Origin of the sequence: Rhizobium sp. K102, from assembly GCF_022385315.1 — a bacterium.
In the GTDB taxonomy this organism is placed as follows: domain Bacteria; phylum Pseudomonadota; class Alphaproteobacteria; order Rhizobiales; family Rhizobiaceae; genus Rhizobium; species Rhizobium croatiense.
In genome coordinates this window covers 2,730,421-2,845,763 of record NZ_CP092436.1, presented here as the reverse complement: position 1 = coordinate 2,845,763, position 115,343 = coordinate 2,730,421, and the positions used below count along the sequence as shown (strand labels likewise).

Annotated in this window: 97 protein-coding genes, 2 tRNA genes and 8 pseudogenes (2 of these 107 only partly in view); 72 read left to right on the top strand and 35 right to left on the bottom strand. The window is 60.5% G+C overall.

Going from position 1 to position 115,343, the window contains the following annotated elements; genetic code table 11:
* The 5 genes from edd to MHI61_RS20010 form a co-directional block, all read right to left on the bottom strand.
* On the bottom strand, window positions 1–438 hold the beginning of the coding sequence (gene edd / locus MHI61_RS20030; protein ID WP_239790232.1) for a phosphogluconate dehydratase. The gene continues 1,383 nt to the left of window position 1, outside the view; 438 of the gene's 1,821 nt are visible here — the first part of the coding sequence; the start codon lies at window positions 436–438; the stop codon falls past the left edge of the window.
* 67 nt (window positions 439–505) lie between these two features.
* Window positions 506–1,204: a 6-phosphogluconolactonase gene (pgl, locus tag MHI61_RS20025; RefSeq protein WP_239790231.1), complete on the bottom strand. Its 699-nt coding sequence runs from the start codon at window positions 1,202–1,204 to the stop codon at window positions 506–508.
* Between the two features lie 10 nt (window positions 1,205–1,214).
* Window positions 1,215–2,690 (bottom strand): glucose-6-phosphate dehydrogenase, encoded by a 1,476-nt coding sequence (gene zwf / locus MHI61_RS20020; RefSeq protein WP_222138808.1) that lies wholly within the window; start codon window positions 2,688–2,690, stop codon window positions 1,215–1,217.
* Between the two features lie 135 nt (window positions 2,691–2,825).
* Window positions 2,826–4,121 carry an FAD-binding oxidoreductase gene (locus MHI61_RS20015; RefSeq protein WP_239790230.1) on the bottom strand — a complete coding sequence of 432 codons (1,296 nt, stop codon included), beginning with the start codon at window positions 4,119–4,121 and terminating at the stop codon, window positions 2,826–2,828.
* Between the two features lie 10 nt (window positions 4,122–4,131).
* Complete coding sequence (locus tag MHI61_RS20010) at window positions 4,132–5,568, bottom strand: glutamine synthetase family protein (protein ID WP_097584615.1); 1,437 nt, start codon at window positions 5,566–5,568, stop codon at window positions 4,132–4,134.
* A gap of 87 nt (window positions 5,569–5,655) precedes the next feature.
* Here MHI61_RS20010 and MHI61_RS20005 point away from each other — a divergent pair, with 87 nt between their 5' ends.
* From MHI61_RS20005 to MHI61_RS19990, 4 genes are all read left to right on the top strand, one after another.
* On the top strand, window positions 5,656–6,876 hold the full coding sequence (locus MHI61_RS20005; RefSeq protein WP_239790229.1) for an NAD(P)/FAD-dependent oxidoreductase: 1,221 nt from the start codon (window positions 5,656–5,658) through the stop codon (window positions 6,874–6,876).
* A gap of 176 nt (window positions 6,877–7,052) precedes the next feature.
* The gene (locus MHI61_RS20000; protein ID WP_239790228.1) at window positions 7,053–7,196 is read left to right on the top strand and encodes a hypothetical protein; all 144 of its coding nucleotides are present in this window, start codon (window positions 7,053–7,055) and stop codon (window positions 7,194–7,196) included.
* Between the two features lie 311 nt (window positions 7,197–7,507).
* A complete protein-coding gene (locus tag MHI61_RS19995) occupies window positions 7,508–10,036 on the top strand; it encodes a HAMP domain-containing methyl-accepting chemotaxis protein (protein WP_239790227.1) in 2,529 nt (842 codons plus the stop codon).
* Between the two features lie 203 nt (window positions 10,037–10,239).
* Window positions 10,240–12,087 carry a methyl-accepting chemotaxis protein gene (locus tag MHI61_RS19990; RefSeq protein WP_239790226.1) on the top strand — a complete coding sequence of 616 codons (1,848 nt, stop codon included), beginning with the start codon at window positions 10,240–10,242 and terminating at the stop codon, window positions 12,085–12,087.
* Here the strand turns inward: MHI61_RS19990 and MHI61_RS19985 are convergent.
* Window positions 12,060–12,314: a hypothetical protein gene (locus MHI61_RS19985; RefSeq protein ID WP_239790225.1), complete on the bottom strand. Its 255-nt coding sequence runs from the start codon at window positions 12,312–12,314 to the stop codon at window positions 12,060–12,062. The two genes, MHI61_RS19990 and MHI61_RS19985, sit on opposite strands and share 28 nt — an antisense overlap.
* Before the next feature lie 91 nt (window positions 12,315–12,405).
* Here MHI61_RS19985 and MHI61_RS19980 point away from each other — a divergent pair, with 91 nt between their 5' ends.
* Window positions 12,406–13,275: a LysR family transcriptional regulator gene (locus MHI61_RS19980; protein WP_239790224.1), complete on the top strand. Its 870-nt coding sequence runs from the start codon at window positions 12,406–12,408 to the stop codon at window positions 13,273–13,275.
* A 111-nt stretch (window positions 13,276–13,386) separates the two neighbouring features.
* Here the strand turns inward: MHI61_RS19980 and MHI61_RS19975 are convergent, their stop codons facing one another.
* Window positions 13,387–13,623, bottom strand: coding sequence for a hypothetical protein (locus MHI61_RS19975; protein WP_039617955.1), 237 nt, complete (start codon window positions 13,621–13,623; stop codon window positions 13,387–13,389).
* A 21-nt stretch (window positions 13,624–13,644) separates the two neighbouring features.
* A complete protein-coding gene (gene aceA, locus MHI61_RS19970) occupies window positions 13,645–14,934 on the bottom strand; it encodes an isocitrate lyase (RefSeq protein ID WP_239790223.1) in 1,290 nt (429 codons plus the stop codon).
* 191 nt (window positions 14,935–15,125) lie between these two features.
* On the opposite strand from aceA, the gene MHI61_RS19965 reads away from it, so the two are divergent.
* The 5 genes and pseudogenes from MHI61_RS19965 to MHI61_RS19945 all read left to right on the top strand — a co-directional run bounded on the left by MHI61_RS19965 (window position 15,126) and on the right by MHI61_RS19945 (window position 20,730).
* Window positions 15,126–16,535, top strand: coding sequence for an XRE family transcriptional regulator (locus MHI61_RS19965; protein WP_239790222.1), 1,410 nt, complete (start codon window positions 15,126–15,128; stop codon window positions 16,533–16,535).
* A 124-nt stretch (window positions 16,536–16,659) separates the two neighbouring features.
* The gene (locus MHI61_RS19960) at window positions 16,660–17,757 is read left to right on the top strand and encodes a polyamine ABC transporter substrate-binding protein (protein ID WP_222138816.1); all 1,098 of its coding nucleotides are present in this window, start codon (window positions 16,660–16,662) and stop codon (window positions 17,755–17,757) included.
* Between the two features lie 93 nt (window positions 17,758–17,850).
* Window positions 17,851–18,993 (top strand): ABC transporter ATP-binding protein, encoded by a 1,143-nt coding sequence (locus tag MHI61_RS19955; protein WP_239790221.1) that lies wholly within the window; start codon window positions 17,851–17,853, stop codon window positions 18,991–18,993.
* A gap of 4 nt (window positions 18,994–18,997) precedes the next feature.
* Window positions 18,998–19,903, top strand: a pseudogene (locus MHI61_RS19950) (ABC transporter permease subunit); the annotation flags it as partial.
* 8 nt (window positions 19,904–19,911) lie between these two features.
* Window positions 19,912–20,730 (top strand): annotated as a pseudogene (locus MHI61_RS19945) (ABC transporter permease subunit).
* 1 nt (window position 20,731) lies between these two features.
* Here MHI61_RS19945 and MHI61_RS19940 read toward each other — a convergent pair.
* Window positions 20,732–22,624: an AsmA-like C-terminal region-containing protein gene (locus MHI61_RS19940; protein ID WP_239790220.1), complete on the bottom strand. Its 1,893-nt coding sequence runs from the start codon at window positions 22,622–22,624 to the stop codon at window positions 20,732–20,734.
* A gap of 234 nt (window positions 22,625–22,858) precedes the next feature.
* On the opposite strand from MHI61_RS19940, the gene MHI61_RS19935 reads away from it, so the two are divergent.
* On the top strand, window positions 22,859–24,811 hold the full coding sequence (locus tag MHI61_RS19935) for an acetoacetate--CoA ligase (RefSeq protein ID WP_239790219.1): 1,953 nt from the start codon (window positions 22,859–22,861) through the stop codon (window positions 24,809–24,811).
* 329 nt (window positions 24,812–25,140) lie between these two features.
* Here the strand turns inward: MHI61_RS19935 and MHI61_RS19930 are convergent.
* Window positions 25,141–28,960: pseudogene (locus MHI61_RS19930) on the bottom strand (PAS domain-containing sensor histidine kinase).
* Between the two features lie 211 nt (window positions 28,961–29,171).
* Here MHI61_RS19930 and MHI61_RS19925 point away from each other — a divergent pair.
* Window positions 29,172–29,621: a phasin gene (locus MHI61_RS19925; protein WP_097605737.1), complete on the top strand. Its 450-nt coding sequence runs from the start codon at window positions 29,172–29,174 to the stop codon at window positions 29,619–29,621.
* A gap of 131 nt (window positions 29,622–29,752) precedes the next feature.
* Window positions 29,753–29,829 (top strand) — tRNA-His (locus MHI61_RS19920).
* A 206-nt stretch (window positions 29,830–30,035) separates the two neighbouring features.
* On the opposite strand, the gene MHI61_RS19915 is transcribed toward MHI61_RS19920, so the two are convergent.
* On the bottom strand, window positions 30,036–30,944 hold the full coding sequence (locus tag MHI61_RS19915; protein ID WP_239790218.1) for a nucleotidyltransferase and HEPN domain-containing protein: 909 nt from the start codon (window positions 30,942–30,944) through the stop codon (window positions 30,036–30,038).
* A gap of 340 nt (window positions 30,945–31,284) precedes the next feature.
* On the opposite strand from MHI61_RS19915, the gene traA reads away from it, so the two are divergent.
* The 3 genes from traA to MHI61_RS19900 all read left to right on the top strand — a co-directional run bounded on the left by traA (window position 31,285) and on the right by MHI61_RS19900 (window position 37,140).
* Window positions 31,285–35,922, top strand: coding sequence for a Ti-type conjugative transfer relaxase TraA (gene traA / locus MHI61_RS19910; protein ID WP_239790217.1), 4,638 nt, complete (start codon window positions 31,285–31,287; stop codon window positions 35,920–35,922).
* A gap of 577 nt (window positions 35,923–36,499) precedes the next feature.
* Window positions 36,500–36,937 carry a DUF4174 domain-containing protein gene (locus MHI61_RS19905; RefSeq protein WP_239790216.1) on the top strand — a complete coding sequence of 146 codons (438 nt, stop codon included), beginning with the start codon at window positions 36,500–36,502 and terminating at the stop codon, window positions 36,935–36,937.
* A 35-nt stretch (window positions 36,938–36,972) separates the two neighbouring features.
* A complete protein-coding gene (locus MHI61_RS19900; protein WP_096764873.1) occupies window positions 36,973–37,140 on the top strand; it encodes a hypothetical protein in 168 nt (55 codons plus the stop codon).
* Here the strand turns inward: MHI61_RS19900 and MHI61_RS19895 are convergent.
* A complete protein-coding gene (locus MHI61_RS19895) occupies window positions 37,137–38,018 on the bottom strand; it encodes a LysR family transcriptional regulator (protein WP_239790215.1) in 882 nt (293 codons plus the stop codon). The genes MHI61_RS19900 and MHI61_RS19895 overlap by 4 nt on opposite strands.
* Window positions 38,015–38,329 carry a putative quinol monooxygenase gene (locus MHI61_RS19890; RefSeq protein WP_239790214.1) on the bottom strand — a complete coding sequence of 105 codons (315 nt, stop codon included), beginning with the start codon at window positions 38,327–38,329 and terminating at the stop codon, window positions 38,015–38,017. The genes MHI61_RS19895 and MHI61_RS19890 overlap by 4 nt, the downstream gene beginning before the upstream one ends.
* A 173-nt stretch (window positions 38,330–38,502) precedes the next feature.
* Between MHI61_RS19890 and MHI61_RS19885 the strand changes: the two genes are divergently transcribed.
* The 10 genes from MHI61_RS19885 (at window position 38,503) to MHI61_RS19840 (ending at window position 49,323) form a co-directional block, all read left to right on the top strand.
* Window positions 38,503–39,999 (top strand): CoA-acylating methylmalonate-semialdehyde dehydrogenase, encoded by a 1,497-nt coding sequence (locus MHI61_RS19885; RefSeq protein WP_239790213.1) that lies wholly within the window; start codon window positions 38,503–38,505, stop codon window positions 39,997–39,999.
* 155 nt (window positions 40,000–40,154) lie between these two features.
* On the top strand, window positions 40,155–41,237 hold the full coding sequence (locus tag MHI61_RS19880) for a YjgN family protein (protein ID WP_239790212.1): 1,083 nt from the start codon (window positions 40,155–40,157) through the stop codon (window positions 41,235–41,237).
* Window positions 41,227–42,276 carry a M48 family metallopeptidase gene (locus MHI61_RS19875; RefSeq protein ID WP_239790211.1) on the top strand — a complete coding sequence of 350 codons (1,050 nt, stop codon included), beginning with the start codon at window positions 41,227–41,229 and terminating at the stop codon, window positions 42,274–42,276. The genes MHI61_RS19880 and MHI61_RS19875 overlap by 11 nt, the downstream gene beginning before the upstream one ends.
* 109 nt (window positions 42,277–42,385) lie before the next feature.
* Window positions 42,386–42,868 carry an iron-responsive transcriptional regulator RirA gene (rirA, locus tag MHI61_RS19870; protein ID WP_239790210.1) on the top strand — a complete coding sequence of 161 codons (483 nt, stop codon included), beginning with the start codon at window positions 42,386–42,388 and terminating at the stop codon, window positions 42,866–42,868.
* Window positions 42,869–43,202: 334 nt separating this feature from the next.
* On the top strand, window positions 43,203–44,798 hold the full coding sequence (locus tag MHI61_RS19865; RefSeq protein WP_239790209.1) for an ABC transporter substrate-binding protein: 1,596 nt from the start codon (window positions 43,203–43,205) through the stop codon (window positions 44,796–44,798).
* An 87-nt stretch (window positions 44,799–44,885) separates the two neighbouring features.
* On the top strand, window positions 44,886–45,890 hold the full coding sequence (locus MHI61_RS19860) for an ABC transporter permease subunit (protein WP_086156021.1): 1,005 nt from the start codon (window positions 44,886–44,888) through the stop codon (window positions 45,888–45,890).
* A 9-nt stretch (window positions 45,891–45,899) separates the two neighbouring features.
* Window positions 45,900–46,790: an ABC transporter permease subunit gene (locus MHI61_RS19855; RefSeq protein WP_086156022.1), complete on the top strand. Its 891-nt coding sequence runs from the start codon at window positions 45,900–45,902 to the stop codon at window positions 46,788–46,790.
* Entirely contained in the window at window positions 46,790–47,806 is a 1,017-nt protein-coding gene (locus MHI61_RS19850) for an ABC transporter ATP-binding protein (RefSeq protein WP_097584918.1), read from the top strand. The genes MHI61_RS19855 and MHI61_RS19850 overlap by 1 nt, the downstream gene beginning before the upstream one ends.
* Window positions 47,803–48,756 (top strand): peptide ABC transporter ATP-binding protein, encoded by a 954-nt coding sequence (locus tag MHI61_RS19845; protein WP_239790208.1) that lies wholly within the window; start codon window positions 47,803–47,805, stop codon window positions 48,754–48,756. The genes MHI61_RS19850 and MHI61_RS19845 overlap by 4 nt, the downstream gene beginning before the upstream one ends.
* 27 nt (window positions 48,757–48,783) lie before the next feature.
* The gene (locus tag MHI61_RS19840) at window positions 48,784–49,323 is read left to right on the top strand and encodes a gluconokinase (protein ID WP_239790207.1); all 540 of its coding nucleotides are present in this window, start codon (window positions 48,784–48,786) and stop codon (window positions 49,321–49,323) included.
* Here MHI61_RS19840 and MHI61_RS19835 read toward each other — a convergent pair.
* The 3 genes from MHI61_RS19835 to MHI61_RS19825 form a co-directional block, all read right to left on the bottom strand.
* Window positions 49,313–50,560: an FAD-binding oxidoreductase gene (locus tag MHI61_RS19835; RefSeq protein ID WP_239790206.1), complete on the bottom strand. Its 1,248-nt coding sequence runs from the start codon at window positions 50,558–50,560 to the stop codon at window positions 49,313–49,315. The two genes, MHI61_RS19840 and MHI61_RS19835, sit on opposite strands and share 11 nt — an antisense overlap.
* Window positions 50,561–50,633: 73 nt before the next feature.
* Window positions 50,634–51,137, bottom strand: coding sequence for an isoprenylcysteine carboxylmethyltransferase family protein (locus MHI61_RS19830; RefSeq protein ID WP_239790205.1), 504 nt, complete (start codon window positions 51,135–51,137; stop codon window positions 50,634–50,636).
* Window positions 51,134–52,186 (bottom strand): type III polyketide synthase, encoded by a 1,053-nt coding sequence (locus MHI61_RS19825; protein WP_239790204.1) that lies wholly within the window; start codon window positions 52,184–52,186, stop codon window positions 51,134–51,136. The genes MHI61_RS19830 and MHI61_RS19825 overlap by 4 nt, the downstream gene beginning before the upstream one ends.
* Before the next feature lie 167 nt (window positions 52,187–52,353).
* Between MHI61_RS19825 and MHI61_RS19820 the strand changes: the two genes are divergently transcribed.
* Genes MHI61_RS19820 through MHI61_RS19810 form a run of 3 tightly spaced genes read left to right on the top strand, consistent with a single transcriptional unit; the run spans window position 52,354 to window position 54,337 of the window.
* Window positions 52,354–52,890, top strand: coding sequence for a tetratricopeptide repeat protein (locus MHI61_RS19820; RefSeq protein ID WP_239790203.1), 537 nt, complete (start codon window positions 52,354–52,356; stop codon window positions 52,888–52,890).
* A 44-nt stretch (window positions 52,891–52,934) separates the two neighbouring features.
* Window positions 52,935–53,540 carry an RNA polymerase sigma factor gene (locus MHI61_RS19815; protein ID WP_239790202.1) on the top strand — a complete coding sequence of 202 codons (606 nt, stop codon included), beginning with the start codon at window positions 52,935–52,937 and terminating at the stop codon, window positions 53,538–53,540.
* A complete protein-coding gene (locus MHI61_RS19810; RefSeq protein ID WP_239790201.1) occupies window positions 53,537–54,337 on the top strand; it encodes an anti-sigma factor in 801 nt (266 codons plus the stop codon). The genes MHI61_RS19815 and MHI61_RS19810 overlap by 4 nt, the downstream gene beginning before the upstream one ends.
* A gap of 59 nt (window positions 54,338–54,396) precedes the next feature.
* Here the strand turns inward: MHI61_RS19810 and MHI61_RS19805 are convergent, their stop codons facing one another.
* Window positions 54,397–55,521, bottom strand: a complete 1,125-nt coding sequence (locus MHI61_RS19805; protein WP_239790200.1) for an acyltransferase — start codon at window positions 55,519–55,521, stop codon at window positions 54,397–54,399.
* 82 nt (window positions 55,522–55,603) lie between these two features.
* Window positions 55,604–56,370, bottom strand: a pseudogene (locus MHI61_RS19800) (IS5 family transposase).
* 260 nt (window positions 56,371–56,630) lie between these two features.
* On the opposite strand from MHI61_RS19800, the gene MHI61_RS19795 reads away from it, so the two are divergent.
* On the top strand, window positions 56,631–56,939 hold the full coding sequence (locus tag MHI61_RS19795; protein ID WP_239790199.1) for a hypothetical protein: 309 nt from the start codon (window positions 56,631–56,633) through the stop codon (window positions 56,937–56,939).
* Window positions 56,940–57,068: 129 nt separating this feature from the next.
* On the opposite strand, the pseudogene MHI61_RS19790 reads toward MHI61_RS19795, so the two are convergent.
* Window positions 57,069–58,248: pseudogene (locus tag MHI61_RS19790) on the bottom strand (O-antigen ligase family protein).
* A gap of 173 nt (window positions 58,249–58,421) precedes the next feature.
* On the bottom strand, window positions 58,422–60,416 hold the full coding sequence (locus MHI61_RS19785; protein WP_239790198.1) for a nucleoside-diphosphate sugar epimerase/dehydratase: 1,995 nt from the start codon (window positions 60,414–60,416) through the stop codon (window positions 58,422–58,424).
* 342 nt (window positions 60,417–60,758) lie between these two features.
* Here MHI61_RS19785 and MHI61_RS19780 point away from each other — a divergent pair, with 342 nt between their 5' ends.
* The 15 genes from MHI61_RS19780 (at window position 60,759) to MHI61_RS19710 (ending at window position 75,582) form a co-directional block, all read left to right on the top strand.
* The gene (locus MHI61_RS19780; RefSeq protein ID WP_239790197.1) at window positions 60,759–62,369 is read left to right on the top strand and encodes an ABC transporter ATP-binding protein; all 1,611 of its coding nucleotides are present in this window, start codon (window positions 60,759–60,761) and stop codon (window positions 62,367–62,369) included.
* Window positions 62,370–62,587: 218 nt separating this feature from the next.
* Entirely contained in the window at window positions 62,588–63,352 is a 765-nt protein-coding gene (locus MHI61_RS19775; protein WP_239790196.1) for an FkbM family methyltransferase, read from the top strand.
* A gap of 17 nt (window positions 63,353–63,369) precedes the next feature.
* On the top strand, window positions 63,370–64,110 hold the full coding sequence (locus MHI61_RS19770) for a methyltransferase domain-containing protein (protein WP_239790195.1): 741 nt from the start codon (window positions 63,370–63,372) through the stop codon (window positions 64,108–64,110).
* 75 nt (window positions 64,111–64,185) lie between these two features.
* Entirely contained in the window at window positions 64,186–64,512 is a 327-nt protein-coding gene (locus MHI61_RS19765; protein WP_239790194.1) for a hypothetical protein, read from the top strand.
* A 2-nt stretch (window positions 64,513–64,514) separates the two neighbouring features.
* Window positions 64,515–65,285 carry a hypothetical protein gene (locus MHI61_RS19760; RefSeq protein WP_239790193.1) on the top strand — a complete coding sequence of 257 codons (771 nt, stop codon included), beginning with the start codon at window positions 64,515–64,517 and terminating at the stop codon, window positions 65,283–65,285.
* A gap of 34 nt (window positions 65,286–65,319) precedes the next feature.
* Window positions 65,320–66,273 carry a glycosyltransferase family 2 protein gene (locus MHI61_RS19755; RefSeq protein WP_239790192.1) on the top strand — a complete coding sequence of 318 codons (954 nt, stop codon included), beginning with the start codon at window positions 65,320–65,322 and terminating at the stop codon, window positions 66,271–66,273.
* Between the two features lie 5 nt (window positions 66,274–66,278).
* Window positions 66,279–67,238, top strand: a complete 960-nt coding sequence (locus MHI61_RS19750; protein ID WP_239790191.1) for a glycosyltransferase — start codon at window positions 66,279–66,281, stop codon at window positions 67,236–67,238.
* Window positions 67,235–68,347 carry a glycosyltransferase gene (locus tag MHI61_RS19745; protein ID WP_239790190.1) on the top strand — a complete coding sequence of 371 codons (1,113 nt, stop codon included), beginning with the start codon at window positions 67,235–67,237 and terminating at the stop codon, window positions 68,345–68,347. The genes MHI61_RS19750 and MHI61_RS19745 overlap by 4 nt, the downstream gene beginning before the upstream one ends.
* Window positions 68,347–69,471: a glycosyltransferase family 4 protein gene (locus tag MHI61_RS19740; RefSeq protein ID WP_239790189.1), complete on the top strand. Its 1,125-nt coding sequence runs from the start codon at window positions 68,347–68,349 to the stop codon at window positions 69,469–69,471. Before MHI61_RS19745 ends, MHI61_RS19740 begins: the two co-directional genes overlap by 1 nt.
* 42 nt (window positions 69,472–69,513) lie before the next feature.
* Entirely contained in the window at window positions 69,514–70,629 is a 1,116-nt protein-coding gene (locus MHI61_RS19735) for a glycosyltransferase family 4 protein (RefSeq protein WP_239792881.1), read from the top strand.
* 126 nt (window positions 70,630–70,755) lie between these two features.
* Entirely contained in the window at window positions 70,756–71,775 is a 1,020-nt protein-coding gene (locus MHI61_RS19730) for an NAD-dependent epimerase/dehydratase family protein (protein WP_239790188.1), read from the top strand.
* 468 nt (window positions 71,776–72,243) lie between these two features.
* A complete protein-coding gene (gene gmd, locus MHI61_RS19725; protein WP_239790187.1) occupies window positions 72,244–73,305 on the top strand; it encodes a GDP-mannose 4,6-dehydratase in 1,062 nt (353 codons plus the stop codon).
* Window positions 73,306–74,256: a GDP-L-fucose synthase gene (locus MHI61_RS19720; RefSeq protein ID WP_239790186.1), complete on the top strand. Its 951-nt coding sequence runs from the start codon at window positions 73,306–73,308 to the stop codon at window positions 74,254–74,256.
* Window positions 74,210–74,689, top strand: a complete 480-nt coding sequence (locus MHI61_RS32815; RefSeq protein ID WP_345774858.1) for a transposase — start codon at window positions 74,210–74,212, stop codon at window positions 74,687–74,689. Before MHI61_RS19720 ends, MHI61_RS32815 begins: the two co-directional genes overlap by 47 nt.
* Window positions 74,690–74,823: 134 nt before the next feature.
* Window positions 74,824–75,582 (top strand): membrane-anchored protein, encoded by a 759-nt coding sequence (locus MHI61_RS19710; RefSeq protein WP_345774857.1) that lies wholly within the window; start codon window positions 74,824–74,826, stop codon window positions 75,580–75,582.
* 94 nt (window positions 75,583–75,676) lie between these two features.
* Here MHI61_RS19710 and MHI61_RS19705 read toward each other — a convergent pair.
* Window positions 75,677–76,199: pseudogene (locus tag MHI61_RS19705) on the bottom strand (IS3 family transposase); the annotation flags it as partial.
* 558 nt (window positions 76,200–76,757) lie between these two features.
* On the opposite strand from MHI61_RS19705, the gene MHI61_RS19700 reads away from it, so the two are divergent.
* The 3 genes from MHI61_RS19700 (at window position 76,758) to MHI61_RS32660 (ending at window position 77,704) form a co-directional block, all read left to right on the top strand.
* Window positions 76,758–77,048, top strand: a complete 291-nt coding sequence (locus MHI61_RS19700) for a CopG family transcriptional regulator (protein ID WP_239790184.1) — start codon at window positions 76,758–76,760, stop codon at window positions 77,046–77,048.
* A gap of 51 nt (window positions 77,049–77,099) precedes the next feature.
* Complete coding sequence (locus tag MHI61_RS19695) at window positions 77,100–77,297, top strand: hypothetical protein (protein ID WP_239790183.1); 198 nt, start codon at window positions 77,100–77,102, stop codon at window positions 77,295–77,297.
* 278 nt (window positions 77,298–77,575) lie between these two features.
* The gene (locus MHI61_RS32660; protein ID WP_275593075.1) at window positions 77,576–77,704 is read left to right on the top strand and encodes a hypothetical protein; all 129 of its coding nucleotides are present in this window, start codon (window positions 77,576–77,578) and stop codon (window positions 77,702–77,704) included.
* A gap of 401 nt (window positions 77,705–78,105) precedes the next feature.
* Here the strand turns inward: MHI61_RS32660 and ligD are convergent.
* Window positions 78,106–78,867 (bottom strand): annotated as a pseudogene (gene ligD / locus MHI61_RS19690) (non-homologous end-joining DNA ligase); the annotation flags it as partial.
* Between the two features lie 285 nt (window positions 78,868–79,152).
* Here ligD and MHI61_RS19685 point away from each other — a divergent pair.
* The 6 genes from MHI61_RS19685 to MHI61_RS19660 all read left to right on the top strand — a co-directional run bounded on the left by MHI61_RS19685 (window position 79,153) and on the right by MHI61_RS19660 (window position 82,160).
* Window positions 79,153–79,362, top strand: coding sequence for a hypothetical protein (locus tag MHI61_RS19685; RefSeq protein WP_239790182.1), 210 nt, complete (start codon window positions 79,153–79,155; stop codon window positions 79,360–79,362).
* Between the two features lie 2 nt (window positions 79,363–79,364).
* Window positions 79,365–79,685, top strand: a complete 321-nt coding sequence (locus MHI61_RS19680) for a hypothetical protein (RefSeq protein ID WP_239790181.1) — start codon at window positions 79,365–79,367, stop codon at window positions 79,683–79,685.
* Between the two features lies 1 nt (window position 79,686).
* Window positions 79,687–80,103, top strand: coding sequence for a hypothetical protein (locus tag MHI61_RS32810; RefSeq protein ID WP_345774856.1), 417 nt, complete (start codon window positions 79,687–79,689; stop codon window positions 80,101–80,103).
* Between the two features lie 18 nt (window positions 80,104–80,121).
* A complete protein-coding gene (locus MHI61_RS19675) occupies window positions 80,122–80,736 on the top strand; it encodes an SOS response-associated peptidase family protein (protein WP_345774855.1) in 615 nt (204 codons plus the stop codon).
* Window positions 80,737–80,762: 26 nt separating this feature from the next.
* Window positions 80,763–80,966 carry a hypothetical protein gene (locus MHI61_RS19670; RefSeq protein ID WP_239790180.1) on the top strand — a complete coding sequence of 68 codons (204 nt, stop codon included), beginning with the start codon at window positions 80,763–80,765 and terminating at the stop codon, window positions 80,964–80,966.
* A 738-nt stretch (window positions 80,967–81,704) separates the two neighbouring features.
* On the top strand, window positions 81,705–82,160 hold the full coding sequence (locus tag MHI61_RS19660; RefSeq protein WP_239790179.1) for a hypothetical protein: 456 nt from the start codon (window positions 81,705–81,707) through the stop codon (window positions 82,158–82,160).
* A 176-nt stretch (window positions 82,161–82,336) separates the two neighbouring features.
* Here MHI61_RS19660 and MHI61_RS19655 read toward each other — a convergent pair.
* Window positions 82,337–82,410 (bottom strand) — tRNA-Gln (locus tag MHI61_RS19655).
* 244 nt (window positions 82,411–82,654) lie between these two features.
* On the opposite strand from MHI61_RS19655, the gene MHI61_RS19650 reads away from it, so the two are divergent.
* The 4 genes from MHI61_RS19650 (at window position 82,655) to MHI61_RS19635 (ending at window position 87,163) form a co-directional block, all read left to right on the top strand.
* A complete protein-coding gene (locus MHI61_RS19650) occupies window positions 82,655–84,205 on the top strand; it encodes a Ppx/GppA phosphatase family protein (protein ID WP_239790178.1) in 1,551 nt (516 codons plus the stop codon).
* Window positions 84,206–84,215: 10 nt separating this feature from the next.
* Window positions 84,216–84,932 (top strand): RlmE family RNA methyltransferase, encoded by a 717-nt coding sequence (locus MHI61_RS19645; RefSeq protein ID WP_239790177.1) that lies wholly within the window; start codon window positions 84,216–84,218, stop codon window positions 84,930–84,932.
* Window positions 84,933–85,330: 398 nt separating this feature from the next.
* Window positions 85,331–86,605: an O-antigen ligase family protein gene (locus tag MHI61_RS19640; RefSeq protein ID WP_239790176.1), complete on the top strand. Its 1,275-nt coding sequence runs from the start codon at window positions 85,331–85,333 to the stop codon at window positions 86,603–86,605.
* 174 nt (window positions 86,606–86,779) lie between these two features.
* The gene (locus MHI61_RS19635) at window positions 86,780–87,163 is read left to right on the top strand and encodes a VOC family protein (protein ID WP_239790175.1); all 384 of its coding nucleotides are present in this window, start codon (window positions 86,780–86,782) and stop codon (window positions 87,161–87,163) included.
* A gap of 5 nt (window positions 87,164–87,168) precedes the next feature.
* Here the strand turns inward: MHI61_RS19635 and MHI61_RS19630 are convergent.
* Window positions 87,169–88,589 (bottom strand): annotated as a pseudogene (locus tag MHI61_RS19630) (DHA2 family efflux MFS transporter permease subunit).
* 241 nt (window positions 88,590–88,830) lie between these two features.
* Here MHI61_RS19630 and MHI61_RS19625 point away from each other — a divergent pair.
* The 6 genes from MHI61_RS19625 (at window position 88,831) to MHI61_RS19600 (ending at window position 96,788) form a co-directional block, all read left to right on the top strand.
* Complete coding sequence (locus tag MHI61_RS19625; RefSeq protein ID WP_239790174.1) at window positions 88,831–89,823, top strand: MBL fold metallo-hydrolase; 993 nt, start codon at window positions 88,831–88,833, stop codon at window positions 89,821–89,823.
* A 210-nt stretch (window positions 89,824–90,033) separates the two neighbouring features.
* On the top strand, window positions 90,034–91,518 hold the full coding sequence (guaB, locus tag MHI61_RS19620) for an IMP dehydrogenase (protein ID WP_239790173.1): 1,485 nt from the start codon (window positions 90,034–90,036) through the stop codon (window positions 91,516–91,518).
* 2 nt (window positions 91,519–91,520) lie between these two features.
* A complete protein-coding gene (locus MHI61_RS19615; RefSeq protein ID WP_239790172.1) occupies window positions 91,521–92,075 on the top strand; it encodes a hypothetical protein in 555 nt (184 codons plus the stop codon).
* A gap of 86 nt (window positions 92,076–92,161) precedes the next feature.
* Complete coding sequence (locus MHI61_RS19610; protein ID WP_239790171.1) at window positions 92,162–92,578, top strand: MAPEG family protein; 417 nt, start codon at window positions 92,162–92,164, stop codon at window positions 92,576–92,578.
* Window positions 92,579–92,788: 210 nt separating this feature from the next.
* Window positions 92,789–95,887: an autotransporter domain-containing protein gene (locus MHI61_RS19605; protein WP_239790170.1), complete on the top strand. Its 3,099-nt coding sequence runs from the start codon at window positions 92,789–92,791 to the stop codon at window positions 95,885–95,887.
* Between the two features lie 259 nt (window positions 95,888–96,146).
* Window positions 96,147–96,788: a TetR family transcriptional regulator gene (locus tag MHI61_RS19600; protein WP_239792880.1), complete on the top strand. Its 642-nt coding sequence runs from the start codon at window positions 96,147–96,149 to the stop codon at window positions 96,786–96,788.
* Between the two features lie 6 nt (window positions 96,789–96,794).
* On the opposite strand, the gene MHI61_RS19595 is transcribed toward MHI61_RS19600, so the two are convergent.
* Window positions 96,795–97,751 (bottom strand): LysR substrate-binding domain-containing protein, encoded by a 957-nt coding sequence (locus MHI61_RS19595; RefSeq protein WP_012482798.1) that lies wholly within the window; start codon window positions 97,749–97,751, stop codon window positions 96,795–96,797.
* A 201-nt stretch (window positions 97,752–97,952) separates the two neighbouring features.
* Between MHI61_RS19595 and MHI61_RS19590 the strand changes: the two genes are divergently transcribed.
* Window positions 97,953–98,252 (top strand): DUF1127 domain-containing protein, encoded by a 300-nt coding sequence (locus tag MHI61_RS19590; protein WP_183839263.1) that lies wholly within the window; start codon window positions 97,953–97,955, stop codon window positions 98,250–98,252.
* 88 nt (window positions 98,253–98,340) lie between these two features.
* Here MHI61_RS19590 and MHI61_RS19585 read toward each other — a convergent pair whose 3' ends face one another.
* From MHI61_RS19585 to MHI61_RS19560, 6 genes are all read right to left on the bottom strand, one after another.
* A complete protein-coding gene (locus MHI61_RS19585; protein WP_239790169.1) occupies window positions 98,341–99,216 on the bottom strand; it encodes a DUF937 domain-containing protein in 876 nt (291 codons plus the stop codon).
* 148 nt (window positions 99,217–99,364) lie between these two features.
* Window positions 99,365–100,738, bottom strand: coding sequence for a glutamate--cysteine ligase (locus MHI61_RS19580; RefSeq protein WP_239790168.1), 1,374 nt, complete (start codon window positions 100,736–100,738; stop codon window positions 99,365–99,367).
* Window positions 100,739–100,885: 147 nt separating this feature from the next.
* A complete protein-coding gene (locus MHI61_RS19575; protein WP_239790167.1) occupies window positions 100,886–101,623 on the bottom strand; it encodes a 16S rRNA (uracil(1498)-N(3))-methyltransferase in 738 nt (245 codons plus the stop codon).
* Between the two features lie 132 nt (window positions 101,624–101,755).
* A complete protein-coding gene (locus MHI61_RS19570; RefSeq protein WP_239790166.1) occupies window positions 101,756–103,255 on the bottom strand; it encodes an inorganic phosphate transporter in 1,500 nt (499 codons plus the stop codon).
* Window positions 103,256–103,317: 62 nt separating this feature from the next.
* On the bottom strand, window positions 103,318–103,830 hold the full coding sequence (locus MHI61_RS19565) for an NUDIX hydrolase (RefSeq protein ID WP_239790165.1): 513 nt from the start codon (window positions 103,828–103,830) through the stop codon (window positions 103,318–103,320).
* A 375-nt stretch (window positions 103,831–104,205) separates the two neighbouring features.
* Window positions 104,206–105,102 carry a LysR family transcriptional regulator gene (locus MHI61_RS19560; RefSeq protein WP_239790164.1) on the bottom strand — a complete coding sequence of 299 codons (897 nt, stop codon included), beginning with the start codon at window positions 105,100–105,102 and terminating at the stop codon, window positions 104,206–104,208.
* A 159-nt stretch (window positions 105,103–105,261) separates the two neighbouring features.
* On the opposite strand from MHI61_RS19560, the gene MHI61_RS19555 reads away from it, so the two are divergent.
* From MHI61_RS19555 to MHI61_RS19540, 4 genes are all read left to right on the top strand, one after another.
* The gene (locus MHI61_RS19555) at window positions 105,262–106,701 is read left to right on the top strand and encodes an FAD-linked oxidase C-terminal domain-containing protein (RefSeq protein ID WP_239790163.1); all 1,440 of its coding nucleotides are present in this window, start codon (window positions 105,262–105,264) and stop codon (window positions 106,699–106,701) included.
* Window positions 106,698–107,897 carry an FAD-binding protein gene (locus MHI61_RS19550; RefSeq protein WP_239790162.1) on the top strand — a complete coding sequence of 400 codons (1,200 nt, stop codon included), beginning with the start codon at window positions 106,698–106,700 and terminating at the stop codon, window positions 107,895–107,897. Before MHI61_RS19555 ends, MHI61_RS19550 begins: the two co-directional genes overlap by 4 nt.
* 275 nt (window positions 107,898–108,172) lie before the next feature.
* Complete coding sequence (gene glcF / locus MHI61_RS19545) at window positions 108,173–109,483, top strand: glycolate oxidase subunit GlcF (RefSeq protein ID WP_239790161.1); 1,311 nt, start codon at window positions 108,173–108,175, stop codon at window positions 109,481–109,483.
* A 46-nt stretch (window positions 109,484–109,529) separates the two neighbouring features.
* Window positions 109,530–109,970, top strand: coding sequence for a hypothetical protein (locus MHI61_RS19540; protein ID WP_239790160.1), 441 nt, complete (start codon window positions 109,530–109,532; stop codon window positions 109,968–109,970).
* A gap of 23 nt (window positions 109,971–109,993) precedes the next feature.
* Here MHI61_RS19540 and MHI61_RS19535 read toward each other — a convergent pair whose 3' ends face one another.
* From MHI61_RS19535 to MHI61_RS19525, 3 genes are all read right to left on the bottom strand, one after another.
* Window positions 109,994–110,668 (bottom strand): outer membrane beta-barrel protein, encoded by a 675-nt coding sequence (locus tag MHI61_RS19535; protein ID WP_222138886.1) that lies wholly within the window; start codon window positions 110,666–110,668, stop codon window positions 109,994–109,996.
* 122 nt (window positions 110,669–110,790) lie between these two features.
* The gene (locus MHI61_RS19530; RefSeq protein ID WP_239790159.1) at window positions 110,791–111,477 is read right to left on the bottom strand and encodes a L,D-transpeptidase; all 687 of its coding nucleotides are present in this window, start codon (window positions 111,475–111,477) and stop codon (window positions 110,791–110,793) included.
* Between the two features lie 135 nt (window positions 111,478–111,612).
* Window positions 111,613–112,359: a L,D-transpeptidase family protein gene (locus MHI61_RS19525; RefSeq protein ID WP_239790158.1), complete on the bottom strand. Its 747-nt coding sequence runs from the start codon at window positions 112,357–112,359 to the stop codon at window positions 111,613–111,615.
* A gap of 227 nt (window positions 112,360–112,586) precedes the next feature.
* On the opposite strand from MHI61_RS19525, the gene MHI61_RS19520 reads away from it, so the two are divergent.
* Both MHI61_RS19520 and MHI61_RS19515 read left to right on the top strand, forming a co-directional pair.
* Entirely contained in the window at window positions 112,587–113,216 is a 630-nt protein-coding gene (locus tag MHI61_RS19520; RefSeq protein WP_239790157.1) for a DNA-3-methyladenine glycosylase I, read from the top strand.
* On the top strand, window positions 113,213–113,719 hold the full coding sequence (locus MHI61_RS19515; RefSeq protein ID WP_239790156.1) for a hypothetical protein: 507 nt from the start codon (window positions 113,213–113,215) through the stop codon (window positions 113,717–113,719). The genes MHI61_RS19520 and MHI61_RS19515 overlap by 4 nt, the downstream gene beginning before the upstream one ends.
* A 127-nt stretch (window positions 113,720–113,846) precedes the next feature.
* On the opposite strand, the gene MHI61_RS19510 is transcribed toward MHI61_RS19515, so the two are convergent.
* Entirely contained in the window at window positions 113,847–114,551 is a 705-nt protein-coding gene (locus MHI61_RS19510) for an HAD family hydrolase (protein WP_239790155.1), read from the bottom strand.
* A 271-nt stretch (window positions 114,552–114,822) separates the two neighbouring features.
* Between MHI61_RS19510 and MHI61_RS19505 the strand changes: the two genes are divergently transcribed.
* Window positions 114,823–115,343, top strand: the 5' portion of a protein-coding gene (locus MHI61_RS19505; protein ID WP_239790154.1) for an aldo/keto reductase. 529 nt of this gene lie beyond the right edge of the window; 521 of the gene's 1,050 nt are visible here — the first part of the coding sequence; its start codon is at window positions 114,823–114,825; its stop codon lies beyond the right edge, outside the window.

Genomic DNA, 115,343 nt, shown 5'->3' with positions numbered 1-115,343 from the left:
CATATTGTGCGACAGGCCGACGCCCGCGGCCATGGCGATCAGGTCGCGCGAAAAGAGCGACAGCTCCATGCCCGGCTGCCCCTGGGTGACGCCGTCGCACATGGCAGGCACGCCGCCGGCCACCTGGGCGACGCCGCCTGCCTCGGCGGCCGCCTCACGGATGATTGCGGGATAGGTCTCGAACGGCTGGTGGGCCGAGAGCATGTCGTTATAGGCAGTGATGATGCCGAGATTGGGAATGCGGTCGCCGGCAAGCGCGTCCTTCTCGGCGGGGGAACAGACCGCAAAGCCATGGGCGAGGTTGGCGCAGCCGAGCGCCGAGCGGTGCACGCCCTTGGAGGCGGCGCCGCGCAGCCGTTCCAGATAGTGCTCGCGGGTCGGCTTCGAGCGTTCGACGATGCGGTTGGTGATCGCAGCAATGCGTGCGTGAGCGGACATGGAAGATCCCTGCCTTGTTCTGGTTCGTCTCAAAGTGTTCGCCGGCTCCGGCGGCCGTCTGGCCGTATCAGGGAGCCCAGTAGATCTCGACCGGGGAAGTGGCCCGGCGCAGAACGGCGCGGATCGGCATGTCTGCCTCGTCACCGCTGCCTTCCGCCTTGGCGAGAACGTCTTTTTTGCCTTCGCCCTCGATATGGAGAACCAGCAGTGCCGCATCCTGGAGACTGGAGAAGGTGAAAGTCAGGCGCGGCTCGCCGGCTCCTTCTGCCTCCATGGTGATGACGCCGCGCGGCGTCGAGGCATCGAGCGCCTCGGCAAGATTGCTGCCGCCGGGAAAGAACGAGGCCGTGTGGCCGTCGCCGCCCATGCCGAGGATGACCACATCGAAGGGGATGCCGATCTCGGCGCTTTTTTCCGTCGCCAGCCTTGCCGCCTCCTCGACCGAGGCTGCCGGCTGGTAAAGCGGCACGAACCGCGCCGCCTTTGCCTTGTGCTGCAAGAGATTGGCATCGACCAGCAGATGGTTCGAGCGGGTATTGTCGGCCGGCACGAAGCGTTCGTCAACCAGCGTGATCGTCACCTTGTCCCAGGCGATGTCGCGTGTCGACAGCGCCTGGAAGAAGGCCTTTGGCGTCGAGCCGCCGGAAACGGCGATGGAGGCGGCGCCACGGGCGGCGATCGCCGCCGAAAGCGTATCGGCGACCTTGTCGGCGAGGCTGCCGGCGAGATCTGCGGGGCTGGCGAAGGAATGCAGGGTCGATGCCATCGATGTCGTCCTAGATATCGTCATGCCAGGTGCGGCCGTCGCGCTCGATCAGCGCGATGGCCTGGCTCGGGCCCCAGGTGCCGGCCGTATAGCCCTGCACCTGCTGGCCGGTGGTTTCCCAACCTTTCAGGATCGGGTCGACCCATTTCCATGCGGCTTCGACTTCATCGCGGCGCATGAACAATGTCTGGTTGGAGCGGATCACGTCCATCAGCAGGCGTTCGTAGGCGTCGGGATTGCGGACGTTGAAGGCCTGGGCAAAGCTCATGTCGAGCGAGACGTTGCGCAGGCGCATGCCGCCCGGACCCGGATCCTTGATCATCAGCGACTGCTTGACGCCCTCATCCGGCTGCAGGCGGATGATCAGCTGGTTGGCGACGATGCGGCCGGCCGCCTGGTCGAAGATCGCATGCGGGATCGGCTTGAAGGTGATGACGATCTCGGACATGCGCCCGGTCAGGCGCTTGCCGGTTCTGATATAGAAGGGAACGCCAGCCCAGCGCCAGTTGTTGATCTCCGCCTTGATGGCGACGAAGGTCTCGGTGTTGGAGACGCCGCCTTCGAGCTCTTCGAGATAGCCCTTGACCGGACCGCTGCCGGATGCGCCGGCGCGATACTGGCCGCGCACCGTCGCCTGCTCGACATTGGAGGCATCGAGCGGCTTGAGCGCCCGCAGCACCTTCAGCTTCTCGTCGCGAACGGCTTCCGAATCCATCGACGAAGGCACTTCCATCGCCGTCAGGCAGAGCAGCTGCAGGATGTGGTTCTGCACCATGTCGCGCAATGCGCCGGCCGTATCGTAATAGCCGGCGCGGCCTTCGAGGCCGACCGCTTCGGCCACGGTGATCTGCACGTGATCGATGTAGTTGGCGTTCCACAGCGGCTCGTAGAGCGCATTGGCAAAGCGCAGCGCCATCAGGTTCTGCACCGTTTCCTTGCCGAGATAGTGGTCGATGCGGAAAATCTGCTCTTCCTTGAAGGCGCGGCCGATCATGTCGTTGAGCTGCAGCGCCGAGGCGAGGTCGCGGCCGATCGGCTTCTCGACGACGATGCGGGTCGATTTGGTGATCAGCTTATGGTCATGGATCTTCTGCGAAATGTCGCCGAAGATGCCGGGTGCGACCGCCAGATAGAAGGCGCGCACCCGATCCTTGCTCTCGTCGAGCAGCCTCTTCAGCTGATCCCAGCCGCTGTCGGAGCGGGCGTCGACCGAGACGTAATAGAGGCGGGCGCAGAACTTCTCGACTTCGTTCTCGTCATATTCGCCCTTCTTCAGGTGTTCCTTCAGCGCATCGCGGGCGAATTTGCGGTATTCCTCGTGCGTCAGCGGGCTGCGCGAAGCGCCGATCACCCGGGTCGGTTCGCCGAACTGGCCTTCGATCTGGCGATGATAGAGGGCCGGCAGCAACTTGCGTTCGGCAAGGTCGCCGCTGCCGCCGAAGACGACGTAATCAAAAGGCTCAACGGGAATGATCTGGCTGCTCATGAGCTTGTCTCTCAATCAGGCTTGGTTGACGGCCCTTTTAATCTAATCGATTTAAAAAAGCCAGTGTGCAGTGCAATGAATCTGTCGGGCACCGGTTCTAGAGCGAATTTCCATGAGAGGAAATCCGCAAGCGGACTAAAACTTGTCGCGAAGCGCAAACCACGACAAGGCGAGGAAAAGCAACGGCGCCCGCATCCAGGCCCCGCCGGGAAAGGCCGGGATATCGAGCGATTTGAACAGATCCAGATCGCCGGATTTCCCAAGCACCGTTTCCGCATAGAGCTTGCCACAGTAGTTTGACAGCATGACGCCATGGCCGGAATAACCGCCGATCGAGGTGACGCCCGGCATCACCTCGCGCACGAAGAGCTGGCGCGGCATGGTGATGCCGACGCTGCCGCCCCAGGCATGGGTGATTTCGATGTCTTTCAGACCAGGATAGATTTCGCCGATCTGCCGGCGGATATGCTGCGAAATGTCTCGCGGATTGTCGGCCGTATAGGCCTCGCGTCCGCCGAACAGCAGACGGCCCTCGAATCGGCGGAAATAACGCACGACGAAGCGCGAATCGGCGACGGCCTCGCCGCCCGGCAGCACTTCGGGATGCCTATCGAGGGGAACGGTGGCGCCGATGAAGGAGCGGATCGGCATGACATGGCTTGCCGTCACCGGTTCGAGGCCGTCGATATGCCCGTCGCAGGCGATCAGCGCCCGGTCGGCGGTGATCGTGCCCCGTTCTGTTTCGATCGTCACCTTGCCGCCGCCCTGGCGGATCGCCGTCGCCTTGGTCATCTCGAAGATATCAGCACCTGCGTTGGCGGCGACACGGGCGAGCCCGATGAGCAGCTTCAGCGGATGGATATGGCCTGTGCCGACATCGCGCACGCCGCAGTGGAAGCGCTTCGAGCCGAGCCTTTCCTGCGTCTCTTTCTTGTCCATGAAGCTGATGTGCGGATAGTCATAGCGCTGCGCGGCGATCTCGGCGTTCTCGCGATAGTCGCATTCGTAGCTTGCCTTGTGGGCGACATTGAGCTGGCCGGGCACGAAGTCGATCTCGATCTGGTGCTCGCTTGCAAAATCGAGGAGATGGCGCTTGGCCGCCTCGGCAACGTCGAACAGCGCCTTCGAGCGTTGATAGCCGATTTTTTCCTCGAGCTCTTCCGGCCACCATCGCTGGCCGGTGCCGAGCTGGCCGCCATTGCGCCCGGACGCTCCGTCGCCGAAGCGGCAGGCCTCGATCAGGACGACCGAAACGCCTGACCTGGCGAGGTGATAGGCGGCCTGCAGGCCGGTATAGCCACCGCCGATGATGGCGACGTCGCATGCTCTCGAGCCGTCGAGAGCGGCATAGGTGGGCCGCTCGCCGACGGTTGCCTGATACCAGGATAGGCCCGGGGAGATCGGGCTCTGCCACATCTCATTTCGTGCCATGACGATCCCCTCACACGTTGAGCAGAAGGAATTCCCGCTCCCAGGGACTGATCACCTGCATGAAGGTCTCGAACTCGCCGCGCTTGACGCCGGCATAAAGCCCGATGAACTGCGTGCCGAACACCTCTTCGAAGGCGGGCTCGTCCTCCATCAGCGCCACGGCTTCCAAGAGGCCGCGCGGCAGGTCGATTGAGCCCTCATTGGCCGAATCCTCCGTCGGCGCCGTCGGCTCGATCTCCTTCATGATGCCGAGCAGGCCGGAAGCGAGCGAGGCGGCAAGCGCCAGATAGGGATTGGCGTCCGAACTCGGCAGCCGGTTTTCCACTCGCCGCGCCTGCGGATCGGAGACCGGGACACGGAAGGCGGTCGTCCGGTTGTCGTAACCCCAGGCATTGTTGACTGGGCAGGACATATCGGGCTGCAGGCGGCGGTAGGAATTCACATAGGGCGCCAGCATCGCCATCGCGCTCGGCACGAATTTCTGCATGCCGCCGATGAAATGGAAGAATTCCTTCGAAGCCGAGCCATCGGGGTTGGAGAAGATGTTCTTGCCGGTCTCGATATTGACTACCGACTGGTGGATATGCATCGCCGAACCCGGCTGGCCCTGCATCGGCTTGGCCATGAAGGTTGCGTAGATGTCGTGTTTCAGCGCCGCCTCGCGGATCGTCCGCTTGAACAGGAACACCTGGTCGGCAAGCTCGATCGGATTGCCGTGGCGCAGGTTGATTTCGAGCTGGGCCGGTCCCTCTTCATGGATCAGCGTATCGATCTCCAGCCCCTGCTTCTCCGAGAAATGATAGACGTCATCGATCAGCTCGTCGAACTCGTTGATGCCGGCGATCGAATAGCCCTGGCCGCCGAGGATCGAGCGGCCGGACCGGCCTTTCGGCGGGTGCAGCGGATAGTCGGGATCGTCGTTCTTGGCGACCAGGTAGAATTCGATCTCGGGCGCGACGATCGGCTTCCAGCCGCGCTCATGATAGAGGCTCATGATCCGCTTTAGCACGTTGCGCGGCGTATAGGGCACTTCGCCGCCATCCGAATCGACGATGTCGCAGATCACCTGCGCCGTCGGATCGCTCTCCCAGGGCACGACCGACAGTGTCGAAAGATCCGGCATCAGCTTCAGGTCGCTGTCGCGCGGCTCGTAGCGGAAGCTCTCCGTCTCCTCGGGATATTCGCCGGAAATCGTGTGCCGGTAGATCGCCGAAGGCAGCGCCAGTGAGGTGTTGGAGGTGAATTTCGAGCTCGGCATCATTTTGCCGCGCGGCACGCCGGCAAGGTCGGGCGTGATGCATTCGATGTCTTCGATGCCCCTGGCTCTCAGCCACTGCGCCGCTTCCTTCCAGTTCGCAACGCCGCGCAGGGATCCGGGGTCCGGAGGAGTTTTCGTCGAGGCGGGTACGGTTCTGGCAGGCTTCAGCGTCGTCTTTTTTGGGGACATGACACACCGGTTTGGTTGATCGTGGCGCCATCATAGCCGGACTTTACCAATTGGCGAGGGGTCGAGAACGTTGACTTTCGCCCTTCGATGGAAAAAGAAGACGCCGATTTGATTGGGGAAACGGGTTTGCAGCGCAAAAGCGACGTCATCGTCATCGGCGCCGGGGCGGCGGGCATGATGGCGGCCATCCGCGCGGGAAAACGCGGTCGCTCGGTCGTCGTTCTCGACCATGCGCGAGCGCCCGGCGAGAAGATCCGCATCTCCGGCGGCGGCCGCTGCAATTTCACCAATCTCCATGCCGGGCCGAAGAATTTTCTGTCCGCCAATCCGCATTTCTGCAAGTCGGCGCTTGCCCGTTTCACGCCTGCCGATTTCATCGCCATGGTCGAGCGGCACGGCATTGCCTGGCATGAAAAGACGCTCGGCCAGCTGTTCTGCGACGACAGCGCCAAGGACATCATCCGCATGCTCCTGGACGAGATGCGCGCCGCCGGCGCGGCACTCGATCTTACTACCGAGATAACAGGTGTCGAAAGGACCGATGCGGGCTTCCGCGTCTCGACCGGGCAGGGCGGCTATGAAGCCTCATCGCTGATCGTCGCGACCGGCGGCAAATCGATCCCGAAGATGGGCGCCACCGGCTTTGCCTATCGCCTCGCCGAGCAGTTCGGCCTCGCCGTGCTCGAAACCCGCCCGGCCCTGGTGCCGTTGACGCTCGATCCCGGCCTGCTCGCAAGCATTGCGCCGCTTGCCGGCATTTCCGCTCCGGCCGAAATCCGCCATGGCAAGACCGCCTTCCGCGAAGCGCTGCTGTTTACCCATCGGGGCTTGAGCGGACCTGCCATCCTGCAGATCTCCTCCTATTGGCGCGAAGGCGACGAAATCGTCCTTGCCATCGAACCGGATATCGACATCGCCGCGCAGCTGAAGGCGGCAAAGCAGCTGAACGGCCGCCAGTCGGCCCAGACCGCGCTTGGCGAGATCCTGCCGAAGAGGCTGGCGCAGTTTCTCGTCGAGCGCGAAAAGATCTCCGGCAATATGGCCGACCTACCCGACAAGACGCTGCTCAGCCTTGCCGCGAGCGCCCAGAACTTTGCAATCAAGCCTTCCGGCTCTGAAGGCTATCGCACCGCCGAAGTGACGCTTGGCGGCATCGACACGGCCGCGCTCGATTCACGCAGCATGGAGGCCAAGGCCGTGCCCGGCCTCTATTTCATCGGCGAATGCGTCGACGTCACCGGCTGGCTCGGCGGCTATAATTTCCAATGGGCCTGGGCCTCGGGATTTGCCGCGGGCGAATGCGCCTGAAGCTTTCGCTTTCTGCATATCGGCGGAACCCGTATATTAGAAATGCCGATTCAAGACTTCTTAAGAGAGGTGCGCCATCCTGTCTCAATTGGCGGTTTGCAAAGCTCTTCCTAGATTAAGCTTTACCGGCAAGCCGTTTTATTGGATTGTTGTGTCAGAAGAGTGAGGTTTCGAGCATGACCAGACACGCACGACGCGCCCGCGCAATCGCAATCACCCAGGCAAAGCCTGACATCAGGATGGCCGTCCTGCGATATTTGATGCTCGCGGCCGGCGCCACAGCCGCCAGCCTGGCGCTGTTGCTCGCGCACCTGCTCTGACCTATCCTTTCATCCGAAAGTAACCTTGCCGCCTTTCGATCGCGACATCGCGGTCCCGTGGGGCATAAATTGCAACTATTTCACCGCCTTGGCTTTTAACCGCCATCATCGCTTATCCGAAAATTAATATCTAATCTGACACAATTGCCCGCGATTATTTGGGCATCTCCAACTTGCTTGGACATGAACCGGCAATGACTGCCGCCTGGCTTCCGGGTTCCCCGATGTAAAGAGAATAGTTGATGTGCACTCGGCTGGCGCGCCTGATGGCTGCCCGCGGGAGGAGTAGTGTATGAAAGGCCCGGAACGCCATGTTGATTGACAAGATTCTTTCCCGCTTCAGGATCAAGACGAAAGTCCTGATCTTCGTTCTGCCCTTCGTTGTGACCATCTCGGCGGTGGGCCTGACGGGCCTTTATGCTTCCGGACTTCTGCAGGGCCGCATGGAAATCTCCAACAGCGTGCTGCAGTCGCTGAGCGGGTTCAAGGATCTCTACGGTTCGATGGACGACTTCCTGCGCATCACCAGTCAGCCGGCGCGCGACAAGCTGCTCACCGATCTGAAGACCCAGCAGGGCGTGCTCGACCAGACGCTGAACCAGGTGGGCGAACAAGCTGCCGGCCGTGACAGCCTTGCGGAAGCCTCGAGCCGCACCAAGGACATTTCAGGCGTCGTCGACAAGCTCTGGGCCTTGCATGAGCAGGAAGTCGCGCTGCACGAGCAGATCGACGCGGCGCAGAAGAGCCTGATCAGCACCCGCTTCACGGTCTCCTACCAGGCCGAGGAATTGCAGACAGCGCTGCAGCGCGACGAGAGTGCCGCCACCGTCACCCTTCGCACCGCCGACCGCCTGCTGAAGGGTGGCGATTTCCTCGGCACCGTCGCCAGCGGCTTCAGCAAGCCGCAGACGCCGCAGGACAAGATCGCCTTCATCAACGAACAGATGCCGGAGATCATCAAGGCCCAGCGCCTGATCGCCATTTCGGTTCCGACCAATCAGAAAAACGTCATCGACGCCCTGGCGGCGACCATCGACAGCATCAAGGCGATCGCCCAGATGCCCGCGCCGACCGACGAGAACGTCGCCGAACTCGGCCGCCTCGTGTCCCGCTTCCGCCAGACCTCGACCTATACGCAGCTGACCGCGACGCAGAAAATGCGCGAGGCGACCCAGCGGTTTGCCGAGCTCGAAGGCCGCATCGCCCAGACCAACTCCGTCCTGCAGGATACGCGGCGCCTGGAAAATTCCGTCTATGCGCTGCAGATCGTCCTGTCCGATTTCCTCTCCAACTCGAGCAAGGACAATCTCGTGCGCCTGCAGCAGCAGGCCGGCACGCTCGGCAAGGACATGCAGGTGCTGACCACCAGCGCCAAGGGCATGGGCTTTGCCGAAGGCATTTCCGGCGCAATCCAGCCGGCCCTCGACGCCATTTCCGGCGGTGGCTCGAAGATCGTCGATACGATCGGTGAGCGCGTCACGGCCTATGCCGCCGCCCGCCAGGAACTCGATCAGATCTGGACGAAGCTGACCGATTTCGCCGAGCTGCAGAAAAAGACGGCCGGCACGGAGCGCACCCAGGCAAACAGCATCTCGGTGCTCACCACCGGTCTCGGTATCCTGCTGTCGATCCTCGGCGGCATCGCCCTGGTGCTGACGCTGCAGCGCCCGATCAGCCAGATCACGGCCGCCATGCGCCGTATCGCCGAAGGGTCGCTGGAAACCAGCATTTCAGGCGAGCAGCGCCACGACGAAATCGGCGACATGGCCCGCGCCCTCGGCATCTTCAAGGAGAATGCCATCTCGAAGATCCGCATCGAGGAGCAGAGCGACGAGGAACGCGCCGCCGCCGAACACGAGCGCCAGCGCAACGACGCCGAAAAGCGCGAGATGGACCGGCAGATCGAATTTGCGGTCAACGCGCTTGCCGCCGGCCTCGAGCGCATGTCGCAGGGCGATATCTCGACGACGATCGAAACGCCCTTCATCGGCCGCCTCGAACAGCTGCGTCAGGATTTCAACGGTTCGATGCTGCGCCTGCAGGCAACGATGAGCCAGATCCGCGACAATGTCGAACTGATCCAGGGCAACGGCAACCAGATGGCCCAGTCGGCCGAGGATCTCTCCAAGCGCACCGAACAGCAGGCGGCTTCGCTCGAAGAGACGGCGGCTGCCGTCGATCAGATCACCGTCACGGTGCGCTCGTCCGCCGAACGCGCCAAGGATGCCGACCAGATCGTCCGTCAGGCCAAGCGCAGCGCCGACGATTCCGCCGTCGTCGTCAGCAACGCGATCGACGCCATGGGTCGCATCGAGGATGCCGCGCGCCAGATCGAGCAGATCATCGGCGTCATCGACGAGATCGCCTTCCAGACCAACTTGCTGGCGCTCAACGCCGGCATCGAGGCGGCGCGCGCCGGCGAGGCCGGCAAGGGTTTCGCCGTCGTCGCCATGGAAGTCCGCGAACTCGCCCAGCGCTCCGCCGCCGCGGCGCAGGAGATCAAGGGATTGATCAACAAGTCGACCAACGAGGTCAGCTCCGGCTCGCAATTCGTGCAGGAGACCGGCACGGTGCTCGCCAAGATCAGCGCCCAGATCGTCACGATCAGCCAGCATGTCGAGATGATCGCCCGCGCCAGCCACGACCAGTCCAACGCGCTGCAGAGTGTCAACTCGACCGTCAACCAGATGGACCAGATGACGCAGAAGAACGCCGCCATGGTGGAGGAGACGACCGCCGCCAGCCGCGAACTGGCCGACGAGGCCGATGCGCTGCGCCGCCTCATCCAGCAGTTCAAGATTGACGGGGTGGGCGAAGCGCCAGTCTACCGCGCCGCCTGATCAGCGCTTGATTTCCATTGTTTCGACGGCCCCGGTTTTCCGGGGCCGTTTGTGTATTGGTAAGGCGCGATCGGCTGCCTTGGCAGGCGATCGGAATGTCCGAAAACAGGGCGGTGATTTATCCTGGCCAATTCAGATTTACGGAAAATTTTCCTTAACGCTTTTCCTCTAATTTAGCCCTTGTTGTGTCGCCGGGGGTTTTGATGCCGCGCCTTTTCTCTACATCCATCGTCCGCCAGATCGTTGCGATCACGCTGTTTCTGCTGGCGATCAGCACGGCGGCCATTGTCGGCGTGACCTATTACAATCTGAGCCGCCATGTGATGGATGGCGCCGTTTCCGACGCGAGGGACGCCGCCCGCGCCATGGCCGTCCTCTACGGCGCGGCCGATCAGGCCGCCGAGGTCGAGGTCAAGGACAACAAGCTTTCTGCCGTCACCGAAGAGGCTATTCCGGCCCTTGCCGATCATTCGCTGGTCGACCGCACCGCCCAGTCCATCGCCGGCGTTGCGACGATCTTCCAGAAGCAGGGCGGCGACTACGTCCGCATATCCACCAACGTCAAGAAGGAAAACGGCGACCGCGCCGTCGGCACCAAGCTTGCGGCCGAGCACCCGGCCCAGCCGGTTCTTGCCCGCGGCGAGGCCTATTTCGGCCCTGCCGAACTGTTCGGCCGCAAGTTCATGACCGGTTACTTCCCGATCAAGAACGCATCGAACGCCAATGTCGGCATTCTCTTCATCGGCATTCCGATGGAGTTCTATTATCAGCGCATGAACGAACTGCTGATCCTGGTTCTCGGCATCGGCGCCGTCGTCATGCTGCTCGTCGGTGTTCTCGCCTTCTATGCGATCCGCCAGTCGGTGAAGCCTTTGCAGGCGCTGACCGCCAGCGTCCACTCGATCTCCTCGGGCGATCTCGAAGAGGCAATCCCCTGTCTTGAGAAGAAAAACGAGTTCGGCGAGATCGGCCGCGCCCTCTCGCTCTTCCGCGACAGCGCCCGCGCCCGCCGCGACCTGGAAACCGAGGCGTCCGAACAGCGCGCCTTGAGCGATGCCGAACGTGCCAGGAACGATGCCGACAAGCGCTCGCTCGACGGCCAGATCGATTTTGCCGTCAACCAGCTTGCGGCCGGCCTCGGCCGCCTGTCCCAGGGCGACGTCTCACAGACGATCGGCACGCCCTTCGTCGGCCGGCTGGAGCAGCTGCGCGTCGATTTCAACGCCTCGCTTCTGCGGCTGCAGGATACGCTCTCCGGCATCCGCGACAGCGCCTCGACGATCCAGCGCAACAGCGGCGCCGTCTCGGCTTCCGCCGCCGAACTTTCGAAACGCACCGAAGCGCAGGCGGCAAACCTCGAGGAGACCGCCGCCGCGGTCGAAGAGATCACCGTCACGGTTCGCTCTTCCGCCGAGCGCGCCCGTGAAGCCAACAGCGTCGTTGCCGCCACCAAGAAGACCGCCGACAATTCCGGCGCCGTCGTCGGCGATGCCGTCGCTGCCATGGAACGCATCGAAGAGGCCTCGCAGCGGATCGAGCAGATCATCGAGGTGATCGACGATATCGCCTTCCAGACCAATCTTCTGGCGCTCAATGCCGGCATCGAGGCGGCGCGGGCTGGCGAGGCGGGCAAGGGCTTTGCCGTCGTCGCCCAGGAGGTGCGCGAGCTCGCGCAGCGTTCGGCCGATGCGGCGCGCGAGATCAAGTCGCTGATCGAGACGTCGAGCCGCGAAGTGACGGCCGGCTCCGAGCTGGTGCAGAAGACCGGCAGCGTCCTTGCCTCGATCAGCCACGAGATCATCGCGATCAGCGGCCATGTCGAGACCATCGCCACCGCCAGCCGCGATCAGTCAGCGGCGCTGCAGGAGGTTAACGGTTCTGTGAACGCCATGGACCAGATGACCCAGAAGAACGCCTCGATGGTTGCCGAGACGACGCAGGCAAGCCGTCTGCTTGCCGGCGAAGCCGATACGCTGATGGCGCTCATCGAGCGTTTCCGCCTCGGCGCAGAACCGGCGGCCGCTCACCTCGGCGCGAGGAAAGTCGCCTGAGGAGCACGGCCGTGACGGCCGCAGGATTGCGCCGCAATGCTGCGGCGTTTTCCGTTCGCTGCGACCCGCTTTAAAATGAGGTCGATCGAAGTCAGCCAGGCGGCGAAGCGGATGATGCTGCTGTCTCCATACTCGGCATAAAACCGGTCTTCATCCGCTTTGGAACCGCTTGGCTTGCAGTAATGCCGGTATCCGTGGACGCCGGCGATGGTGATCATGTCGATCATGGCGATGTCCTTTCTCATGTTTAGACATCACTTCATTTAGGCGTCAAAATTCGCTTCATAAACAGGGAAAATCCCGCTATGTTTTTCAACAATGAAAAACGCGAATTGGGATTCCTATCAGCTTTTCCTGCAGGTCGCCCGGCTCGGCGGTCTGACGGGAGCGAGCGCTGCCAGCGGGCTCAGCCCCGCCACGGTCGGTCGGCGCATGCTCGAGCTCGAGCAAGAGGTCGGCCGCGCCCTGTTTTCGCGCAGCCAGACCGGTTATAGGCTGACGCAGGATGGCCAGGCGCTGCTCGATCATCTTCAGGAAATGGAAGCCGCCGCCCGCAAGGTGGAAGCCTGGCGGCAATCCGGTGAGGGCGGCACCACCGTCAGGATCACCGCCGGCACCTGGGTCGCCTGGCTGCTGACGGAGAATTTCACCGCAATCCGCATGCTGGGCGATGCCTTCGCCATTGCTCTCTCCATCGGCGAGGCGCGGGCGAGCCTTACCTATCGCGAGAGCGATATCGGCATTCGCGCCTTCGAGCCGGCGGAAGCCAATCTGGCAGCACGGCTGCTCGGAGAGGTGGCCTATGCCGTCTATGCCAGACGCAACGCCGCCGAGACCGACGAGCGCTGGATCGCCGTCGGCGAGGAGGAAGCGATCTCGGCCTATCTGCGCTGGCCGCACGCCCATGCCGCATCCGGGATCGTCGCCACCGTCAACCGGCCGCGTTCGCTGCCGGATCTGGTGCGCGCCGGCGCCGGCAAGACCGTGCTTCCCTGTTTCGTCGGCGATCTTCATCCCGAGTTGCAGCGCCAGGGCGGCGAACTGCCGGAACTGCGTCACCGCCAATGGATCGTCATGAATGCCGAGGACCGCCATCGCCCCGAAATCCGCACGGTCGCCGACCGAATGACCAAGCTCATCCGAAGCTATGCCGATCTCTTCGCCGGGAAACGGCCGAGCCGCGGCTGATCGTCAGGGCGTTATAGAGTTTACAGCAAGGCGCCCGCGCATCTGCCGAATGCGCGGGCGCTCTGATTGATAGGCGCGCTCCGTATCGCCGGGCCGCATCGGACCTCCCGGTCAATGCCGGTTGGTGACGACGACCGGAATGAGCAGGTCGCCCCAGTTGCCGTCGCCGCCGTGATGACGGGCCGAGCGCACCAGTTCGACCGAGACGCCGGCCTCGACGGCTTTCATGACCGACTGGTTCAGCCGGTGCAGGTCATTGGCGAGCATGCGGATCGTCGTCTGCTGATCCTCGCTCATGCTGGACGTCTGCTCTTCGGCCCGTTCCCGGACGCGTGAAATGGATGCCATGGTTCTGTCCTCCTGTTCGGGTTATTCCGCAGCCGGTTTGAACTGCGCATGTTCGGTTGAATCGTGCATGGCGGTGGTCGATGACCGGCCGCCGGTGATGGCGAGCGACACGGCGTCGAAATAGCCGGTGCCGACCTCGCGCTGATGTTTGGTGGCGGTATAGCCGTAGTCCTCTGCGGCGAATTCCGCCTCCTGCAACTCGGAATAGGCCGACATCTGCCGCTGCCGGTAGCCGCGCGCCAGTTCGTACATGCCGTAGTTCAGCTGGTGGAAGCCGGCGAGCGTGATGAACTGGAACTTGTAGCCCATCGCCCCGAGTTCGCGCTGGAACTTGGCAATCGTCGCCTCGTCGAGGTTCTTCTTCCAATTGAAGGAAGGCGAGCAATTATAGGCGAGCAGCTTGCCGGGATGGACCTTGTGCACGCCCTCGGCAAAGCGGCGCGCCTGCTCGAGATCCGGCTTGGAAGTCTCGCACCAGATCAGATCGCAATGCGGCGCATAGGCGACGGCCCGGGCGATGCACGGCTCGATGCCGTTCTTGACCTGGTAGAAGCCTTCGACCGTTCGCCCGGCATCGCAATCGACGAAGGGCTGGTCGCGCTCGTCGATGTCGGAGGTCAGCAGCTTTGCCGCTTCCGCGTCGGTGCGGGCGATCACCAGCGTCGCCACGCCCATGACGTCGGCGGCAAGCCGTGCGGCGTCGAGATTGCGGATATGGGCGGCCGTCGGGATCAGCACCTTGCCGCCGAGATGGCCGCATTTCTTCTCCGAGGCGAGCTGGTCCTCGAAATGGACGCCGGCAGCACCTGCCTCGATATAGGCCTTCATGATCTCGAAGGCGTTGAGCGGCCCGCCGAAGCCGGCTTCGGCATCGGCGACGATCGGCGCGAACCAGGTCTCGACGGAAAGCCCGTTGCCTTCTGATGTCTCGATCTGATCGGCGCGCTGCAGCGTGCGGTTGATGCGCTTGGCAAGCTCCGGCCCGGCATTGGCGGGATAGAGCGACTGGTCGGGATACATCGCCGATGCCGTATTGGCGTCGGCCGCCACCTGCCAGCCGGAAAGGTAGATGGCCTTCAGCCCAGCGCGCACCATCTGCATAGCCTGGTTGCCGGAAAGGGCGCCGAGCGCATTGACGAAATCCTCCTGGCGCAGCAGCCGCCACAACCGGTCCGCCCCCATTTCGGCCAGCGTGTGGGTCAGCGCCACCGAGCCTCTGAGCCGCTGCACGTCGGCGGCCGAATAGGGCCTTTCGATGCCGTCGAAGCGGCCCGCCGGTGCATTGGGAACAAGCTTGTAAAAATCGGTCATGCTGATCTCCTCACTAAAAACCGAAAACAGGGTGTTGATGACAAGATTGACAAAATTGCGCGGAATGACCAGAAAAACCTTTGATTTCCCAGGTGGAAAGAGGTTAAGATGACGAGGATTGACAGAGCGGCGCTGTGAATTTGTAAAATTTTGTAAACGTTGGTGCCGCGTGCCTGTCAAAGGGTGTGACAATGGCGGAACGGAAGATTTTCGCAGGCCCGAAGTTGCGGCGCATCCGCAATGCGCTGGCGCTGACGCAGACCGCCATGGCCGAGGCGCTCGAAATATCACCCTCTTACCTGAATCTGATCGAGCGCAACCAGCGGCCGTTGACGGTGCAGCTGCTGTTGAAGCTCGCGGCCGTCTACAAGGTCGATCTGGAGGAGTTGCGCGGCCAGACCGGCGGCAGCCTCGGCCAGCTGAAGGAGGTCTTTGCCGATCCGCTGCTTGCAGGCGAATTGCCCGGCGACCAGGAACTGGTGGAAGTGGCCGAGGCCGCACCCAATGCCGCGGCCGGCATGATCAAGCTCTATCGCGCCTATCGCGAACAGGCCGCCCGGCTGTCGGACCTGACGGCGCTGATGGCGGCCGAAGGGCATGCACCGGTCGCCGCCGGCCGGTTGCCGCTCGACGAGCTGCGCGAGACGCTGGAGCGCAGATCGGCCTATTTCGGACGGATCGAGACGGCGGCGGAAGCCTTTGCCGCGACGCTTCCCGGCGGCGCCGATCTTGCCGCCGGGCTGAAGGACTGGCTGCGCGCCGAGCGCGGCATTGCGGTGCGCGTCCTGCCGGTGCATGTCATGCCGGATCTGCGCCGCCGTTTCGACCGGCATTCGATGCGGCTTTTCATTTCCGAGCGCCTGTCGCCGGCCGACCGTGCGCATGAGATCGCTATCGAGGCCGCCAACCTCGCTTTGCTGTCGGCGATCGATGCCGAGCTCGACGATCTCTCGCTCTCCTCCGCCGAGGCGCGCCGCATCGCCCGCTTCGAGCTGGCCCGCATCGCGGCCCTGGCGCTCGCCATGCCCTATGAGGCTTTCCTGGCGGCGGCGAAGGCGACGCGCTGCGATATCGACATTCTGCGCGCCCGCTTCGGCGTCTCTTTCGGGCATGCCGCGACGCGTCTGACCATGCTGCAGCGGCCGGGGGCGGCAGCCATCCCCTTCTTCATGATGGAGATCGATGCCGCCGGCCACCGGCTGCGGCGAGGCGGCGCCCAGGGCTTTCCGCAGGCCCATTTCGGCGGCGGCTGTCCGAAGCTCAATATCCACGCCTGCTTCCTGCAGCCGGGCCAGATTCTTGCCGAGACGGTGGTCATGCCAGATGGAGCATCCTTCCTGACGGTCGCCCGCACGCTCGAGGGGCCGAGCGTCGAATTCGGCGAAAGGGTCAGGCGCACGGCGATCCTGATCGGCTGTGACGCCGCCCTTGCAGACGGCCTGGCCTACGGGCAGATAACGGCGGTCGATCCGGTCGCGATCGGCCCGGCCTGTCGCCTCTGCGAGCGGCGCGGCTGCCTTTCCCGCGCCGAGCCGCCGGTGACGAGACCACTCGGGCTCGACGAGATGGTGGCGGGGCTCAGCGCCTTCGACTTCCAGTGATTGTGAAATAGTCGACAGCGCAGTTTTTGCGCTTGTGGGCTTACAAATTCCTTCTTAGTCTGCGGGCAAACCAGAGGGAAAAGACGTCCGGGGATGCGGACGCTTTGAACAAGCAGGAGAAGTCATGAGGTCAACCATCGCAAGTGTGACGGCCGCCGCCATCGCCGCGCTCTTTGCCGCCGCTCCGGCCTTTGCCCAGGAGCGCGTGGTCAATGTCTACAACTGGTCGGATTATATCGACGACAGCATCCTGACCGACTTCACCAAGGAAACCGGCATCAAGGTCGTCTACGACACCTTCGATTCGAACGAGACCGTCGAAACTAAGCTGCTCGCCGGCGGCACCGGTTATGACGTCGTCGTTCCCACCGCCGACTTCCTGCAGCGCCAGATCCAGGCCGGCGTCTTCCAGAAGCTCGACAAGTCGAAGCTGCCGAACCTTTCCAACATGTGGGACGTGATCCAGCAGCGCACCGCTGCATACGATCCGGGCAATGAATATGCCGTCGATTACATGTGGGGCACCGACGGCATCGGCTACAACGTCAAAAAGGTCGCTGAAATCCTGGGTCCCGATGCCAAGCCCGGCCTCGAAGTGATCTTCGATCCGAAGGTCGCCGAAAAGTTCAAGGACTGCGGCATCTACGTGCTCGACACGCCGAAGGACGTCATGACCACGGCGCTGCGCTATCTCGGCCTCGATCCGAACTCGACCAAGGCCGAGGATTTCAAGAAAGTCGAGGAACTGCTGACGGCGGTCCGCCCCTATATCCGCAAGTTCCATTCGTCCGAATATATCAACGCCCTTGCCAACGGCGATATCTGCATCGCCTTCGGCTATTCCGGCGACATGCTGCAGGCCCGCGACCGTGCGGCCGAAGCCAAGAACGGCGTCGAGGTCAACTACTCGATCCCCGTACAGGGCGCCCAGATGTGGTTCGACATGATGGCGATCCCCGCCGATGCCAAGCATGTGGCCGAAGCGCATGAGTTCCTGAACTACATGATGAAGCCCGAGGTCATCGCCAAGGCGAGCGATCACACCTTCTATGCCAACGGCAACAAGGCCTCGCAGCAGTTCGTCAGCAAGGACGTGCTGAACGATCCGGCTATCTATCCGACCGAAGAGGTGATGAAGAACCTGTTCACCGTCAAGCCGTGGGACCCGAAGACCCAGCGCACGGCGACGCGGATCTGGACGAAGGTCGTCACCGGCCAGTAAGTCAATGCCAGGCCCGGACGGCAACGTCCGGGCCTTTCAATTGGCGGCCCTGGGTGGAGGCCAGCCGAATACGCATATTTTTCGGGGAATAATATGAAATCCTTAGGCAATATCCGCCGCACTTTCGCGCCTTGGACCGATCCGTCCGCAAAACCGTTCATTGCCTTCAAGAATGTCACCAAGCGCTTCGGCGATTTTACCGCTGTCAACGACCTGTCGCTGAACATCTATCACCGCGAGTTCTTCGCGCTGCTCGGCGCGTCCGGCTGCGGCAAGTCGACGCTTCTGCGCATGCTCGCCGGCTTCGAGCAGCCGACATCCGGCGAAATCGTTCTCGACGGCACCGATCTCGCCGGCACGCCGCCCTACAGGCGGCCGGTCAATATGATGTTCCAGTCCTACGCGCTTTTCCCGCACATGACCGTCGAGAAGAACATCGCCTTCGGCCTGAAGCAAGACGGCATGCCGAAGGACGAAATGGCCGAGCGCGTCGCGCAGATGCTGAAACTCGTCAAGCTCGAGCAATTTGCCTCCCGCAAGCCGAACCAGCTCTCCGGCGGCCAGCGTCAGCGCGTGGCGCTCGCCCGTTCGCTCGCCAAGCGCCCGAAAGTGCTGCTGCTCGACGAACCGCTCGGCGCGCTCGACAAGAAGCTGCGCGAGGAAACCCAGTTCGAACTGATGGACCTGCAGCAAAGCCTCGGTCTCACCTTCGTCGTCGTCACCCATGACCAGGAAGAGGCGATGACCATGGCCGACCGTATTGCCGTCATGAGCCACGGCAAGGTCGTGCAGGTGGCGACTCCGGCAGAAATCTACGAGGCGCCGAATTCCCGCTTCGTGGCGGATTTCATCGGCGACGTGAATATCTTCGACGGCAAGGTGACGACATCGGGGAGCGGCGCAACCGAGATCGCCGTCGACAGCGGTTTCACCATCCGCATCGCCGCCGCAAGTGCCCCGGCGATCGGCAGCACGGCCGGTTTTGCCATCCGCCCCGAGAAGATCCGCGTCAGCCGCGCGGCGCCGGCGAACGCCGCGGTCAACGCGGCCAAGGGCGAGATCTGGGATATCGGCTATCTCGGCGACATGACCATCTTCCACATCAAGCTGCCGAGCGGCAAATTCGTCAGAGCCTCTTCCCTCAACGCGCAACGCTCCGTCGAAGACCCTTTCACCTACGATCAGGACGTCTGGGTCTCCTTCGATGAAGACGGCGGCGTGCTGCTGAAGGATTGAGATCATGGGAACGCTGGCATCACGCTTCTATAACCGCCTCGTCATCGTCATTCCCTATGCTTGGCTGCTGCTCTTCTTTCTGGCGCCGTTCTTCATCGTCTTCCGCATCTCGCTGTCGACGACGGCGATCGCGATACCGCCCTATGAGCCGGTCTTCTCTTTTGCCGATGGCTGGAGCGGTTTCTGGAGCAAGGTCGCGACCTTCTCCTTCGACAATTACGGCTATCTCACCGACGATCCTCTCTACTTCAACGCTTATCTGTCGAGCGTCACCATCGCCGGTATCTCGACCCTGCTGATGTTGCTGATCGCCTATCCGATCGCCTATGGCATGGCGCAGGCGCCGCGCACCATCCGCCCGACGCTGCTGATGCTCGTCATCCTGCCGTTCTGGACGAGCTTTCTGATCCGCGTCTATGCGTGGATTGCCATCCTGAAGCCCGAGGGATTGCTGAACCAGCTCCTCCTGTCGCTGCATATCATCGACACGCCGCTGATCATTCTCAACACCCCGACGGCCGTCTATATCGGTATCGTCTATTCCTACCTGCCCTTCATGGTGCTGCCGCTCTATTCGTCGCTCGAAAAGATGGACGGCACGCTGATCGAGGCGGCCCAGGATCTCGGCTGCACGCCGATCCGGGCCTTCTGGCGCGTCACTTTCCCGCTGTCGATCCCAGGCGTGGTGGCAGGCTGTATGCTGGTCTTCATCCCCGCCGTCGGCGAATTCGTCATCCCTGATCTTCTCGGCGGGTCGCAGACACTGATGATCGGCAAGACGCTGTGGAACGAGTTCAATGCCAATCGCGACTGGCCGGTCTCCTCGGCGGTCGCAACCATCCTGCTCATGATCCTGGTGATCCCGATCGTCTTCTTTCAGAATGCACAGGCCAAGGCCGAAGAGCGGGGAGATAGACCATGCTGCGGTGGACCCGTTTCAACGTCATCTCCGTCGTGCTCGGCTTTGCCTTCCTCTATCTGCCGATCGTGCTGTTGGTGATCTTTTCCTTCAACGAGTTCGAAGCTCGTTACCGTCTGGGGCGGCTTCTCGACCAAATGGTACGTCTCGCTGCTGTCGAACCAGGCCCTGCTCGACGCCGCCTGGGTGACGATCCGCGTCGGTCTGCTGTCGGCCACCTTCGCCACCGTCCTCGGCACGATGGCGGCGCTGACGCTGGTGCGTTACACCCGCTTTCGCGGCCGCATGCTTTTCTCAGGCATGGTCTATGCGCCGCTCGTCATGCCCGAGGTCATCACCGGCCTGTCGCTGCTGCTGCTTTTCGTGGCAATCGGTTTCGACCGCGGCTTCTGGACGATCACGCTGGCGCATACGACGCTGACCATGTGCTTCGTCGCCGTCGTCGTGCAGTCACGGCTCCTGAGCTTCGATCAGTCGATCGAGGAAGCGGCGCAGGATCTGGGGCGCCGCCGGTGCGCACCTTCTTCGAAATTACCCTGCCGATCATCTCGCCGGCCGTGTTTTCGGGGTGGATCCTGGCATTCACCCTGTCGCTGGATGACCTGGTGATCGCAAGCTTCACCTCGGGCCCGGGCGCAACCACGCTGCCAATGAAGATCTACAGCCAAGTGCGCCTCGGCGTGACGCCGGAGATCAATGCGGTCTGCACCATCCTGATCGGCATCGTCGCGATCGGCGTCGTCTGCGCCTCGATCATCACCAAGCGCCGCGAAATCCAGCGTGATCGGGACGAGCGCGCGGCCGCCGCCGGAGCCTGATTTACTGCGCGTGAGGCGTATTGCCGAACAGCGGCACCGGCGAAATGACCGGATTTGGCCATGAGCCGCCGATGAAGAACGGCAGAAGCGGCAGCTCGGCCGCCTTGGCCGGATCGGTGGCCTCCAGTGAGCCGGAAAGCGCCAGCCCGTTCGACTGGTAGGTGATGACGCCGGAAAGTGTCAGCGTCTGTGTGGGCCCGGCGATATCGGCGTCGTGGATCTCGGCCGAGCCATTGGCGAAATCGGCCTGAAGATCGAGCCGGCTGAAGGCAAAGGCGCCGTTCGCCGCCGCGCTCAGCGGAAAGAACGGCTTTTCGGCGGCCTGGCTCCGCAGCGCTGCGGCGTCGATGCCGGGGATCGCGCCCTCCTTCGTCCAGAAGTGCAGCCTGCCGGTGACGTCGGCAAGGCCGGTCGTCCAGATCGCTTTTGGCGACTGCAGGTCGAGATCGAGCGATGCCGTCGCAAGCGGCAGCGGCCCTTTGAGCTGCAGGCGCTCGGCAAGAGCGGCGAAGTCGGCATCGCGGATCGACAGCTGCAGTTTGCCGCCGCCGTCGAAATCACGCTGCGTCGCCTCCAGATGTGCGGTCAGCTCGCCGCCTTCGAAGGCGCTGTCGCCGATATCTAATTTCGCCTCGCCGCCGGTCACGATCATGCTGGCGCCGACATCGGAAAGCTCGAAGAGGCCCATCTGCGCGCGCCGCGCCGAAAGTCTGACGTCGATGTCAAGCAGTTGCAGCGGTTCGCGCATGCCTTTGGAGATTTCCTCTGCCTCGCCGGCGGCGAGCCTGAGCGCAAAGGCATCGAGGAAAGGTTTGAGGTTCATCTGGTCGAAGGCAAGCGTGCCGCCGATCTTCGGCCGTCTGCCGGGCACGGTCGAAAGATCCATCACGCCGGTAGCGCTTGCCTCGTTCAGCGACAGGCTGAGATCGTTGAAGCGCAGGCCGCTCCCCGACGACATGATGTCGGATTCCAGCGATGCGCTCTTCAGCGTTCCGATGCCGGGGATCGATTTGCCCGACCATGTGAGAAGCGCCGGCACATCGGGAATGCTTGCGGCGATATTGCCGGAAACGGCCGAAAGGCGGGCGATGCTGGCAATTCCCTGGAAACGCGCCGTCAGCAGGTTTGACGTCAGCGATGCCCGCGTCTCGGCGCTCTTGCCGGCAAAAACGAGCAGCGGCTGGCGCGAGGCGAAATCGACCTTCAGGTCCTCGCCGTCGATGCGGGCGATGACGACGGCCGAGATCGCGCCTGAGAGCCGCGGCCAGGCGATGTCGGCCGTGACGCTGTCGAAATTGTAGGTCTTGGCGCTCCCGATGTCGGTGACCGCAAGCGTGCCGTCCTCGACGGTCACCGCGCCAATCTCGGCATCGAGAGCCGGATCGAGCACCTCGGCTCCGTTTTCGTAGCGCACGCCGCTGATCGCACGGGCGAGCAGGCCGGCATAACTCCAGTCGATCAGGCCTTTTTCGTCACGCGTCAGCGCCAAGTTGGGGCGCAGCAGATGGAATTCGTGGAAACTCGTCCGGCCTCTCAGCGCATCGATGAGGCTGAAATCGGCCGACAGGCTTTCGATGCTGCCGAGCAGTTTATCGCCGCTTTCGCGCGGCTGGCGGATCGTAACCTCGTTCAGCGTGATGCGTGGCGTCGGCCAGAATTCGAGAACCGGATTGCCTTCGATCTCGGCCTGATAGCCCGTCCATTTCGACAGCGCGTCCTCGATGCCGGAGCGCACGAAACCGGTCGTGATGAGATAGGGCGCGGCCACCCTCAGCGCCACGAAAAGCCCAAGCGCGATCAGCAGCAGCACGGTCGAAACACGCGCGAAGGCCGGCAGCCAGCGCGAAACGGGTCCGATCTTCCTGCGCCACCTGCGATGTCTTGACGTACCCATGATCTCCGCCGGTCATTCAGCCGGTTAAGCCGTTAAGCGCTGATTTCGCCGGATATAGGAAATATCGGGCAGATGCAAATCCCTCCAGCGCCGCGTGTGCGCGGGTATTTTGAATCGACGCTGAGATCGGTTGCGCTTTCCGCCCTGTTCGCCGGACTTTGGATGCGCTCGGGTTCCGCCCTTTATAATGCAATGCAGCATGATATAAAGGCGAGATTGGGGAGGAGGATTTGAATGCAGGACAACAGACCACTTTGGGTGCCATCGGACGTAGCCGTCGCAAAAAGCCCGATCCATGCCTTTATGGCGCGCTGCAATGCAGACTTCGGGCTATCGCTTTCGGGCTTTGAGGACCTGCATGCATGGTCTGTCGCCGAGCGGGAGAAATTCTGGTCGACCGTCTGGGATTTCTGCGGCGTGAAGGGAAAACGTGGCGGGGAAGTGCTGATCGACGGCGACAGCATGCTCGGCGCCCGCTTCTTTCCCGAGGCGACGCTGAACTTCGCCGAAAACCTGCTGCCCGGCCGCGGCGAGGGCGACGCCATCCTCTTTCGCGGCGAGGATAAGGTCGAGGATCGCTGGTCGTGGGATCGGCTGCGCGCGCTGGTCTCGAGGCTGCAGCAGGCCTTCAAGGCGCAGGGTATCGGCGAAGGCGACCGCATCGCCGCCATGATGCCGAACATGCCGGAGACCGTCGCCGCCATGCTGGCGGCCGCCTCGATCGGCGCCATCTGGTCGTCCTGCTCCCCCGATTTCGGCGAACAGGGCGTGCTCGACCGTTTCGGCCAGATCGGCCCGAAGCTCTTCATCGCTTGCGATGCCTATTGGTATTCGGGTAAGCTGCAGGATGTCGGGGCCAAAGTCGCCGCGGTGGCGAAAAGCCTGGGCGTCCCGACGATCGTCGTCCACTATGCCGGCGACGCGGACGCGGTGGCGCGCGCAACGCCTGGCGCTTCGACGCTGGAGGCCTTCGTCGCCCCCTATGCTGCAAGAGAGGTCGAGTTCACGCCGCTCGCCTTCGCCCATCCGCTCTACATCCTCTTTTCCTCCGGCACGACGGGCGTGCCGAAATGCATCGTTCATTCGGCCGGCGGCACGCTGTTGCAGCACCTCAAGGAGCAGCGGCTGCATTGCGGCCTCGAGGCCGGCGAGAGGCTCTTCTACTTCACCACCTGCGGCTGGATGATGTGGAACTGGCTGGTCAGCGGTCTTGCCAGCGGCGCCACGCTCTGCCTGTTCGACGGATCGCCGTTTGCGCCCGACGGCAACGTGCTGTTCGACTATGCCGAGGCCGAAAAATTCGCGATCTTCGGCACCTCCGCGAAATATATCGATGCGGTGCGCAAGAGCGGGCTGACGCCGCGCCAAAGCCACGATCTCTCCAGCCTGCGACTGATGACCTCGACCGGCTCGCCGTTGTCGCCCGAAGGATTCACCTTCGTCTATGAGGGCATCAAGGCAGATGTGCAACTCGCCTCGATCTCCGGCGGCACCGATATCGTCTCCTGTTTCGTGCTCGGCAATCCACTGCAGCCGGTCTGGCGGGGCGAGATCCAGGGGCCAGGCCTCGGCCTTGCCGTCGACGTCTGGAACGATGACGGCAAGCCGGTGCGCGGCGAGAAGGGCGAACTCGTCTGCACCAAGGCCTTCCCCTCGATGCCGATCATGTTCTGGAACGATCTCGACGGCGCCAAATATCGCGCCGCCTATTTCGACCGGTTCGACAATGTCTGGTGCCACGGCGATTTTGCCGAATGGACGGAACATGGCGGCTTGATCATCCACGGCCGCTCGGATGCGACGCTCAATCCCGGCGGCGTGCGCATCGGCACGGCCGAGATCTATAATCAGGTCGAGCAGATGGCGGAGGTGGCCGAGGCGCTGTGCATCGGCCAGGAATGGGATGATGACGTGCGCGTCATCCTTTTCGTTCGCCTGGCAGCGGGCGTGACGCTGACCGAGGATCTGGTCAAGGCGATCAAGACACGGATACGCACCGGCGCCTCGCCGCGCCATGTGCCGGCCAAGGTCATCGCCGTTGCCGATATTCCCCGCACCAAGTCAGGCAAGATCGTCGAGCTTGCGGTGCGCGAGGTTGTGCATGGCCGGCCGGTGAAAAACCAGGAAGCGCTCGCCAATCCCGAGGCGCTGCGGCTCTTTGCGGGCTTGAGCGAACTCAAGGACTGATAAGGAATCGTAAACCACAAGCTTTCACCATTCAGCAATCCCCTGTCATGGAAACCTTTCGTTAAGAAAGGTTAGGCAAAGGTTGGAGTAACTTGGGGGCCGCACATGAACGAGGCGGCCTGAAGCCCTACAGTGCCGCGCGTTTCAGACGCGCAAAGGACGCTGTAGCACTTTAAGTTGCTGCATGATTCCTGAAATCGATTCCGATTTAGGAATCATGCAGGCGGGCTTACGAAACATGACGTTGATCGACTGAGCTCTTGTTGAACAGCACCAAATTTAAAGGCAGCCTCTGGCTGCCTTTTTTTCGCTGCGCCCGAGATTAAGGATCAGCCGGCCAGCACGCGCTGCGACGGGAAGGTGATTTCGACGAGCGTGCCTTCGTTCGGCGCCGAATTGATCGAGAATGTCGCCCGGTTGGCATCGACCATCGCCTTGGTCAGCGGCAGGCCGAGCCCGGTGCCGTCGCCGCGATGGCGCGACTGCGTCGAGGAGACCTGCCGGAACGGCTTCATCGCATGGTCGAGCTCGGCGCGCGTCATGCCGATGCCGGTATCGCGGACCCGCAACACCACGCTGCCATTCGCCTCGTAGGAGGTGGAGACGACGATCTGCCCGCCCGACGGGGTAAAGCGGATGGCGTTCGACAGGATGTTGAGCGCGATCTGCTTGATCGAGCGCAGATCGGCCACGACATCGGGCACCGCATGCGACAGCGCCGTGCGGATGATGACGCGCTGGCCATTCGCCTGCGGCTGGACCAGCGCCACCGCCTCCGAGACCGCCTCGTTGAGGCCGACGGCGGCAAAATCGAGATCCATCTCGCCAGCCTCGATCTTCGAAATGTCGAGCAGGTCGTTGACGATGTCGAGGACGTGTCGGCCGGAGCGGCCGATATCGTTGGCATATTCGATATAGCGGGGATGGCCGATCGGACCGAAGCGCTCGCCGGCCATCATGTCGGAAAAGCCGATAATGGCGTTGAGCGGCGTGCGGATTTCGTGGCTGACGCGGGCGAGGAAATCGGTCTTGTGGGCATTGGCGGTTTCGGCCGCCCCCTTGGCGTTGCGCAGCTCGTCCTCGGTGCGCTTCCATTGGGTGATATCGCGGATGACGGCACAATAGCCATTCGAGGAGGTGAGCCGGCCCATCGTCATGAACAGCGGCACGAAGCCGCCGGCGGCCTCGCGGCCGATCACCTCGCGCCCGTCGTTCAAGACGCTGGCGACGCCATGGCCGGAGAGGCCGTTCAGATAGTCGAGAACGGCTTTCTGGCTCTCATGGGCAAACAGCATGACGAAGGGTTTGCCGCGCGTCTCCTGTTCGTCATAATTGAAAAGCGCGCTGGCCGAGCGGTTCATCGAGCGGATGTCGCCCTCCGTGCCGATGACGACGACGCCGTCGGTCGCCGTTTCCAGGATCGAGCGCAATTCCTCTACTTCGACCTGAAGCTTGGCCACCTTCTCGACCATCCGCTCGGGGCGGGCTTCGGACCGGCCGGCGTCAGCGCGGGCGTCTTCCTTGCCTTCCACCGGCATCAGCGCCAGCATCAGCGCGTTGGCATCTTCCCAGCGCACCGATTGCAGCCGAGCGGTGACCGGCGTCAACGTGTCGTCGGCCTTGACCAGCATCATGGTGCCGGAGCCCGTGGCATTCTCCTCGAGTTCGCGGCGCTGCAGCAGAGCTTCGATGCCACCCACGTCGCGCAGCGCATCGAGGGACGAATAGCCCGTCAGCCGCATGAATTCGGGATTGGCATGCATCAGCGCGTCGCCGACATGGATGAGCACAGCGACAGGCAGTTGGTCGACCGTTCCGGCCGACAGCCCGTCGGTCATCTTGACCCGCGGCGGGATGAAGCTTGTGAGAACCTCGATCTGACTCACCGTCTCCTCGAGCCCTTCCGTCGCCTCGTCCTCTTCTATGGCGGCGGGCGCTTCAGCCTCCTCTTGCAGCGCCTCGGCCGCGTTCTCGAAGATCGCTTCCTGCGGCGCCGGCTCCTCGGCCGAAGCGATGTCGGCCGTATCGGCGAGCGGCGTTTCGTCCTTGAAAGTTTCCGGATTCGAGATCTCTTCGAAAGCCGCCGTTTCCGTGGCGCCGGCGTCGCTCGGCGCCGGAGCGGCAGGATCTTCGTTGCGGGCGCCGAAGGCTTCCAGGCGCTTGGCGATTTCGCGGAAATTCGCCTGTTCGGCGGCCGTCAGCGCGGCGCCCGTGCTGTGAAGCTGAACGACCTTGTCGGTGAAACGGCGATTGGGTGTTTCGACGATGCGAAGCGCCGGCGGTTCGTCTGCAGAATCTTCCCGGTCGGGTGTCTCGACGCTCGTCCCTTCGCCGGTCACCGCTTCCGGGGCCGTCTCTTCGGCCTGCGGCGCGGCTGCTGCCGGCGTCTCAAGCCCGTTCTCGTCCGCCACGGGCGGTTCCGCCGTGGCCTCCTCGGACGTGGCTTCCATGTCAGGCGCCGGTTCGGCGACAGGCTCGGCGATCGGGCCGAGGCTTGCCGCATCATGGCCGACGCCATCCGGGCCGAGCGTCAGGCCAAGCGCCAGCGGATCCTCCTGCGCGTCGGAGAGCCTGACGACGCCGAAGCCGCGGAAACCGTCGAAGTCGCGGTTGCGGGTATAGGTCGGCAGTGCCGCGAGATCGACCGGAACGACGAGGCTGGTGCCTTCGACCGGCCACAGGATCGTCTTGCCCGACCATGTGTCGCGGCGCGCGAGCGCCTCGGACAGCTTGCCGTCCGGATCCAGGTTGAAAAGGGCGGCGATATCGCTGAAGGCGGAGCCGATGATGGCGGATGCATGCGGACCGACGGCCTCGGCAAATTCGTGGCTGACCTCGCTGAACCGGCCTTCCGCATCGATCTTCCAGACGAAGCGCGTGGCGCGGCTGTTCGGCCGGAAGACGAAGCCGGGCTCCGGTGCAAGCGCCGGGGCAGGGGACGTGTCGGAAATCAAGGGCGCCGCAGCGGCCGGCGCTTCACTGGCCATGGCCGGCGTCTCTTCTACGGGCGTCTGGCCGGCTTCGGCCGGTTCTGCCGTCCCGTTCGTTTCCGCGGTCGCGTCAGCCGAATGGGCCGAACCGTCTTCGACGAGCGCGGTAGGCTCGGCGGCCTCATCCGCACCGCTGTCGATTACGCCGTCATCGTTTTCCGGCGCCTCGTCTTCACCCCGGTGCATCTCCGCGGTCGTTTCGTCGGCGGATGCGGCGGCCGCCTCTGCCGGCTGTTCGCTTTCGACGGCGATCTCTTCGAGGGTCTCCTCGACCTCTTCGATGTCCGACACCGCGTCGACGATCTCGGTCAAGCCGGTTGCTGCGACCGGTTCTTCCGGGGAGTTCGGCCGGCGGTGCGCTTGCTTCCCCTGCGGGCGCGTCAGCCGCCTGCGGCGGAGCATCAACAGCGTCGAGGACGGGTGCATCGACTGTGTCGAGCACAGGTGCATCAACTGAATCGAGCCCGGGCGCATCGACCGCGTCGAGATGACCGATCGCGGTCTCCACGGCAAACAGCAGATTGAGCGGCGGGTCGTCGCTAAGCTTGCCGACCGCGGCCGGGAGATAACCCCGGCCGGTGGCAACCGGGCGCTTCACCAATCGGTCGGGATGCGCGCCGGCAAGATTGATCAGGGTCTTGGCAGTCTCGCCGGAGATGGCAAGCGAGGCAAAGCCCGGCGAGGCGGCGATGACCTCGCCATTTGCGCCGATGACGGCCATATGCGTGTCGGGATCGTCGAGCCCCTGCAGCATCTGGGCGGCCGAGGCGTCCGATGCAAGCGGCCTTGCCGAGACCGGCACCGAAAATAAAATGGCCTTTTCGCCCTGGGAAAGCCGGATCAGTTCGGCCGCCGCCTGCACCTGCGCGCGCTGGAAGCCTTTGGCGACGCGGATCATCAGGCTGCGCTTGTCGCCGATATCGGCGAGCTGGCGCGCTGCCGTCTCCAACTGGCGGAAGGTAATGTCGGTACGGTCGACGCCTTGATCGAGCAGGTCATAGACCGCCGAATGGCCGAAAAGCTCGGCCCCCGCGCCGTTCGCCCAGAGCAGCCGGGCAAGATCGGCCGAAAACAGCACCATCGCCTCGCCGCGTGAAAAGCGTTCCCGCACCCGCGCATGCACGGCGATATCGATGAACGGATATTGGACTGCAGGCATGATCGAACCTTGTCGCTGTCGGCCTTCTAAATTAACGGCTTATTAATAACTGCAGGTCGCATGCCGGTCCAGAACAGCGGGGTAGTTTCGGCCTACAGGGTTAACGACTTGTGCGCTGCACAATAATTGTTGCAATGCACAATGAAATGCCCTATATAGACGTCATTCGATGATCACAGGCAGCGACTGCCTCAACCCAAAGGAATGCGACATGGCTACCATAAAGACCGATGACGTTTTTTCAATCGCTTCTTTCGACCCCTCCAAGTTCGCGGAATCCTTCCGTGATTTCGCTGAAAAGGGCGCTCAGCAGTCGAAGGACGCCTATGCCAAGCTGAAGACCGCTGGCGAGGAAGCCGGCAAGACGCTCGAAGCCACCGTCCAGACGGCCCAGGCCGGCACCGTCGAGATCGGCCTGAAGGCGATCGACGCTCTGCGTGTCAATGCCGAGAGCTCGCTCTCGCACATGGAAGCCCTGCTCGGCGTCAAGTCCCCCGCCGAATTTTTCGAGCTGCAGACCTCGTTCCTGCGCAAGCAGGCCGAGCTCGCCGTCGAGCAGGCGAAGTCGATGCAGGAAACCACCAAGCAGGTGGCCGAAAAGCTCGCAAAACCCTCCAAGGAAGCCGCCGAAAAGGCCATGGCCTCCTTCAAGGTTGCCTGATCGGTCTTTGCCGATTGCAAACAAAAAGGCTGGACCCCGCGTCCAGCCTTTTTGTATATTGACGAGGAATGGGGCTTGAATTCATCGCCAAGTCCTCGTATGTGACCCCCATCGCGCCCGGCGCGGTTTATGCGGTTGTAGCTCAGTTGGTTAGAGCGCAGGTTTGTGGCACCTGAGGTCGGAGGTTCGAGACCCCCCAACCGTACCATTCTTCTCTACGTTGACTCTCCATAAACAGATCAGTTTAGCCGAGGTGATCTTGACCTTCGGCCCTCTGCCAAGAGGGGCGGCCTTTGACTTCTCACGCCCGGGAGAGCCGACGGAAAACGGTTGATCACAATTCCCTGAATAGTCCGCTGCAGTGTCTCAGATCGGTCCCGTAAGACGACAACGGGATTCTATCGTCAGATATCGTTACCTGTTGTTCCCATCGAGCCTCTCTAGCTGCTCCAAGCATACGGTTTTCACCAGGCTAAGCAGCAGGACGGCTTGCTCTGCAAGCCATCGAAGAGCCTCCTCGCTGATCTCAAAATGCTTAGAATACCGCGCCTTAACATAGGCCTCGTTTAGCGTATTGAACCACGCGCGCTCTCGATGTTGGTCGCGAGGAAAGGCCTCTGCCAGACGCCGGTCCTGTTCCTCTGCAAGAGAGCGAAGGAATTTGATGTTGTGGGAAGGTGGGCCGTAATTGGTAAGCGTTAGCAGGACGCAAGAATAGGCCTGCTCTATCGATTGGTGGAGCTCGAAGGCTGCGTTTTCAATATAGTGCCGATCAATTGCTAACATTGCCATCTGCAGAAAGCGCGTCGCTGCCCGAAACCTCTGCTCGAAATGATCGTCCGCAACCTTAAAAAGATCTGCCGGAGAGAGAGACTTGGGTTCCGCTAGTGGCTCATCATCGAGTTCGTATACGACGATGCCTTCTTTGCGGACGTCCGAGAAGAAGTATTGCCCCTCCTTCAGATAGGTGTTCACCTCACGCCTGGAGTGGACGATGAAGCTCACCGGCGTTTCGATCGACTTGTCGTGGATTAATCGGTCGGCGGCCTTGTGCCAGTACTCGGCGAAGTCGCAGAGCTTGCGGTTGTTGACAATGATCAGGAGATCGAAATCCGAGCGATAACCCTTCATCGTGAACGGCTCATCCACCCAGCCGCCCTTGGCGTAGGAGCCGAACAGGATGATCTTCAGGATGCGTCCGCGCTTCTTGAATTCCGCCGTGCCGTCCTTCAGCACGTCTTCGAACTCCTCGTGCAGGATCTCCAGAACCCGGCTGAGTTCTCGCTGTTTGCGAAGCGGCATATGATCGAGCGACGACTTCATGAGCAATCCGATAGGCGAAAGATCCTATACCGTCCACCGGGATTTTTAACACCGCCTGATTTTAAGACCCTGCCACCCGCGCTAGAGATTGATGAAAAGCTTCAAGCTTGAGCACCAGGCTCATCCGATCCGGGGGGCTTGGAACTCCGTCGAATGAGGAATGTGGTACAAAATTCCATTATACTGACTTGCATAAAATAGTATAATTGTCTATTGGTCGAAATTGATGAGACTCGGCGCGAAAACGATTGGGCAACGCGAGAGGGCGTCTGTCGTTCGATCCGACACTTTTTAAGTGCGACGCCGCCGGCTGCTGCAGCTATTCCGCACGAGGACAATCATGGCGATAATGTTCGTCAGAGCGCAGGTCATAAGCCGGGGAGCCGGGCGAAACATCGTAGCGGCCGCCGCATATCGCCATCGTACGCGGATGATGGACGAGCAGGCCGGCGCGTCGTTCAGCTATCGGGGCGGAGCTTCCGAACTCGTTCATGAAGAGTTGGCTCTTCCGGACCAGGCGCCGGCCTGGCTGCTGTCGGCGAGCGAGGGACGTTCCGTCGCTCATGCTTCCGAAGCTCTGTGGAATGCCGTTGAGACTTTCGAGACGCGGGCGGACGCGCGGCTGGCGCGCGAACTGATCATCGCGCTGCCGGAAGAGCTGACGCGAGCCGAGAACGTCGCTTTGGTGCGCGAATTCGTCCGCGACAATTTCACGGCGAAGGGGATGGTCGCCGACTGGGTCTATCATGACAAGGACGGCAACCCGCACATCCATCTGATGACGACGCTGCGGCCCCTGACCGAGGAGGGGTTCGGCCCGAAAGGCACTCCGATTTTGGCAGAAAATGGTGAACCGTTGCGTCTGGTCAAGCCGAACTGGCCGAACGGCAAGATCGTCTATAAGGTCTGGGGCGGCGACAAGGAAACCCTGAAAGCCTGGAAGATCGCCTGGGCCGAGACCGCCAACCGGCACCTGGCGCTTGCCGGCCACGACATCCGGCTTGATGGGCGGTCCTATGCCGAACAGGGTTTGGACGGCATCGCGCAGAAGCATCTCGGACCGGAGAAGGCGGCGCTGGCAAGAAAGGGCAGGGAGCTCTATTTCGCCCCGGCCGATCTTGCCCGCCGCCAGGAAATGGCTGACCGGCTGCTTGCCGAGCCTGAGCTTCTGTTGACGCAGCTCGTCAACGAACGCTCCACCTTCGACGAACGCGACATCGCCAAGGCGCTGCATCGTTATGTCGACGATCCCTCCGACTTCGCCAACATCCGGGCGCGGCTGATGGCGTCGAACCAACTCGTCATGCTGAAGCCGCAGGAGATCGACACGGAGACGGGCAAGGCCTCCGAACCGGCGGTGTTCACCACGCGGGCTATGCTGCGCATCGAATATGACATGGCGCAGTCGGCGCGGGTTTTGTCGGAACGTCGCGGCTTCGGCGTTTCCGAGCGGCATGTGAAGATGGCGATCGAGAGCGTCGAGACGTTGGATCCGCAAAAGCGCTTTCGGCTCGATCCGGAACAGGTCGATGCGATCCGCCATGTCACCGGCGACGACGGCATCGCTGCTATCGTCGGTCTTGCCGGCGCCGGCAAATCGACGCTGCTTGCCGCTGCCCGTGTTGCCTGGGAAAGCCAAGGCCGCCGGGTGATCGGTGCCGCCCTTGCCGGCAAGGCTGCAGAAGGTCTCGAAGACAGTTCCGGCATCCGGTCGCGCACACTCGCCTCTTGGGAACTGACATGGGCCAGTGGCCGCGACACGCTGCACCGCGGCGACGTGGTGGTGATCGACGAGGCCGGCATGGTGTCGTCTCAGCAGATGGCCGGCGTGCTTGACATCGTCGAGCAGGCGGAGGCGAAGGTCGTGCTGGTCGGCGATGCGATGCAGCTGCAGCCGATCCAGGCGGGCGCGGCGTTTCGGGCGATCACCGAACGCATCGGTTTCGCTGAGCTTGCCGGCGTGCGCCGCCAGCGCCAGGAATGGGCACGCGACGCCTCGCGTCTGTTTGCGCGTGGCGAGGTCGACAAGGGCCTCGACGCCTATGCCCAACACGGGCGCCTGGTCGAGGCGCAGACACGCCAGGAAATCGTCGATCGCATCGTTGCCGATTGGACGGACGCGCGCAGAGAGGCAATCGGTCGATCTGTTTCCGAGGGCAGGGATGGCAGTCTTCGCGGCGACGAGCTGCTCGTGCTCGCCCACACCAACGCCGACGTCAAGCGTCTGAACGAGGCGCTGCGATCGGTGATGACAGGTGAGGGGGCGCTCGGCGAAAGCCGCAGCTTCCGAACCGAGCGGGGCGCACGCGAGTTTGCCGCCGGCGACCGCATCATCTTCCTGGAAAACGCCCGCTTCATCGAGCCGCGCGCCAGGCATTCTGGCCCGCAATATGTCAAGAACGGCATGCTCGGCACGGTCGTTTCCACCGGCGATGAGAAAGGCGAGGTTCTGCTGTCGGTGCGTCTCGACAATGGCAGCAAGGTCGTCTTCGGCGAGGACAGTTATCGCAATGTCGATCACGGCTATGCCGCGACCATTCACAAGTCTCAAGGCGCAACTGTCGACCGGGCCTTCGTTCTCGCCAGCGGCATGATGGATCGGCACTTGACCTATGTGTCGATGACCAGGCACCGCGACCGCGCCGATCTCTATGCGGCGAAGGAGGATTTTGCGGCAAAGCCCGAATGGGGACGCAAGGCACGTGTCGATCATGCCGCGGGTGTCACCGGCGAACTTGTCGAAACCGGAGAAACCAAATTCCGGCCCGACGACGAGGATGCCGACGACAGCCCCTATGCCGACATCAGGACCGACGACGGGGTCGTGCATCGGCTTTGGGGCGTGAGCCTGCCGAAGGCGCTCGAGGATGCCCGCGTCTTGGAAGGCGACACCGTCATGCTCAGAAAGGACGGTATCGAGCGGGTCAAGGTCCAGATTCCCATTGTTGACGAGAAGACAGGCCAGAAGCGCTACGAGGACAGAGAGGTCGACCGCAACGTCTGGACGGCAAAGCAGCTCGAAACCGCCACGGATCGCCAGGAGCGTATCGAGCGGGAAAGCCATCGGCCGGATGTGTTCAAGCAGCTGGTCGAGCGATTGTCGCGATCCGGCGCCAAGACGACGACGCTCGATTTTGAGAGCGAGGCCGGCTACCGCGCCCAGGCCGACGACTTCGCCAGGCGCCGGGGGATCGAGCATCTCTCTTTGGCTGCGGCCGAGATGGAGGAAAGCCTGTCGCGGCGCTGGGCGTGGGTTGCCGCGAAGCGGGAGCAGGTGGAAAAGCTCTGGGAGCGGGCAAGCGTGGCGCTCGGCTTTGCGATCGAGCGCGAACGGCGGATCTCCTACGACGAGCAACGAGCCGGAACGACAGCGGAAGTCCGCTCGCCCGATACACGCTATCTGATCCCGCCGGCCACCGCCTTTGCCAGGAGTGTCGACGAGGATGCGCGGCTGGCGCAGCTGTCATCCCCGGCCTGGAAGGAGCGGGAGGCGATCCTGTGGCCGATGCTCGAGAAGATCTATCGCGACCCCGATGCCGCGCTTGTCGCCCTGAACGCCCTGGCATCGAATACCAGCATCGCCCCGCGCGAGATCGCCAACAAGCTCGCTGCAGCCCCGGATCGGCTTGGCCGTCTGCGCGGTTCCGATCTTATGGTCGAAGGACGGGCGGCGCGTGACGAGCGCAAAGTCGCAATGGCCGCTTTGCAAGAATTGCTGCCGTTGGCCCGCGCTCATGCGACCGGGTTCCGCCGGAACGCCGAACGGTTCCACGCGCGCGAGGAGCGACGTCGAGCGCATATGTCACTGTCGGTTCCGGCGCTCTCCGACAAAGCTATGGCGCGCCTGATGGAGATCGAGGCGGTGCGCAGGCAGGGCGGGGACGACGCCTACAAGACGGCCTTTGCACTTGCCGCCGGGGACCGAATGGTCGTGCAGGAAGTCAAGGCCGTCAGCGATGCGGTATCTGCCCGCTTCGGCTGGAGCGCCTTCACGTCGAAGGCGGATGCGATCGCAGACCGCAATATGGTCGAGCGCATGCCGGGGGACCTCACGGATGAACGACGCGGAGAACTAACGCAGCTGTTCGAAGCCGTGCGGCGCTTTGCCGAGGAGCAGCACCTTGCCGAGCGTCGGGATCGCTCGAAGGTCGTCGCCGGCGCGAGTGCCGTTGCGGGGATAGAGGCCGCAGCGGAGAAAGACAATGTAGCCTTGCTGCCCATGCTTGCCGCCGTCACCGAGTTCAAGATTCCGGTCGACGACGAGGCGCGGTCGCGCGTTCTTGCTGCGCCTCTCTATCGCCAGCAGCGCGCCGCGCTGGCCGATGCCGCACGAATGGTCTGGCGTGATCCGGCGAGCGCCGTCGACAAGATCGAGGAGCTGCTCGGGAAAGGTTTTGCCGCCGATCGCATCACCGCCGCGGTGGCCAATGACCCGGCCGCCTACGGGGCGCTGCGCGGTTCCGATCGTCTCATGGACCGGATGCTGGCTGCCGGCCGGGAGCGGAAAGAGGCACTGCAGGCTATGCCGGAAGCCGCAGCGCGTCTGCGCTCGCTCGGAGCCGCCTATGCCAACATCCTCGATGCCGAGCGTCAGGTCATCACAGAAGAGCGGCGGCGCATGGCGGTTGCCATTCCTGCTTTGTCGAAAGCTGCGGAAGAGGCATTGACGCGTCTGACGGCCGCGGCACAGAAGGACGGCAGGAGGCTGGGCGTCTCCGCCGCTTCCCTCGATCCAGGCATTGGTCGTGAGTTTGCCGCAGTCAGCCGGGCGCTCGACGAACGCTTCGGTCGCAATGCCCTCGTCCGAGGTGACAAGGATCTCGTCAACCGCGTGCCGCCGGCGCAGCGCCGAGCCTTCGAGGCGATGCAGGAAAGGTTGAAGGTCCTGCAGCAGGCTGTCCGGCTGCAGAGCAGCGAGCAGATCATAACGGAACGGCGCCAACGGACGGCCAACCGCGCCCGCGTGGAGTCGATATGAACGGCGTTTAAACAAAAAGGAGAGATGCCGTCGGCCGTTCACCTAACCTCGACTGCGTGAAGCTGTAGGAGGTTCTCGCGGAAATACGCACTGCAGAAACGCGTGAATGCGACCAGCCCTTGAACGCTCCTGGTACGGCACCAGGACCTAGCTCTTCGCGAACGGGAATCGGGTCCGGCCGCCGACAGATTTGTCACCGAGCATAGAAATCTTCCATGTGAGCACGATGGGTCCGCCGCAGATTAAAAAGGGAAAGACCCCGAACCCGTCGTCCCAGCCAGAGACAATGACTCTCTGCACCCCTCAGAGCCGGGCAGGAGACAAGCCCAACCCTCTGGTTAATGCAGTACAGTTGAAGAGATCCCACGTCCACGAGCGCGTCGATAGTGCCACTGGTGAATCCCGGAAATGCGATTGGTCCGCCAATCCTGTCGGCAAACACTAACTGGTGCCAAGGAGGGCGGTCTGTTTCGACGGTACTCGACCGCGCCAACTCTCAGGTGAAACGTCCGTCCCGTCATTTCGATGGAACCCATGCCATATCCGCACCGTTCTCCAGGTTAACGGGAGAATATGCATGTCGAAAACCCTTCTCTACGGTGCGACGAAAATCGATGAGACCAACAGCGCCTATGCGCCGGTCGAGAGCTTGGCTGCCTTCCAGTGGAAGAACCGTGTCTTCATTCTTTTCGCCGACAAGGACAATGCTCGCGCGGCGCGCCAGGAAAACCAGCTGCTTTCGGATCGCGCGGCACTCGAAGAGCGCGATATGGTGATACTGAAGGTGTCGGCCGGTAATGTCCGGCCGCTTTTCGGCGCTGCCGATGGTCTCGACGGCGAAGCGATCCGCCACGATCTCGAGGGGTCGGAGGCCGGTGAATTCGCCGCCTTCCTGCTCGGCAAGGACGGAACAGTCAAACTCAAGGTCAGCGAGCCGATTAGCAATGGCGAGCTCTTCGCGATCATCGACAGCATGCCGATGCGCGCTGCCGAGACGCTGAAGCCGGACAAATAGCCCGACGAACATTGAAAACATGAAGGGAGGCGGTCATGTCCGTGCCCAACGAACCCATTCCCGATCAGCCGCCGATGCCGGCCCCCGGCTGGAAGCCGGTGCCGCCGATCACCGAACCGGAGCCGGACAGGCTGCCGGATGAAGCGCCGGTTCCCAATCCGGATGAGAATGACGAGCCGGCCAAACACGCCTCCGGGCGTTAAAGGAAAATCTGCCGTTCGGCGCTGACGAGTTCCTGCAGGAAGTCGACGACACTGCGGACGCGCACGAGGTCGCGCGCCGTTTCGTGATAGGTCGTCCAATAGGCTCGGCGGATCGAAACTTCGGGCAGAATGCGCTGAAGTTCCGGATATTGCCGGGCGATATAATCGTGCAGGATGCCGATGCCGGCGCCGGATCGCACCGCCTCCGTCTGGCCGATCGCCGTCGAGATTTCGAAACCGGCGTCCCAGCTGCGCATCACCTCGCCGGAGAAGTTCAGCGAGGCGGTGAAGAGCAGGTCCTCGACATAGCCGATGCGCGGATGCGCCTTCAGGGCCTCGACATCGCCAGGCCTGCCGTGGCGGGCGAGATAGTCGCGCGAGGCATAGAGGCCGAGCGTATAGTCCGTGAGCTTGGAGGAAACCAGACGGCCCTGCTCGGGACGCTCCAGCGTGATCGCGATATCCGCCTCGCGCTGCGACAGCGAGAAGGAGCGCGGCACCGGCACCAGCTGGATTTTTAAGGCCGGATGGCGCTCAATCAGCCTGCCCATGCGCGGCGCCAGAAACGATACGCCGAAGCCGTCGGGCGCGCCGACGCGCACCGTGCCGGCGATTGCTGTGTCGGTGTGGCCGAGATTGGCTTGCACTGCCAGCATTTCGGTTTCCATGCGCTCAGCGGCATGCAGGAAGACCCCGCCTTCGGCCGTCAGCTCGCAGCCATTCGTGCGGCGGACGAAAAGCCGCGTCTTCAACGCCTCTTCGAGCGACGTCAGCCGCCGCGAAAGCGTGGCATGATTGAGCCCCAATCGCTTCGAGGCGGCAAGGATCTGCCCGGTGCGGGCGACGGCAAGGAAAATGCGGACATCGTCCCAGTTCATGGCTTGGCACGCATGACAATCGGATCGACATCGATGAGCGTCAGCGATGTCACCATGCCGGCCGTCTCCCGCTTATATTTGAGGAAATGCGGTGTCCGCAGATGGGCCTCATAGGCTTCCTGGTCGGCGTAGACCTCGAGGATACGGATCTGGTTTGGATTGTTCCGGAGGGAAACGGCGCTGAGCGAGAGAACGCCGTCTTCCCGAGCAAGCGACGCTTCGATTTCTTCTGTAAGCAAGGCGCGGTAGGCTTCCAGCTTGGCCGGATGGATCTCCAGCTCCGCCATTCTGACGACAGGTTCCCGGCTCATCGGCTTGAGCTCTCCTTGGGTTTGACTTGTTCAAATGGGGTGCCAAGTTTGAAAATATCAGCACCCGATGCAACAATCGAGCTATAATATGCGCACAACGGTTGCTTATATCAGCGCATTGATTTGTGCAAATTGAAGTGCGATTGTAGGCCATCCAAACAGGAGGAACATCCATGCGTGAGATCGGACATTTCATCGGCGGCCAGCAGGTTGCCGGCACCAGCGGCCGTGTCAGCAACGTCTACAATCCGGCAACCGGCGAAGTGCAGGCGACCGTCGCACTCGCAAGCGTCGAGGAATTGCGCGCCGCCGTCGAAAACGCCAAGGCTGCGCAGCCGAAATGGGCTGCCACCAATCCCCAGCGCCGCGCCCGCGTCTTCTTCAAGTTCGTCGAACTCTTGAACAAGCACATGGATGAACTGGCCGAAATGCTCTCCAAGGAGCACGGCAAGACGATCGAGGACGCCAAGGGCGACGTCATCCGCGGCCTCGAAGTCTGCGAATTCGTCTGCGGCATTCCGCATCTCGCCAAGGGCGAGTTCACCGAGGGTGCGGGTCCGGCGATCGACATGTATTCGATCCGCCAGCCGGTCGGCATCGGCGCCGGCATCACCCCCTTCAACTTCCCCGGCATGATCCCGATGTGGATGTTCGCGCCGGCGATCGCCTGCGGCAACGCCTTCATCCTGAAGCCATCCGAGCGTGATCCCACCTTGCCGATCCGTCTCGCCGAACTGATGATCGAGGCCGGACTGCCGGCCGGCATCCTCAATGTCGTCAACGGCGACAAGGGTGCGGTCGACGCGATCCTCACCGATCCCGATATCGGCGCCGTCTCCTTCGTCGGTTCGACGCCGATTGCCCGCTATGTCTACGGCACGGCAGCGATGAACGGCAAGCGCGCCCAGTGCTTCGGCGGTGCCAAGAACCACATGATCATCATGCCGGACGCCGATATGGATCAGGCCGTCAACGCGCTGATGGGCGCAGGCTACGGTTCGGCCGGCGAGCGCTGCATGGCGATCTCGGTGGCCGTCCCGGTCGGCGAGGAAACCGCCAACCGCCTCGTCGAGAAGCTGACGCCGAAAATCGAATCGCTGCGCATCGGCCCCTATACCGACGACAAGGCCGACATGGGCCCGCTCGTCACCAAGGAAGCCTATACCCGAGTTCGCGGCCTGATCGACCGCGGCATCGAGGAAGGTGCCAAGCTCGTCGTCGACGGGCGCGATTTCAAGCTCCAGGGTTATGAAGACGGCTATTTCGTCGGCGGCTGCCTGTTCGACCACGTCACGCCCGAGATGGACATCTACAAGACCGAGATCTTCGGACCTGTCCTTTCCGTCGTTCGCGCCGCGAACTACGAGGAAGCCCTGTCGCTGCCGATGAAGCACGAATATGGCAACGGCGTCGCCATCTACACCCGTGACGGCGATGCCGCCCGCGATTTCGCATCGCGCATTAATATCGGCATGATCGGCATCAACGTTCCGATCCCGGTTCCGCTCGCCTACCACTCCTTCGGCGGCTGGAAGGCATCGAGCTTCGGCGACCTCAACCAGCACGGCACAGACTCGATCAAGTTCTGGACCAAGACCAAGACCGTCACCGCCCGCTGGCCCTCCGGCATCAAGAGCGGCGCCGAATTCGTCATGCCGACGATGAAGTGATCCACGCGAACAATCGAACTGCAATTCGGGGGCCTTTCGGTCCCCGTTTTCGATTTCAGGTTGTTGATTTCTTCGCTCTTTGCTTTTCTGTTGGTGCGCCCGACACGTGATTCTCATCATGATGTGTTGGGCAATGTGCTGGGGGAACAAAGATCATGGACAACAGAGTGTCCGCGGGCGCCGCGGCAAATGCGTTTGAGCGTGCCCGGTTCACCGGCACGGCTTCGGAATATTTCGGCATCTGGATCGTCAACGTCCTGCTGACGATCGTAACGCTCGGCATCTATTCAGCCTGGGCGAAAGTGCGGCGCAACCGTTATTTCTACGGCAACACCGTAGTGCTCGGCCGCGCTTTCGAATATCACGCGAGCGGCATGCAAATATTCATCGGCCGCCTGATCGTGTTCGCCTTCATCGTGGTGGCCAACATTCTGGCAGCGATCCATCCGCTGTTCTCGGTCGTGACCACGGTCCTTGTGCTCATCGCGCTCCCCTGGCTGATCGTCAGAGGCCTTCGCTTCAATGCCCGCGTGACCAGCTACCGCAACGTGCGATTTGATTTCACCGGCACCGCCGGCGGCGCCTTCGTCTGCGTGATGCTCGGAAGCCTCGTCGCTTTCCTGTCGCTGGGACTGCTTGCGCCCTTCGCCAGCCGGTGGCTCAACCGCTATATCTTCAACAATCTCCGCTACGGCAATCGGCCTTTCGAGACCGATCCCAAGATCGGCACGCTCTACCGCGCGCTTCTCATACCGGCCCTGATGGTCGTGCTGGGCCTGGTCGTTCTCGCCGGGTTGGTTGCAATCGCGGTCGCCGGGATGCAGGCGAATGACCCCAGCGCAGTCGAGCATGACGCCGCTATGTTAATGATAGTGTCGGGAATGTATCTTGTCGTTTTCGGCCTCCTCATCGTCTATGGCCTTGCAGGCCTGATCTATAGGGCGGCCGTCCACAACGTCGTCTGGTCGTCGACGCGGATCGACGGTCGGCATCTCCTGAGAAGCGATCTTTCCCGGGCGCGTTATGCCTGGATCGCCATATCGAACGTTGTGGTGACGATGCTCACCCTCGGCCTGATGCGCCCCTGGGCGGCGGTTCGCCTGGCGCGTTATGTCGCCGAGCACACGGCGATTCGCATCGACGGCGAAATCGGCGAGGTCTTTACGCAGTTTCAAACGGCTGGCGCCGCCGTCGGTGCGGAATATATGAGCATGGAAGGGATCGATTTTGGTTTCTGACGCAGACATCATCGCGAGAGGGGATTGGTATCCGCCGCACTCGAGCGGCTCCGTTCCCGCCCGCCTGCTGTCGCGCAGCGGGCGCCTGCTCGCCGTAACCGAAGAGGATGTCGCTCTTTCGGATAGCGCGGCCGGAGAGGTCTCCTTTACACAGCGCGTCGGGTCGATCCCCCGACGCGCCGTCTTTGCCGACGGCTCGATCTTCGAGAGTGGCGAGAATGATGCCATCGACGCCTTCCTTGGCGGCGGCGGAAGAAGCGGCTGGGTGCATCGGCTGGAGGAATTTCATCCTCGCATCTTCGTCTTCGCGGCCGCGGTCGTTCTGCTCGCCGTCGCAATCTATCGTTACGCGCTGCCGGCGCTCGTCGAAGTCGCCATCTTCGTGACGCCGCCTGTGGTCTCCGAAGCGATGTCCCGTGGCGCGCTCAATACGCTGGATACGACGGCACTGTCGCCCAGCCACCTGACGCCCTCCAGGCAGGCCGAAATCGCCGGCCGCTTTAACCAAGTGGCCGCCAATGCCGAAGGCGGTGCCAACCGTTATGTGCTGAATTTCCGCGATGGCGGCGTGATCGGGGCCAATGCTTTCGCGCTTCCCGACGGCAATATCGTCATCACCGACGAGCTGGTGGAGCTGGCGGGCGGCGACGATGAGATGATAACCGGCGTTCTCGCCCACGAGGTCGGTCATGTCGAATACAAGCACAGCCTCCGGCAGCTTTATCGCGCCGCAGGTGTGGCCGGCCTCGTCATGCTGATTGCCGGCGATGTCGGCTCTGGCGTCGAGGATATCCTGACACAGGGCGGCGGTCTGCTTGCATTGTCCTATTCACGCAGTGCCGAGGCCGAGGCCGATCGGCGCTCGGTGGAACTGATGCGCAAGGCCGGCATGGATCCTGTTGCGATCGCCCGTTTTTTCGATCTCCTGGAAACCAAGCTCGGTGATCATTCCCGCACCAGCATGCTCTCAACCCATCCAGGCACGCCTGAGCGCAAGCAGGCCATCCTCGACTATAATGAGATCTTTGAGCGGGATTGACGTCGCGGCAAATGGCCTCATAAGCTGATTGCGAATTTCATATTTTGGAATTGTTCAAAACTAGCAAACCGCCTATATAGGTCTGAATAGCACGAGTCAGGAGATCGGCATGCGGTTGACGAAGCAGACCAACTATGCGGTTCGCATGTTGATGTATTGTGCTGCCAATGAAGGGCAGCTGAGCCGGATTCCGGAAATCGCCAAGGCTTACGGCGTTTCTGAACTCTTTCTTTTCAAGATCCTTCAGCCGCTGAACAAGGCAGGTCTGGTCGAAACCGTGCGCGGCCGCAACGGCGGCGTGCGGCTCGGCAAGCCGGCGGCCGACATCACCCTCTTCGACGTCGTCAGGGTGACGGAAGACAGTTTCGCCATGGCCGAATGCTTCGAGGATGACGGCGTGGTGGAATGCCCGCTGGTCGACAGCTGCGGCCTGAATTCGGCGCTGCGCAAGGCGCTCAATGCCTTCTTCGCCGTGCTATCGGAATATACCATCGACGATCTCGTCAAGGCGCGTCCTCAAATCAATTTCCTTCTTGGACTGACCGGCGAACAGGAATACCGCAAGCCCGCGATCGTCGTGCCGGCCGCCTGAATTCGCAGCAGAACAGACTTGTAAAACCGCGGTTGCCCCGGCAGCCGCGGTTTTTGTTTGCGGCGTTTTCGCCGGGCTCGGGGATGCGGAAATGGTCATTATGCGCAGCTCAGGAGGTGCAATATCCAAAATGCGACGAAATTCCGCGGGTTTTTATCCGAATATTTCTAATTGAGGCTGATTTTTGACCGAAAATTTCTAAAATTGTCCAACTGGAAAAATTTTCTCCGTAGCCCGTTGCTTTCAGTAGATAAATGTCGTTCCATCGACCGTCGATCGGGATGCCTATCTGCGGTCTCCAGACATCAAAAAAGAACAACCGGGAAACAATACTATGAAAAAGATCTCTGTCATGCTGGCAGCGACGGCCCTGATTTCGGTCATGGCGACGTCGGCCTGGTCCAAGACCCTTGTCTATTGCTCCGAGGGCTCGCCGGAAGGCTTCGACCCGAGCCTCTACACGGCAGGGACGACCTTCGACGCGTCGTCGCGCACCGTCTACAGCCGCCTCGTCGAATTCAAGCATGGCGGTACCGAGATCGAACCCGGTCTGGCCGATAGCTGGAGCGTTTCGGACGATGGCAAGGAATACACCTTCAAGCTTCATCCCGGCGTCAAGTTCCAGACCACCGACTTCTTCACGCCGACGCGCGATTTCAACGCCGACGACGTCGTGTTCTCCTTCGAGCGCCAGCTGAAATCCGATAATCCGTGGAACAAGTATGTCGAGGGCGGCTCCTACGAATACGCCGCCGGCATGGGCTTCCCGGAGCTGATCAAGTCGGTCGAGAAGGTCGATGACCTCACCGTCAAGTTCACGCTCAACCACCCGGAAGCGCCGTTCCTGGCCGACCTCGCCATGGACTTCGCTTCGATCGTTTCCAAGGAATATGCCGACAAACTTGCCGCCGACGGCAAGATGGCGCAGCTCAACCAGCAGCCGCTCGGCACCGGCCCCTTCACCTTCGTTGCCTACCAGCCGGATGCCGTCATCCGCTACAAGGCGAACGAAACCTATTTCAAGGGCAAGGAAAAGATCGACGATCTGGTTTTCGCCATCACCTCTGATGCGGCTGTCCGCGCTCAGAAGCTGAAGGCTGGCGAATGCCACCTGATTCCTTATCCGAATGCCGCCGACGTCCCGGAACTGAAGAAGGATGAAAATCTGGTCGTTCAAGAGCAGCCCGGCCTCAATGTCAGCTACCTCGCCTACAACACGCAGATGGCTCCCTTCGATAAGCCGGAGGTTCGCCGCGCGCTCAACATGGCGATCAACAAGCAGGCGATCGTCGACGCCGTTTTCCAGGGTGCGGCCACCGTTGCCAAGAACCCGATCCCGCCGACCATGTGGTCTTATAACGACGCCGTTCAGGACGACAAGTATGATCCGGACGCCGCCAAGAAGGCGCTTGCCGATGCCGGGGTCAAGGATCTCAGCATGAAGGTCTGGGCGATGCCGGTGTCGCGTCCCTACATGCTGAACGCGCGCCGTGCCGCTGAACTGATCCAGGCCGATTTCGCCAAGATCGGCGTCAAGGTCGAGATCGTTACTCATGAATGGGCCGAATATTTGAAGCTCTCTTCCGACGTGAAGCGCGACGGCGCCGTCATCCTCGGCTGGACCGGCGACAACGGCGACCCTGACAACTTCATGGATACGCTGCTCGGTTGCGATGCCGTCGGCGGCAACAATCGCGCCCAGTGGTGCAACAAGGAATATGACGACCTGATGACCAAGGCCAAGCTGACCGCCGATGTCGGCGAGCGCACCAAGGCCTACGAGCAGGCGCAGCTGATCTTTAAGAAGGAAGCACCCTGGGCGACCCTCGATCACTCGCTCGTCTTCGTTCCGATGAGCAAGAAGGTCTCCGGCTTCCACATGGACCCGCTCGGCATTCACCGCTTCGACGGCGTCGACGTATCCGAATAACAAGAATAATGTAAGAATGCCCGGCAGAGCTGGGCGCAGCCGGCGGTCAGGACCTCCCTGACCGCCGGAAACTATTGGACATCTGCCATGTTGCGTTTTTTCATCGGCCGCCTTGCGGTGCTGATCCCGACATTCCTCGGCGTTTCCCTGATAGCCTTCTCGTTCATCCGCATGCTCCCCGGCGATCCCGTCATGCTTCTGTCCGGTGAACGTGTCATGGCGCCGGAACGGCACGCCCAGATCATGCACGATCTCGGTTTCGACCGGCCCATGTATGTGCAGTATTTCGATTATCTCGGAAAGGTGTTGCAAGGCGATCTCGGAACCTCGATCGTCACCAAGCGGCCCGTTCTCGGCGAATTCCTGACGCTGTTTCCGGCGACACTCGAACTTTCCTTCTGTGCCATCATGCTCGCCGTCTGTCTTGGCGTGCCCGCCGGCATCTTTGCCGCCGTCAAGCGAGGCACCTGGTTCGATCAGAGCGTGATGGGTATTGCCCTGATCGGCTATTCCATGCCGATTTTCTGGTGGGGCCTGCTGCTGATCATTTTCTTCTCCGGCTACCTAGGCTGGACGCCTGTTTCCGGCCGCATCTCGCTCATGTATTTCTTCAAGCCGGTGACTGGCTTCATGCTGATCGACAGCCTGCTGTCGGGCCAGAAGGGGGCGTTTTCCTCGGCAGTCAGCTATCTCATCCTTCCGACAATCGTGCTGGCCACCATCCCGCTTGCCGTCATCGCCCGCCAGACGCGCTCGGCGATGCTCGAGGTTCTGGGCGAGGACTACGTCCGCACGGCTCGCTCGAAAGGTTTAAAGCCGTTGCGCGTCGTCGGCGTGCATGCGCTGCGCAACGCGATGATCCCCGTCATCACCACGATCGGCCTGCAGATCGGCGTTCTTCTTGCCGGCGCCATCCTCACCGAGACGATCTTCTCCTGGCCGGGCATCGGCAAATGGATGGTCGATTCGGTGTTTAAGCGCGATTACGCCGTGGTCCAGGGCGGCCTTCTGCTGATCGCCGGCGTCATCATGCTGGTCAATCTGATTGTTGATGTCCTTTACGGCTTCATCAATCCGCGCATTCGTTACTAGGAGCGGTCCATGAGCACGGTCACCGTCAAAACCGGCCAGCCATCCGCCGCTGCGGAGTTCTGGCACTATTTCTCCCGCAACAAGGGCGCCGTCATCGGCCTCGTCATTTTCATCATTATCCTGGTCGTCGCAATCTTCGCGCCGATCTTTGCGCCGCATGCGCCGAACGAGCAGAACCGCCAGGCGCTGCTCGCCGTGCCTGCCTGGATGGAAGCCGGCAGCATCTCCTTCCCGCTCGGAACCGACGCTGTCGGCCGCGATATCCTGTCGCGCCTGATCTACGGCGCGCGCTTCTCGCTCTTCATCGGCGTCGTCGTCGTCACGCTTTCGGTCATCTGCGGCGTTCTGATCGGCCTGGTGGCCGGCTATTTCCGCGGCAAGATCGATACGGCGATCATGCGCCTGATGGATATCATCCTGGCCTTCCCGTCGTTGCTGCTTGCTCTCGTGCTGGTGGCCGTGCTGGGGCCGGGCCTGACCAACGCGATGATTGCGATTTCGTTGGTCAACCAGCCGCATTTCGTGCGGTTGACGCGCGCCTCTGTTATTTCAGAGCGCGAGAAGGAATATGTGATCGCCTCGCGTGTCGCCGGTGCCGGCACCCTGCGCCTGATGTTCAAGACAATCCTGCCGAACTGTCTTGGGCCGCTGATTGTCCAGGCGACGCTCGCCTTTTCGGCGGCGATCCTCGATGCCGCCGCCCTCGGTTTTCTCGGCATGGGCGCGCAGCCGCCGACACCCGAATGGGGAACCATGCTCGCCGAATCCCGTGAGTTCATCTCGCGCGCCTGGTGGGTCGTAACATTCCCGGGTCTTGCAATCCTCATCACCGTTCTTGCCATCAACCTGATGGGTGACGGCCTGCGCGATGCGCTTGACCCCAAGCTGAAGAGGTCGTGATGCCACTTCTCGAAATCGAAAACCTGACTGTCGAATTTCAGACCTCTTCCGGTCTCTTCCGCGCCGTCGACCGCGTCTCGCTCGCCTGCGACAAGGGTGAAATCCTGTCGGTCGTCGGTGAATCCGGCTCGGGCAAATCCGTCGCCATGCTGGCCCTGATGGGGCTTTTGCCCTGGACGGCGAAGATCACCGCCGACCGTATGCAGTTCGATGGCCAGGATCTGCGCGGCATTTCCGGCCGCCAGCGTCGCAGGATCGTCGGCAAGGACATGGCGATGATCTTCCAGGAGCCGATGTCGAGCCTTAACCCGTGCTTCACGGTCGGCTTCCAGCTGGGCGAGACCCTGCGCTTCCACATGGGCCTCAATAGGAAGGAGCGTCGCCAACGCTCGATCGAGCTCTTGAACCTGGTCGGAATTCCGGCGCCGGAGGATCGGCTGTCGAACTTCCCGCACCAGATGTCGGGCGGCATGAGCCAGCGCGTGATGATCGCCATGGCGCTCGCCTGCAATCCGAAGCTGTTGATCGCCGACGAGCCGACGACCGCGCTCGACGTGACGATCCAGGCGCAGATCCTCGATCTGCTGGTGCGCCTGCAGAAAGAGCACGGCATGGCGCTGGTGCTGATCACCCATGACATGGGTGTCGTTGCCGAAACCGCCGAGCGCGTGCAGGTGCAATATGCCGGCCAGAAGGTGGAGGAGCAGCCGGTAAAGGCGCTGTTCCGCGATCCGCACCACCCCTATACGGCCGCCCTGCTAGCCGCCCTGCCGGAGCGGGCCAAGGTCGGTCAGCGTCTTCCCTCGATCGCCGGCGTCGTGCCCGGCCAGCATGGCCGCCCGACAGGCTGTCTGTTCGCGCCGCGCTGCGGCTACGCCACGGTCGAATGCGATCGCGGTGTCGTGCGCCAGGGGCCGGAGCTCGGGCTGGCGCTCTGCAACTATCCTTTGAAAGACGGCAAGCCGCTCGGGCATCCCGGCGTCATGGTCAATGAAACTGCAGGAGACCTGGTATGACCGGCGCTGTTCTCGAGGGCAGGGATCTCGCCCGCTTCTACACCGTCAACCGCGGTCTCTTCAAAGCCGACGCCACCGTCAAGGCGCTGAACGGCGTCAGCTTCAGCCTCCATTCCGGCAAGACGCTCGCCGTCGTCGGCGAATCCGGTTGCGGCAAGTCGACACTCGCCCGCCTCGTCACCATGATCGAGGATCCGACGGCCGGCGAATTGCTGATCGACGGCAAGCCTGCGCGCATCGGCGACCGCAGCCTGCGCAGCCAGGTGCAGATCGTCTTCCAGAACCCCTACGGCTCGCTCAACCCGCGCCAGAAGGTCGGCTCGATCCTCGAAGAGCCGCTGAAGATCAACACCGATCTCAATGCCGCCGCCCGCCGCCGCAAGGTGGAGGAGATGATGGCTCGTGTCGGCCTGCGTCCGGAACACTATGGCCGCTATCCCCATATGTTCTCCGGCGGCCAGCGCCAGCGCATCGCCATCGCCCGCGCCCTGATGCTGCGGCCGAAGGTGCTGGTGCTCGACGAACCGGTTTCGGCTCTCGACCTGTCGATCCAGGCGCAGGTGCTGAACCTGTTGAGGGACCTGCAGAAGGAGATGGGCCTTGCCTATCTCTTCATCTCGCACGGCCTCTCCGTCGTCCACCACATCGCCGACGAGGTGATGGTGATGTATCTCGGCCGTCCGGTCGAAACCGGTCCCGCCGCCGAGGTCTTCGCCCGGCCGCGCCATCCCTATACGGCAGCCTTGCTGTCGGCGACACCGATCGCCGATCCGGAACGCGCCAAGAACCGTATCCGGCTGCAAGGCGAGTTGCCGTCGCCGCTAAAGCCGCCGTCCGGCTGTCACTTCAATCCGCGCTGCTGGAAGGCGCAGGATTATTGCCGTCAGGTTTCTCCCGAACTAAGTGGAGAAGGTGCGCAAAAATATGCCTGTCACTTCCCGCTCGATTGAGCGGGAAGCCGGAGTCTCGGAGGGAACATGCCGGGTGAGCTGAGGAAAAGACCCTATGCGATCATTGTCATGGGGGTCAGCGGCTGTGGCAAATCCTCGGTCGGCGAAAAGCTGGCGGAGGCCTTGCACCTCGCCTTCATCGAAGGCGATGCGCTGCATCCGACCGCCAACGTCGAGAAGATGTCGAAGGGCATTCCGCTGACCGATGAGGACAGGATGCCGTGGCTCGACCGCATCGGCGAAGACATCAAGGCTTCGCTTGCAAAAGGCGAGGGCATCATCGTCTCCTGCTCGGCGCTGAAGCGCATCTATCGCGACAGGCTGCGGGCTGCGGCCGGCGGCAACCTGTTTTTCGTCTACCTCGAAGGCTCCAAGGCCTTGCTGACCAAACGGATGGGTGAGCGCAAGGGCCATTTCATGCCGGTCTCGCTGCTCGAAAGCCAACTGGCGACGCTGGAGGTGCCGACAGGCGAGGCGGGCGTCGTCACCGTCGATATTGACGACACGGTGGAAGGCATCGCGGCGACGGCCCTGAAAGGGCTTGCCGCTCTCGGTGTCACGGGTTGAAACGCTGCGGCGAATAGGCCGCAAAATCGATGAACGGTTTTTCGCCGGTTATGAGCTCGGCCAGCACGCGGCCGGTCACCGGCCCGAGCGTCAGCCCGTGATGGGCATGGCCGAAGGCGAACCACAGGCCCTGATGGCGCGGCGCCTTGCCGATAATAGGCATCATGTCAGGCGTGCACGGCCGCGCGCCCATCCACGGTTCGGGATCGAGCCTGTCGCCGAGCGGGAAGATCGTGCGGGCCACGGCTTCGGCCCGGTCGAGCTGGACCGGCGTCTTCGGCGCGTCGAGCGTTGCGAATTCCGCTCCCGTCGTCAGCCGGATGCCGCGGCGCATCGGCGCCAGGAGATAGCCGCGTTCGGCATCGAGCATCCAGTTATTAAGCACGGCATTGCCCTTTGCGGCATAATGCATGTGATAGCCGCGCTTGACGCCGAGCGGGAAGGAATAGCCGAGCCGGCGTGTTGCCACTGCCGCCCAGGGGCCGAGCGCGATGACCGCATCCTCGGCTTCGAGCGGGCCTTCCCCGGTCATGACCTTCCAGCCGGAGCCGAACTGGCCGAGCGAGGCAGCGTCGCCCGTGACGAAGCGGCCGCCGAGTCTTTCGAAATAGCGGCGATAGGCTGAGGTCAGCGCATGCGGATCGAGCACCGACCAGGGATCGCGCCAGCGGATGCCGCCGGCAAAATCGCCTGTCATGTCAGGTTCCATGCGGGCGATGTCAGCCGAAGTCAGGCTGTCATAGTCCACCCCGAATTCACGTTGCCAGAGTGCGGCCTCCGCCAGGGCCTCGTCGCGCCTGGCCTGCGTTCGGAAAATCTTTATCCAGCCATCCCTACGGATCAGCGCTTGCGCCTCTGACGCCTCGATCAGATCCTTGTGTTCGGCAATCGAATGTTCGATCAGCGGCGCATAGGCGCGGGTGATCAGAGCATGCCGCCGAGCATTCGAATTCCACCAGTAGCGGGCGAGAAAGGCGAACTGGCTCGGCAGCGTGCGTAAGTGATAATGCGCGTCGATGCGGTTATTCAGCGCATAACGCAGCAACAGGCCGAGCTGCTGGGGAAAGCCGTAAGGCTCGACACCTTCGCGCTGGATCAGGCCGGCATTGCCGAAGGAGGTTTCGCTGCCCGGATCCCTACGGTCGATCAGTGTCACCTGCCGGCCGCGCCGCTGGAGATGGATGGCCGCCGACACCCCGACGATGCCGGCGCCGAGCACGATTGCGTTTTTCGTCATTCCGTTGCATTCCGCTGTGTTATCGCAGTGAAAATGCCCCCGCCGAAACTGCGGCGCAAACGAAAAATCGCATTCATTTCACAATCATTACGCTTTTCAGTGCGGCATTTTCGGCCTTCATGCGGACAAGGAGGACGCAAGCGTTGAGAAGCGAAAAGCCGATCGCGTAAAGCGTCAGCCCGAAGACGAGAGGAAGGGCGAAGATCTCGCCGACGACGATTGCGTAGTTTGGATGCCGCAGGAAGCGATAGGGACCGGATGTCACGAGCGGCGTGCCGGGCAGGATGATGATGCGCGTCGTCCAGCGGTCTTTCAAGGTCGCCAGCACCCAGAGCCGCAGCGCCTGCAGCCCCATGAACACCGCAAACCAGAAGAGATCGACCGGCTTGCCCGGCGCCAGCAGCCAGAGGCCGATGATCCAGCCGGCATGCAGCGCCACCATGACGGGATAGTGCTCCGGCGCAACTTCCTTGCCGCCTCTGGCGAGAAGGGCAGCAGTGTTGCGCCGGGCGAGTACCAGTTCGCCAAGTCGCTGCAGCGTCACGAAGGTAAGCAGCGCGATCGACGGCCACATCATGCCGTCCTCTTGAGCGTCACGCAGCTCGCCGAAAAGCCCGGTCCCATGGCGATCATCGCGGCGCGCTCCGGCAATCCGGCGCGGATCGCCCGCTCCAGCACGAAGAGAACGGTCGGCGACGACATATTGCCGTAGTCGGCAAGCACGTCACGCTCGTGATCGAGAGCGCCCGGCTTCAGCGACAGCGCGCTCTCCATCGCGGCCAGCACTTTCGTGCCGCCGGGATGGCAGATGAAGCGGTCGATATCGTCTGGTGCCAGCCCGTTCCGCGCGAGAATGGCCGTCACCGCCGGGCCGAGCTCCTGCTCGGCAAAGGGCGGTAGGGCTTGCGCCAGCACGATGCCGAAGCCGCCGTCGTCGATCTTCCAGCCCATGATATCGAGCGTGTCGGGAAAGAGATGCTCGCCGGTCGATTCCACTTCCGCCAGCCCGTCGTCGCCCGATCGCAACACGCAGGCGGCGGCGCCGTCGCCGAAAAGCGCCGTCGCGATGATGTTCGGCCGCGTCAGCTCGTCGAGGCGGAAGGCCAGCGTGCAAAGCTCGATCGAGACGAAGAGCACGACGGCGCCCGGCCGGCTTCCCGCCAGTCGCGCGGCGATCGCAAAACCCGACACGCCGGCCGCACAGCCGAGCCCGAACACCGGCACCCGCTCGATATCGGCCCTGAAACCCATCCGGCGGGCCATCTGCGCATCAAGGCTCGGTGTGGTAAAACCGGTGGAGGAGACCGTCACCACACAGTCGACATCGCCGGCCTCAAGCCCGGCCTGCTGAAGGGCTGAGCTCGCGGTCTCGACGAAGAGCCCGCCTGCCACCTCCCCATAGGCCTGCATCCGGTCCTGCCAGCCATGCGCTTCGTCGAACCAGGCAAGCGGGCGCGCGGCATGGCGCTTTTGGATACCGGCGCTGTCGAAGACGCGGGCAAGATGCCGAAAATCCTCGAAACGGTCGGAAAACAGCCGGGCAGAGGTTTCGAGCGCTTGTTTCTGGAAAATGACATGTTCGGGTGCAGCGACGGCGAGGCTGACGAGTTTTACGGTATCGGTCACGGAGTTCTCCTTGTCGTTCCCGGCGCAACGCTGAGAACACCCGGTCCCGATGATTTATTCGGCTTCGCGGGCTTCACGAAGCCGTTATGGAGAAAATAAGAGGCCGGCGAATAAAGTCCGGGGCAGCGGTGTTTTCTCCTCGCAACGTCACTTTCGAGGAGTTTTCCATGACGATCATGACGGTCCGTTTTGCTTCCATCCTTCTCGGCGGCTGCCTTGCCGCTTCCCTCGTCTCCGGTCCTGTCTTTGCGGTCGGCGATGACAACAGCACAATGCCGACCTGCAAGAAGGGCGAGATCTACGACCAGAAGACCAGGAAATGCGTCAAGCAGCAGAGCGCCAACATCTCGGACGAGAACCGCACCGACTATGCCTATTCGCTGGCCAAGGCCGGTCGTTATGAGGAGGCGCTTGCGATGCTCGACACGGTCAAGGACCAGAACAGCGCCGAAGTGCTGAATTATCGCGGTTATGCCACCCGCAGGCTCGGCCGCACCGACGAAGGCATCTCCTATTACCTCCAATCGGTGAAGATGGACCCGCAATATGCCAAGGTGCGCGAATATCTCGGCGAAGCCTATGTCATCAAGGGCCAGCTCGATCTCGCCAAGGAGCAGTTGAGGGCCATCAAGGCGATCTGCGGCACAGCCTGCGAGGAGTATCAGGATCTGAACGCGGCCATCCTCGATCCGTCGAAGATCTGATTGCCGGCATGGGCGGGAAGACAGAACCAGAAAGGCATGTGAGAATGTCGGTCGCGCGCGCCTCATTTCCTGCCTATAGTCGCGCAAGAACGGAATCGCCGGTTCATCCGGCGGTCCCGAAAAATGCAGGATCGTCGGAGGCGGCCATCGCCAGCGCAGCGGATATCAGGAGCGGCCTGACGGAAAATCTGGCAAGGCTCTGGCGTTATGGTCTTGTTCTCTCGCATCAGCGCGATGTCGCCGACGACCTGGTGCAGGCGACCTGCCTTCGCGCGCTGGAGCGGGCCGATCAATTCGTCCCCGGCACCCGGCTCGACCGCTGGCTGTTTTCGATCTTGCATTCGATCTGGCTGAACGAGATCCGCTCGCGCAGGGTGCGCCAGGGCCAGGGCTTCGTCGATGCGGGGGACGCGCTGATCTTCGACGGCGCGCATGATACCGAGACCCATGTGATGGCGGGGCAGGTGCTGAAACGGGTGAGTACCCTGCCCGAGGCGCAGAGAACGGTGGTTTTCCTCGCCTATGTCGAAGGACTTTCCTATCGCGAGGTTGCAGGCATACTGGATATCCCGATCGGCACCGTGATGAGCCGGCTGGCGGCAGCGCGCGCCAACCTCTCCGACGACGAGCGGGAAGGGGGACGGCAATGAATAGGAAATACACCACTCCCTCCGACGAGGACCTGACCGCCTTCATCGACGGCGAACTGACGGCCGAACAGACAGCCCAGGTCGAGGCCATTGTGAAGGAAGACGAGAGCGTTGCCGAACGGCTGGAGATCTTGGCGCGCGCCAGCCTGCCGTTCGAGCAGGCCTTTGCGCCGCTGCTCCAGGAAGCGCCGCGCGAAAAGCTGGAGAGAATGCTCGAAGCCATCCCTGCGCGGGAGGATCCAAAAGCTGTCTCGGCGCCCGCTGCCAGCCGCCGCCGCTTCCTCGCCGCGCTCGCCGCTTCGCTCGTCGCCGGCATCGCCATCGATCGCGCCGTCCTCGGCCTCGGCAGAGGCTTTTCGGCAAAGGACGAAAGCAGCGAATGGCGCGCCGTGGTCGCCGATTATATCTCGCTCTATACCGCGGAAACGCTGGCAGGTCCGACGCCCGCCAGGGCGTCTCAGGCCGCCCAGCTCGCCCCCCTCGACGATAAACTCGGCCTGTCGCTCTCTCCAGAAGCGGTCTCGCTTCCGGGCGTCGATTTCAAACGCGCCCTGCTGCTGCAATATGACGGCAAACCGCTCGCCCAGATCGCCTATCTCGACCCTGAAACCGGGCCGATGGCGCTGTGCATCGTCCGGTCCGATGCCGGCCCCAAAGCGCCGGACCTCGAAAGCCGCAAAGGCATGAACGTCGTCTACTGGTCGAACGGGAGACACGCCTTCATGCTGATTGGGCATGCGGCTGCGGACCGGATGACGGCGATTGCGGAAGGGGTGCGGGGGAGGGTGGCGGTATGAGCTCTGCTACGGCAAATTCTAGCAATCTATCACTGCCCTGCAGTCGCCTAAACCATGTGCTAGTCGCCTGAAGTTGTCTCTTTATATGCACGGCGCCGTGACCATTGTCGACCGGGTTTCTCTATAAGCAAGTAAGTGATCGTGCTTACGGTCATCACCAGAAGCAGCATAAGAGCCAATCCAGTATAGTTTTTCCCCGGTAAGAAAACATATGTTATCGAAAAATCAACTATACTATCGAAGAGTGGTTTCCCTCCAATCTTAAACACCGCCGAGCGGAACAATTCTAGCCACCAGGAAATCACAAGCATATGAACCATATAAAGAGAGTACGAGATGGTCCCAAGAAGAACAAGGGGCCGAAGATGCAGTAGTCGGCTGAGCAAACCTGCTTCTGCTGCGAAGATAATAACGGATACTGCGAAAAGGAGTGGAGCTAAGAGCGATACCGGGCCTGTGCCGACCAGCGCGATGAAAGCAGCGATAGCGATTACGGTCACGGCTTCCATGACCGAGCTCCAGAAGGGTTTGGCTTGTAGAAGTATCCTCAACTTCGCGGCGCCGACGTACAGCTCATATGCAACGATACCAACGCCAAAGCCGTATATGCAGCGTACAATCCCATATGTCGCAGTGCTGTCCAAGTTCTTTCCGGAGTTGAAAACGAATAAGAATATGGGGGATGCCAATATTGCTGATGCGCAGAGAATAAAAAATGCACGTCCGCTGAACTTTATAGCAATAGCAAATAATAAATATGTAAAAAACTCGACACTAATACTCCAGCTCGGCTCGTTCCATGTTAGGAAATCATAAACATGTAGGCTGTGAACTAAAAAGACGTTGGCGAGGATCGTGTCCCAGCTTTCAGTTGGCCTTGGAAACCAGTGACCAGTCCGGGGATAAACAATTACGGCTTGCAGAGCAATAGTTCCGAACAGGGCCGCAACGTGCAGAGGGTACACTCGACCGAAGCGGAGCCACAAGAATCGGCGAATGCTATATCCGCTGCCGAGTTTGAAGCCATAGGAGGAGTAGATCACGAACCCGCTGAGGACGAAGAAAAAGTCAACGAACAGATACATCCCGTTGAAAATGGCGATGTTCCCCAGCCCTGCTGTCGTGCGGAAATGGAAGGCTACAATGGATAGCGCTGCTATACCGCGCCAGCTATCGAGCACCACGAATCTATTTGCCTGCATTGTTGCCCTTGAAGGTTTCCGCGGCAGACCTTTATCATGGCATATGATGCGCGGCCAGTGCGGATTAGGCCGTGGACTCGTAATGGCGGAGAGCAAGGCGAACACAAGCTAGTTTCGTCATGGCGAGGAAGTTCGCGCCTAACTTGTCATACTGGGTCGCGATCCGTCGATAACATTTGAGTTTATCAAAGAACCGCTCTATAAGATTTCTCTTTCTGTAAAGCCAAGGGCTAATACGATGGGTTTCTTTCGGTTGGATTTTGGCGGGATGTTCGCCCAAGATTGTTTCGTTCTCACTTGGGCGCGTAGCCAATCAGCATCATAGGCTTTGTCTGTCAGGACCATACCGCCGAGGATAATTCACTAAGCAGCTTGCTCGCCACAGTTAGATCGTGAGCTTGACCGGGCGTGATGGCAATCTTGATAGGCAATCCCTTGCCATTAGTGATCGCATGGATTTTGGTCGTAAGACCACCCCGGCTTCGTCCAAGGCAACGATCCGGATGTTCGGTGGTTAGCGTGGCCGCAAGATGATGCACCCGAACGGAAGTGCCGTCGATCATCGTGATTCCATCATCCGACGAGTTCGTTACGGCATCCATCAACTTGCCCCAAATTCCAACTGCCGCCCAGCGCCTAAAGCGATTATAGCAAGTCGTGTAAGGCGCATATCGTTCAGGGACATCCCGCCAAGGGGCTCCTGATCGCAGAACCCAAAAGATACCGTTCAACACGCGGCGGTCGTCAACGCGAGGAACGCCTCGGGGCTTTGTTGGGCAGAAGCGGCTCGATCACGCGCCACTCGAAGTCGGTCAGATCATATCGGCTCATGTCAAACTGGAATCAGAAATTGTGATTATATGGAAGTACACAGCCATGACTTGCCTACGCCCGAGGAGCCGTTAGATTATTCTCATGGCTCGGTGGCAGTTCGTTCTCGATCTTATTCCCTCGTCAGTCGCTACCGTGAATGGGGTGGTAGCCGCGCGTATGAGCCGTGATCAGCTTGACGCTATTGAACTGAAATTCTCTCAGGCGACCATTGAAGCAATCGTCGAACGTGTCGGGATGATGTTACCTGAGAAGCAATCTTGGGCACCAGACCTGCGCATTTGGGGGATGAAAAAACCGACGACGTACAGATCGGCTTTCGAGGAACGATAATCGAAGATGTCCAGTTCCGTTTAAATGTCGGCGATCTTTCGTTGCCACTGGTAGGTAGAATTTGCGCCCTGGCGCGCGCCTTTGATTGTGTTTTCGCGTTGAGGAGCGGCGCTATTATCCGCCCGTACAGCGAGGTACTCGTTCGCGCGATCACGCAATCCGACGCAGCCCGATTTGTAGGTGAGCCAGAGCGCTATCTCCGGGAGGCTATCCAGCGCGACCCAGAGCCTCAATGATGTACACAGCCAACCTCGGCCATCCGGTTATGAGTACACGGCCTAGATGAAGGAATTCTGACCCATTCGCGCCAGAGAGCCAGTTAAGGGACCGCTGAGGAGGTTGATCTCTAGAGCATTTCTCGCTGATTAGCTTCGGATCAAGGACCCGAAGCATATGCTGCCCCGATCCGCGCAAATAGGGCGCCCATATAGGCGAAGATTGGATCCAATACTTTTTGATTGAACATGACGCCGAAGCTGCCGGTGATGACCTAGCTACTGACCAGCAGAAGAGCGATTGCCATGGAGATATCTTGGCTCGGGCCGGGATTCTTTTTTCCACGCGGCTGTAATTGGCGTCAGCAGCAGCAGGGAAAGCGCTGCGATGCCTAAACGCCGGCATCGATTCCCGCTGTGGCAAAGCCGTTATGGACATGGGAATAGGGCAATTGCGGCCCATAGCCGGTCAACGGAACCTTGGTGATTGCGGATAGGGCAGCCTTTGTAGAGAGCAACCCGAGCGTTCAGCGAGGTGAGTCACCATCGCTGCGTTCGAGCGAGGCCATATTTTCCTGCAGCGCCTCGAAGCGATGAACGATTTGGCCACTGCCTAACGCGATGAGTCCGGCGAATAGCAAACAGCCGGTCATGGTGAGGCTGCGAAAACTTAGATGGAAGCTGTGTTTGTGGAAATACCAGAGAAGGATGACGAGTTGGACGGGGATCACCAGCCAGGCCGAGCGCGTTCCGGAAAGTAGCACACAGGCTAGACCGGCCACGTATACCAGGATCGCAATCCTTTACGCTTTTCGGAGATTGAACATTTAGAAGCGCAACGCCGCCAAAAAGAAAGCCTTTGATTCCGAGGAGCGGCATTCGACGTCCCAGCCTCTGCTCTCTCCATCAGAAACATGATCTGCACCAGGCTAACGAGAAAGGTAACGATCATTCCGATCCCGGCACCGAGGATAAAAAGCGGCACGAGGCGGCCATCCGGAGATTGGCGCATTCGCGGCTATATCAGCCCGGAGTAAGGCGGGTTGATGAAGATGCTGGCGATCATCACCAGCGGGTAGATCGTCATGCAGATGGCGACTGCCCGGTCGGATTTCGACAGATTCAGAGGAAAGCGGGCCGTCGCCAGTAGGTAGATGCCCGACAGCATCGACCCGAGCAGAATAAATGAATTGAAGTTCGGCGAGAGGCCCAGAAGAATTGCGGAGAAAAATATCGCAATGCCGTTGGTGCGATCAAGCGCGTTCCTGGATTGGGGATAGATCAGCTCTAGCGTAAGTCGTATGAGGTTGCCGATCCTGACGATACTTATGTCGTCCTCGCTACGGATCGAGACCACGGCTGTAAAGCCGTGAGATTGAATGCAATCTATGCTTTAGGGTTGGTGATATTCCGGCAACACGATCTATAGGCACCGGACGAGGGCGGCGACCGCAAGGTCGATTTGATGGAAACTTGTCTGAAGGTGGCTGTACGTCGATGTCTTCAGGCTGCCGGAACGGTTTCGGCACCGGTGAAGGCAAGATCGGAAACCTCACCGGTTGAGGAATAGCCGGAGACGAGTTCTGCCAAGGTCGCGCGTGCCGCGACCATATCGTTTCGATCCAATGCCGCATTGAGCAAGCTGAGCTTCTTCGAAAGCTCCGGCCAGAACAGGAAATCCTCGCGCGCCTTCATAATCCGGGGATGTTCGGTTGTCTCGGGGTTATCCCCGATCAATAGCTCTTCATAAAGCTTCTCGCCGGGCCTCAGGCCGGTAACGGAAAGCTCGATGTCCCCTTCGGGATTATCCTCGTCGCGGACGGTCAATCCCGAAAGCTCGACCATCTTGCGGGCGAGGTCTGCGATGCGGACGGGCTCGCCCATGTCGAGCAGGAAAACATCCCCGCCCTCGGCCATCGCGCCCGCCTGAATGACCAGTTGCGAGGCCTCCGAAATGGTCATGAAGTAGCGGGTTATTTTCGGGTGCGTCAGGGTAACCGGCCCGCCGTCCTTGATCTGCTGCCGAAACAGCGGCACGACGGATCCGGAGGAACCGAGCACGTTTCCGAACCGGACCATGGAGAAATTCGTGCGCACTCTGTCAACGGCCGGTTCTGCGGCAAGCGCCTGCAGAACCATCTCCGCCAGCCTCTTGCTGGCACCCATCACATTCGTCGGACGCACGGCTTTGTCCGTGCTGATCAGCACAAAATTCAAGACGCCGCATTTGTTCGCCGCGCGTGCGGTGATCAGCGTCCCCATGACGTTGTTCTTGATGCCCTCCACGGCATTATGTTCGACGAGAGGCACATGCTTGTAAGCGGCGGCATGATAGAGCGTCTGAGGCCGCCAGCTCTGCATAATATGTTCCATGCGGTCATGGTCGCGGACGGAACAAAGGATCGGAACGATCTGTAGGCTTTCCTGCTGGTAAAGTTCAGCCAGCTTTAGCAATTCGGCGTGAATATTATAAAGCGAAAACTCGTTCTGATCGATGAGGATGAGGGTCGAAGGCGCGTTGCGCAGAATCTGGCGACAAAGTTCACCGCCGATGGAACCGCCGGCGCCGGTGACCATAACCACCTTTTTGCGCATCGCCTTGTCGAGCAATTCCTGCCGCGGCGCTACCGCTTCCCGTCCCAGCAGGTCTTCGATCTCCAACTCACGAATGTCGGAAACGGCGACACGGCCCTGAGCAAGCGCAGTCAGGTCCGGCAATGTCCGAACATTCACCCTGGCTTTGCGGATGCGCTCGAGGATTTCGTTGCGCCGCTGCCGCGATGCGGATGGAAGAGCAAGAAGCACATTGTGCACGCCAAGAGCTTCGGCGAGCACCGGAAGATCTGACGGGTCGTAGATCGGCAAGCCGCCCATGATGCCGCCCTTAAGACGCGGATCATCATCCAGGTAACCGACGACATTGAGTTCGGCGCTGTTCGTCAGAGCACCGGCGAGTTGTCGGCCGGCATTCCCGGCTCCGTAGATCAGCACTTTAGCGAGCGTATTCTGGTGAAGGATCCGCTGATAGGTATCGCCGAGCCAATAGCGGATACCCAACCGCGACAGTCCGATCGCAATCAGCAGCAGGAAGGGCTGGAGAATACCGACGGTTCGCGGAACGCCCGGGACGCTCAGCGCCGTAAATATCGTCATGAAGGCGACGTCGTAGATCGCGATAGCCTTTAGAACCGCGATGAAAGCGGCCATGTTGGCATAACGAAAGATCGCCCGATACATGCCCATCGCGAAGAAAATCGGAAGGGCCATACACAGGGAAACGAAGACCGGCAACCACTGCACGCCGGTCAAGACCGTCCATTCGTTTAGGCGGAAACAATAGGCCAACCAGATCGTCAGGACACAAAGACTGGAATCCACGAGCAAGGCGAGCGCGCGTTTGGCAGCACGCGGCATTGCCAGCAGAGGAGCGACGAGCGCCTGCATCGGCACTAAGAACCATGCTGAGCGTGGCGTCCCAGTGGGGGTATTTTCAGGCATTGCTTCCCAGCGTCTCGCAGATCATCAGACAATCACCTTCTTGTCATTTTCTACAACGAGCGCAACTGAAATAATCGGAAATCAAAGTCTTCCGCACTACCAATCTACCAGAAGTTGCTTATGGAGATGTTGGTCGGATCATGCAGCCGCTTCCCCAATCGGATTGAGGTCAGTTGCAGTATCTCGCGCTCTGCTTGCTGCAAGCGGCTAGGTCGGAACAGACGTTAGCCATCATTTGGTTGAGAGATGAGCATGCCAACATTTCTAAAGGCAACTTATTTGGTTGCGGCATTGGACCGTGGTTGCTAGTTAGCCTTCCCTGATAACACGCGAGGCGATTTGTTGGCAGTCCTTGGAAAGCTCTATTCAATACTAGATGCTCGCGAGCGGTTGCGGGCTGCCATGATTTTTTCCTTGATGGTAATCTCTGCCTTCCTCGAAGTCGCGGGTGTGGCTAGCATATTGCCATTTATTGGCGTGCTAGCGAATCCAGAGGTAATTCACACGAATCATATCATTTCCGCCGCCTACCAGACGCTGCATGTCAAGGATACGCGGGCATTCCTAATCGCACTGGGGGTGATGATGCTCGTGTTCTTGCTGTTTAGCCTCGCTCTGCGGGCATTAACGGTCGTTGCCATACAGCGGTTTTCGGTCATGCGTATTCACGCAATATCGATGCGTCTCCTTAAGACCTACATGTCCCAGCCGTACGAGTTCTTCCTAGAGAAAAATACGTCGAGCTTGTCAAAATCCCTGTTGTCTGAAGTCCAAGAAGTTGCGGGTAACGTTATGTTGCCTGGTATGCGCGCCCTTGCAGGCGCGGTAGTCTCCACAGCAATCATAGTATTGCTGATCGTTGTCGAGCCAGCGACCTCCGGCGTCTTGGCTGGATCTTTTGGATTGAGCTACATTGCAATCGACGCGTTTACGCGGCAGCGGGTGAAGTACTCAGGCGAACGGCGTCTTAAAGCTAACGATGCTCGGTTTGTGGTTGCTGCGGAGGCGCTGCAGGGCATTAAGGAACTCCGGTTGCTTGGTCGGGAAGACGAATATTTGTCCCGTTTCGGCGCGCCGTCGAAGGCCTATGCCCACCATCAATCTATGACGATGATTACCCGCGAGCTTCCATTCTACTTTATTCAAGCTGTCGCCTTTGGATCTATGCTTGGCGTTTTGCTTTATTGGATAGCACGTGGCGACAGGGTGGATGAGATCCTCCCTCTCATTAGCTTCTTCGCATTTGCCGGATATCGGCTGCTTCCGGCGTTCCAGGATGTATTTCGCAGTGTCGGGCAGGTGCGATTCGCTCTGCCGTCTCTGGACGAACTGATCCGAGATCTATCTCTAAAGCAGAACAGTCTTCCGATCGGCAACCGGCCGGCCCAATCATTGCCATTTCGAGATAAGATTGGGTTCGAAGATGTGGATTTCCAGTACAAATCCTCCAATACGAAAACGATAAAAAACTTGAGTGTTGATATTCCTGCGAATAGCACTGTCGCATTTGTTGGGCAAACCGGCGCGGGGAAGAGCACCATTGTTGACCTTCTACTAGGTCTTATGATGGCGACGTCTGGCCGCATTACCGTCGACGGTGTGCCGCTTGACATGCGTAATACTCGGGCGTGGCAGATGAATCTGGGATATGTGCCTCAACAGATCTTTCTGGCAGACAGTACGGTATCGGCCAATATAGCATTCGGCGTGCCTCCTGCCGAAATTGATAATGAGGCGGTGAAACGAGCAGCTATCCAGGCGCACATTCATGACTTCATCATAAGCGAACTCCCCAATGGCTACGACACGATCATCGGGGAGCGGGCGCCCGCCTTTCGGGCGGACAGCGGCAGCGCTTGGGTATCGCACGTGCCTTGTACAGAGATCCTCAGGTGGTTGTCTTCGATGAGGCAACCAGCGCGCTGGACACCCAGACAGAAGCGGCTGTTATGAAAGCGATAACTGAACTCGGGCAGCACAAGACGATTATAATAATAGCCCATCGGTTGGCGACTGTTCGCAACTGCGATCAAATTGTCCTTCTGGATCGCGGGCGGCTTGTCGCGCAAGGTTCATATGAAAGCTTGCTAGAGAATGAAGAACTCTTCCGAGACCTTGTCCATGCGTCACCGGAAGGAATACCATCACAATGAACACAATCGAATGTTGCCATGATAACGCGATTTAGAAAACTCTGTCAGACGCTTCGTTGGCTCACACCGCTCGCAGGTGATCCAGTCGCGGCGGCGCGGATCATCATCCGCCGAAAAAGAAATCCTTTCGGCCTGCTACAGGTGAAGTATGACGGCAAGCCGCTGTATTTCAGGGGCATCGACAGCAACGCGCTCGTGGAGGTGCTCCACGAGCGCGAGTACGAGTTTCTGACTTCTGATCTGCGGTCCGCTGATGCGCCACGCGTGTTGGACGTGGGAGCCCATATCGGAACCTTCGCCGCTTGGGTCCTCAGTGTTAATCCTCAAGCTGCCATCGTAAGTGTTGAACCAGATATACATACTTTCGCCGTGGCAATGAAGAATGCGCATTCTCGTTCTGCAAATTGGCGCGTGATTAATTTCGCAGCCTCCGGTACTGACGGGGAGAGGCTACGCTTTTCGACCGCCGGTCCCTCGATGAGCCATAGGATCTCGCCTGAAGGGGATATGGAAGTTGAAACGATAACGCTTGAAACGCTGATGAACTCGATCGGTAGCGGGAAGGAAATTGATATCCTAAAGATCGACGTTGAAGGCTCTGAAGAAGATTTCCTGTGCGCAAAGCCCGAATCACTTGCATCCGTGCGGTGTTTGGTTATCGAACTCCATCCAGGTATCTGCAATATTGAGCGCGTTCGAAAGGCGATTTCGAGTCATTTCAAAATGGTGACTGAGGTGCCGGGCCGTCGGTCGGACAAGCCGCTTTTGCTATGCAGGAAGTAAAGAGTTCGGGGGATATCATGCATGAAATTCGAGACGCAGGTGGACTTGTTGGGCTCCATATCCCCACCTTCGAGCGCTTGTTGCATATGCTCAGGGGTGCCGGCACCATCAGCACGCTGCGATGCCTTGAGTATGAGCGCTTAAAATTTCTCGGCCTTGAGGGATTAGTGTTGGATTTTGGTGGCGGTAGTCGAACCAACTATAGCCAGTACGTCAAAGAATGGACGAAGAGCGGCGCCCCATTCGTTTATGAATTGGCGAATATCGATCCTAACACCGAGCCGACCTATCTAATCGAACCCAATGGATTCCTACCTTGCCCCGAACAACACTACGATTCCGTTGTTTCTTTCAATACTCTTGAACATGTCTATCATGCAAAAGAAGCGCTGAGCAAACTCCAACGAGTATTAAAGAAGAATGGGAATCTCCATTTTATCGTTCCGTTTATCTTTCGAGTCCACGGTCATCCCAGCGACTACATCAGGGGAACGCCAGCTTATTGGCAAACGTTGCTCCATGAGTGTGGGTTCACTCTCACATCGACCACTGCCCTGTTGTGGGGGCCGTACTCAACGGCCTGCAGTGTTACCGGCCTACCTGGCCCCTTTAAGCGCACACGGACTCGCATAGCATTAACAATCGACTACCTCCTGGCGTGTTGGAAATTTAGGAAAGGCGGAGAAACGAAGTTTAACCAAGATCATCCGGCTGTTAGATGTGCTTTAGGCTACCTCATCAGCGCAAAAAAGCAGTGACTGGATGATTGTCACGGAAGCGGTTTTTATGCGGATCGAAAAGGCGACAGTTTGCGGCAGAGCAGAGGCGGTGCGATGTTACAAATAGTCGAGTCTAACGCCGTCCAGATGCTGCTTGTTTCGTTTGCCGGGGTCATCGCATACGGTATTTACACCTTTCGTCCCTGGCTGCTTGCTTTCGCCGGCGTGGTCGTGGCGATTCTGATCCATTTCAGCTTTCTATTTGATGTCGGCGAGGTCTATTCTTACTCCGACTTCTATAAGAGAGCCTTTTGGTATTTCGGTGATGACGTAACCACGTGTCTGGCAGCGGCTTACATATGGTCGCTCCTTTCTCGTCGCCCCAAATTGGGATGCGTCTTGGCGACCGCAATCCTCCTCTCGGGGGGAGAATTGGCATAATATTGGTCATCATTCAGATTGGTTTATTGTATTTCCGGCCGAACTTGAATTATCGCGGTCTCTTCACAACGGTTGCGCTCACAATAGCGACAGCTGTTTCTGTGTATTATTCTTCCGTCCTCGTTTCGCCGACTATGATCTCGGTCGGAAACGAGGTGGCGTATCAACTTGGCAGCAATGAGCCTTGGTTTCAAAAGACCACGAACGGAGCTGATTGCTTAGGCGACAATTGCTTGGAATATAAAGTCAAAAGGCCCTTGCGCATCCGAGTCTATGGTGCCATCGCGGGACTGTGGATGACGCTCGACGGCGGATATCCGGGATCGAGGTTCCCCAACACACCAGAAAAGTTAGCCGACCTCATGACGGAAGCGAACCCTTGGGGGCTAAACGACAGGCTTGGCATTACACGGCAAGACTGGCTCATGGTCGGCACTATCCAGTCTCCGTATCTTCAGTTTGGCGCTGGTTATGGTCCCTACTTTCTGATCGCAGCCATGAGCATAATCGGCCTAATTTGTGTTGTCGGATTCCTAAACCTGATTGCGCAGCCCGGTGAGTCAGGTTCCGCGTTTGCGATATTCTTCATAGTGAACGCAATATTCAATCAGACCCAGGCGTGGCTGTTGCCTGGTCCGATTCTCTTCGTCATGGCGTTGTGCGGAACTAACATAATGGTGCGACCTTTTTTGACTGGCAGGCGGTCTGGCAGTCAGGCCCAGACCGTCGTCGTGGCAAAGGTTAGTACTATCGCCGGCCGCCAGCTATCCTAGCTCGTACGTGTTGGATTCAGAAAGCAGTAACCGAATGGCGCCGTTGATCACCATTGGCATCACTTCCTTCAATGCCGAAAGGCATATTGCCAGGGCCATATCTTCGGCGATCGCTCAGAGTTGGGAGCCACTGGAGATCGTTGTGGTTGATGATAGATCGAGCGATCAGACCTTCGAGTTGGTAGAGCAGATCGCCAAGGAACATCCACAGCTTCGGCTGTTCCGTCAGGCTCATAATTCAGGAGTAGCGGCAGCTCGAAATCGAATAATAGCAGAAGCCAGAGGCGATTTTCTAACGTTCTTCGATGACGATGATGTGAGCGATCCAGTCCGAGTTGCCACGCAATACCGGCGGATTGTCGAGTATGAAGGCCAGTTTCCTGAAAGGGTGCCGGTAGTCTGTCACACAGCCAGGAGGCAGATAGCCCGCGATGGCACTGAACGCATAGAGCGAACGATGGGATGCTCCCAGGAAAAGGAGGCGCCTCATGGTCTGGCCGTTGCCGGGCGGCTCTTATGGGGAGAGCCGGTCGAGGATGGCTACGGCGCGGTCGCTACGTGCTCTCAGATGGCAAGGACTTCGACTTACATAGAGCTTGGCGGATTTGATCCTACCTTCCGTAGGTCCGAAGACATGGAATTTTGCGTGCGCGTGGCAAGAGCGGGTGGTCACTTCATTGGGATCGCGGAACCCCTCGTGACCCAGACGTTGACATATAGCTTTGATAAGTCGCTCGAGAAGGAGCTACATTACAAGCTCCAAGTCATTGACAAGCACGAGACCGCATTCAAAAACAAGGACCACTATCGGTTTTCGAGGGAATGGATGAAAACAAAGTATCTGTGGTTACGCGGCGACCGGGCTGCCTTTGTTCGCAAACTGATAATAAGCGCCATAACCCATCCATTTTTGACGTGGTCCCGCCTGCGGTATGCACTGCCGCAGCTCGATAGTAACCGTAGTTTTTCCGTGTTTCATCGCAAGTGATATCCATGCACCAGAGCGAGCGCGTCACCGTTGGCATCACCTGTTTCAATGCGCGCGACACCATCGGCAATGCTATCAGGAGCGCTCAGTCGCAGGATTGGCCCGATCTTGAAATCCTCATCGTCGATGATGCGTCAACAGACGGATCGCCCGAGTATGTCGCATCGTTGATTGCTGATGATCCCAGGATTCGTCTCATCAGTCACAGCGCAAATGGGGGCGCTGCCAAGGCAAGAAACACCATCATCGAAGCAGCGACGGGAGACTTCATCGTTTTCTTCGATGATGATGACGAGAGCGCCGCCAAGCGGGTAATGCTGCAGGTGGCCGCGATAAAGGCGTTCGAGGCGTCGAACGGATCTCGCGCGGTTGCGTGCTATGCCACAGGAGAGCGGATTTACCCCAACGGCCATCTCAAACCGCTTCCCGCTATCGGGTCCGTGGGGACGACCCCATGCGGAACGGACGTCGCGGATTATCTCCTCTTTTATAGGCGGAGGCGGGATTATTTTTACGGTTCGGGCACCCCCACATGTGCGCTGATGGCAAGGCGAGAGCTGTTCCGGAAGCTTGGCGGCTTTGACGCGTCGTTAAAGCGCGTTGAGGATATCGATTTCGCCATTCGTCTTGCGCTCGCGGGCGGCTGTTTTATCGGGACGTCCGAAAAGCTATTCCTGCAGCATTCAACCGAGGGATCCGACAAGTCGCCAGACGCAAATCGCTCTGCCGAGATCGCAGTCGCAAAAAAACATGAGGGATATTTGCGGTCCATTGGCAAATATCATTATGCCAGCCATTGGCCGAATCTGCGATATCACCATTTCAAGCGACAGTACGTTCGGTTTATTGCCCAGTTCCTCATTATCGCCGCCAGGAATCCTATCCTCGCCACCTCGCATCTTTTGGCAACCGGGCCAAAACGCCTTCGTCACGAGAGGCGCATGAATAAGGGGTATATACAATGAGGTTTTTGTTTGTCGCCCGCGCCATGCATAAGATGGCTGGTGGCCTTGAGAGGATGATCGTGACCATCATGAACGAGATGGCCCGTCGCGGACACCAAGTGGCCCTTCTGAGCTGGGACCGAGACGATGCGGAAGCTTTTTATCCGATGGCCTCGGAAATAGGCTGGTACAAGCTACATACGGGCGATGCCGCCCGGAAGGCGAATGTTTTGACGCGCTTGCAGCGCGTGCCGAAAATCCGCAGATCCGTTTCCCAATTCTCTCCGGACGTCATCATTTGTTTTCAAGGCGGCCCGTTTCGGGCTATGCTGTCCTATACAGCAGGAATGGGAATCCCTCTGATCGCGGCCGAACGTACAGCGCCTACGCTTTATGAACATGCCAACAGTGCGTGGAGTAAACGAAAAGAACATTTCAGCTTTCGTTTCGCAAAACGCATCACAGTGCAATTCGACCGATATCGGGATTACTACCCGAAGGCTCTTCATAAACTAATCGTCGAGACGCCCAATCCGGTCTCCGAGGCTCATGAATTTGCGGTCGCTGGCGCCGCAAACCGACAGGGCCGCTTCACGCTGCTCTCAGTCGGCCGACTGAGCTACCAAAAGAACTATCACGCTCTGCTGCAGGCCTTCTCGATCGTCGCAGATCGGTTTGTCGACTGGGATCTGAAAATCGTCGGTGAGGGGGAGGACCGGATGTCTCTCCAAGAGATGATCGATAGCAGCTCCAACCTGCGGGGACGCGTATTTCTGACAGGCACGACCTCGGACGTGTCGTCCGTTTATGTCTCATGCAATCTGTTCTGCCTGCCGTCTAGGTGGGAAGGTTTCCCGAATGCTTTGGCCGAGGCTCTTGCGCACGGCCTGCCTTCCGTAGGCTATAGCGATTGCGCAGGAGTCCGCGATTTGATACTGCACGGCGGAACAGGTTTGCTGGCTGAGGGGAACGGTTCGCCTGACAGCCTTGCAAACGCATTGGGCGACTTGATGGCCGATCATGCCCGGCGGGCCGAAATGGGCGGCAATGCACGCCTTTCAATGCGTCAGTATCTGCCGTCAGCCTGCTTTGATCGCTGGGAGAATGTCCTGAAGCACGCGGCAAGCTGATGAAATTTTTGTTTTGCATCAAATCGGTGACCACGTTTGGTGGGGGCGCTGAGCGTGTTTTCGCGGAAGTGGCGAACGGTCTTCACCGTCGCGGCCACGACGTCTCGGTTCTGACATTGGATGGTATATCGGCATCTTCTTTTTATCCATTAAGCTTGGAGATAAAGCGACATGCGCTAGATATCCGCGGCTTGATGCCGCTCCCGCTTATCAGGCTGCGGCGACGTATCGTGGAATTGGCTCCCGATGTTGTTCTGGCATTCATGCCATCGAGTTACACGCCAATCGCTTTCGCGTTAATGGGATCTGGCCTGCCCATCATAGCCAGCGAGCACAATGTGCCTGCTCGCTACAACGGGACGCCGCTCAAGTGGACGCTGCTCAAATTGTCCGCTCCATTTGTTAAGCGATTCACAGCTGTTTCAAGCCAGATGAAACAGCTGTATCCGCCCGCGATCCGCGTCAAGATGGACGTGCTGCCCAATCCGACCGGGTGGTCTCCTGATCGGCAGGCTGACGTCATCGGCATGGAGTCGACGCGTATCCTCCTCGCAGTCGGGCGACTTCATCCGCAGAAGGATCATATGACACTGGTACAAGCCTTCGCCTTGATCGCCAGCGATTTTCCAGAGTGGACATTGAAAATCGTCGGAGATGGCGACGAGAGAGCGACGATAGAGGCAGAGGTAAAGCGCCTGAACTTATCGGATCGCGTGCTCATACCTGGCAGTACGCCGGATATCTCCTCCGAATATAGCGCAGCGCAGCTCTATGTGATCTCATCTGCCTATGAAAGCTTTGGCCTGGCGACTGTGGAAGCGCTGGCCCACGGACTGCCAGCGATCGGTTTCAGTGACTGCGCTGGTACGAACGAGCTCATCAGAAGTGGAGAAAACGGTCTCCTCGTGGGTTCTCGGCCAACAAAAGTGATCGCCCTGGCCGCCGGCTTGCGACAGCTCATGCAGGACGGCGAGCTCCGCCTTCGCCTGTCGAAGCCTGCCAACGCGGCCTATGCCGGCGCGACTCTCGAAGAGGTGCTCGACAAATGGGAGGCCATCAGTTTCCGATCGTTCACCGTCTCATCTGGAAAATTGCTGGGGGCCGCAGATGGTGACCATGTGTAAACTGGCAATCGTTTTAGCCCCTCGGAGTGAATAAGTTTGAAGGTGCTATTCTTTGTAACCGAGGATTGGTACTTCCATTCTCATCGCCTCCCCCTGGCCGTGGCCGCGAAAGCAAAAGGTTGCGAGGTGGTTGTCGCAACGAGAGTGACGGATCATCGGGATGAAATTGAAAAAGAGGGCATTCGCGTTGTGCCTCTGCGGCAGCTTGTCCGGTCAAGCCTGAACCCGCTTCGGGAACTTGGTGCGATCGCGGAACTCTATTCGGTTGTGGCGCGCGAAAAGCCTGATGTAATTCACAATGTTGCAATGAAGCCAGTCATGTATGGCAGCATTGTCGCCATGATGACAGGAGTCTCCAGACGAATAAATGCGCTAGGTGGCTTGGGTTTTGTGTTCTCCTCTCAAAATCTCCAGGCAAGAATCCTAAGAAAATTTATAGTTTCAGTCTTTCGATACCTGCTCAAGAGGAACGGCACGGCTGTCATTGTCCAGAACAAGGAAGACTTCGACGTCGTGACCCACGCATTCGCCGTCGATGAGGCTAGGGTCCATCTTATCCACGGCGCCGGCGTCGATTTGGACGTTTATGTCCCAACGCCGTTAGCCATGATCGACCCTGTGGTGATGCTTGCATCCCGGATGATCCGAGATAAGGGTATAGGCGAGTTCGTCGAAGCGGCGAAGTTATTGCGGGCCGAGGGCGTGAATGCACGCTTTGTGCTGGTGGGGAAACCAGATCGCGAGAATCCCGCATCGGTAGCTGAAAGCGAATTGGTGCGTTGGGTTTCGGAAGGTGTCGTCGAATGGTGGGGTCACCGTCAGGATATGCCCCAGACGCTTGCGCAGGCTTCGATCGTTTGTTTGCCGAGCTATTATGGGGAAGGCGTGCCTAAGGTTCTCATCGAGGCCATGGCTTGCGGCCGCCCGATCGTCACCACTGATATGCCCGGATGCCGCGAATTGGTCGCGGATAGCAAAACCGGACTGGTGGTCAAACCTCGTGATATTAAGAGCTTGGCCGCCGCGCTGAGGACGCTCTTACTCGACCACGCAAAGTGCGAGGCGCTTGGAGAAGAAGGACGTAAGCTTGCGTCGACAAAGTATTCCCTGCCTAGAGTCATCGAGAGGGTGTTGGATCTTTACGGCTTAGTCCCTTAACACATGTCAGATGGCGATCAAAAGCAAGCAAACGATCAAAGAAACGGACCGCTCACCTCGTTCGAAGTGTGAACCGGTATCTGTATCGAGACGAAACAATAGGCAGGGGGCCAAGAAAAGGTGGGAATGCGCTACTTCATTACAGGGACGGCCGGTTTCATCGGTTTTCATCTGGCCAGGCGCCTGCTGCAGGAGGGGCATGAGGTAACCGGCTTCGACGGCCTCACGTCCTATTACAACGTCAAGCTCAAGGAGATGCGCCATGCGGCCCTCTCCCAGTTTCCGGCGTTCAAACCGGTCATCGCGATGCTTGAGGACCGGCCGTCGCTGGAGGCGGCTGTCCTCGCGGCCAAGCCCGACATCCTGGTCCACCTCGCCGCACAGGCTGGCGTGCGCTACAGCCTGGAAAATCCCGAAGCCTATATACATTCGAACGTCGAAGGCTCGTGGAACATCATGGAAATCGCCCGGCGGGTCGAAGTCAGCCATCTGATGTTGGCCTCGACATCATCGATCTATGGCGCCAACGCAACCGTCCCCTTCCACGAGACCGATCGCGCCGACGAGCCGCTGACCATTTACGCCGCGACGAAGAAATCGATGGAGCTGATGGCGCACAGCTATGCCCATCTTCACAAGATTCCGACCACGGCCTTCCGCTTCTTCACCGTCTATGGCCCATGGGGCCGCCCCGATATGGCGCTGTTCAAATTCGCCAAGAACATGCTCGAGGGCCAGCCGATCGAGATCTACGGCGAAGGCAATATGAGCCGCGATTTTACCTATATCGATGATCTCGTCGAAGCGATCGTCAGGTTGTCGGCAATTGCGCCCGGCGAGGAAAACCGCCTCGACAACGCGGCGGTCGAAACGCTTTCGCGCCAAGCGCCCTTCCGCGTCGTCAATATAGGCGGCGGCCAGCCAGTCAGCCTGATGGACTTCGTCGACACGGTGGAAAAAGCCCTCGGCCGTCCTGCCATTCGCAAGATGCTGGCGATGCAGAAGGGCGACGTGCCGCGCACCTTCGCTGCCCCCGACCTGCTCGTCGCACTAACCGGCTACAAGCCGGATACGGCATTGGATGTCGGCGTCAAGGCCTTCGTCGACTGGTATACGAAGGCTCACCAAGAACTTCCAGGGAGTTAATCCCTCACCTGAATTGACTTTCTTCAGTGACAGGAATCCGAAACGCAACGGCTGCATTTGAGAACTGCAAATTCTCCTATCTTGTATTAGGAAACCCCACCAGCGAGAAATCCGGTATGGCTAACAAGATTATCGCCGCTTTCATTGTTGCCTCATGTGTTCTGTCAATTGTAATTGCCAGCGCGGAGGGTGAAAATAGACCGCCAGTTTGGCCCCAGATAACCGCTCCCAAGACGGACCGGTTGCTGCCGATCCACGCGGACTAACTCATTGTACAGCACCACAACAGACCTGCCGGGGATGTCTGAGACCCGTTTGGACGCGCAATAACAGTAACAACTGGTTGCCGCGTCAACCGCAGAGATCGACATTGCGAAGTTCGCTCGGTGGGGCTCGGTTATGTGGGGTTGCGCTCGTTCGCTCGTCTCCATAAGATATCCTGGAGATTGCATCGAAAGACGATGTGAGATGACGAAAACTGCGCTTATTACTGGGGTGACTGGTCAGGACGGTGCCTATCTGGCCGAATTGCTTCTGAGCAAAGGCTATACGGTGCACGGTATCAAGCGGCGATCATCGTCTTTCAACACCGGCCGGATCGAGCACATCTATCAGGATCCGCATGAAGCCCATCCGCGCTTCATCCTTCACTATGGCGATATGATCGACTCGACCAACCTCCTGCGGATCGTGCAGCAGACTCAGCCCGATGAAATCTATAACCTGGCCGCACAAAGCCATGTGGGTGTCAGCTTCGAAATGCCTGAATACACGGCGGATGCCGATGGTGTCGGGACGTTGAGGCTGCTCGAGGCGATCCGTATCCTGGGGCTCGAGGGAAAAACCCGGTTTTACCAGGCATCGACATCGGAACTCTACGGTCTCGTGCAAGAAGTGCCTCAGAACGAGAAGACGCCATTTTATCCGCGTTCTCCCTATGCCGCGGCCAAGCTCTATGCTTACTGGATCGTGGTGAATTATCGCGAGGCCTACGACATGCACGCGTCCAACGGCATTCTGTTCAACCATGAAAGCCCGCTTCGCGGCGAGACTTTCGTCACGCGCAAGATCACCATGGCGGTGGCTGCCATCAGCCTCGGCCTTCAAGACAAGCTTTACCTCGGCAACCTTGACGCCCAGCGTGACTGGGGCCATGCGCGCGAATATGTCGAGGGCATGTGGCTCATGCTGCAGCAGGACAATCCCGATGATTACGTATTGGCAACCGGTGAGACGACGCGTGTTCGCCAGTTTGTCGAGTGGGCCTTTGCCGACGTCGGCATCACCTTGGAATGGAAGGGGTCCGGCGTCGACGAAAAGGGTTATGACACCGCCTCCGGTGCGTGCATAGTGGAAATCGATCCTCGGTATTTCCGCCCGACGGAAGTCGATCTTCTGCTTGGCGATCCGACCAAAGCACGTCAGAACCTGGGCTGGCACCACAAGACGCCGGTTCGCGAACTCGCCGCTGAGATGGTGCGCGAGGATATCAAGCACTGGAAGGCTCAAGGCAGGCGAAAAGGGGGCTGAGTGTTCGACTTATCCAACAAGAAGATTTGGGTTGCCGGTCATCGTGGTATGGTCGGCAGTGCTCTTGTGCGCAGGCTTCAATCCGAAGATTGCAGCGTTGTCACGGCCACGCGCGCCGAGGTCGACTTGAAGCGCCAGGACGAGGTCGAAAAATTTGTTGACGCAACCCGGCCTGACGCGATCATTCTCGCCGCTGCTAAAGTTGGCGGCATCCTCGCGAATGACAGCTATCCCGCAGAATTCATCTACGAAAATCTGATTATCGAAGCCAACATCTTCGAAGCCGCCCACCGGGCGGGAGTGGACCGGCTTCTTTTCCTGGGCTCGAGCTGCATCTATCCGAAGCTCGCTCCACAGCCGATTCCCGAAGAGGCTCTGTTGACCGGTCCGCTTGAGCCGACCAACGAATGGTACGCGATTGCCAAGATCGCAGGTATCAAGCTCGCGGAATCCTATCGCAAGCAATATGGCCGGGACTACATTTCGGCCATGCCGACCAACCTGTACGGGCCCGGCGATAATTTCGACCTGAATTCCAGCCATGTGCTGCCCGCGCTAATCCGTAAGGCGCATGCTGCGAAACAGCGTAGTGACCCGCAAATGGTAGTCTGGGGCACAGGAACCCCGCGCCGCGAGTTTCTTCACGTCGACGACTGCGCCGACGCCCTGGTGTTTCTGCTCAAAACCTATTCGGGCTCGCAGCACGTCAATGTCGGCTCGGGCACGGATCTCGAAATAATCGAGTTGACGCGTCTGGTCTGCCGCGTTGTCGGTTATGAGGGTGAGATCATCCATGATCTTTCCAAGCCGGACGGCACGCCGCGAAAACTGATGAGCAACAAGAAGCTGCAGGACATGGGCTGGGAACCGCACATTTCGCTCGAGGACGGCATCAGAGCCACTTATGCCTGGTTCCTGCAATCCGAAAATGGAGCCGATCCGGCGGTCTGAAGTCAGGTCCGTGAAAATCTGCTTTTTGCTATTCCACATCGATGTCTGCGGTATGGGGGCTCGCCCGAGGCGCGGCGGCTGGTCTTTCTCGATGAGGCCTGGATCAAGACGAACATGGCGCCCGGGTGGGGACTGGGCCGACGTCTATGTGCGGCGGTCCCGCATGGCATTGAAACCCCTGACCTTCATTGCCGCCTTGCGCTGCGACCGCATCGATGCCCCTTGGTTCATCGATGCGCCGATCAACGGTGAGCTCTTAACCCTCTATATCGAGAGGATCCTCGTCCCTACGCTCGCCGAGGGCGACATTGTCATCCTCGACAATCTCGGCAGCCATAAGGACCAAGCCTATCGTGCCGTCCAGGCTGCAGGTGCGCACCTAAACCAGGCACAACTTTGTGGTCGTCGAATCCTTCAAATTCGAGCTGCGTAGACATGCAATATGGTGCATCAGACCCAGCCTTGCAATCTGATAACCCTTTGTTACAAACGCATCTCAGATTCTCGCCCCGTTTCACCCCTTGTTTTGAGATTTCAGGCTAAGCATCAGCTGGAGTGATACTTCGAATGCCAAATTTGCTCGCTCAGATGCATAAAATCATCTACCGGCGCATCAGATATACCGTGACCAGGCCAAAGCCGCCGAAAACCAGTGTACCACTTGCCGGCCCTGTCGTGGTCGTCGGATCGGCACCCGTTTCCCACAAGCCCGTCGGCTTCGATGAGACATATCGCATCATTTCGGTGAACGCCTCGCAAATAGCCGTCCACGCCTGGGGCATCGATGCGCCGGACATCACTCTGATGGGCTTCAACGAACTCCAAGGCGGCAATACGGCAGCCGTGGAAACAAGGCGCGTTCTAACCGGGCACCGCACCGGCGCTCTCTATGTTCTCACCTGGCGGCGGGGTCAGAAACGCCAGGCGCGCGTGAAAAACAATCTGAACTCGTTCAACTATTCCTACCGGGATCTCCATATCGTGGGCCGCTATCAGCGCATAGCGTTGATGCACAAAGCCAGCGGACTAGTGAACCTTGAACTCGACGCCGAAACGAAGTGTTCGAACGGAATGATCGCAGTGTTGTTTGCATTATACAACGGCGCCGACGCGGTCATCATAACCGGCATAAATCCTCATTCGAACGGCCACATATACAACAGCGCCAATCTGACCCGTAAACATACCCGTTTCGACCGGGAAATCCTGATAAGGCTGCTCAGGCAAGGCTATCCCATCTACACAGCCGATCCGCAGGTCTCGGAAGAAGTCGGCCTGCCGCTCTGGCAGGGTGACGAAAGACCGAAGACAAAGGCGGCGCAATAAGCGACCGACACTTTACAACAACGATCTTCCCCGGCTTGTCGATCGAGATGACCCGGTTCAGTTCAAGCTCCAGAGAACCCAACGCCACGACTCACCGCAGTTTCTTGCCAATGACGAGTTGGTCATGGACGAAGTCCATCGCGTAAACATCATCGGGTCCCATTCTATTTGAGGACACCCTCCCGCAGGTTCGCTTTAACGCGGCGCTTTGGCGTCTTGTTGCGCAATTCCAGGCCCAAGTCCCTGTAAATAAACTGCCTTGATTTTGGTGCCCCAACCCTCGCGTTCAAGCAGGACGTGCAATCGACGATAGCCGTGGCGGACAAGGGTTTCGCAAATCTCGCGTATGCGACGTTCGAGGCCGGCCCGATCGGCTCGGCGGGAGGCGTAGTGGTAGGTTGAACGGTCGAAGTTCAGCGCCCCGCAGGCACGGCGTATCGAGATCGCCCAGTCTCGGCACATGCCCTTCACCATCTCCCGCTTGCGAGCAGGCCTTAGAGCTTTCGCCGAATGACATCCTGCAACATCGCGGTCCAGCGTCAGATCAGCGACGGTCTTCTTTGGACGCGCATTCCTATCCTCTAGCGCTTAAGCTTCTTCATCTCCGGCGGCATCATGCAGCGATCGGAGATTGTGGTTCCCATTTATAGAGGCGTGAGGTGATCCGCCAAATGAGCGGAGGTATTTTGCAAAGTCTGTGAAATCCGGAAGGGCGTTGATGGCCATTTCGGCGGCGAATGAGATTCTCGACCTCGTGGCACGGCCATGATGAGTGCTCTGTCTTTCCCTGAGGACTTGTCCATCGCACTCGATCGGCGTGGGCATCGCCTTTGGCTGTAGTTCTGGGCATCAGGTCGCCAATGATACCGATATCCGGCACAGGAAAATCAGGTAATTAGGGCCTTCATGTCCTTCCCGAGAGAAGGGTGATAGTTCATACTGGAGACATGGGTTACACTTTTGGCCTTTGCGAGGAGAGCAAAGGTGCCAGGGAATCAAACAGGTCGAAGACCAAATCTGGCTGATGATGACTCGCTTCATTTGTATGTGTCTTTTGCTGCCCGGCCTCAGTGGCTGCATCAATAGGTTCTATCCCGCTCCTCCGATAAACATGTGCCCGAACATCCTTCAGACTGCGGCGACTGCAATAAGGCATCACGGCCGGACAAGGCACCATGAGCACACCAGACACCGCTACCCTCCTCGAAGACGCCGCCGATCGGATCGCGGATATCTCACGAGCGGATCTGCAAATCATGCTGCGGCGCGCAGCCCTGCGGTTGCGCAATGCCGGCGCCCTTTCAATGGACGACGATGTTGAGGAAGTTTTGCGCGACCTTGCCGGCGAGTTCGGCATGACGCGCAACGACACGATCAGATATATCGTCCGCGAGTGGTTGGAGAAGAACACCTATCTGCCGGTGCATAGCCTGGACGAAGATGGAGATATCGACGGGAATGCCTGAGCCGCGGCGTTATGCTGGCGAACCTCCCCACCTTCTGAACGAAGCATCAGCATGCCAAGCCTCGCGCAGATGACTGGTTCACTGCATATCCACAACTTCTATATCGGCAAGCTGAAGGATAAACAGGAACAGCTTTTCGAAAGCGACCCCGAAACGACGATGCTTCTCGACAACGTGGCTGCCATTCTTTCGGAGCACGCCATAGCCTTGGCAGAGGATAGCGCCGACAAGGAATTCGCGGAGGGATGAGGCGGCTGACAAAGGTTTGGTCGGTGGCTCTGGGTGCCGCGATCGGATTTGGATTGGGCGCGGTCGCTGGTCAAATGATATTTGATGATACACCAATTTCAGTTGCTTTTGGTGCCGCTTTTGGCGCTGCCGTTGGGACCTTCGTAAAAAGCAACAGGTAGGTTACCCTTCCACTCCAATCACGCCATCCTGACGATGTCCACAAAACGTGTTCAAGCGGAGGTCGACGCATGTGCGTCGGGTGAGTAAAAGGGCGCCAATAAGAGGTGACGCCATGAGTGAAATCAAAAGACAAGAACGACGAACCGGAAAAGCGGCCCCCGCCTCCCAAAGCGATCAAGTTCTACGATCCATGGGAAGAAGAGTTCCGTCGATCCTACAAGGATGACAAGAGTTTCGATTTCTGAAAACGAGTCAAATCTGCGCCCCGCTGCTCATGACCAATTCGTGCCGGACAGGACGCCACTCTTCTTAACTCTGCGGTACAATTGCCAAAATATCCGGAAGGTAAAATCGTTCCGAGTGATGAACATGGCAAATTACGTTGAGACTCAGCGGTTCCACTGTTCTAGCGCGGCAGGCCGCAATTATACTGTGATTGAACAAATGCGGGCACCCCGGTTCTCAGCAAGTCCACGAGTGGACTATGTTACGGAGGACGGCGACGTGGCTGAGCGCCTAGATGATCAGAGTTTTCTGCTCCTTCTTTCAAACGAAGTTGTCCGCGTTTCCTAGCCGGGTGCAGACATATCGAACTACCTTGGCGGCGTGAAGGCCGCCAAGCGGTCAAAAAATTGATTTTACTTCGCTATATCATCTCATAAACCGCCGCACTGTCCGCCCGATCGCGCAGCCCCTTATATGACGCATGTCGCAGCTTTCTGTCATGTGTCCAGGTTCGATATTCGATTTCAGCAACCAGCTCCGGACGGACAAAGACCGCATTTCGCTTCCGTCCTGTGTCGACAGCCGGCTTGCCGATGAGGAGCTGGTCCATCTGCTCCCGGATCTCACCCGCGGAACGTTCATTGAAGCCGATTCCCACTCCCCCGACATAGACGAGCTCGTTGGCCTTGCGCGCCGCGAGGAGCAGACGTCCGATTCCCCCAAATGATGTCGTCGATTTCTCATACCCGACGATGATGAACCCATCGCTCTGGATGCATTTGATCTTTACCCAGTCGCCGGGCCGGCCGCTGCGATAGGTGCTGTTCCGGTCTTTGGCAACGATGCCTTCCAGCCCATGCTCGCACGCGATTCGCAGGAGCATATCGCCATCCGCCTCAATCTCCTCCGATAATCGAATGGCATCCTCGCCGCCGGCGGGCACCAGTCTCTCGAGCAGATGACGCCGTGCAGTGAGTTCCGTTCCTGTAAGATCGCGGCCGTCGAAATACAGAAGGTCGAATGTCATCAACACTGCTTCCCGCGACATCCTCTTGCCGCCGCGGCCGCCGAGTGATTGCTGAAGCCCGCCAAAGTCAGACCGGCCCTGCGCGTCAAGCACGACGGCCTCGCCATCCAGGATGGCCGTCGAGACGGAAAGGCGCCTCGCCTTGCCTGCCACAGCCTTGACGAGGCTTTCGCGCAAGCCGGAACGTCAAGTTTTTCACGACCCGTCTTATTGACGTGCCAAGCGACGCCACTTTGGGAAATGTTCAGATGGCAATCGACGAGATCGCCGGCGACGCCTGCGGTATCTTTGTGACCACGCATATAGCTAAGGTCGATGCCGAAACGGGTGAGCCGATTTTTGCAGACGAAACTACCCGGCCATTCAAATTCCCCCATGCTCGCGGCGTCGAGGACGCGATATCCAGCTTCTGCAAACACCTCAGAATGGCGGCATCATCCCGTGAGCGCTGCTGTCACGCCAGAGAGAAACCCAACCGCGACAGACGACGAGTTGGCAGAGGTCATCGCCTATCACAGGGGCGACATGCAGGCGGCTATATGCACCCTGCTTGCCGACCTCCGCCATCTGCGCCAACAGCTAGCATTGGCGGAAGGCGCCATGAGCAGGGGCATGGCGCGCGGTTGGCGGCCGACCTACGACCGAGACTGACAATGCCAGAAATGAACTATTCCAAGAAGTTGCGCGGCTGGAGACTGAGTGATGCGGACGAGGCCGGGCAGTTGCTGGAAGTCACCTGCCAATTCTGCAGAACCACCTACCGCTATTTCCCGCGGGATCTTCTGAAACTGACGACGAATGTCAGCCTCGATCGGCTGCCAAGCCGGTTCCATTGCCAGCGCTGCGATCGGGCAGACTATGTGGTGCTCAAGGTGGTTCAGCTTTGGGGCTCGGAATACGGCAAGCTCGAGGTGCGCCGCCTGGTCAAGATCAACACAGTGAAAAAGCCGATATGGGAAGATGGGGTGCTGTAAGATGGCCGACCGAAGAGATAATCCCCTCGCCCGCTGGCGCTTGAACGCCCTCCTGCCCCATCACGTGATTATCTTTTGGGGCAACTATAATTCCGGCGAGCCTGCTCACCACTTCCGCCAACGAGGCGAGATAATCAGCTCCGCGCTTGCCATAGACCAGTCTTCCAAGTCCTATTCCGCTTCGGTCGAATGGGATCAGTATCTTGTTTTCTGTTTCGGAAGTCGCGAAGCTGCGACGCAATTCAGGGACCGCTGGAACGGTCAATTCATCGATACGGACGAAGTGAGCAGGAAAGGCGTGCGGACGCCAAGGGAGGGTGATGTGTGCAATTTATACAGGATGATGAGCAACCAGCAGGCCATCCGAGCGATCACGCGGGCGATGATCGACAGCACCGGCAACATGGAGCCGCAGTAAGAGATCTGGCCCGACCGAATGGCGCCGATTGTCCGCAACACTCCCGCCGGGCGAGAACTCGCCAACGTCCGCTGGGGATTGCCAAGCTCTTCGAAGGCTCTTTTCGATGCAGCGACCAAACGCGCTGGCGGGCTGCGCAAGAAGGGAAAGCCGGTCAACTTCGACGAGCTCCTGAAGATGGAGCCGGATGGTGGCACGACGAACCTCCGCAATGTCAGCAGGAAACATTGGAAACGCTGGCTTGGCGTCGAGAACCGTTGCGTCGTGCCGTTCACCCGGTTTGCCGAACCTGACCCCGCGAACAAACCAGACGGCGGCAGGACGCCGAACGCATGGTTTGGCGCGCCGGACGAGTCGCTAATGTGTTTCGCGGGGTTGTGGGTCCCGCAGTGGACGAGCGTGCGGAAGATCAAGGAAGGACTGATCACGACCGACCTGTTCGGCTTCCTCACCACAGAGCCCAACGCCATCGTGGCTCCGATCCATCAAAAGGCGATGCCTGTCATCCTCGGCGGCCAGGAAGAGATCGAAACGTGGCTCACTGCGCCCTGGGAAGAGGCAAGCCGGCTGCAACGGCCATTGGCAGATGACAGGATCGTCCTGCTGCGGCCGCAGAGCCATGACCGTAGCTGACCCGCAACTCGCTTTGATTTGATCCAATGAGCATCACAAACCATTCAACCGCGCCCGGCTCGACTGTGCACTTTGAGCACAATTGCGAGGAGGAAGGCTGCCGAGAGTGGGGAGGCTTCGGTCATAGCCCGTCCAAGGCTAATCCCGTCCGCTGGTGGTGCTGGGAGCATTTCCCGTACAAAAGCTATGAGCAGAAACAGGCGCTGAGACGAAAGATCGAGGCCGATTAGATGGGGACGCAGGATTAGCCGTTGTTGATCATATAGATGAAAAGCGTAGTCCATGCAGAACCGAGCAGAAATATTGCTACCCATATCCGCATTAGCGGCGTCACTGCGTCAGGACCCGCTTTCGAGAAATGCAAGCATGCCGTCAATATCATCATCAAATAAACGTGCGGACACGCCATTAGCATTGCAAGAAGTGGCCCACGAAATAGAAGAGCTGTATAAATTTCTTCATATGCACTTTTGAAGTATAATATCGGCCTAAGCAATAAGTAGAAAGACATGAAATATATTATGGAAATTGTTGTTATTGATATTCTAAGTATATTTAGTTTATTCAATTCCCAATCTCACATGTTTTATATGGCGGCAGAGATTATCTGCTGAGAGGAAGACCATACGGAGCACCATAAAAATGGAACGCAGGACGGGACGATGGATAGATACTTGATGAATAACAAGTAGGATATGGAAAAGTGTGCAACGTCGCAAACACGCAGGAGACCGTCCGACGCGCCGGTGGTCCACCCAGCGTTGTGCCTCTGGGACGAAATCAAGAGCTGGAGCAACACGAAATGATTGCTGGAGTGATCGACTGCGCCTCGTTGACAGCAGTTGATGGAGATACGGTGCGTTGCAATGGGCAGCTTATGCGGCTGCTTGGGGAATCGCCTGCTTGATCGGGGCGTACCGGCTGGTCTCATCGATGAGTGGGTCACCAAGATCTCCGCGGCTGCGCCCATGTTTCTGGACCATCTTGGCGATGTTCGGCTGTGGCTTGGAAAGGGTCCGCATGGGACGCGACTGCTGAAGAGCTTGACCGGCGACCTGAAAGCCTACGAAACTGTCGCGAACATTTCCGAGATAATCAAGGTGCTCACGAGCATCGATGTCGATCTCGTCGAAGATGTCGCCGAGAACGGCGACGACGAGCTCGACGAGGGACCCTCATCGGAAGAAATGGTCGCCACATTCTTTGACGCTCTGCGGCTCGTTCTCGAGCGGGAGCCGCCGCGGCTATTCAAGACTTGGGACTACGTAGCCACCAGATTGCGGGCGCTGAATGCTCCGGACGCCCTGATCGAGTGGGCGGGGGCACAGCGCCTTCATACATTGGACGCCCGCCACAAGACGCGCAACGCCGACATCGTGGCAGAAGATCCGTCAGTTTTAGTGGGCTGGACAGGTCCGCGCTAATCCCATTCACCAGCGACATAGGCATCAGCTAGGGCTTCACGCTAACAGAGCGCCGCAATGGATGAACTTCGTCGAGACTATCTCGGACGTGATCCGAAAAGATGATGCGGGAAACTGTTCCGGTTGCCTCAGGCGCAGTCTTCATAAGGCGTTGAAATTCAATGATGATGAAGCTTTGGCTGGGGAACCTGGATTCGAACCAAGATCGACGGAGTCAGAGTCCGCTGTTCTACCATTGAACTATTCCCCAGCAGGCGAACCGGCAGGCGGTTCGGCTGGTGTGCGGCGCTTATAAACAAAAGCCCGCGGATTGCAAATACCTGTTTTGAAAAAAATCGGCCGTCTTCGCCGGGGCTGAAACTATTCCGCAAATCCCTCTGCCAAAAAAGAATTTGGTGATTTTGGCGGGCGCTGATATTCTTGCGGCAACGCAAAAATCGAATGAGCGCCTGCTGCATACCTCAGGGAGTTGCGCGGCGCGGTGGAAAAACAACGTGGAAGACCCCGAAGGCGGCGTGAAGCCGCAATTTGACGGGGCGTCGGCGGCAGGGCGCAAGGACGGCAAGAAGTCCAGGCGTCGCAAGGGCAAGCGCGGCGGGCAAACCCGCAGCGCCGCTCATCCCGCTTCGCATGAGCTCTCCGGCAATGCCGGGCAGCCAGCGCGCCCAATGGAAGATGCCGCTGGACATCCGGCCCGCAAGCGAAAGAGGCGCCGTCGCGGCGGCCATGGCGCTTCGCAGGAGGGCGCACCTCAACCCCAGCCGATGGAACAGACGGGCGTCGCAGCCAATGCCGCCCGGGACGGCGGCGATTCGCCGTCGAGCCGGCGCAACCGCCGCAAGCATCGCGGCAAGCGTGGCCTGCAGGGGCGGCCGCTGACATCGGCAAAGCCTTCCCATATCCAGCCGCAGGAAAACCGGGCGGAAGAGACGGCGCGTGCCGCCGTGCCGCGCGAGATGCAGAACGGCGCCGGCCGCAAGGGCCGCCCGGAGAGCCACGCGTACCAGGGGGATCGCCAGGCGCCCGAGCATGCCTGGCCGGAAGAGCTTTATGCCGCCCTCGATCTCGGCACCAACAATTGCCGTCTGCTCATTGCCCAGCCGACCCGTCCGGGCCAGTTCCGCGTCGTCGATGCCTTTTCCCGCATCGTCCGCCTCGGCGAAGGTCTTGCGGCGAGCGGCCGTCTGTCCGACGAGGCGATGGAAAGGGCGATCGAGGCGCTGAGGGTCTGCGCCTCCAAGCTCCGGAATCGGGAGATCCGCCGCATGCGGCTGATCGCGACCGAAGCCTGCCGCCAGGCGGTCAATGGCGAGGAATTCCTTGGGCGAGTAGTTGCCGAAACCGGCCTCGAGCTTGAAATCATCGATCGGGAGACCGAGGCGCGGCTTGCCGTCTCCGGCTGCTCTTCGCTGGTCAGCCGCGAGACACGCTCCGTCGTGCTCTTCGATATCGGCGGCGGCTCGTCGGAGATCGCCGTCATCCGGATCGGCGACAATCGCTTCAGCCGGCTCGCCAATCACATCACCCATTGGACGTCGCTGCCGGTCGGCGTCGTGACGCTGTCGGAGCGTCACGGCGGGCGCGATGTCACGCCGGAGCTTTTCGAAGGCATGGTGCGCGAGGTCGAAGGCATGCTCGGGAGCTTCGATTGCCCCGAGATCGAAATTGTCCAGACCGGCGATTTCCACCTTATCGGCACGTCGGGCACGGTGACGACGCTTGCCGGCGTCCATCTCGACCTGCCGCGTTATGACCGGCGCAAGGTCGATGGCATCTGGCTGTCGGATGACGAGGTCTCCGCCATGCAGGCAAAACTTCTCTCCTGGGATTTCGACAGCCGTGCGGCCAATCCCTGCATCGGACCGGATCGGGCCGATCTGGTGCTCGCCGGCTGCGCCATTCTCGAGGCGATCCGCCGCCGCTGGCCGAGCCCGCGTATGCGCGTTGCCGATCGCGGCTTGAGGGAGGGCCTGCTCACCGACATGATGGCCGATGACGGCGTGTGGCGGCGCAATCGTAATCGCCGCGGCCAGCGCGCGAAATGAGGGGAAGGGCATGACCAAGGCACCGATCGCGGGAAATCGCACCGGCCGCAAGCTCGGCCAGCGCGTCAAGAACAAGAAGATGAAGGCGTCCTCCCGCCAATGGCTGCAGCGCCACATCAACGATCCCTACGTGCAGCGCGCCCAGCTCGAAGGCTATCGCGCCCGCGCCGCCTTCAAGCTGTTGGAGATCGACGAAAAATATCACATCCTGCGCGGCGCCCGGCGGATCATCGACCTGGGGGCTGCGCCCGGCAGCTGGTCGCAAATCGCCTCCAAGGTCACCGGCTCGACGGATGAGGATGTCCGGGTGGCGGCGATCGATTTCCTCGAAATGGCCCAGCTTCCCGGCGTGAAAATCCTGCAGCTTGATTTCCTCGATCCCAGTGCGCCGGAAAAGCTGCTGGACGCGGTAGGCGGCACGCCTGATCTCGTTATATCAGACATGGCAGCGCCGACTACCGGCCACCACCGCACCGATCATCTGCGCACCATGCATCTGTGCGAAGTGGCAGCCCATTTCGCCATCGAGGTGCTGGGGGAGGGCGGGCATTTCCTCACCAAGACCTTCCAGGGCGGCACCGAGCGTGATCTGCTCGCCATGCTGAAGCAGAATTTCCGCCAGGTCGTCCATGTCAAGCCCAACTCGTCGCGCGCCGAATCGGTCGAAATGTTCCTGCTGGCCAAGGGCTTCAAAGGGCGCAAGGCCGAAGCTGAACAGCAAACTTGATCTTCGGGCAACTCTTGTTCGATGACGGGGATTCTAACTAGCTCCGGATGATCTCAAGTCGGTCTACGTGGGGACATAGGCCTGCCCTAGCGTCGCATTCGATCGTGTCCATAGTTCGAGGCGAGGATAGCTGCTAACCGCGCTCGAACAACGGTGTCTCGCATGCAAACAATACCGATCGGAGATCAAATCAGCCTGCACCTCAGCCGTGTTTTCTGCTGATCAACTTGATCCTTCGGCCGCGTCGTTGATCATTGTTGAAATTGGATTATGGCGATTCGGAATGCTGTTGTCTGAATACCGCATTGAATAAGGTTATGGATTGCGCCCTCATCCCGGCTTGACAGCCGACTTCACGATCCCTAGCGAGACAGCACCGATAGGGTCAGGCCGGTAAAATGAAATATTTCAAACAACTCATGATAGAAGTGCTTTATCCTGGGAATGGGGCTATAAGCGCACACGACCGAAACAACGGCATTGCTGTCTTTCTCTTTGCAATCCTTCCAGGCCTTTCGCCGAACTTTAACTCCTTCATCCTCCTCACTTCGATGCTGTGGGGCGCCTATTCTCTGGCGACAGGCCGCCTTGCCTTGAAGCTGTCGAGATCCGACCAGCTGGTTGCCATCGGTATGTCGATTTACCCGGTGGTGATGATCGCGAGCATATTCATAAATCCACCTTACTCCGAAGAATCGCAATGGATACTCCGGCTTCTGCCCTTCTTTTCGATCTGGCTGGTATTGCCGCGGATGCGCCAATCGCCCGATGGCCGTCTCGTGCCGCTCTTCATCCTCGGCGCAGGGATTGGCATGATCGCAACTTTTCTGCTCAGTCTCCTGCAGATCGCGTTTCTTATGGACCGGGCGGAGGGCGGGACTACGAACGCTGCACTGCTGGGGATCATAGGCATTCTCTTCGGCGGCGTTGCGCTCCTCAACCTTCAATCTCCCAAAAGCGTGGAGCAAAGGATCGCGATTCTGGGATATGCCGCGGGTCTCGGTTGCGTTCTGCTGTCGGGAACGCGCTCGGCTTGGCTGGTCATTCCCGTTCATATCGTCATCTTCCTCTGGTTTTTTCGCAAACGCGGCTTCCATCTGAGCCTGCGCAGCCTCGCCATTACCGGCTCCTTGCTGTTTGTGGGCCTTGTTGCCTTAGGTAGCGGCCCGGTACTTCATCGCATTCAGGCGCTGCAAGGGGATCTGACATCGCTGGAACGCACCGACCGTGAGATCACCTCGCTCAGTGCGCGCTTAGCCTTGTACAATGGTGCACTATCGGCAATCAGTAAGGACCCGTTGACTGGTTACGGCCCGCAAAACCGGATGGCTTCAGTTCTGGCGGAGTTGCCCGATAACATAAGGCCGCAACTGTCCTTCACGCATGTCCACAACGGTTTTCTGACCGCGGGGATCGATGCCGGCGTTTTCGGTATCGCGGCACTTTCGCTGATGCTGCTCACACCGGTGATCGGCGCATGGAGAAAGGAAGCCGGGCCGGGCCGCGATCTGGCGATTGCGCTCGCTCTTCTGCTCTTCAGCAGCTACGTCATAACCGGCAGCTTTGGCATCATGTTTAACCAGAAGGCTCTGGATCCAATCTTCGCCTATATGGTCGCCCTGATCTGCACGGATCGGGGCAACATACGCTTTGCGCCCGTTGTTTCTAGCTGACGGTCTTGCACATGGGCGGTTGGCCAGGGGCTTCAGGGAACGTAAGGCCGAAGGCGAAGTAGAGAAAGCTTGATCTTCAGACCGGTCCTGACAGATGATGCGTTAAAGCGTTACCGCGTCCTTTGCGCGTCTGGAAGGACGCCCCGCGCTGCCAGGATTTTAACTGTTGATCCCATGCTTCTTTACGTCACGCTCGGAACCAACGACCTAGACCGCGCAGGGCATTTTTACGATGCCGTTCTGCCCGTGCTCGGCTATCGCCGCCAGCATTATTCGCAGGAGGAGATCGGCTATTCCGCCGTGGGCGATACGCGCTGCCGCTTCTGGGTGGTAACGCCCTTCAATCGCCGCCGGGCGACTGCGGGCAACGGCGCCATGGTCGCGTTCACGGCCGAAACGCGGGCGGCGGTCGATGCCTTTCACGCGGCGGCGATCGCGGCAGGCGCCGCCGATGAAGGCGGGCCGGGTCTGCGCCCCTACCATGCCCATTTTTATGCCGCCTATGTCCGCGATCTCGACGGCAACAAGCTCTCTGCCGTCTGCGAGAGCCCCGAATAGAAGGCTTATTTCACCGCCTGCTGCTCGGCCTCGATCGGTCCCGTCAGGCGCCTTGAGCGGTGACCAGAAACCAGCGCGCCGGCGTTGCGGTCCATCCTGATGAAGGGGATGGTCGCAATCACCGTCAGTCCGGCGATGATGTAGAAGGCAAGGTGGAAATCGGCCACCTGCAGCGCCTCGCCCCTGATATAGATCGAGCTTTCCAGGATCGCGGCCGCGACCGCGACGCCGAGCGCCAGGCTGATCTGCTGCATCACCGAGCTCATCGAGGTCGCTTGGCTCGCTTGCGCATCGTCGATATCGGCAAAGGCCAGCGCATTGACGCCGGTGAACATGAAGGAGCGGGAGAAGCCGCCGATGAGCAGCACGCCGATGATGACGAGATGCGGCGTTGCTGGTGTGAACAGGCCGGTAATGACGGTGACGACAGTCGTCACCATGGCGGCGCCGAGCAGCGTCGTGCGGAAGCCTATGGCTGCGAAGACGCGCTTTGCCATGAACTTGGTGGTGATCGCGCCGATCGCGCCGGCAAAGGTGATAAGGCCGGATTGGAACGGCGTCAGACCGAAACCGAGCTGCAGCATCAGCGGCGTCAGGAACGGCATGGCGCCGACGCAGATGCGAAAGAGGTTGCCCCCGTGGTCGAAACCCGGAATGTCGGGTTCTTGAACAGGCCGAGGTTGAGGATCGGCGCCGGGTGGCGCTTCGCATGGCTGATATAGAGGAAGCCGCAGAGGAGGCCGATGCCGGTGGCGGCAACGCCGATGATCGGCGGCAGGGCCGGCAGGCTGACCACCGACAGGCCGAAGACGACGCCCGCGGCCGAAAGCGAGGTGAGCACGAAACCGGTGAAATCGAGCTTGGGCGGGGCTGTCGCCTCCACCTCCGGCAGGAAGATCGTCGCCAGCCAGATGCCGATGATGCCGACCGGCACGTTGATCAGGAAGATCCAGTGCCAGCTGAAATAGGTGGTGATGAAGCCGCCGAGCGGCGGGCCGGTGAGCGGGCCGACAAGAGCCGGGATGGTGAGCAGCGCCATGGCCGAGACCAGATCGCTTCGCTGCGTCGTGCGCACCAGCACGAGACGGCCGACCGGCGTCATCATCGCGCCGCCCATGCCCTGCAGGAAGCGGGCAAAGACGAATTCGACGAGGTTGGAGGAGATGGCGCAGAAGATCGAGCCGATGACGAAGACGGAGATGGCGAGGCGAAAGATCTTCTTGGCGCCGAACCTGTCGGCCATCCAGCCGCTGACCGGAATGAACACCGCAAGCGCCACCATGTAGGAGGTCAGCGCCAGCTTCAGCGTGATCGGCCCGACATGGAGGTCTGCGGCGATCGCCGGCAGCGCCGTCGAGATCACGGTGGAGTCCATCTGTTCCATGAAGAGAGCGACGGCGAGGATCAGCGGGACGATGCGGTTCATAGGCGGGAGCCTTGATGGGCGCGGATGGAAGCTGGAAGGCCCGTGCTGTTTAGTCCGAGTTCCGGGAGCTGCCAATGCTCAAATCCGGTTCGATGCGATGTTTGCTTCACGTCTGCGTGAGACGGCTTGTCCGACAAGGTCCGCTACCAAGATTGACATATGTTTTACTGGCCGGGGCAAGAAATCCGGCGGGTATCATCGGCCGCGCAGCGACAAAGCACGCGTCATGGGGGATGGATATATGGCAATTTCAACGCGAATGACACGGCGCACGCTTTTTGCAGCAAGCCTCGGCCTGCTGGCGGCGCCGGCAATTTTGAGAGAGAAGGCCGAAGCGGCCGCCACTGGAGCAAGCAGACGTATGGATATAGCGCCTTTACCCGAAATCAATCAGTTCAAGCTCGGTTCCTATAAGTTCACCGTCGTCAGGGACGGGATCAATATCTCCGAAAAACCCTATGAGACCTACGGCACCAATCAGGATCCCGAAACCGTCCAGGCGTTGCTGACCGCCAACTTCCTGCCGGCCGACAAGCTCCTGAACGGCTATGCGCCTGTTCTCATCGACACCGGTTCCGATCTCATTCTCGTCGACACCGGCTTTGGCGCCGGCGGCCGCGCCCGCGGGCTCGGAAAGCTCGCCGAGGGCCTGAAAGTGGCGGGATATTCACCCGAGGACGTGACCCTGGTGGCTCTGACCCATCTGCACGGCGATCACATCGGCGGGCTGATGGAAGACGGCGCGCCCGCCTTCAAGAATGCCCGTTATGTCATCGGTGAGGCCGAATATGATTTCTGGTCGAACACCGCGCGCGAGGGCACACCAGCCGAGGGCGGCCACAAGGCAGTGCTCGCCAATGTGAAGCCGCTCGTCGAAAAAGCCACCTTCATCAAGGACGGCGCCAGCGTCGCGCCGGGCATGACCGCGATGCTGGCAGCCGGCCACAGCCCTGGGCACATGGTGTTCCACGTCGAATCGGAAGGAAGGCGCCTGGTACTGACCGGCGATACGGCCAACCACTATATCCTGTCGCTGCTGCGGCCGGATTGGGAGGTGCGCTTCGATATGGACAAGGCGCAGGCGGCCGCCGCCCGCCGCAAGGTTTTCGACATGATCGCGGCCGACAAGATCGCCTTCCTCGGCTATCACATGCCGTTCCCGGCGGTCGGTTTCGCCGAGCGGCAGGACGGCGGCTATCGCTTCGTGCCAAAGACCTATCAGTTCGATATCTGATCGCAAGCTGTTCCGTTTTTCGCGGGAATTGCTCTTCGTGCGTGGCACCCATGACGAGCCCGGCGGGCACGCCGGGCTTTTTGCTATTTCCTTCCTGTCATAGACGTGTTACCAGCCCTCGCCAACTTCCAAGCAACTCATGCACACCGCCGGGGCGGACGATTCGTTTCCGGGCAGGATTGCATTCTTATTAAATGAAGGAATTTGGCCATGGCCCGCATCATTGAAACGGCAACCGGCGCGGACGCGCTCACCTTCGACGACGTGCTGCTGCAGCCCGGCCATTCCGAGGTCATGCCGGGGCAGACGAACATCGCGACCCGCATCGCCCGCGACTTCGACCTCAACATCCCGATCCTCTCGTCGGCCATGGACACGGTCACCGAAAGCCGGTTGGCGATCGCCATGGCCCAGGCCGGCGGCCTCGGCGTCATCCACCGCAACCTGACGCCGGTCGAGCAGGCCGAAGAAGTCCGCCAGGTGAAGAAGTTCGAAAGCGGCATGGTCGTCAATCCGGTCACCATCGGGCCGGATGCAAAGCTTGCCGAGGCGCTCGGCCTGATGAAGTCGCACGGCATCTCCGGCATCCCGGTCGTCGAGAAGTCCGGCCGCCTCGTCGGCATCCTGACCAATCGCGACGTTCGCTTCGCCTCCGATCCGGAGCAGAAGATCCACGAGCTGATGACCAAGGACAATCTGGTCACCGTCAAGGAAAACGTCGATCAGCAGGAGGCCAAGCGCCTGCTTCACTCGCATCGCATCGAAAAGCTGCTGGTCGTCGATACCGAAGGCCGCTGCGTCGGCCTCATCACCGTCAAGGATATCGAGAAGTCGCAGCTGAACCCGAATGCCTCCAAGGATGCCCAAGGCAGGCTTCGCGCCGCCGCCGCCATCAGCGTCGGCGATGACGGCTTCGAGCGCGCCGAGCGGCTGATCGAGGCCGGCGTCGACCTCTTGGTCGTCGATACCGCTCACGGCCACTCGCAGCGCGTGCTGGATGCCGTCACCCGGGTCAAGAAGCTGTCCAACTCGATACGCATCATGGCCGGCAACGTCGCCACCTATGACGGCACCAGAGCGCTGATCGATGCGGGTGCGGATGCCGTCAAGGTCGGTATCGGCCCGGGCTCGATCTGCACCACGCGTATCGTCGCCGGCGTCGGCGTTCCGCAGCTCGCCGCCATCATGTCGGCCGTTCAGGCCGCCCAGGATCAGAATGTGCCCGTTATCGCCGATGGTGGCATCAAATTTTCCGGCGACCTGGCCAAGGCGATCGCTGCCGGCGCTTCCGCCGTCATGATCGGCTCGCTGCTTGCCGGCACCGATGAGAGCCCAGGCGAGGTCTATCTCTACCAGGGCCGTTCCTTCAAGGCCTATCGCGGCATGGGCTCCGTCGGGGCCATGGCCCGCGGCTCTGCCGACCGCTATTTCCAGGCGGAGGTGCGCGACACGCTGAAGCTCGTGCCTGAGGGCATCGAGGGCCAGGTGCCGTACAAGGGCCCCGTCTCGGCCGTCGTCCACCAGCTCGCCGGCGGCCTCAAGGCGGCTATGGGCTATGTCGGCGGCAAGGATCTGAAGGACTTCCAGGAGCGGGCCACCTTCGTGCGCATCTCCGGCGCCGGTCTTCGCGAAAGCCATGCGCATGACGTGACGATCACCCGGGAAAGCCCGAACTATCCGGGCGCCGGTCTCTGACCATGAAGGCGGGCAGCGGGATTCCGCTCTTGATCATCGCGCTGCTCGCCGCTCTCTGCCTTGCCGTGCTCGCCTGGACGACCTTCGGCTTCGTCGTTCCCTTCAAGCATGAAACCGGCCAGGCGGTGCTCGACACCTATTTCGCCGGTTACGACGAATCCGCCGTCTTTCACATGCAGACGCTGCTCGATGACAACGAGACGGCGACCAGGCTGCTCAGAGCTATGTATTTCGGGCCGGAACTGATCTTTCCGGCATTGCTGACGGCACTGCTGTTCCTCTCATTCCTCAAGCTCGGCCCTGGTGGCGCGTGGTTCGGCCGATCGGCACACCCGCTCATCGCCAAGGCGGTCTACCTGCTGCCGTTCCTTTATGGCATCGCTGACTACAGCGAGAATATCTCAAGTCTGATCGCCTTCGGCGACGGTGGAACCGCAGGTCTTGCCGCGCATCTGCTGCCGTGGATGACGCGGCTGAAATTCGCAAGCCTCGCCATCTGCTTCATCCTCCTCGCCCGGCTTGCCATCGTCCGCTGGCTGTCGCCGCGCCAGGACTGAGACGCGGCCTCAGCCGCTGGCATCCTGCTCCCCTTTCGGCTACTCCTCGCAACGAATGCGGAAACGGAAAGGACTTGAGGGAGCATATGACCGGCTATCAAATCTTCTGGCCACTGCTTGCCCATGTGGCCCTGGTCTATGGTCTTTATGCGCTTCTTGGGCAGCGGCGCGCAAAAATGGTCCGCGCCGGCAGGATCGCGAAATCGGATTATCGCGAAAATCGTGACGAGCCGGCCGAAAGTCTCGCCGTCAAGAACTGTCTCGCCAACCAGTTCGAACTGCCTGTGCTCTTCTATGCCTGCTGCATTCTTCTCTATGTCACCGAGGCCGACAATCTTGTCGCCGTCACGCTCGCCTGGGTCTTCGTCGCCCTGCGTTATGCGCATGCGGCGATCCATGTCACCAGCAATGATCTGCGCTACCGCAGCCCGATCTTCGCCGCCGGTTACCTCGTGCTCGCCGCCATGTGGGTGTGGCTGGCCGGGTGGATGGCAATCGGATAACGCGCTGTGACCAACGGCATGACTCCCTGAATCGGAATCGATTCAAGAACAAATTATGCATAAATTCAAAATGTTGCAGCATCCATCGCGCGTGCGGAAAGACACGGGCGCTCGTCGAAGAATAACTTCGAGAACATGGTTACTAATATTTAAATTGATTCGTCTATTTCTGCGCGAGCGAGTGATGGCGGGGACGGTTTGCGAGCGAAGATGGACGAGAGGACAGGCGGGGCGGCGATCCATCGCATGGCTATGCTGCGACTTGCGGGTTCGGCGAGCACTGCGGCGCTGGCGCTGATGCTGGCAGCGGAGCCGGGACGGGCGCAGCAGGTCATTGCCGGCAACGACACGGAGATCGTCGACGGCAACGACCCGGGCGGCACCGGCCCGGGCACGCAGCCGAGTCCCTGGACCATCAATACCGATCTCGTCATTGGCGATCAGAATGGCGACGATGCGACCCTCATCATCCGCAACGGCGGCGCGGTCAGCAATGATATCGGCGTGCTCGGCGTCGATCCCGGCGCCAGCGGTACGGTGACGGTCACCGGCTCAGGCTCGAGCTGGAGCAATTCCGACGACCTTTATGTCGGCCATCAGGGCACCGGAGCGCTGACCATCGAAGACGGCGCCGTGGTCGACAGCCAGTTCGGCTATATCGGCTATTTTTCCGGCGCCAGCGGAACGGTAACGGTCACCGGCACAGGTTCGACCTGGACAAACGTCCAGGATCTCACCATCGGCGACAGCGGCACCGGCACTCTGATCATTTCGAATGGCGGAACGGTCAACAGTGCATCCAGCTATATCAGCAATGATTCCAGCGCCATTGGCGAGGTCATCGTTACGGGCGCCAACTCGCTCTGGGGCAATTCCATCGAGGTCTCGGTCGGCGCGGCCGGCGCGGGAACGCTGACCATTTCGAATGGTGGCTCTGTCACCGGCAGCTTCGGTTATGTCGGCTTCAGTTCGAACGGCAGCGGTGTGGTCAGCGTGACCGGCGCAGGCTCGAGCTGGATCAGTTCCGGAACGCTGTTCGTCGGCCAATTCGGTTCGGGCAGCGTGACCATCGACGAAGCCGGCATGGTATCGGCGTCCGAGGTCGTTATCGCGGATGATTCCGGCGCAACCGGTACCGTCGAACTTGCCGGAAGCGCCGGGAGCGGGCGCGGCGTCCTGGAGACCGGCTATGTCGAGAGAGGCGGCGGCAGTGCGAGCCTCGTTTTCGACGGCGGCATTCTGCGGGCAACGGGCAATGAGGCGAATTTCCTGCGTGGCTTCAGCGCCGGCGAAGTGACGGCCAGTTCGGGCGGCGCCTTTATCGACACCAACGGCTTTGCTGTCGGCATAACCACGGATCTGCAAGGCGTTGGTGGCCTGACCAAGCAGGGTACGGGCACGCTGACGCTGTCCGGCACCAACAGCTATACCGGCGTGACGACGGTCGAGGCCGGCACGCTTCTGGCGGGCAGCGCCGGTGCCTTCGTGCAGAACCGCGCTTACGCCATCAATGGCGGCATACTCGATCTCGGCGGCTTCGACCTGACCATGGGTGAGCTTTCGGGAAGCGGCGGGGAGATCGCGCTCGGCAGCACCGACCTCACGCTCGATCAGGCAATTGAGAGCACCTATGGCGGCGTACTCTCCGGCAGCGGCGACTTCACGATGGCCGGCAGCGGCACCCTGCGCCTGACCGGCGACAGTTCGGCCTTTACCGGGACGACAACGGTTTCGGACGGCCGCCTGATCGTCAATGGCAGCCTTGGCGGCATCCTGACGATGACGGGCGGCAGACTGGGCGGCTCGGGTGATATCGGCGCGCTGACCGCCGGGGCGGGCGTCACCATTGCGCCGGGCAATTCGATCGGAACCTTGACCGTTGGCGGCAATCTCACTTTCGATCCGGGCGCTACTTATGAGGTCGAGGTCGATCCCGCCGGCACCGCGAGCGATTTGATGTCGGTTACCGGCACCGCCTTTCTCAGCGGCGCGACCGTTTCCCATATCGGAATGAATGGCGAGTACAGGCCGTTCTCCACCTATACGATCCTGACCGCGAGCGGCGGGGTGAGCGGAACCTTTGGCGCCGTTACCTCCAATTATGCCTTTCTGGCCGCCGACCTCTCCTATGATTTGAACAGTGTCTACCTGGAAATTGCCCGCAATGATGTGAGCTTTGCCGACATGGCTTCGACGAGCAACCAGATTGCCACGGCGGCGGCTGCCGAGAACCTCGGCTCCGGCAACGACATCTACGATGCGATCGTCACCCTGCCTGACGACGAGTCGCAAGTTCAGGCGAGCTTCGACGCGCTTTCCGGCGAAATCCATGCGTCGATCAAGACGGCGCTGATCACCCAGAGCCTGTTTGTTCGCGAGGCCGCCAATGAACGTCTGCGCTCGGCTTTCGGCGATCCCGTCGCCGCCATGGTTCCGATACAAGGCTTCTGGCCCGGCGCTCCGGCAGTGACCGCCGCCGAGACTGCGGACGGACCGGTTTTCTGGAGCACGGCCTTTGGCGGTCTGAGCGAGGCATTCACAGATGGCAATGCCGCCACGTTCCGTCATCAGACCGGCGGGTTTCTCGCCGGTGTCGACCGCAGTTTCGACGAGGTCAGGTTCGGCCTGATGGCCGGCTACAGCAATTCCCGGTTCGATCCCCGTCACCGTGCTTCGTCGGGTTCGAGCGACGATTATCATCTCGGCCTCTATGCCGGCACGCACTGGGGCGGTCTCGCCTTCCGCTCCGGCCTTGCCTATACGTGGCATGACATCGAAACCAGCCGCCGTGTCGCGATCGGCAGCTTCGAGGACAGGCTGGACGCGAACTATGGGGGCGGCACGCTGCAGGGCTTTGCGGAGCTCGGCTACCGGTTCGAGAGGGCGGCGGCCTCCTTCGAGCCCTTCGTCAATCTCGCCCATGTTGGCATTCGAACGGCGGGCTTCTCCGAAGAGGGCGGGGCGGCCGCACTCGAGGTCTCCGGCCGCACGACCAACACCACCATCACCACGCTCGGCCTGCGTGCCGAAATGGAGGTTCACCTCGGCGGGATGAACGCCACCCTGCACGGCATGTCAGGCTGGCGCCATGCCGCGGGCGATATCGTCCCCTTCTCGACGCAGGCTTTCGCAGCAGGCGACGCCTTCACCGTCGCCGGCGTGCCGCTGGCGCAGAACGCCTTCATTCTCGACGCCGGCCTTGACGTCGCCCTGAACGAAGGTGCTGCGCTCGGGATCGCCTATTCCGGCCAGATCGCGGAAGACGCACAGCAGCATGGGATTAAAGCGACGCTGTCTGCGAAGTTCTAAAATCTCCGGACGGTCATCCCCCGCAACGAAGAGTCGCGACATCAGCCTTTTCCCGTCGAAGAGAATTTCGCAACTATTTCAAGGATTCTCTAGCCTGGCGCAACCGGTGGGAACAGCTGGACTCCCGATTTTCATACGCGTTTGCCGGTCGTTAAAATGCGAGCCTTTCCGTTTACGCCTGATGAAGACCTGCATGTCATATCCGCTCGACGCGCTGGTGGCAAAAGCCTCTGCGCGCAACAATAAGAATGGGAACGACATGGGCGCGGAAAGCATGGATCGCATTGGCTTGCGAAGGAAGCCGAAGCAGGAGCGCAGCATTCAGCGGCTGGATCTTATTCTCGCCGCCGCTGCCAGGATCATCGCCGAGAAGGGCGTCAGCGCCATGCGGATGACCGAACTCGCGATCGCCGCCAAAGTGCCGATCGGCTCGGTCTACCAGTATTTCCCGGAGAAAGCGGCGATCGTCAAAGCCCTGTTCGATCAGCACGCTTCGGCGATCCAGACGAAGACGGCGGCGATGTTCTCCGACGTGCAGTCGCTCGACCAGGCGCTCGATCTCGTCTGCGATATCATCGATTGGTACTATGATTCCTACCATGACGATCCCGTCTATCTCGGCGTCTGGATGGGGACGGAGACCGATCAGGATCTGCTGCGGCTGAATATAGAGCATAGCGGCCGTGTCGCCGGCATCTTTCATGACGCCGTGCGCAGGGTGGCTCCCGATCTTTGCGACGAGGAAATGTTCGCCCGCACTTACCTTTTCAGCCATCTGATCGGCGCCGTGATCCGGCTTGCCGCCATCAGCGAAGAGACCATAGCGCGGCGCATGCTCGGCGAGTGGAAACGCGTCATCCGCGCTTCCCTTTTTACCGAGGCCGCGCCGCGGGCCGCCTGAGAGCCTCTACCAGCTCGGCACCATATTGGCGGCCTTCAGCCGCGGATAAAGGCGCGCCTGCGCTGATTTGACGTCCGCATCCAGACCGTCGTCGATGACAGCAGGCGTGATGTTGTCGAGACAGGCGGTGATATGCGCGGTGATCGCGTTCATCAGCGAGATCGAAACGCCCGGCCGCTTCATGATGCCGATCTGCACCGGCGGCAGCGCCGGAAAGCCGTCAGCCTGGCTCAGCACCTTCATGCCTGTGCGCAACGCCGATTCCGGCATCACCGAGACCGCCATGCCGGCAAGCACGGCCGCGGCGACGACGGTGCAGGACCAGCTGGTGAACAGGATCTGGTGTTCGCGGCCCACGGCATCGAGCGCCGAGCAGGCGAGCTGACGCCACTGGCAGTCGCGGCGGCCGACGGCAAGCGGCACCGGCGCGTCGTCGCGGATCGGATGATTGGCCGAGCCGACCCAGCAGAGCGGTTCGGTTCGCACCACGTCGGACATGCGCTCGCGCGGATTGTGGGTGACAAGCGCGATATCGAGCTCGCCCTTGTGCATGCGCTCGGCAAGGTCCATCGACGGCTCGCAGACGATGTAGAGCTCGACGTTCGGATGCGTCTTGGCAAAGCGGCCGATGATCTCGGGCATGTAGCGGTCGGCATAGTCGTCGGGGGTGCCGATGCGCAGCATACCCTCCAGCCTGTTGTCGTCAAAAGCGGCGATCGCTTCATTGTTGAGGCGGATGATGCGCCGGGCATAATTGAGCAGCTTCTCGCCCTCGACCGTCAGCCGGTTGCCGCGGCCATCCTTGATGAAGAGCTGCTTGCCGATGCGCTCTTCGAGGCGGCGCATCTGCATGGAGACAGCCGATTGAGTCTTGTAGACCTTGTCGGCCGCCTTGGTGAAGCTGCCGGAATCGACGATGGCGATGAAAGTCTGCAACTGGTCGAGATCAAGAGGCGCGGACATGGTGTCACCCATAAAGATAGCTGATGATAATCATTAGAAACATTCGTTGGACTGATCAATAGGTCTTTGGCATCTTCGGGGTGCAAATCAAGCAAAGTGAAGGGCAGACACCCTGCCTGCCCAAGCAGAATTCAGCCTTATCCCTCCTGCACGACCTCGCGGGAGGGGTGGGTTGTTGCGTGCCCGAGAAAGGAGAGTTCGATGCACACGACGGACCGAACACTAGAACTCGACTGCAGTAAGCTGACCCCGACGCTTTCCCAGCGCCTGGTGGCAGGCCTCGCTCCGCTGGTCTCCCTCTTTCGCGGGTTTCGCAATCGAATGGAGGTCAACGGGCTGCATGATCTGAACGACAGTCAGCTGAGGGATATCGGCCTCACAAGGGCCGACCTGACCTCCGCCTTCTTGGCCTCGACCTTTTTCGAGGACCCGTCGGAACATCTGACGCGCTCGGCGCGCAATCGCTGGCGCCTGCAGCTCTTCCGCTCCCACGAGGAGTAGGAGTGTCGAGTTTCCCCGCAGGGTGATAGCCAATAGCCCTGCCGCTTGACCCGGCGATCGGCTTTTCCCAAGCCATCGCCGGGTTTTTTTATGCCTTGGTTTCGGGGGGCTTCGGCCGGTAGGTTTCGAAAATCGCTTCCAGGTTCCTCTGGTAGCTTTTCTGCACCTCAAGCCCGCTATCGAACATGGCGTTCAGTATGTCGGTATAGCTCTCGGCATTGGCTTTTGCCTCTTCCTTCGGCGCCTCCGGCGTCTTGGCCGCCGGTTGTTTGCCCGGTTGTTTGGCCGGCGGTTGCTGGCCGAGCCCGGTCATCATTTCCTGAAAGGCCTTGGCGAAGGGATTGTCGAGGAAGGGGTTCAGCTGAGGCGCCGGTTCCTGTTTCGGCATCGAGAACATCAGCTGCATCGCCTGGGTGAAGGGATTGTCGAAGATGTTGGGTTCCGGGGCCTTCGGTTTCGGCGCAAAGCCGGTGCTCTCGAGCCATTTCTGAATGGTCTCGCCCATCGCCGTGTTGACGAAGGGGTTGACCGGCGAGGCCATCTGGCCGGTCGTCTGCTTGAAGAGCCCGCCCATCAGCGTATCGGCCAATACGGGCAGCATCTGCTTGTAGATATCCTGGCCGATCCCGGTCATCTGCGCCGCCTGGGCGGCGACCGCCCGCGAAACCTCTTTGGAGCCGAAGAGCTGGGCGAGGATGTTGTTGCCGTCGGAAATGCCCTCTGGCGTGAAAGCCCGGCTCATATCCTCGAAATATCGCGCATAATTGCCGGAAGCGACGGCCTGCATCAGCCCGACAAAATCGTAAGGATTGCTGGTGCTGCGCTTCAGGCCGGCGGAAAAGGCCGGCATCAGCGCCGCCATCGCCTTGGTCGCCTGTTCCTGCGCCAGGTTGAACTGCCGGGCGACCGCTTCCATCGCCGCACCGTTCTGTGCCTGCATCATCATGTCGAAGAGTGGCAGCATGGAGGTCCCTTTCCCCGAGTCGTGACGCGTGTAACGCCACTATATCCGGAAAAGGTAATGTGCAAACCGCTTTTTGCCATAAGAACTTAAAGCCGTTCCGGCAAACGTGCGCGGCGTTTTTCCGAACCCGATAAAAACCTCGGCAGGCTCAGTACTGATAGTCCTCGAAGACCGGTTCGACGGAGCCGTTCCAGCGGCCGTGATAGAGCGACAGCAGATCCTCGGCGAGCGTCGCCTTCTTGGCGAGCACCTCGTCGAGCGGCGCCAGGAAAATGCTTTCGTCCTGGCCTTCGCGGTTGAGCTTGCCGCGCGTCTTGAGGCCGGTCCTCGATATGCCGACCACCTCGCGTGCCACGTCGAGCAGCGCATGCCCGCGAAACTGAGCCTTCAGCCCTTCGGCGGGGACGGCGTCGCGCAGGGCAGCGATCTCGGCAAAGCTCCAATCCTTGGTCATCTCGTCGGCAGCCTGAAGGGCCGCATCATCATAGAGCAGGCCGACCCAGAAGGCCGGCAACGCACAGATGCGCCGCCACGGGCCGCCGTCGGCGCCGCGCATTTCGAGGAAACGCTTCAGCCGCACGTCGGGAAAGAGCGTCGAAAGATGGTTCGTCCAGTCGCCCATCGTCGGCGCCGGATCGGCGACCTCGCCCTTCAGCGCGCCGTTCATGAACTGGCGGAAGGTGACATGGGTGCAATCGTGATAGCGGCCGTCGCGGACGATGAAATACATCGGCACGTCGAGCGCCCATTCGGCATAGTCGCGGAAACCGAAATCGTCGCGGAAGGTGAAATCGAGCAGGCCCGAGCGGCGGTTGTCGGTGTCGCGCCAGATATCGCCGCGCCAGGAGAGCAGCCCGTTCGGCTTGCCCTCGGTGAAAGGCGAGGATGCAAACAGCGCGGTCGCCAGCGATTGCAGCTTCATCGAGACGCGCATCTTCTGGCGCATGTCGGCTTCCGAGGAAAAATCGAGATTCACCTGGATCGTGCAGGTGCGGTACATCATGTCGAGACCCTTGCTGCCGACCTTCGGCATGTAGCGGGTCATGATCTCGTAGCGTGATTTCGGCATGTGCGGCGTCTGCGCATAGGTCCATTTCGGACTGCCGCCGATGCCGAGGAAGCGGATGCCCATCGGTTCGGCGATTTCGCGCAGTGTCGCCAGATGCTGGTTCGATTCCCGGCAGGTTTCATGGAGCGTCTCCAGCGGCGCACCGGACAGTTCGAACTGGCCGCCTGGCTCGATCGAGATCGCCCCCATGCCGCTCTGCTCGGCAAGGCCGATGATGTTGCCGCCGTCGATGATCGGCTCCCAGCCGCTCTTTTTCTGCAGGCCGGTGAGCAAGGCCGAAATACTGGCCTCGCCGAAATAGGGAACCGGGCTGTTGTCGGCGCGGAAGAAGGCGAACTTTTCATGCTCGGTGCCGATCCGGAAGCGCTCCCGCGGCTTGTTGCCCGCGGCGATGTAATCGGTCAGATCCTGGACCGAAGAGAGCGGCGTCTGGTCGGTAGTGTCGCGGGCCATGCGGGATACCTGTATTCAAAAATGCGCCCAGGGGGCCGGGCAACTGGAAGGCTGATTAGGACCCAAGCCACCCATGTTGCAAGTGAAATTCTTTCAACGACGCATCAAAAAAATAGCAGCGATTTCCATGTCAACCCGTTTTCAGCGTTAGTTCCAGTCGCCGATTGCCGCCTGCACTACGGCGAGCGCCGCAACCGCTGCCGTGTCGGCCCGCAGGATGCGCGGTCCAAGCGGGATGGCGGTAACGAAATCAAGGCTGCGAAGCCGTGCGCGCTCCTCTTCCGAAAAGCCGCCTTCCGGCCCGACGAGCAGTGCAAGATGCTTTTCCCGGATCCCCGACAGCACCGGCAGCGGGTTCTGCCCGGCCTCGCCCTCGTCGCAATAGATGATGCGACGCTCCTTCGGCCAGCGGTCGAGCAGGTCGGAGAGCTTCACCGGTTCTGCCACCTCGGGAATCCCGAGAACGCCGCATTGCTCGGCCGCCTCGACGACATTGGCGCGCAGCTTGTCGAGATTGGTGATCTTGCCCTGAACATGCTGGGTCATGACCGGCTGCAGTAGGCCGGCGCCCATTTCCACCGCCTTCTGCACGAGATAATCCATGCGGCCGACCTTGAGCGGCGCAAAGAGGTAGTGCAGGTCGCAGGTGGAGGGCTGCGGCCTCGTCTCTTCGATTGCCGTCAGCAGGATGCGTTTGCGCGTGGGAAAGGTGAGGCTGGCTTTCCACTCGCCGTCACGGCCGTTGAAAAGCAGAATCTCGGCATCGGCCTCCATCCTCAGCACATTGGCGAGATAGTTGAACTGCTCGGCGCTCGCCTCTACGACGGCGCCGGCAGAAAGCGGCGCATCGACGAAAAGACGTTGCATGCGAAAATTGGCGCGCATTGAAAAAACTCGCGGGGGTTCAGAGCATGATGCCGAAATGTGGGAGCGGTCTTCGGACGGCATCATCTCTAACTCTTTAATTTTAGGCCAGGATTCGGACTTTGGGCCTAGCGGGCCCAAAACCATCCTGTTCTAGACGAAGAGCGCGAACATAGCCCAATAAATCACGGCGGCAAGCGCTCCCGAGACCGGCACGGTGACGATCCAGGCGGCGACGATCGTCATGAAATGCGAGCGGCGCACGAGATAGCGCCGGCGCTGCTCATGGATGTTCGGCTCCTCCGGCTCGTCGATATCGAAGCTCTCGGCCTTGCGCCTGATATAGGCGATGCGGCGCTTCGAATGGCGCGTATACCATTCGCGGAAGAAGCCGACGCCGAAGACGGCGCCGACAGCGATATGCGTGGTGCTGACCGGCAGGCCGAGCCAGGAGGCGACGATGACGGTGAACGCGGTCGACAATGCGACGCAATAGGCCCGCATCGGATTGAGCTTGGTGATCTCCTCGCCGACCAGGCGAATGAGGCGCGGTCCGAACAGCAGCAGGCCGACGGAGATGCCGAAGGCGCCGATCAGCATCACCCAGAGCGGCGGATGCCCGACGCCGTCGACGCCGCCGATGCCGACCGAGTGGACGATTGCCGAAAGCGGCCCGACGGCGTTCGAAACGTCGTTTGCGCCATGCGCGAAGGAAAGCAGCGCCGCCGAGCCGATCAGCGGCAGCCGGAATAGCACCCGCAGCGAGCTGTTGCGGTTTTCGAGGTCCCGCGCCTGGGCGAGGACGAGCGGCCGGGCGGCGAGCCAGCTGACCAGCCCGATGCCGATGCCGATCAGGATGACGGTGAAAGACGGAAACCGGCCGGGCGGCGACAGCTGCAGCACCATATAGGCCATGAAGCCGCCGGCCATCACCGCGACCAGAACCGGCACCCAGCGCTGAGCCGCCGCGATCTTGTCGTCGCGATAGATGATCAGGCTCTTGACGAGGTAGAGCAGGCCGGCCGCGATCAGCCCGCCGATCAGCGGCGAGGTGATCCAGCTCGAGGTGATCTCCAGCATGACCCGCCAGTTCACCGGCTCCGTCCCGACGGCCGAGATGCCGGCACCGATCACGGCGCCGACGATCGCATGGGTGGTGGAAACCGGCGCGTTCATCCAGGTGGCGAGGTTGATCCAGAGGGCCGCCGCCATCAGCGCCGCCATCATGATCCAGCCAAGTATCGCCTGCGGCACCTGCACGGCGTCGACGATGTTGGAGGAAATCGTCTTGACGACCTCGCCGCCGGCGATCGTGGCGCCGAGGACCTCGAAAATCGCGGCGATGATGAGTGCCTGGCCCATCGTCATGGCGCGCGCACCGACGGCCGCACCGACATTGTTGGTCACGTCGTTGGCGCCGATATTCATCGCCATGTAGCCGGCAAGGGCCGCCGCCGCCACGACGAGCATCGCTCCCGGGCGGTCGAACACATAGACACCGGCAAAGATCATCGTCAGGCCGACGAAGATCAGCCCGAGACCAGGCGCCACCAGCCGCCGCAAGACGTGCTTTGCCGCATCCTCGGCATGGGTGATCTTGTCGAGGTCCTTGTCGAGCGTGCGTTTCGTGAGAACGGCGGGACGGGGCGGCATTCTTTTTTCCAACTATGAATCTGCTTTTACGCTGCCTTTTTAGCAGCGCAAGATGGCAGGATTCATTCCGCCGGAATTTGCTTTGCCGCTTTGGCCGAAAGCCGCTCGGTCATCTTGCGCTTGAAGGCGAGGAAAAGGCCGCGTAGCTCCGGTTCGCGCACCCGCCCGGTCGCTTCGTCGAGCGAGACCCATTCGATGCGGCGCTCGCCTTTTTCTTTGAAATTCTTTGCCATGTCGGTGACTTCGAGCGCATAGACCTGCACCTTGCAGACCACCTGCACCCCGTCGCGCAACACCTTCGGATAGGTGTAGGCACCGAGCGTCTCCGTTTCGGCGACGCCGCGGACACCGGCTTCCTCGAAGGCTTCCTGCGCGGCGACCTCATGAGCGCATCTCCCGTTCATCGGCCAGCCCTTGGGGATGACCCAGCGGCCGGTGTCGCGGCTCGTCAGCAACAACACTTCGACCTCACCGCTCTTCTTCTTCACCCGGTAACAGATCGCACCATATTGCTGTCGCGGCGGCCGCCGAAACATCAGTTGCACATCGGATGCCAATCGGGCGAGAAGAGTCAATTGTCGGGTCACCTTCGCAGTGGTTGTTAGGAATCACTCATATACGTGTATCACGAAAAGCTTACGCAATCCAAAGCCTCAGACGATCCGAAACGCGATTTGATCGCTGTTTCATTAAGGGAAATCGAGCTGGGGCAGGCTCAGAAATCCGTCACGTCCTGTCTCGAATGCGTCACATTGCACAGGTGTACAATATGGCTTCGTCCGGACTCCTAATCAATGGCGGCATCAATTGTTCCACTAGGATTTTTGTAAATGTGGTAACTTTGCCTCTCAATGCCGTCCGTGCCTTCCAGGCCGTCATGGCAGCAAAGCCGCCGAAGAGCTGAACGTGGTTTCGTGCGTCGGCATGGTGGCGAATGCCGTGCTGAAGTGTCAGCGCTCCCAATAGGGAACCGGCCCGTAAAGTTCGGTGAGATAGTCGATGAACAGCCGCACTTTGGCCGGCAGGAACTGCCGGCTGGGATAGACGGCCGACAGCGTGACATTGTGCGAGCCTTCATAGGCCGGCAGCACCTGCACCAGACGGCCGGCTTTGAGTTCTTCGCCGATATCCCAGGTGGAGCGCAGCGCGATCCCGAGGCCGGCGATGACGGCCTCGCGTATCACTTCGCTGGAATTGGTGACCAGCATGCCTTCCGGCCGCAGGCTGAGCGCCCCGCTCGGCCCGTTCAGCCGCCAGGTGTCGCCATTGTGTGCCGGCAGGCAGCGATGGTGTTTCAAATCGTCGATATCACGCGGCTCGCCATGCGCCGAGAGATAATCCGGCGAGGCGCAGAGCAGCCGGCGCACCGGTGCCAGTCGCCGGGCGACGAGGCTGGAATCGGTGAGTTCCGCGATACGGATCGCCAGATCGAAGCCGTCGCCGACGATGTCGCTGAATTCGTCGGTCAGCACCAGGTTGATCGCCAGCTCCGGATGCGCCTGCATGAACGCCTTCAGGTGCGGCGCGATATGCATGCGGCCGAAGGAGGTCGGCGCCGAGATCTTCAGCGTCCCGTGCATCTGCGCCGCGCGGCCGGAAATATAAAATTCCGCCTCTTCCAGCCCGGCAAGGATGCCGAGAACGCGGTCGTAGAAACCCTGGCCGGCCTCCGTCAGCGAAATCTGCCGCGTCGTGCGCTGCAAAAGCCGGGTGCCGAGCCGGTCCTCCAGCCGCTTGATGCGCTTGGAGACGACGGCCGGGGAAAAGCCGAGCATGCGCCCGGCAAGCGACATGCTTCCCGTCGAAACGACCTTGGCAAAGATTTCGAGATCACCCAGATTGGTCATAAGCTTTTGTGACTTTTTCCCCTTTTGGCATAAGTGCTTAGCATTTGCGCCCCTATTGGGAAAGTGCTAAGCCGATCTCACGGCGGCAGGCAAGATACGACACCCGTTCCCGCCGTCGTCTTCCCGTCGTCATCTTTCCGGGAGGCCAGGGAGAAGGCCATGTCCGACGCCATTCCGTTTCTTGCGCCCCGCGCCGATGTCCTGGCCCGGCGCTCTCAGATCGTCGCCGATCTCACCGATCTGCTGCCGCCGGAATGCCTGGTTCATGAGGCGCGCGAGCTGGTACCCTTCGAGACCGATGCCTTCGTTTCCTATCGCCGCCTGCCGCTCGCAGTCGCCCTGCCGCGCACCACCGCCGAGGTTTCGGCCGTCATGCGTTATTGCCACCGCTATGGCGTTCCCGTCGTGCCGCGCGGCGCCGGCACTTCGCTTTCCGGCGGCGCCATTCCGCAGGAGGATGCCGTCGTGCTCGGCCTGTCGAAGATGAACCGCATCCTCGAGATCGATCTGCCGAACCGCGTTGCCGTGGTTCAGGCGGGCGTCACCAATCTCAATATTTCCGACGCCGTCGCAGCCGACGGGTTTTTCTATGCGCCCGATCCGAGTTCGCAGCTTGCCTGCACTATCGGCGGCAATATCGGCATGAATTCCGGCGGTGCCCACTGTCTGAAATACGGGGTCACCACCAACAATTTGCTCGGTGTTAGGATGGTGCTGGTCGACGGCACGGTGATCGAGCTCGGCGGCAAGGCGCTGGATGCGGGCGGCTATGACCTGCTCGGTCTCGTCTGCGGCCACGAAGGCCAGCTCGGCATCGTCACCGAGGCGACGGTGCGACTGATCGCCAAGCCGGAAGGCGCGCGCCCGGTGCTCTTCGGATTCGAAGCTTCAGAAGAGGCCGGCGCCTGTGTCGCCGATGTCATTGCCGCCGGCATCATTCCCGTTGCGATCGAATTCATGGACAAGCCGGCGATCGAGATCTGCGAGGCCTTCGCCCATGCCGGCTATCCCCTCGATGTCGGCGCGCTGCTGATTGTCGAGGTCGAGGGATCGGAGGCTGAGATGGACGCCATGCTGAAGGACGTAGTCGACATCGCCCGCAACCACGGCGTCAAGACCGTGCGCGAATGCCAGTCGGCCACCGAAGCGGCGCTGATCTGGAAGGGCCGCAAATCCGCCTTCGGGGCCACCGGCCGCATCGCCGATTATATCTGCATGGACGGCACCGTGCCGCTCAGCCAGCTGTCGCACGTGCTGAAGAAAACCGCGGAAATCGTCGATCACTACGGCCTGCGGGTCGCCAATGTCTTCCATGCCGGTGACGGCAACATGCATCCGCTGATCCTCTTCAACGCCAACGATCCGCAGGATGCCGCCCGTGCCGAAGCCGCCGGCAACGATATCCTCAGGCTCTGCGTCGATGCCGGCGGCTGCCTGACCGGCGAGCATGGTGTCGGCATCGAAAAGCGTGACCTGATGCGGCACCAGTATTCGGAGGCCGATCTCGCCCAGCAGATGGCGGTGCGCGCCGCCTTCGATCCCGGCTGGCTGCTCAACCCGTCGAAGGTCTTTCCGCTGGAAGGACGCCCCGCCGCATGATTGACCTGATGCCGACGAGCGAGGAACACGCGGCGGCGATCGTCCGCGCACATCAGGAGATGAACCGGTCACTCGCGATCTGCGGCGGCGATACGCGCTCGGGTTTCGGCAATGCCGTTGCAGCCGAAGACCGGCTGCGATCGACCAGGCTTTCCGGCATCGTCGCCTACAATCCCGGCGAGATGGTCATGACAGCCCGTTCGGGTACGCCTCTTGCCGAGGTCGAGGCAGCGCTGTCCGAAAATAGCCAGATGCTCGCCTTCGAGCCGATGGATCATCGCCCCATCATGGCCAGGTCGGGCGAGCCGACCATCGGCGGCGTCTTTGCCGCCAATGTCTCTGGCCCGCGCCGCCTCATTGCGGGCGCTGCCCGCGACAGTTTGCTCGGCGTGCGCTTCGTCAACGGCAGCGGCGAGATCATCAAGGCCGGCGGCCGGGTGATGAAGAATGTCACCGGCCTCGATCTCGTCAAGCTGATCGCCGGTTCGCACGGCACGCTGGGTTTTCTGACCGAAGTCACCTTCCGCGTGCCGCCGCGCCCGAAGACGGAACGGACGGTGGTTCTCTCGGGCCTCAACGATGCCGAAGCGGCCAGCGCCATGGCGACGGCGATGGCGCTGCCGGTCGAAGTCTCCGGTGCGGCCCATCTGCCTTTGACGGTGACGTGGAAATTCCTCGCCGGCAAATTGCCCGAGGGCGAGGCGACAGTTCTGCGCATCGAAGGCTTGGCTGGCTCTGTCGACGTGCGCGTCGAAAAGCTTGCGACGGCAATGTCCGCCTTCGCCACGGTCACGCAGCTGGATGAGAGGGAAAGTCAGAGGCTTTGGCGAGAAATCCGCGATGTGCTGCCTTATGCCGACGGCACGGGGCGGCCGGTCTGGCGCGTCTCGGTCGCCCCCGGCACCGGTCATCAGCTCGTCGCAGCGCTCCGTCTCGAAGCCGGTGTCGATGCCTTTTATGATTGGCAAGGCGGCCTCGTCTGGATGCGCATGGAAGCGGAGCCGGAGGCCGAACTGATCCGCCGCTTCGTCAAAGGGCTCGGCGGTGGTCATGCGACGCTCATTCGTGCATCCGCTGCGGCGAGGGCGACAACGGCCGCTTTCCATCCCGAACCCGAGGCGGTGGCAATGCTGTCACGGCGGGTGAAGGAGAAGTTCGATCCGGCTGGGATATTGAATCCCGGGAAGATGGGGTGAGAGGTAATATGGCTTTGTGCGCGGGTCACCCCCCTCTGTCCTGCCGGACATCTCCCCCACAAGGGGGGAGATCGACAAGGGGTTGGGCCATCGCCCCCTATCTGGCTCGTCGTCGTCACAGCACGTTTGTTGTTTGGGGAAGCAGTCAATCCCATCCGATCTCCCCCCTTGTGGGGGTCCGAAGGACGGGTCGAGACCTGTGGCTCGACCCCGGGTCCGGCAGGACAGAGGGGGGTATTTCAGGCACAGCGGCCCCGAAGCGAAGGCCCCGCTAGATGCAAACCAACTTCACCCCCGCCCAGCTCCTCGACCCCCATGTCGCCGAATCCGAGCAGATCCTGCGCAAATGTGTCCATTGCGGCTTCTGCACCGCCACCTGTCCCACCTATGTGACGCTCGGCAACGAGCTCGACAGTCCGCGCGGCCGCATCTATCTGATCAAGGATATGCTGGAAAACGGCCGGCCCGCCGATGCCGAGGTCGTCACCCATATCGACCGCTGTCTTTCCTGCCTTGCCTGCGTCACCACCTGTCCCTCGGGTGTCGACTATATGCATCTGGTCGATCACGCCCGCGCCCATATCGAAAAGACCTACAGGCGCCCGCTGATGGACCGGCTGACGCGCGCTCTCCTGGCGGCCGTGCTGCCCTATCCCGGCCGTTTCCGCCTGGCGCTCCGTCTCGCCCGTCTTGGCCGACCCTTCGCCGGCCTGATGCGCGGGGCGGCACTCAAACCCTTTGCCGCCATGCTGGCGCTCGCGCCGCGGCGCCTGCCCGCCGCCTCGGACTTCGCAAAACCCGGCAGCTACCGGCCCGAGGCGGAGCGGCGCGGCCGAGTGGCGATCCTGACCGGCTGCGCCCAGCCGGTGCTTGATCCCGCCATCAACGCGGCGGCGATCCGGCTCCTGACGCGGCTCGGTATCGAGGTCGTGGCGCCGGAAGGCGAGGTCTGCTGCGGCTCGCTGGTCCACCACATGGGTCGCGCCGAACAGGCGCTCGAAAGTGCGCGGATCAACGTCGACATATGGACGCGCGAAATCGAGACGCAGGGGCTCGATGCGATCATCATCACCGCTTCGGGCTGCGGCACGACGATCAAGGATTACGGCCACATGCTGCGCCTCGACCCCGCCTATGCGGCAAAGGCGGCCAGGGTCTCGGCGCTGGCAAAGGATATCACCGAGTATCTGGCAACGATCGAGCTGCCGGCCCATATGCCGAGGGGCATTACGGTCGCCTATCATTCCGCCTGTTCGATGCAGCACGGCCAGCGCATCACCCTTGCGCCGAAATCCTTGCTGAAAGCGGCGGGCTTTACGGTGCGCGATCCGGCCGAAGGCCATCTCTGCTGCGGTTCGGCCGGCACCTACAACATCATGCAGCCGGAGATATCGGCGGCGCTGAAGGCACGCAAGGTCAGGAATATCGAAGCGACCAAGGCAGACATCATTGCCACCGGCAATATCGGCTGCATCACCCAGATCGCCACCGGCACTGCTATCCCGATCCTGCATACGGTCGAGCTGCTCGATTGGGCCTATGGCGGCGCTATGCCGGAAAAATTAACAGGTTTGCCATTAGGCTGAAGGGAATGCAGCCGGCCCATTCGGGCCGCTCTCGGGAGGTCGGGCGATGTGGCGGGGAATGATTATACTTGCGGGACTGCTCGCGGCGGCAGGCGCGGCCCATGCCGACAGCCGCTTATTCTGTTCCGCCGATGACGCGCAAGCGCGTTTTACCCTCGAAAGCGGTTTCGCAAGCGATGCCGGCCACAGGCTCAACCATTTCCGCGGCGCGCTTATTGTCAAGGATTCCGCGCAAGCGCCGGCCTTCGCAAAACGCGTGTTCGAATCGCAGCATCTGAGCAACCACTGGGCGCGCGATGGCGAGCTGCTCCTGGAAGTCTTTGATGGCGGCGGTGACGATGCCGAAGGGGCAACGCTCGATCTGGTGGTGGTCGCTGGCGTGCGCGGCAAGCCTTCGGCAAATTTCGGCGGCACCTATTCCCTGACGATCGAGGGCGGCAGCAAACCTTACGCCGCCGAGGGCAAGGTCAGCTGCGGCACGAAATAGCGCCGCAGCCGAAGTTCAATTCATTACCAGTGGAACGAGACGCCGACATTGACGGCATTCGTGAAGATGTTGGTCTTCAGCCGGTCGCCGCTGTCGATCGGAACGTCGACGCGCGAATAGGTGCCCTTGTATTCGACGAAGGTCGACCAGCGCTCGGTCACCTTGAAGTCGACGCCAGCCTGCGCCTGCAGCGTCACGCCGCCGAATTCATAAGCCCAGGTCTTGCCTTCGGGGCGAATCACTTCGACATGGGGAATGTTCACGCCGATACCGGCGCCGAGGTAGGGCGTCCAGCGGCGAGCCGGATCCTGGAAGCGATAGAGACCGTTCACAGTGAGAAGGTTCAGGCCGTCGGTGAATTCGAAATGCGACCAGCCGGCCTTGGCGAGCGTGTCGTCGTCGGCATAAACCTTGTCATGGGTAAAATCGAGCGAGATACCCCAGTTCGGCTTGTTGAAATCCTCGAGCCACCAGGTGACGCGAGCGCCGTAATAGGGCGGCGCGCCGAAGGATTTGCCTTCCCAGCCGGCGGTAAAACTCGTGCCGTCGGAGACGTCGACGCCGCTATGCGGCGCGGTCTGATAACCGCCGTAAATGGAAAATTCCAGGTCTTCCGCCGAGGCGGAAGCTGCCGAACAGAATGTGAAAAACGCGATGCCCGCAAGCAGGGAGGCGGAAGAACGCAGCGCATATGTCATTGAATAGCCCCGATATTGCAAATATGTCGACTCTTAGGCACCTCTGCCAGCTTTCCGCCGCAAAGTCCAAGAGAAATAAAAGGCGCTTCTAAAAAGCGCCCTCGTTTTTTAGCAGGTGTTGCTCAGCCGCCGAACATGGTGCGCAGCACGTCGATGCCCCTGTCCTCGAACGCCACCTTGCCCTGCTTGTTGCCGGGACCGATGACGATCACCTTGGTGCCGACGGCCGCGCGATCGTAAAGATGCATCACGTCCTGGTTCATCATGCGGATGCAGCCGGAAGACATGTTGAGGCCGATCGTCCAGGGCTGATTGGTGCCGTGGATGCGGAAGATGGTGTCGCGGCCGCCCTGGTAGAGATACATGGCGCGGGCGCCGAGCGGATTGTCCTCGCCGCCTTCCTGGAAAGCGGGAATGATGTGGCCTTTGGCGGCTTCGCGGCGGCGCATTTCGGCCGGCGGCGTCCAGCTTGGCCATTCGGCCTTGCGGCCGATCTTGACGATACCCGACCAGCCGAAGCCGTCACGGCCGACGCCGATACCGTAGCGGGTGGCGCGGTTGTTGCCTTCGACGAGATAGAGATATTTGTTGTTGGTATCGATGATGACGGTGCCGGCCGCTTCCGTCGTCACCAGGCGCACTTTCTTGCGCTTGAACTGCGGCTTCACATATTTCGGCATCTGCGCAGCGCGCACGACCTGAGCCGGGCGCTGTGTGTTGTCGGAGCCGGCCGGCGCTGCAAAGGCGGACGTGGACATCAAGGACAGAACAAGTCCGGCCGCGGCCAGACCTGGCATCAATTTGATCATGATTGATTCCCCTCAAGCAAATTCGCCCGAAACTACATGAACTTCTGCCTGATTCAAGATCGGCCCGGCCGGATAAAGCAATTTCGGCAAAGGAAACCGCCTGTTCTTGCGGCTTCCAAGATAATGTATGTGCCGTTACATGACGATGACGCGGGTTCCGACGCTGACGCGGTCATAGAGATCGACGACGTCTTCGTTGCGCAGCCGGATGCAACCGGAGGAGACGGCGCTGCCGATCGACCAGGGCGCATTGGTGCCGTGGATGCGGTAAAGCGTCGAGCCGAGATACATGGCGCGGGCGCCGAGCGGATTTTCGGGGCCGCCATCCATGCGCGCCGGCAGGTAATGGCCCTTGGCGGCTTCGCGGCTGATCATCTGGGAAGGCGGCGTCCAGTCCGGCCATTCCTGCTTGCGGGTAATTTTGTGGGCGCCGGCCCATTCGAAGCCGGGCTTGCCGACGCCGACGCCGTAGCGCCGCGCCTTGCCGCCCTCCATCACCAGATAGAGAAAGCGATTGTTGGTATCGATGACGATGGTGCCGGGCTTTTCCTGGGTGTCGTAATCGACCATCTGCGGCAGGAATTGCGGCTCGATCGGATGGCGGATCGCCGGGATGCCGGGGTTGATCACCGAGACGGTCTGCGGTGCCGGCCGCGGCGCCTGGCGGATGACGCGGCGCTGGAAAAGGCCGCGCTGCTGCGGCTGGACGACCGGCCGCTGGTAGACCACGGGGCGAACCTTGCCGCCGAGCTGGTTGATCCATGGCGCCGTCAGATCAGGGCTGAGCACGACAGGCGGGCGGGTGGCGTAGCGGTCGTCGGCAAGGGCGGCCGTGGAGAAGGCGCCGACGAGGGCTGCGGCAAGTACAAGCTGTTTCATCATCGGACGAACTCTCTACAAATGGCCGAAATGCGCGGGCGCGACAGGCCCGCTCGCAAGGACGCTGCCACCTGATCCGCCAGCGAATGGTAAAGATCGATTTCTGAAAAGCCGACCGATCGGATAAACTTTTCGTCAGGGTTACCGTTCGGTTTGGAAAGACGGTTTGCAAATGGTAAAGCCGGAATCATGACCGGAAAACGAAACGGACCCCGGCAGAATGAAGGATCATGAGCGAGACAGGCATCATCATCGGCGAGGACGGCAGGAGCCGTTGCCACTGGCACGCCAATCTGCCCGATTATCTCAAATATCATGACGAGGAATGGGGCCGCCCTGTTACCAACGACATCCGCCTCTTCGAAAAGATCTGTCTCGAAGGCTTCCAATCCGGCCTGTCCTGGCTGACCATCCTGCGCAAGCGGGAGAATTTCCGCGCCGCCTTTGCCGGCTTCGATTTCGACAAGGTGGCGCATTTCGGCGAAGCGGATGTCGATCGCTGCCTTGCCGATGCCGGCATCATCCGCCATCGTGGCAAGATCGTCTCGACCATCAACAATGCCAGGCGCGCCATCGCGCTGCGGGACGAATTCGGCTCGCTCGCCCATTATTTCTGGGGTTACGAACCCGGCCACAACGAGCGGCCGGCCGTGGTCGACCGCGACCATATCCTCGCCAATCCGACGACGCCGACCTCGGTCATCATTTCGAAGGATCTGAAGAAGCGTGGCTGGACCTTTGTCGGCCCGACCACAGTTTATGCTTTCATGCAGGCGATGGGCCTCGTCAACGATCATCTGGAGGGCTGCTTCTGCCGGTCCGAGGTGGAGGCGATGCGCGCTGTCCTGGTTCGACCATGAAAGATCTGTCCGTGAAAACATCGATTGCTGCCCTTGCCCTGTTCTTCCTGCCGACCCCAGCCGTGGCGCAGACGCCGCAGCTCGATCCCGGCGAGAAGCTGGAGAAGCTGCAATTCCCCGCTGTCACCATGCAGCTCAAGGGCTGGACGAAATTCGGCAACAGCCATGTCTACACGCTGCCGGTGCGCGCCGGCCAGCACATCAAGATCAGCTTTGCCACCAAGAGCAAGTTCGCCTTCCTGGCGATTTTCGACCTGTCGAAGCCCGATGACGAGGCTTTCTTCGGCACCGACGAAGACGGCATGAATTTTCAGACGACGGCGAAGGAAAACACCACCTGGCTGCTGCGCCCCTATTATTCCAAGGTCTCGCCGCGCCGCGGCCTCGGCGCGCCTTTCAGCATCCTGATCGAGCCTTTGGCCGCCGCTCCGCCGCAGCCGAAACCGCCGGCCGAGCCGGAGCAGCCGTCGCTGTTTCCGAAGGCGCCGCCCAAGCCGCAATAGAGCATGTCTCGCAAAAGTGTGCAGCGGTTTTGCGATAAAGACATGCGTAAAAACAAAGACCTAAAGCGTGCCAAGCGAATCTGAAAGATCGCGACACGCTTTAGGGCAGGGCCGAACGGCCGGCCGCTTATGCCAGCCGGTCGATCAGCTCGCGCAATTCGCCGAGATGGCCGATCTTGCGGAAACGCGGCGCTTCCGTCGGTTCGTCCACATGTTCCAGCACCCAGGTGAGTTCGTGCGGCACGAAGACGCCGAAGCTGCCGGCCGCAATCGCCGGCACGATATCCGATTTCAGTGAATTGCCGACCATCATCGCCCGCTCCGGTCCGTCACCGACCTTGGCGAAGATGCGGCGATAGGTGACGGCGGTCTTGTCGGAAACGATCTCGACCGCATCGAAGAAGTCGCCGAGGCCGGATTGGGCAAGCTTGCGCTCCTGGTCGAAAAGATCGCCCTTGGTGATCATGACGAGCAGATATTTGCCGGCAAGCGCCTCGAGCGTGTCGCGCGCATGCGGCATGGTCTCGACCGGGTGGGACAGCAGGTCTCGGCCGGTATCGAGGATCTTGGCGATGACGCTGGCCGGCACCTTGCCTTCGGTAATCTCGATCGCCGTCTCGATCATCGACAGCGTGAAGCCCTTGATGCCGAATCCGTAGTGGCGAAGGTTGCGTTTCTCGGCTTCCAGCAGCCGGTCGGAAATCTTCGGTCCTTCGGCGAAATCGGCAAGAAGCTTGGTAAAATGCGCTTCCGTCAGTCGGTAATATTGTTCGTTCTGCCAAAGCGTATCGTCGGCATCGAAGCCGATCGTTGTCAGTGCTCGCGTCGTCACATGCGCACCTCTTGAATCTTTGCCGGCAATCTATCGGCCGCCTGTGTCGAGACAAGGGCTGTGTCATGACAAGGGCTGCGTCGGGCGAGGGCGTTCGCTGCTGGCGCGGCAAGCTGTGGCGTTGAAAAGCGCCGCCGTCGCACTACATCGAATCGGCCTTACCCTGCAGCCAGCCACGGCTGTGCCTGTCGCGCGCAGGCCAATAATCAAAAAATGAAGTTCTGAAGTTCGCAAGCCCCTCTTGCGGCAGACACAAAGGATTTTTTCGACCATGCGTTACAATCAACTCGGAAATACGGGACTTTTCGTCTCGGAAATCTGCCTGGGCACGATGACCTTCGGCGAGGCCCAACCGGGCAGCATGTGGGGCGCCATCGCCGATGTCGACCAGAACGCCGCCGACCGGATCGTCGAGCGCTCGCTGGCGTCAGGCGTCAACTTCATCGACACGGCGGACGTCTATTCATCCGGCGAATCCGAAAGGCTGCTCGGCCAGGCGCTGAAGAATCTCGACGTGCCGCGCAAGGACGTCGTCATCGCCACCAAGGTCTATGGCGTCATGGGCGACAAGCCGAACGACCGCGGCGCCTCGCGCGGCCACATCATGGATTCCGTCGAGGCGAGCCTCAAGCGGCTGCAGACGGACCATATCGACCTCTACCAGATTCATGCGACCGATACGGTGACGCCGATCGAGGAGACGCTGCGTGCCCTCGACGATCTCGTTTCGCGTGGCCTTGTCCGCTATATCGGCGTCTCCAACTGGCAGGCCTGGCGTATTTCCAAGGCGCT

Coding starts and splice junctions, on each gene's coding strand:
- pgl (WP_239790231.1), bottom strand. CDS start 1,204: ATGGCATCGACCCTGCATTCCTTCGCCAGCCCCGCAGATCTCGCCGGC.
- zwf (WP_222138808.1), bottom strand. CDS start 2,690: ATGAGCAGCCAGATCATTCCCGTTGAGCCTTTTGATTACGTCGTCTTC.
- MHI61_RS20015 (WP_239790230.1), bottom strand. CDS start 4,121: ATGGCACGAAATGAGATGTGGCAGAGCCCGATCTCCCCGGGCCTATCC.
- MHI61_RS20010 (WP_097584615.1), bottom strand. CDS start 5,568: ATGTCCCCAAAAAAGACGACGCTGAAGCCTGCCAGAACCGTACCCGCC.
- MHI61_RS20005 (WP_239790229.1), top strand. CDS start 5,656: ATGGAAAAAGAAGACGCCGATTTGATTGGGGAAACGGGTTTGCAGCGC.
- MHI61_RS20000 (WP_239790228.1), top strand. CDS start 7,053: ATGACCAGACACGCACGACGCGCCCGCGCAATCGCAATCACCCAGGCA.
- MHI61_RS19995 (WP_239790227.1), top strand. CDS start 7,508: ATGTTGATTGACAAGATTCTTTCCCGCTTCAGGATCAAGACGAAAGTC.
- MHI61_RS19990 (WP_239790226.1), top strand. CDS start 10,240: ATGCCGCGCCTTTTCTCTACATCCATCGTCCGCCAGATCGTTGCGATC.
- MHI61_RS19985 (WP_239790225.1), bottom strand. CDS start 12,314: ATGATCGACATGATCACCATCGCCGGCGTCCACGGATACCGGCATTAC.
- MHI61_RS19980 (WP_239790224.1), top strand. CDS start 12,406: ATGAAAAACGCGAATTGGGATTCCTATCAGCTTTTCCTGCAGGTCGCC.
- MHI61_RS19975 (WP_039617955.1), bottom strand. CDS start 13,623: ATGGCATCCATTTCACGCGTCCGGGAACGGGCCGAAGAGCAGACGTCC.
- aceA (WP_239790223.1), bottom strand. CDS start 14,934: ATGACCGATTTTTACAAGCTTGTTCCCAATGCACCGGCGGGCCGCTTC.
- MHI61_RS19965 (WP_239790222.1), top strand. CDS start 15,126: ATGGCGGAACGGAAGATTTTCGCAGGCCCGAAGTTGCGGCGCATCCGC.
- MHI61_RS19960 (WP_222138816.1), top strand. CDS start 16,660: ATGAGGTCAACCATCGCAAGTGTGACGGCCGCCGCCATCGCCGCGCTC.
- MHI61_RS19955 (WP_239790221.1), top strand. CDS start 17,851: ATGAAATCCTTAGGCAATATCCGCCGCACTTTCGCGCCTTGGACCGAT.
- MHI61_RS19940 (WP_239790220.1), bottom strand. CDS start 22,624: ATGGGTACGTCAAGACATCGCAGGTGGCGCAGGAAGATCGGACCCGTT.
- MHI61_RS19935 (WP_239790219.1), top strand. CDS start 22,859: ATGCAGGACAACAGACCACTTTGGGTGCCATCGGACGTAGCCGTCGCA.
- MHI61_RS19925 (WP_097605737.1), top strand. CDS start 29,172: ATGGCTACCATAAAGACCGATGACGTTTTTTCAATCGCTTCTTTCGAC.
- MHI61_RS19915 (WP_239790218.1), bottom strand. CDS start 30,944: ATGAAGTCGTCGCTCGATCATATGCCGCTTCGCAAACAGCGAGAACTC.
- traA (WP_239790217.1), top strand. CDS start 31,285: ATGGCGATAATGTTCGTCAGAGCGCAGGTCATAAGCCGGGGAGCCGGG.
- MHI61_RS19905 (WP_239790216.1), top strand. CDS start 36,500: ATGTCGAAAACCCTTCTCTACGGTGCGACGAAAATCGATGAGACCAAC.
- MHI61_RS19900 (WP_096764873.1), top strand. CDS start 36,973: ATGTCCGTGCCCAACGAACCCATTCCCGATCAGCCGCCGATGCCGGCC.
- MHI61_RS19895 (WP_239790215.1), bottom strand. CDS start 38,018: ATGAACTGGGACGATGTCCGCATTTTCCTTGCCGTCGCCCGCACCGGG.
- MHI61_RS19890 (WP_239790214.1), bottom strand. CDS start 38,329: ATGAGCCGGGAACCTGTCGTCAGAATGGCGGAGCTGGAGATCCATCCG.
- MHI61_RS19885 (WP_239790213.1), top strand. CDS start 38,503: ATGCGTGAGATCGGACATTTCATCGGCGGCCAGCAGGTTGCCGGCACC.
- MHI61_RS19880 (WP_239790212.1), top strand. CDS start 40,155: ATGGACAACAGAGTGTCCGCGGGCGCCGCGGCAAATGCGTTTGAGCGT.
- rirA (WP_239790210.1), top strand. CDS start 42,386: ATGCGGTTGACGAAGCAGACCAACTATGCGGTTCGCATGTTGATGTAT.
- MHI61_RS19865 (WP_239790209.1), top strand. CDS start 43,203: ATGAAAAAGATCTCTGTCATGCTGGCAGCGACGGCCCTGATTTCGGTC.
- MHI61_RS19860 (WP_086156021.1), top strand. CDS start 44,886: ATGTTGCGTTTTTTCATCGGCCGCCTTGCGGTGCTGATCCCGACATTC.
- MHI61_RS19855 (WP_086156022.1), top strand. CDS start 45,900: ATGAGCACGGTCACCGTCAAAACCGGCCAGCCATCCGCCGCTGCGGAG.
- MHI61_RS19850 (WP_097584918.1), top strand. CDS start 46,790: ATGCCACTTCTCGAAATCGAAAACCTGACTGTCGAATTTCAGACCTCT.
- MHI61_RS19845 (WP_239790208.1), top strand. CDS start 47,803: ATGACCGGCGCTGTTCTCGAGGGCAGGGATCTCGCCCGCTTCTACACC.
- MHI61_RS19840 (WP_239790207.1), top strand. CDS start 48,784: ATGCCGGGTGAGCTGAGGAAAAGACCCTATGCGATCATTGTCATGGGG.
- MHI61_RS19835 (WP_239790206.1), bottom strand. CDS start 50,560: ATGACGAAAAACGCAATCGTGCTCGGCGCCGGCATCGTCGGGGTGTCG.
- MHI61_RS19830 (WP_239790205.1), bottom strand. CDS start 51,137: ATGATGTGGCCGTCGATCGCGCTGCTTACCTTCGTGACGCTGCAGCGA.
- MHI61_RS19820 (WP_239790203.1), top strand. CDS start 52,354: ATGACGATCATGACGGTCCGTTTTGCTTCCATCCTTCTCGGCGGCTGC.
- MHI61_RS19815 (WP_239790202.1), top strand. CDS start 52,935: ATGTCGGTCGCGCGCGCCTCATTTCCTGCCTATAGTCGCGCAAGAACG.
- MHI61_RS19810 (WP_239790201.1), top strand. CDS start 53,537: ATGAATAGGAAATACACCACTCCCTCCGACGAGGACCTGACCGCCTTC.
- MHI61_RS19785 (WP_239790198.1), bottom strand. CDS start 60,416: ATGCCTGAAAATACCCCCACTGGGACGCCACGCTCAGCATGGTTCTTA.
- MHI61_RS19775 (WP_239790196.1), top strand. CDS start 62,588: ATGATAACGCGATTTAGAAAACTCTGTCAGACGCTTCGTTGGCTCACA.
- MHI61_RS19770 (WP_239790195.1), top strand. CDS start 63,370: ATGCATGAAATTCGAGACGCAGGTGGACTTGTTGGGCTCCATATCCCC.
- MHI61_RS19765 (WP_239790194.1), top strand. CDS start 64,186: ATGTTACAAATAGTCGAGTCTAACGCCGTCCAGATGCTGCTTGTTTCG.
- MHI61_RS19755 (WP_239790192.1), top strand. CDS start 65,320: ATGGCGCCGTTGATCACCATTGGCATCACTTCCTTCAATGCCGAAAGG.
- MHI61_RS19750 (WP_239790191.1), top strand. CDS start 66,279: ATGCACCAGAGCGAGCGCGTCACCGTTGGCATCACCTGTTTCAATGCG.
- MHI61_RS19745 (WP_239790190.1), top strand. CDS start 67,235: ATGAGGTTTTTGTTTGTCGCCCGCGCCATGCATAAGATGGCTGGTGGC.
- MHI61_RS19740 (WP_239790189.1), top strand. CDS start 68,347: ATGAAATTTTTGTTTTGCATCAAATCGGTGACCACGTTTGGTGGGGGC.
- MHI61_RS19730 (WP_239790188.1), top strand. CDS start 70,756: ATGCGCTACTTCATTACAGGGACGGCCGGTTTCATCGGTTTTCATCTG.
- gmd (WP_239790187.1), top strand. CDS start 72,244: ATGACGAAAACTGCGCTTATTACTGGGGTGACTGGTCAGGACGGTGCC.
- MHI61_RS32815 (WP_345774858.1), top strand. CDS start 74,210: ATGCCTGGTTCCTGCAATCCGAAAATGGAGCCGATCCGGCGGTCTGAA.
- MHI61_RS19710 (WP_345774857.1), top strand. CDS start 74,824: ATGCCAAATTTGCTCGCTCAGATGCATAAAATCATCTACCGGCGCATC.
- MHI61_RS19700 (WP_239790184.1), top strand. CDS start 76,758: ATGAGCACACCAGACACCGCTACCCTCCTCGAAGACGCCGCCGATCGG.
- MHI61_RS19695 (WP_239790183.1), top strand. CDS start 77,100: ATGCCAAGCCTCGCGCAGATGACTGGTTCACTGCATATCCACAACTTC.
- MHI61_RS19680 (WP_239790181.1), top strand. CDS start 79,365: ATGCCAGAAATGAACTATTCCAAGAAGTTGCGCGGCTGGAGACTGAGT.
- MHI61_RS32810 (WP_345774856.1), top strand. CDS start 79,687: ATGGCCGACCGAAGAGATAATCCCCTCGCCCGCTGGCGCTTGAACGCC.
- MHI61_RS19675 (WP_345774855.1), top strand. CDS start 80,122: ATGGCGCCGATTGTCCGCAACACTCCCGCCGGGCGAGAACTCGCCAAC.
- MHI61_RS19670 (WP_239790180.1), top strand. CDS start 80,763: ATGAGCATCACAAACCATTCAACCGCGCCCGGCTCGACTGTGCACTTT.
- MHI61_RS19660 (WP_239790179.1), top strand. CDS start 81,705: ATGTTTCTGGACCATCTTGGCGATGTTCGGCTGTGGCTTGGAAAGGGT.
- MHI61_RS19645 (WP_239790177.1), top strand. CDS start 84,216: ATGACCAAGGCACCGATCGCGGGAAATCGCACCGGCCGCAAGCTCGGC.
- MHI61_RS19640 (WP_239790176.1), top strand. CDS start 85,331: ATGAAATATTTCAAACAACTCATGATAGAAGTGCTTTATCCTGGGAAT.
- MHI61_RS19635 (WP_239790175.1), top strand. CDS start 86,780: ATGCTTCTTTACGTCACGCTCGGAACCAACGACCTAGACCGCGCAGGG.
- MHI61_RS19625 (WP_239790174.1), top strand. CDS start 88,831: ATGGCAATTTCAACGCGAATGACACGGCGCACGCTTTTTGCAGCAAGC.
- guaB (WP_239790173.1), top strand. CDS start 90,034: ATGGCCCGCATCATTGAAACGGCAACCGGCGCGGACGCGCTCACCTTC.
- MHI61_RS19615 (WP_239790172.1), top strand. CDS start 91,521: ATGAAGGCGGGCAGCGGGATTCCGCTCTTGATCATCGCGCTGCTCGCC.
- MHI61_RS19610 (WP_239790171.1), top strand. CDS start 92,162: ATGACCGGCTATCAAATCTTCTGGCCACTGCTTGCCCATGTGGCCCTG.
- MHI61_RS19605 (WP_239790170.1), top strand. CDS start 92,789: ATGGACGAGAGGACAGGCGGGGCGGCGATCCATCGCATGGCTATGCTG.
- MHI61_RS19600 (WP_239792880.1), top strand. CDS start 96,147: ATGGGCGCGGAAAGCATGGATCGCATTGGCTTGCGAAGGAAGCCGAAG.
- MHI61_RS19595 (WP_012482798.1), bottom strand. CDS start 97,751: ATGTCCGCGCCTCTTGATCTCGACCAGTTGCAGACTTTCATCGCCATC.
- MHI61_RS19590 (WP_183839263.1), top strand. CDS start 97,953: ATGCACACGACGGACCGAACACTAGAACTCGACTGCAGTAAGCTGACC.
- MHI61_RS19585 (WP_239790169.1), bottom strand. CDS start 99,216: ATGCTGCCACTCTTCGACATGATGATGCAGGCACAGAACGGTGCGGCG.
- MHI61_RS19580 (WP_239790168.1), bottom strand. CDS start 100,738: ATGGCCCGCGACACTACCGACCAGACGCCGCTCTCTTCGGTCCAGGAT.
- MHI61_RS19575 (WP_239790167.1), bottom strand. CDS start 101,623: ATGCGCGCCAATTTTCGCATGCAACGTCTTTTCGTCGATGCGCCGCTT.
- MHI61_RS19570 (WP_239790166.1), bottom strand. CDS start 103,255: ATGCCGCCCCGTCCCGCCGTTCTCACGAAACGCACGCTCGACAAGGAC.
- MHI61_RS19560 (WP_239790164.1), bottom strand. CDS start 105,102: ATGACCAATCTGGGTGATCTCGAAATCTTTGCCAAGGTCGTTTCGACG.
- MHI61_RS19555 (WP_239790163.1), top strand. CDS start 105,262: ATGTCCGACGCCATTCCGTTTCTTGCGCCCCGCGCCGATGTCCTGGCC.
- MHI61_RS19550 (WP_239790162.1), top strand. CDS start 106,698: ATGATTGACCTGATGCCGACGAGCGAGGAACACGCGGCGGCGATCGTC.
- glcF (WP_239790161.1), top strand. CDS start 108,173: ATGCAAACCAACTTCACCCCCGCCCAGCTCCTCGACCCCCATGTCGCC.
- MHI61_RS19540 (WP_239790160.1), top strand. CDS start 109,530: ATGTGGCGGGGAATGATTATACTTGCGGGACTGCTCGCGGCGGCAGGC.
- MHI61_RS19535 (WP_222138886.1), bottom strand. CDS start 110,668: ATGACATATGCGCTGCGTTCTTCCGCCTCCCTGCTTGCGGGCATCGCG.
- MHI61_RS19530 (WP_239790159.1), bottom strand. CDS start 111,477: ATGATCAAATTGATGCCAGGTCTGGCCGCGGCCGGACTTGTTCTGTCC.
- MHI61_RS19525 (WP_239790158.1), bottom strand. CDS start 112,359: ATGATGAAACAGCTTGTACTTGCCGCAGCCCTCGTCGGCGCCTTCTCC.
- MHI61_RS19520 (WP_239790157.1), top strand. CDS start 112,587: ATGAGCGAGACAGGCATCATCATCGGCGAGGACGGCAGGAGCCGTTGC.
- MHI61_RS19515 (WP_239790156.1), top strand. CDS start 113,213: ATGAAAGATCTGTCCGTGAAAACATCGATTGCTGCCCTTGCCCTGTTC.